Source organism: Arthrobacter sp. StoSoilB22, from assembly GCF_019977315.1.
Lineage (GTDB): Bacteria > Actinomycetota > Actinomycetes > Actinomycetales > Micrococcaceae > Arthrobacter.
This window is the reverse complement of sequence record NZ_AP024652.1, coordinates 965728-1081070: the sequence shown is the minus strand read 5'-3', so window position 1 is coordinate 1081070 and position 115343 is coordinate 965728. Positions and strand designations below refer to the sequence as shown.

Here is a 115343-nt window from a genome sequence, read left to right as displayed (position 1 = left end):
ATGCTGGGCGATTCCTACCAGGCCTACCTCGACTCCATGGAAGGACTGGTGGAGTCCTACCCTCTGTTCGAAGGCCTCTTCAGGCAGGACGCCGGGTGCAGCGGACTCTTTGTGGGCTCCAAAGCAGCCAACCTCCGGGAACGCCAAACACTCCTGGCACAGGCAGCAGTCCAGTGCCGCGAAGCCGTAAACCAACTCAAACAATCGAAGAACGTGTCCTACGTAGAGTTTGCCCGCACACTGGACAACCAGATTGCCCAGTTGGAAACACATGCTGAAACAACGGCAAAGTCCGAGGAAAACTACAACGAATTTGTCCGGCTCAAGGACGAGTACGTCAAGAAGATCGATGACGCCACCGCCCGGAATGCCCCCGACGCGGAATACGCTACGATTGCCGACGAACTCAAAGCCCTCAACACCCGGATAAAAAACAACAGGTCAGAGTTCGACTTTGCAGCTAAGCGCTACGTCAACGGCGTGAGGGACATGCCCACTTTGGTTGAAAATGTGTTCACAAAAGACGTCGCAGACCAGATCAAACACCACGACGCCGTGATCCCCATCCGGGTGCAAGTGCTCAAAGATGCCCTCGACGCGGAGCTGGCGGAGTAACCCAACAAACGCGGTAACTCCGCCAGCCACCTCAGCGAACGAGCCTGATCGTAACCAGCTGGAAGGGCCGGAGTACCAGTTTGACCACGGGGCCTTCCTCCACGGTCACGCCGGGGGTTTCGGTGGTGCGCTCCAGCAGGTCTGTGGCCATCGCATCCGAGCTCTCAAAGTTGGCCCTCAAGGTTCCCGTTGAACGCTCCCCCAACGATTCATAGAGCCGGACAATAACGTCACCCGAGCCATCCTCGGCCAGCTTCACCGCTTCCACCACAATGGCAGGGTTGGACACTGAAACCAGGGGTTCCACCGATTGTCCGCCTGTGACGAACCTCGGCTTCAGGTTGGTGCGGTAGCCCTCTTCCACGGCATCAGCGATCGCAGCACCGGGCCTGATGGACAACTCGAGCGTGTGTTCGCCCCGATCTGCTTCCGGGTCCGGGAAACGCGCCGAACGCAGCAGCGAGGTGCGGACCGTCGTCGTGGTTCCGCCATCGGCACGGACCGCCCGGGTGACGTCGTGCCCGTAGCTGGAGGAGTTGCTCACTGCAACGCCGTAGCCGGGCTCGGCGACGTGGATCCAGCGGTGGGCGCAGATCTCGAACTTGGCAGCTTCCCAGGAAGTGTTGGTGTGCGTCGGGCGGAAGACATGGCCGAATTGGGTCTCCGACGCTGAACGGTCCGCCCTGACGTCCAGCGGGAACGCGATTTTGAGCATCTTTTCGCGTTCCTGCCAGTCCACCGTGGTGCTGATACCCAGCGACGCCGCACCGGCGTCGAGAGTCAGGCGTTGCGTGATGGTGGAGGCACCTACCGTGCGTTTGACCTCTACGACGACGGCCTCCGCCGAACGCTCAACGTCGATCGCATCCGCGTGGGTCAACGGGGTGACGTTTCGGCGGTAGAACTCCTCGATGTCCCAGGCATCCCACTCGTTCGGGGTATCGCGGAACAGCTCCAGCAGGTTACCGGTGTGCCCGGGGGCGATGGCGTCCCTCCCGCTCGCGTGGTCCACCAGCGATGTCAGGAGTCCGTCACGGTTCAGGACGGCCCGGATGATGCCGTTGTCCAGGACGTAGGCGTCGTCGAGCTCGTCCACCTGGACGCCGGAGTGCGGTGCTGTGGCCTCGGCCGCCCCCAGTGCTGGGACGCCGTTGCGCTGATGCGGAGCGGCGTTCAGCAGGAACTGCTGATCACCCTCCCCCACCAAGGCGTGGGCGGCGTGGCTGATGATGCCCTCAAGGTCCCGGGCAATGGCTTCATAGTTCCGTTCAGCGTCCTGGTGGACCCAGGCGATGGAGCTGCCGGGCAGGATGTCGTGGAATTGCTGGAGGAGGACCAGCCGCCAGAGTCGCTTGAGTTCGTCGGCGGGATAGGCGTAGGCCCCGCCCAGGCGGACGGCGGCCGTGGCGCACCAGAGCTCCGCTTCGCGGAGGAGATGTTCGCTCCGACGGTTGCCAAGCTTGGTCTTTGCCTGGCTGGTGTACGTTCCACGGTGCATCTCCAGGTACATTTCACCCACCCAAACCGGCAGATTGGTGTACTCGGCCTCAGCTCGGATGAAGAAGTCCCGGGCTGCGCCCATCCGGACCTTCGGGGAGCCTTCCAAATCCGCCGTACGATGCGCAGCGGCGACCATTTCGCGAGTAGGTCCTCCACCGCCGTCGCCATAGCCGAACGGCACCAGTGACATGGTTCCGCGGCCGTGATCACGGTAATTGCGCTCCGCGTGGGCCAGTTCGCGTCCGTGCAGCTCAGCGTTGTACGTATCCACCGGCGGGAAGTGGGTAAACAGCCGGGTGCCGTCGATGCCTTCCCAGGCAAAGGTGTGGTGAGGCATCCTGTTGACTTTGTTCCAGGAAATCTTCTGGGTGAGGAACCACCGCGAGCCGGCTTCCTTGACGATCTGCGGGATGGCGCCGGAGTAACCGAAGGAATCGGGCAGCCAGGCTTCCTGGCACTCGACGTCGAACTCGTTGAGGAAAAAGCTCTTTCCTTCCACGAACTGGCGGGCCATGGCCTCGCCGCCTGGCATGTTGGTATCCGATTCCACCCACATGCCACCGACTGGAACGAACTGGCCGCCTTTTACCTTTTCCCTGATGCGCACAAAGAGCTCTGGGAAGAACTCCTTCATCCACGCCATTTGCTGGGCCGAAGAACAAGAGAACACGAAGTCGGGGTCCTCATCCATCAACGCCACCACGTTGGAGAAAGTGCGGGCACACTTACGGATGGTTTCACGGACGGGCCACAGCCAGGCGGAGTCGATGTGTGCGTGGCCGGTAGCCAACAGTTCATGGGCCGAGGCATATGCGGGACGGCTAAGGACCTCGGCCAGCTCAGCACGGCCTGCGGCGGCGGTTCCGGCGACGTCGTCCGGGTCCATGACGTCCATCATGCGTTCAAGGGCGCGCAGGATCTCATGGCGACGCGGCATTTCCATAGGAAGTTCGTGCATCAGACCGCTGAGCGTCCAGATGTCCTGGTTGAGTTCCCACACGGTTTCGTTCAGTTCAGCGATCGCAATGCGGCCAAACCGGTACCGGGGCTCATCTCCGGAGGTGGCTTTATCCCCCAGCAGGGTGGGGGCGAACGACCAACCCTGGGCGACGTCTGGATTGGCTGCGGCCTCCACGTAGAAATCCACGGATTGACCTCCACCCAGAAGTTTGAGCGGCACATGGTAATTCCGTGGCGAAATTGCTTTGATGATGCTTCCATCAGCGCGCCACGCCGTGCCTTCACACTGGAACCCGGGGACATCGCTGTTGAATCCAAGATCAACAATGATCTCCACCGTTGTGGACTCAGCCATGCCCCAGTCCTGCGGTACCTCACCCTGCAGGCGCAGCCATTTGGTGCTCCACGCCTTACCCCATGCAACGCCAGGTTCCTTCGGTGCATAGACCTGGCGCAGCGCCTCGGCGGCCGGCACTGGCTCGCCAGGCGCATCCCAGCTGCTCAGCTGAAGCGGGATCGCCCTGCCATAAATGGCCGGAAGAATGCGTTCCCGAACAAATCGATCGAGACGCTGTTCGGTGATCCGGCGGTCGTCGTGCAATGAGTTCCCCTTTGGGCGTTCGCTGGGTAGTTAGCTTGGTTACCGCGACCCGGTAGTGCTGGGTGCGGACGGCGAATGTGGCATCGCCACGCTTCCAATCGATGGATAAAATCTACGTTGTTCCAGCTTAATAGCCAAGTGACTGTGGGCTATCACCAACGGACAACGGGTCCGCATCCGGGGCTTCGGCAACCACTCTGTCCCGTCCGGCGTACACATTGAGGCTGAGCCCACGGCTGAAGCCGGCCAGCGTGATTCCCGTTTCCTCCGCCAGTTCCGCCGCGAGGCTGGACGGTGCGCTCACGGCGGCCAGCACAGGGATACCGGCCATGGCAGCTTTTTGGACGAGTTCGAACGAAGCCCTGCCGGACACCTGAAGCACCGTCCCTTTCAGCGGGAGCATACCGGCGCGCAAAGCCCAGCCCACCACCTTGTCCACGGCGTTGTGCCTGCCTACGTCCTCGCGGAGGCACAGCAACTCGGTGGTGCCGTCGTCGTGAATCCTGAAAAGTCCCGCGGCGTGAACGCCACCGGTCTTATCAAAAACAGCCTGTGCCTCGCGGAGGCGGTCCGGGAGTGCAGCCAAGGCCCGGACCGGGACCGTCACATTATCCTCGCGCGGGCTGTGGTGCGAAGACTTGCGGACGGCCTCGATGGAATCCGTACCGCAGATTCCGCACGAGCTGGAGGTGTACACATTGCGGCCGGTTTCGGGCCGTTCCACGTCCGGTCTGAGCTGGGCATCCACCACGTTGAAGGTCTGCACCCCGTTTTCGTCCTCCCCGGAGCAGAAGCGCTCCGAGATCAACTGTCCGGGCTCCCAGATGATCCCTTCGGACACCAGGAACCCCGCGACGAGATCGAAGTCGTCTCCGGGTGTTCGCATGGTCACGGAAAAGGACATCTCGCCCAAGCGGATCTCCAGCGGCTCCTCAACGGCCAGGACGTCTTCCTTGAACCGGACGGGATGCTCCAATGCCTGGGGCGAGCCGTCCAGGACAAATTTGTGCACCTTGCGGCGCTGGGTTACACGTCCCATATCAGGATCCGTTCTCCTCATGCTGGATAAAGCGCACGGTCATGGCTTTGTACCCGGGGGTGTTGGATTCCCGTGCCACCAGTTCGCGATGCACCAGGGCGTTGGCCTCCGGGAAATACGCTGCGGCACAGCCCTTGGCCGTGGGGTACCCGATCAGCCGGAACTTGTTGGCACGCCGTTCAGTTCCCGCGAAGGTGGAGATGACGTCCACCAGGTCCCTGTCCTCGAAGCCAAGTTCCAACAGGTCATCCGGGTGGACCAGGATTACACGACGCCCCTCCGAGACGCCCCGGTAGCGGTCATCCAAACCGTAGAAGGTGGTGTTGTATTGATCGTGGCTGCGAACCGTCTGGAGAATCAGGTGGCCCGCCGGCGCTTCAAGGTACTCCAGGGGCCGCACGGAGAAACGTCCTTTGCCGATGTCCGTGGCGAAGGTGCGGGTATCGCGCGGCGGGTTGGGTAGGACGAAGCCATTCTTGGTTCGAACCCGGGCGTTGAAGTCCTCAAAGCCGGGGATGACGCGTGAGATGTGGTCCCGGATGACGTCGTAGTCCTCGGCCATGGCACGCCAGTCCACACTATGGTTGTCCCCCAGCGTTGCTTGCGCCATGCGTGCCACGATCACCGGTTCGCTCAGCAGGTGCTCGGACACGGGCTCCAGCCGCCCCTGTGTTTTGTGGATGACGGACATGGAGTCCTCCACGGAGAGGAACTGTTTGCCCTTGGGGTGCTTGTCGTCTGTATCCGTCCGGCCCAGCGTGGGCAGGATCAGGGACGTTTTGCCGTGCACCACGTGGGCGCGGTTGGGCTTGGTGGAAATGTGGACCGTCAGTCCGGCTTTCTTCAAGCCTTGCTCCAAGGCAGCCGTGTCCGAACCCGCGGCTGCGAAGTTTCCGCCCATGGAGACGAAAACGTCCACCTCGCCCTTTTCCAGGGCGTGCTGGGTTTCCACGGAGTCATAGCCATGATCCCGGGGCATGTGGAAGCCGAACTCCGCATCCAGCGCGGCAAGGAAGGATTCCTTGGGTTTCTCCCAGATGCCCATGGTGCGGTCACCTTGGACATTGGAGTGGCCCCGCACGGGGCAGGCGCCGGCTCCACGTTTGCCGAAGTTGCCCTGGAGCAGAAGGAGGTTAATGATCTCCCGGAGTGTATCCACCGAGTGCGGCTGCTGGGTCAAACCAAGGGCCCAGCAGATGATGGTTGCCTTCGAGGCCGCCAACATCGCAGCCGCCTTGGTAATCTCCTCCCGGCTCAGCCCTGTTGCCCGCTCCGTTTCGTCCCAGTCCAGAACCGAACGGGCTTCCTGGTAGGCGGCGAAACCTTCGGTCTGCCCGGCGATGAAGGAATGGTCGACGACGGTCCCCGGGTTCCGTTTCTCCTCCTCCAGGAGCAGGTGGCCGAGCGCCTGGAAGAGGGCGAGGTCGCCGCCTACCTTGATCTGCAGGAACTCATCGGCAATGGTGGTCCCACCGCCAATCATGCCGTTGAGGGACTGGGGGTCCTTGAAGTTCAGGAGGCCGGCTTCGGGAAGCGGGTTGACCGCAATGATTTTGCCGCCGTTGTTCTTGCAGTCGCGGAGGGCGGAGAGCATGCGCGGATGGTTGGTTCCAGGGTTTTGGCCCACTACCAGGACCAGCTCCGCGTGGTGGATGTCCTCCAACGACACAGTGCCTTTTCCGATCCCGATGGTGGGGTTGAGGGCACTACCGGATGACTCATGGCACATGTTGGAGCAGTCGGGGAGGTTGTTGGTTCCGAGGCTTCGCGCAAACAGCTGGTACATGAACGCGGTCTCGTTGGCCGTCCTGCCGGAGGTGTAGAACACGCACTTATCCGGAGTTGTGGCGTTGATGTGTTCGCCGATCAAGGCAAAGGCGTCGGCCCATGTGATGGCCGAATAGTGAGTGTCACCCGGTTTGATGACCACAGGCTCGGACAATCTTCCCTGGCTCCCCAGCCAGTACTCTGTTTTGTCCTCAAGTTCTGCCAGGGAATGCTTGGCCCAGAATTCGGCACCGACTGTCCTGGTGGTGCTCTCCTCGGCGATCGCCTTGGCACCGTTTTCGCAAAACTCTGCGGGACTGCGTTTGCCCGTGATTGATTCCGGCCACGCACAGCCCGGACAATCGAACCCGTCATGCTGGTTGACCCTGAGCATGGAACGGACCGTGCGGCCCACGCCGGCCTGGGCATAACCTCGTTCGAGGGCAACCGTGACAGCTTTAAGGCCTGCCGCGGCTTGTTTGGGCGGGTGGATCTGCAGGTCATCTTCATTGATGTCCTGTTCGGGAGCATGCCTGTTCATGTGTCCATCATTGCACTTTGTCAGCAGACCCAAACCCCTTCATGACGCGCCTCAGGTGTCCAACGCACTCCAGTCAACAGGGCCGGAAGGAGCCTTCCTTTGTTGCCGAGGCACGGCCTTGCGGCTCTTCTCTTCCGGCGCCTTCGGCACGGGAAGCGCTTTTCCCCAGGGTACGGCGAAGGCGGGCACCGCTTCGCCCAGCTGGACACCATGCGGCGGCACCACCATGACCCCGTCGGCGCCGGCCAGGCCACGCATCATTCCAGGGCCTGCATGATTGGCTGGCGACGCCAACCCATACACCAGCTTGAACGGCATCAGGCGGGTGCGACCGGGCTCAGCATCAAGGGTGGTGCCACAGGGAACCTCGCCCACCTCCTCCAAACGGCCATGGCCCAAGGCCGCCAGCAGCGGTCCACCCACGGTGAACAAAGCCATCATGGCCGCCAGCGGATTTCCAGGCAGGCCCACCACAAACCGACCATCGGGCAACTCTGCCAACACCGCCGGATGTCCGGGACGCATGGCGATCCCATCAATCAGCAAATTCCCGCCAAGTTCAGCTACGGCTTTGCGTAGGTGGTCCGTTCCAGAGCGTCCCGTGCCGCCCGTGGTAATAACGACGTCGGCAGGAGGTTCCGCTTCACCGAAGTGGTCCCCGGGTCCCGGCTCGTCCAGCGTTGGCTCGGTGTCCTGGAGTGCGTCGATCCACTCCTCATAGCTGTCACCCACCCTGAGCTGCTCCCCGGCAATGCCGCCCAAAAGCTCCACCACGGCGCCCAGCTGCGGACCGAAGGTATCCCTGACCTGGCCGGGCAAGGGAACACCGTGAGCCACTACTTCCGAGCCCGTCAGGAGGAAACGGACCAAGGGTTTTCCGAGCACCACAAGATGGTCCAGGCCCGCAAGCGCTGCCAAGGCAATATGGGCCGGATTCAGCACCGTGCCGGCCTTGAGCAGGACATCACCCTCAGCGGCCTCTTCCGCAGCCTTTCGGATATGTTGGCCGTTGCGGGGCTCCCCCGGTTTGGCGCTGCCTCCCAGCGCAAGAACCGGCAGGCCATCCTCGTCAGTAGCTATTACGCCGCTTTCACTGCGCAGTACTGCCTTGGCACCGGGCGGAATAAGCCCGCCCGTAACTATGGGACTGGCCTGGTGCGGTGCAAGCCTCTGCCCCGGTTCGCTGAGGATCCACGGACCGCTGCCGCTAATGGCCCATCCATCCATGGCGGACGACGCATAATGGGGCATGTCCTGCACTGCCAGGGCATCCGAAGCCAGGGTGCGCCCGAGCGCTGAGCTGAGCGGCACGGGGCCCGACGGAATGGGTGTGGCGACGTCGAACGCACGCTGCCGGGCCTCATGCCATGTGTGCGCCGCGTGATGGCCCTCGTTGGGGGCCTCCGTCATTCCGGGCCGGTCCCGGACTCCGAGTACTCCCGGGCAATTTTGCGGGCCAGTTCCAAGGCAGCGTTCATGGACGCGTCATCGCTGGCCTGGCCAATTCCGCGGGCCATTCCGGCCGCGTAACCTGCAATAAACGTGGTCAGGGGTGCGGCGGGGCGCACCACGGAATGTGCTGCTACTCCAGCCACCGCGAGGACCTCGTTGATGTCCACTTCCACGCCCTCAAGCTCGAATGCCTGAAGCAGTGTCCGGCACCATTCCTCGAGCGTCTCTTCCTGGCTCTTCACGTCCGCCTCCAACTCGTAGTCAATGCCCAAGGCCGCAGCGTCCTCCCATGTATCCACGTCATCGGTGGACCCAGCGGGGACTTCAACGTCCAGCACGTTCAGCCTAGCAAGCAGGCGGAACACTGATGAGTTCGTTAACCCGGAACCTCCCGAAGCTACGGCCACTTCCCTTTCCAGGGCCTCTGTACTGTAGGCCCCCAGAAGCGGCTGCTTCCGGCCGTCGGCAGAGACGGCCATGGCTCCTTCCATTCCGGGACTGGACTCAAGAGCTGCCCAAAGGAGCTCAACACCGCGGGATGCATGCGGCATATCGCAGGCAAGCACCAGCGTCCATGGAGTGCTCCTACCGCCATTCTTCAGCGCGCTCAAGCCGGCCGCGATGGCAGCTGCCGGCCCTGCGAATACAGGTTCTTCGCGTGTCCGCAGAACAGCGTCCGGTAGGTTCCCGGTGCCTCCTGGCTCGCCGCCGCCTGAGCCGGGCTCATCCGGCCCCACCACAACCACCGCCGAAGCACCCCGGGCAGCCTGAAGTGCGAGCGAAAGGAGGGTGTCGCCGTCGTACTTCAACCATGGCTTGGACACGCCACCGAGGCGGGTGGCCCTGCCACCCGCCAAAATAAGGGCGTTGAACTCCATCCGCCCAGACTACCCGGGCGGCCGGAGGTCAGCAGAAATCGATCAGGCAGCGGATTCCGGCAAAAGGAACGGGTCCCAGTCCGGCGCAGGTTTCTCGAGTTCTTTGATCTGCCACATGGTTCCCTGGGGCACCCCGGGTTTGAAACGGAGCTTCCAACCCATTTCACCCAGTGTGTGGTCGCTTTTGGCGTTGTTGCATTTCAAGCACGCCGCAACCAGGTTTTCCCAGGAATCCGCGCCGCCCCTGGATTTGGGGTGGACGTGGTCTATGGTGTGGGCTGTTTTGCCGCAATAGGCGCACCGGTGACCGTCGCGGCGAAGCACCCCGCGGCGGCTCACGGCGGTGACCTTGTTGTACTTGGGACGTATGTAGCGGTTAAGGAGAATCACGGACGGGCGTCCAAGAATTTCCTGTGGCCCGACGACAGGCTCGTCGCCTTCGGCCACTACGCTAGCTTTCCCAGTGAGCACAAGGACCAGCGCCCGGCGGAATGTGATTACCGCCAGCGGTTCATATCCAGCATTCAGAACGAGTGTGCGCATGCACGTACCTCTTCACGGCCGCACCCGTCAGGGGCACGAGGGCCGGCTGCCCTCTGCATGTACGGGCTGTGGATCGACAACATAAGGGTAAGCACTTATATGCCGTATCAACGAATTTTTCTGTCGTTTCGCTCACAGTGTCGGCAAGAGTTCATGCGCGGTTAAAGCAGAACACCCCGCCGGCCGGAGCCTGCGGGGTGTTCTGAAGAAAGTGAATCAGCCGTTGACGCGGATGAAAACCGGGCCGGAACCGACGTTGACGCTGAACAGTGCCGTGGTGGATCCGTTCCATCCACCGTGAACTGCCTGGCCGTTGCCCACGTATACAGCGATGTGCGCCTGTCCGGCCAAACCACCGTTTGCGTAGTAGGCGAGGTCGCCGGGCTGGGCTTCTGCTGCACTGACCGTGCGGCCCAAGGAGAGGTAACCTGCAGGCCAGTCGTGGAAGTTGATTCCCACGGCTGCAAGGGAGTTGGTGACCAGCATGGTGCAGTCCTGGGTGACGCCGAGCTGGGCGTAAGCAGCTGCAGCGATGGCTGCGCCGAGTCCGCTGGAAGCCGCCGGAGCTGCTGGAGCGGGGGTTGAGTTGCTGACGGCCACGGTGGCGTTGGCTGCAGGAGCGGCCTTGGCGGCAACCGCAGGTGCTTCCGTGGCTTCAACCTTTGCTTCAACCTTGGTCGGCGCTTCTTCCACCACAACGGGAGCCGGAGCTTCCACCGTGGTAACCACGGGACGCTCGTAAGAGATAGCCACAGTGGAGTCGGCCGCGATGGTGGCCTGCACTACGGACTGGATGTCCAATGTGGACGTGGAGGTCGACTCACGATCAACGTTGGTCTCGGCTGCGTTGGCCGCGATGCCGCTGGTCAGGACCAGGCCTGAAGCTGCGGCGATCACTGCTGCCTGGCGGCCAACGCCACCGGCGTTGGAGCTGACAGCCTTGGCAATGACGGCAAGCGAGCTGGTCTTGGGGGCCTCAGCGCGGTGCCGTGCAAGCTTGTTTGCACTGGTCATGATTTTCTCTTTTCGTATCCGAGCGCCGTTGGGGTGCACACGGGTAGCGGGTAGGACCGGCATTGCGGGCATGCCGGCCCACCCCGAACCGGGTTGTTTCTAGCGGAGGGTGTAGAACGAGGAGGTGCCGGTGGACGCTACGGAGTGCAGCAGCGTTCCCTGGCCGGGGTTCAAAGCGCTGATCATCATGCCATTGCCGACGTAGATGCCCACATGGGCTCCGCCGTTCTGCATGACGAGGTCGCCGGGAGAAGGAGTGCTGGTGGGCGTCATAGCCGTCCAGGCGTTAACGCGCGGGATGCTGATGCCTGCCTGGGCGTAGACCCACTGGGTGAAGCCGGAGCAGTCCCAGCCGTTAGGTGTTGTTCCGCCCCAAACGTAGGGGGAGCCGATGCCGGTGTAGGCGATAGCAGCAAGGCCGGAAGCAGCTGCGCTGGCAGCCGGGTCCTTGGCCTCGGAGGACTTCGCCGTCACGGCTTCAGGGGCTTCGTCCGTGGTGGCCGTTGCTCGTTCGGTAACCTGCGCTGCGCGCTGGACTACTTTGGGGGCTTCCTTGGTGGCCACGGTGGGGCTCTCGAAGGAAACGGTGGCTGTTGGCTCTGCGGTAACCACTGCCGTTACAACCAGCTGCTGGGTGCTGGAGGCTTCAGTCTTGGAAACATCGGCGTCGGCTGCCTGTGCGGGCAATCCGACGGTGAGGACGAGGCCTGAGGCTGCAGCCAGAACGATGGCCTGACGGCTCATGGTTCCGGCGTTGGTGGATACAGCCTTGGAAAGCGTGTTCAACGGGTTCGTGCGAACCGTTTGGGCGCGATGGCGCGCAGGGGTAGTGCGTGATGACACGTAGGTAGCCTCTCCCAATGCCTGCGAGGTGAGCTGTCGGATTCGGATGGGAGTCATCCGGCCGCGCCGCTTCCAAGGAAGTTTTGCGACTTAACCCCAAGGCCTTCTCACGAAGACCAGAAGTGGTTCCCCCGCCCCTGCCAGACGATTTATGCGAACGGACCTTGAGAGGTGGCAGAGCTAGGCAATCCACTCAAGTGCACCGGCCCCCTAAAAAGCCGATGCGCTCTGTACGCTACAACAGTTGAACGCAAATGTCACATTCAGGTCACGGGATGTCCCGCACATGCGAGAGGCGACCATCAGATTGGTTAGAGCCAGCCCATGGGGTCTACTACTTCACCGTTGACCTGAACCTCGAAGTGGAGGTGGCAGCCGGTTGAAGCGCCCGTGGTGCCGCTCAGCGCGACGGTATCGCCACGGTTGACGGTTTGTCCCACCTGGACGGTGAAGGACGACAGGTGGTTGTACGTGGTCTCGAGGCCGTTGCCGTGGTCGATAACCACACGGTTGCCTCCGCCATATTCGTGCCATCCGGCGAAAGTGACCTTGCCGGTTGCTGCTGCGTGGACAGCGGTGCCGCACTGGGCAACGAAGTCCTGGCCCCGGTGGAAGTCGCCGGCGCCGCCCGTGAGGGGGCTGACACGGTAGCCGAAGGGCGATGCCGTGGTAAGTGTGTCAAGGGGGCTGGCCATGGTGCCAACGGATGACGCGCGCTGGATGCTTCCGGCCGACTGGGCGCTGAGCAGTTGCTTCAACTTCCCATCGGGGTCAGCGGCAGTGGCGACTGCGGCTCGGCTGAAGTCGATCTTTGCCGACGCTGCCGCGGAAACCTCGGGCTGGCTGCCCGCGGGGGCTGCGACGGCGAGGGCGGACTCGGTCTGGCCCGATTCCGAGGTGGCCATGACCGGGCTGGTGGCCGGCAGGCCGACAGTCAGGGCAAGCCCGGTGGCGGCAAGCGCAACACCGGCCTTCTGCCCGACGCCGCTGGCAGCGGCGAAGTCGGCAACCTGGCGCAGGGGGCTCTTACGGCGGCGCACTTGACGCTCGGTGGCGCGGGGCCGGATCTCCGTGACGACGGTGGCTGGCCGCAGCTCAGCAGCGGGGCCGGACGCGCGGCGGCGACCCCTGACGTTCTGCGATGTCAAACTCTGTTCCTCTCTCAAAAGCCTGCGAAGTTAGCTGTCGGATTCGGGTCAGAGAGTACAAAGACCCGGTCCGCGCGAGGCGCTCACGGCACACAGGTATCCCAAGAGGGACTTGTATACGTGGGCACTTCTGCTGCGGACTTCACCCCAAGGCTGCTTCTTTAGACAGCCGCTTGTGGTTCCCCCGCCTCTGCCAGTGGTGGGTGACACACCTGGTCCGCTGGCAGAGCTCGGCTCCGGATCAGGTAACGCTTTGGTATCAGCGCTAGTAAATAACTATAGGGGATTAAGGCCTTCGGTAATAAATTCGTTATCAACAGGAACGCACTCAGCGCGGAAGGCCTTTATCATCTTTTTCGGAAAACCGCAGGTCACGCGCGCTAAAAAGTGACAGAAGTGAGGTTTGACACGGCGCTGCCGGCGACACTCAGTTGAGGGATACGAAGACGTGCGCAGCCACCTCGGGCGGCAGCTCCAAAGCGCCTTCGATGCCCGGAACACGGACGGAGATGTACTCGCCGACGCGCTCCAGCGAGACACTTGCGCCGGGACGGATTCCGCCTTCGTCCAATTGGGTCAGGAGCTCCGGCTCAACCTGGATGGGCTCCGCGAGGCGGCTGACCACCACGCGGGTAGCGGCGGCATATCCGTCCATTGCCTGGAGCAGGTTGACATCCAGCCGAGGGAAGGGCTGGCTGGCAAGGCCGCCAAGCGCTTCAAGTCCGGGGATGGGGTTGCCGTAGGGAGACTCCGTGGGGTGTTCCAAGAGCTCGTAGAGCCGACGCTCCACACGCTCGCTCATGACGTGCTCCCAGCGGCACGCTTCATCATGGACGTAGGCCCAATCAAGCCCAATGACGTCGGCCAGCAGGCGCTCCGCGAGGCGGTGCTTGCGCATGACTTCGGTGGCGCGCTTCCGGCCCGCTTCCGTCAGTTCCAGGTGGCGGTCGTTGGACACAATCACCAGGCCATCGCGCTCCATGCGTCCAATGGTCTGGGAAACAGTGGGGCCGGAGTGCCGCAGGCGCTCGGCGATGCGGGCCCGCAGGGCCACAATGTTTTCTTCTTCAAGCTCCAAAATGGTCCGAAGATACATCTCAGTGGTATCGATCAGATCCGTCATCCAGCTCAGCTCTCCTCGAACGCAGTTCCTTGCGTAATCTCCACCGTACCGCGTCCCTGGCAAGGGCGGACGGTGTGCACCGCCGCCCCCTGAACGCCAACCCCCAGCCTAGCTTATTTGGAATTACTCTGGATAATTCCGGTCGCATTCGGTGGGACCGCATTCCACGTGGCGGACTATGACGGTGGCAGGTTCCTGAGGCCGGGCCGTGTCAGGCAGAATTGGGGTGTCGAAGGGGCAGTTGATGCCCCATGCCACCTCCCATCTCTAGCCGACACCCATTGGAGCGCCACGTGAGCGACAACAGCATCACCATTCCCGCCGACCTTCTGCCCAAGGACGGACGCTTCGGCGCTGGACCGTCCAAGGTTCGCCCGGAACAGATCGAGGCGTTGTCTGCAGCATCGTCCACCATCCTGGGTACCTCCCACCGCCAGGCTCCGGTCAAGAACCTGGTGGGTTCGGTCCGTGAAGGACTCAGCCAGTTCTTCCGCGCTCCGGAAGGTTACGAGGTTGTCCTCGGCGTAGGCGGCTCAACGGCGTTCTGGGATGTGGCGGCGTTTGGCCTGGTGGAGAAGAAGGCACAGCACTTGTCCTTCGGTGAGTTCGGTTCCAAGTTCGCTGCCGCCACCAACAAGGCACCCTTCCTTGATGCTTCTTCCATCATCAAGGCCGAACCCGGAACCCGCCCGGTGGCACAGGCCGAAGCCGGCGTTGACGTCTACGCTTGGCCCCAGAATGAAACGTCAACGGGCGTGGCTGCGCCCGTCAAACGCGTCCAGGGTGCTGATGAAGGCTCCCTCGTCCTGGTGGATGCCACCTCGGCGGCCGGCGGGCTGGACGTTGACGTTGCCGAATCGGACGTCTACTACTTCGCCCCGCAAAAGAACTTCGCCTCCGACGGCGGCCTCTGGCTGGGCCTCTTCTCCCCCGCAGCCCTGGAGCGTGCTGCACGCATCAAGGCCAGCGACCGCTGGATCCCGGACTTCCTGGACCTGCAGACGGCCATTGATAACTCCAAGCTGAACCAGACCTACAACACCCCGTCGCTCTCCACCCTGGTGACCCTGGACGCACAGGTGCAGTGGCTCAACAGCAACGGCGGCCTGGACTTCGCCAGCAAGCGCACGGCAGATTCTGCCAACCGCATCTACTCCTGGGCTGAGGCCTCCGAGTACGCCACGCCTTTCGTCGCAAACGCCGAGGACCGCTCCAACGTCATCGCCACCATCGACTTTGACGACTCCATTGACGCCGCGGCCATCGCCAAGGTCCTGCGCGCCAACGGCGTGGTGGACACCGAACCGTACCGTAAGCTCGGCCGCAACCAGCTCCGCATCGCCACCTTCGTCGCCATCGAGCCGGACGACGTTTCCGCGCTGCTCGCCAGCATCGACTACGTGGTGGGAGAACTGAAGAAGTAGCACCACGGGCTTTGGCCGGCGTCGTGCGGGTAGCTCACGTACGGCGCCGCTGCCATTTAAGCCGCCGCCATTTAAGGTGCGCTACCCGCCCTGCCTGCTTGCGCCGTCGTCGTCCGTATCCGGAGGGGCAAGCAGCGACTCCACCCGGAAGTGCCGCAGTCCGCGGGCCCGGCGGTCAAAACGGAGCCGCAGTTGTTTCGCACGGATGATCCACAGCAAACCCACGACGGCGGTGCTGACGCCGGCAACCGCGGCGACGCCCACGGCCCACCGTGGGCCACCGACGTTGGCCACCAACCCCACCAGCGGTGCCCCGATGGGGGTGCCGCCCATGAAGATGGCCATGTAGAGGGACATGACCCGCCCGCGCATCACGGCTTCCGTGGTGGATTGAACGTAGCCGTTGGCGCTGGTGATAAGGGTCAGGGCGAAGAGTCCGCACGGAATCAGGGCGAGCCCGAACAGCACGGCGTTGGGTGCCAATGCGGCCAGGGCGCTGGCAAGTCCGAACCCGCCGGCGGCCCCGAAGATCAACCTGAGGCGCGGCCTGCCTCGCCGGGCGGCCAACAGCGCACCGGTCACCGAGCCAATGGCCATGACCGAGTTCAAGGCCCCAAAGGCACCCGCATCCATGCCGAATTGGGTGCCCACCATGGCTGCGATGAACAGGGGGAAATTGAGCCCGAACGTGCCCACGATGAAGATCGCCACCAGGACCACCTGGATGTCGGGCCTGTTCCTGACATACTGCAATCCCTCCCTGATCCGCCCCTTGCCCGCGGCTGCCCGGGGTTGACTGCGGAGTGAGGACGCAGGAATAAGTTTCAGTGCCCACAGCATGGCAACGAAAGACACCGTGTTGATGAGGAACACCCAGCCGGGGCCCACCACCACCGTCAGAACACCGGAAACAGCGGGGCCGATCATCCGCGCCACGTTGAAGGAGGCGCTGTTGAGCGCAACCGCGTTGGGCAGGTAATCGTCGGTGACGAGTTCGGAGACGAAAGTCTGGCGGACGGGGGCGTCCACGGCAGTGACTATTCCAAGCATGAGGGCAAAGAGGTAGACGTGCCAGAGTTCAGCGACGCCCAGCAGTACCAACACGCCCAGGCCCGTACTGAGGAGGGCCATGGCCACCAAGGTGATGAGCAGGAGCTTCCGCCGGCTGTAACGATCGGCCAGCAGCCCCGCCCACGGAGCAAGGAAAAGCTGGGGACCGAGTTGGAGTGCCAGGGTAATGCCCATGGCCCCGGCGTCGTGCGCGGTCAAGTGGTCAAAGACCAACCAGTCCTGCGCCGTCCGCTGCATCCAGGTGCCGATGTTGGAGATCAGCGCACCGAAGAACCAGATGCGGTAGTTGAGGATTCCGAGTGACCTAAAGGTGGACATCAGCGTCCGCCTTCACTGTGGTCACCCCGGGTTTCCGCAATGCCTATTCAGCCCCGGTTTCGTCGTCGTCTTCAGCGTCGTCGGAATCCTCGGCTGCCTCGGTGGCCTCGTCTTCTGCGGCCTGCACGGACTCCTCCGTGACGTCCTCCACAGTCTCTTCCACCAACGGCGTCTCATCCTCGGGACGGACGCGCTTGGCCCACGGCACCCACTCCGGGGCCAGGATGGAATCCTCTGAGGGCAGCAAACCGAGCTCGCTCACCGTTACCACCTTGGAGCGGGAGTTCCGGGTGAGCACGGCGTACCACTGCCAGCCGCCGTAGCCGGCGAGGCGGGACTCGAACAGGTGGGTCACCACACGGTCGCCCTCCGACTTGGCGCCAAGGTGCGCCCCCACTTCACCCGGGCTGGCGATGCCTTCAACTGCAACACGAGCAGCATCGACGGCGGCAGCCAGAAACGCGTCAGGCTTGCCGGTGCGCCACACGGGTAACCCGGTGCGCGGTTTGGCCGCGACAGGCTTCCGCGCGGGGGCTTCCCCGTTTCCAGGAGCCTGGGCAGCTTCAGGGCCGGCCTTGGTGTCCTGTGCGGATTCCGAAGTCATGGCGGTCCTAAGCTTCCAGCTCGTCGGCAACCTTGCGCAGGGCCAGGCTGATGGCCTTTGCCTTGTTGCCGTCGGGGTACTTGCCTGAAGACAAGGAGCCGGAGAGGTTATCCAGTACCGTCACCAGGTCCTGCACCATGGGTGCAAGGTCCTTGGCGTTCATGCGCTTGGCTTTGGCGATGGACGGCGTTTTCTCCAGGACGCGCAGTCCCAGCGCCTGGGCGCCACGGCGGCCGTCGGCAACGCCGAACTCCACCCGGGTTCCGGCCTTGAGCTCAGTTACGCCCGCGGGCAGGGACGTTTTGGGCAGGAATACTTCCTGCCCGTCTTCTGCCGCGAGGAATCCGAAGCCTTTTTCCTTGTCATACCACTTGACCTTGCCGGTAGGCACGTAATCAACCTTCTTCGTTCTTGCTTTGGGAGACACGTCGGGCCAATCACCGCATCCGCAGGGATCTGCGGGATCGAGGGTGACAGCCCGGTCCGTGTTGGTCTGTTCCTTCAAGGTTATCCTGCCGGACCCCCTATTCCCGCTTTGCCGCGACCACGCAGCACCGGAACAAGACACAGGCAGCACGCGAACAGGACAAGAGCGGCAACAATGGTGCAGACAGAAGTCCCCTCTGCGGCCTAACTGCTAGCGTTGTGCCCATGACTTTCCCGGGTTACCGCCGCCCCCTCATGATCATCGCCGCCGTCATTGCAGTCCTCTCCCTGGCCGCAGTGGGCACGGTCATGGCTGTGGCTTTTAATGAGGGAGTTGCGCCGGTGTGGGTAACCTGGACGGCACTTTACGGACTGCCCGTGGCCTTCATGCTCGGCATATTCCTGGTAGTTGACTCCGTTCGCCAGCGGCGCCGGCAATAACCTGCGCCCCCGCTGACAGGCACCAGCGGCCCCGGAGCGGTAACGTTGGATTGATGTCCCTTATTCGCGCGCTCAGCAAGGAATTGGAAGCGCGCAGCGACGATTCGCTGCGGGCCTTGTTTGCCGCGCGGCCGGACCTGATCTCCCCCATGGCGCCCGACTTTGCGGCCCTGGCTGCGAGGGCGAGCGCCCGGGTCAGTGTCCAACGGGCCCTGGAACGCCTGAACAAACCGGAAATGCAGGTGCTGGAGACGCTGCACCTGTGTACTAATGCCGATACCGGCCACAGTATTTCCGCGGCCGGGCTGAAGAAGGTCATTGCCGGTTCCACCCTTTCGGCACTGGATCCCATCCTCGCAAAGCTGCAGGAACTGGCACTGGTCCACAGGGCGGATCCGCCCACCGGGTCACCAGCAACATCGTCCCGTCAGCGCTTTTATCTTCCGGTGGGCAGCCTCAAGGACGTGATCGGCATCTACCCGGCGGGACTCGGGCGCAGCTACACCGAACTTGTCCGGTTACAACCGGCCTTTGCCCAGCGGGTAGTGCAGTTGGTGGCCGAGCTTCATCAAAGCGGCGCGGGCATCCACCCCGCCAGCACTCCCATGGACGCTGCGTTGGCATTGCAACGCTGGACATCCACCCCTGAGAATCTGCGCGCCATCCTTGCGACGGCGCCGGCGCGGACCACGGGCTTGTTGGACAAATTCGGCAGCTGGGCCATGGGCGCAGTGCCCCAAGCGCAGCGCCGGGCCTCGGTCACCCACGAAAGTCACGACGTCGGCCCTATCGACTGGCTGTTGGCCCGCGGTTTGCTGGTCCCCCTGGATGCCGGCCACGTGGAGCTGCCCCACAGCGTGGGTCTTGCGTTGCGCGGAGGTGCGATCGTGGACGACTTCACGCTGACGCCACCTGTTCCGGAACTCGGCCATACCAGTGCTGCCCTGCGACGGAATGCGGCCATGGGGGCGATCGCGGAAATCCTGCGGCTGACTGCTGAGCTGTTGTTCGCGGTGCGGGAACAACCCCTGGCGACGCTGCGAAGCGGCGGTGTGGGTGTGCGCGAGTTGCGACGATTGGCCGAATCCATCCGCTTGGGTGTCCATGAAACAGCCGTCCTCCTGGAGTTGTGCGCCATGGCGGGATTGCTCCGTTTGGACGTGGACAGTTCCACGTGGGTCCAGCCGCCATCGCTCGAATGGCTCAACCTTCCCCGGCAGGAACAGTGGTTGTGGCTGGTCAATGCCTGGCTGGCCAGCGAGAGGGCACCTTCCCTGGTGGGGCAGCCCCTCACCGGCCCGTCGTCGTCGGCCGCCCATCAAGGCTCGGCCGGTACTACCATCAACGCTTTGTCCGCGGAAGCGCAACGGCCCGACGCCCCTGTTGTTCGCCGTCGGGTCCTGGAAATTCTCAATGAGCTCACAGCCGAAGCGGCCGCACCGGATGGCAAAGCGCCTGTTTTGGACGCCAGGGCTGTACTGCAGCGGGCTGAGTGGTCCCAGCCGCGGATGTCCCGCCGGTTCAGTTCACTGGTCCGAGGCATCCTTGAGGAAGCCACGCTTCTGGGCCTGATGGGATCAGGGGCGTTAACCCAATTGGGTGCGGCCATTGCCGATGCCCAGCCGGAAAAAGCCCTGACCATCCTTGGTGAGCATTTGCCGGCTGCCGTGAACCATATTCTCCTCCAAGCCGATCTCACAGCGGTGGCGCCCGGGTACCTCGCGCCGGAGTTGGGCGATACGCTGCTGCTGATGGCCGACGCCGAGGGCCAGGGTCCGGCGTCGATCTACCGGTTCTCGGCCACCTCCATCCGGAGGGCCTTGGACGCCGGACAGGATGCGGAATCGCTGTTGGCGTTCCTCCGTGAGCATTCGGCCACGGACGTGCCCCAACCTTTGGAGTACCTTATCCAGGACACTGCTTCCCGGCACGGCCGCCTCCGAATCGGAACGAGTGCCAGCTTCATCCAGAGCGACGACGAGACCGCCATTACCGATCTTCTCCGCGAAGCCCGGACGTCGGCTTTGAGCTTGGTGCGCATCGCACCCACTGTCCTGACCTCCTCTGCCAGCCCGCGAGAGACTGCGCGCGTCCTTCGCGAGCTGGGACTATCGCCTGCAGTGCAGGAGGCCGAGACCGCCGCCGTGCGTTTCAAGCGAACCACGGCGCTGCCTGGCAGCGCCCGTCCGGTCTACACTGCGCCCCGAACGGCGCCGCCGGATGACGACGTGGAGGCACAGCTTTCGGTGCTGCGCCAACACCGTGCCGTCCCGGCCGAAACCACCGGCGAGGCGTCCACCCAGCTCGGCCTGGAGACCCTGCAAACGGCCATCCGGCTCAAACAGGCGGTCACCATGAACGTGGTGGACAGCTTGGGGAATGCCAACACTGAAACCGTTGTTCCTGTATCTGTCTCGGGTGGGCGTGTGAGGGTGTTCGATCCCGCCAAGGACACCGAACGGGTGTTGTCCATCCACCGGATCATCGATGTGGAACCCGCAGGAGAGCTGCGCTCATGAAAAGGACTCAACAGTGACCGACGGTCCGCTGATCGTACAAAGTGACAAGACCATCCTCTTGGAAGTCGATCACGAGCTCGCCACCGAGGCCCGGCATGCAATCGCCGCCTTCGCCGAGTTGGAGCGCGCCCCGGAACACATGCACAGCTACCGGCTGACGCCGCTGGGTCTCTGGAACGCCCGGGCTGCAGGGCTGGATGCGGAGCAGGTGCTCGATACCCTTCTGAAGTACTCCCGTTTTCCTGTCCCGCACTCCCTGCTGATCGATATCGAAGAGACCATGTCCCGCTACGGCCGGCTACGGCTTGAAAAGGACGCCCAGCACGGACTGGTGATGCGCACCGATGACTACCCGGTGCTGGAGGAAGTCATCCGTGCAAAAAAGATTGCTCCCCTGCTGGGGCCCAGGATCGACGGCGAAACCGTGGTGGTGCACTCTTCCCAGCGCGGACAGTTGAAGCAGCTGCTCCTCAAACTGGGCTGGCCCGCGGAGGACCTGGCCGGCTACGTCGACGGGCAACCGCACCTCATCATGCTGGACGAAAGCGGCTGGCAGCTGCGCCCTTATCAGAAGTTGGCCACGGAGAACTTCTGGGCCGGCGGCAGCGGCGTCGTCGTGCTTCCCTGCGGGGCGGGAAAGACGCTGGTAGGCGCGGCAGCGATGGCTACTTCCTCCACCACCACGCTCATCCTGGTCACCAATACCGTCTCCGCCCGGCAGTGGAAGGACGAACTGCTCAAGCGGACATCACTGACCGAAGACGAAATCGGCGAATACTCCGGTGCAATCAAGGAAGTCCGGCCGGTCACCATTGCCACCTACCAGGTCCTCACCACCAAGCGCGGTGGACTCTATCCGCACCTGGAACTCGTGGACGGGCACGACTGGGGACTCATTATCTATGACGAAGTCCACCTGCTGCCCGCCCCGATTTTCCGGATGACCGCCGACCTCCAGGCACGGCGTCGGCTAGGCCTCACAGCAACGCTGGTGCGGGAGGATGGGCGCGAAGGCGAGGTCTTCAGCCTGATCGGTCCCAAACGTTACGACGCACCATGGAAGGACATCGAGGCGCAGGGTTACATCGCGCCCGCCGACTGTGTTGAAGTCCGGGTAGACCTCCCCCGCGACGAACGGGTGGCGTATGCGATGGCCGACGATGCCGACAAATACCGGCTCTGCGCCACCTCGGAAACCAAAACCACACTGGTTGAAGAGCTCGTGGCAGTCCACAAGGGTGAACAGTTGCTGGTGATCGGCCAATACATTGACCAACTGGACGAGATCGCCGAGCGGTTGGACGCTCCCCTGATCAAGGGCGAAACCAGCGTCAAGGCACGGCAGAAGCTTTTTGATGCTTTCCGCAAAGGTGAGATTCACACGTTGGTGGTGTCCAAGGTGGCCAACTTCTCCATCGACCTGCCTGAGGCGTCGGTCGCCATCCAGGTCTCAGGTTCCTTTGGCTCACGGCAGGAAGAGGCTCAACGGTTGGGACGCCTCCTGCGTCCCAAGCAAGATGGCCGCGCAGCCCGGTTCTACTCCTTGGTTGCACGGGACACGCTGGACCAGGATTTCGCGGCAAAGCGCCAAAGGTTCCTGGCTGAGCAGGGCTACGCCTACAGAATCATGGATGCCAAAGACGTGGGCAAGGACGTTGGGCAGGAGCAGTAGGAAGCCAGCCGGAACAATGTTTCCCACGCCTCTTGCTATTCATTTCCATCAACTTTACGATTCCTAGAGAAGCTCTCCGCCCTTAATGGTTGCCCCTGGTCCAGGCAGCCTGGCGGCCAGCCATCGGCGGTGGGGGAAGCCCGCAGCCAGGGAGCCGATGGTTCGAAGGCCTTGAAGAATCTGTGAATTGATTACCAGAGGATTCCCCAATGCGTAAAGCCCTCTTGGTCCTCTCCGCGATTGTCCTGCTGTCAGCACTCGCACAGCTGTTCTTCGCCGGATACTTCCACTTCCAAAACACCATCGAAGCCCAGCGTGAAGCCGGCGTCTACCATGCCGTGAACGGCCAATATGTGCTTCGGTACTCAGCTTTGCTGGCCGCGATCGTAGCGGCCATTGCCAAAGCGGGATCCCGTACTATCTGGCTGGCGGCAGGTATTTTCCTGCTGACATGGCTTCAGCTGATCATCTTTATTGTCGGCGGCATGTTGACCGGATCCTCCCCGGAGTTCATCACTCCTTCGGGCTCGTGGGTGGTTTCCATCCACCCGATCGTAGGCGTGATGATGATCTTCATGTCCTATTGGTTGTTCAAGCGCGCACAAGCTGCCGCCCTCAACCCTCAACCCTTGCCTCCCAAGGCTGCATCTTCGGATGCTTCCACGTCCCCCAGCACAGCCTAAGCACCGGCAGCTGTGAACACCTCGCAGCTGCTGGCAGTAGATCTGCTGCTGTCTTTCGTGTCGGCCGGCGCCTGGATCGGCGCGGCGTGGATGAGCGCGTCCTTGAAGGACAAGTCCCGCCGGACTGACCTTGCATTGCTCCTATTGGGTACAGCCGTCGCATTGACAGTGGGACGGTACGCATTGCTTCCCGCTTTGGTGGCGGGCAGTTGGTGGTTTGCCAGCGAACGCATAACCATCAACGTGCCTCTGACCGCCATCCCCGCGGCTTGGGCCGCGGCGGCCGGTGTTCCGTTCTTGCTGAGGAGGCGGAACACCGGCTCCAAACCTGTCACACCAGATCCTGGACGATCCCGCGAATGGGCCGTCCTGGCCATAGTGGCTGCTGCCGCTTCCGCCGTGGCATCGCTGGCGCTGACGTTCGTCCTGGGGCCATTCCCCTCACTTTGGAGCCTAGCGGTGGTGCTGTTCATGGTGGCGGCATCTGTGCTGACCGCAAAGCTCGCACTGTTTCCTCAGACAGGACAGGTCGCACCTCGGTCCGGCGCGGCTCCCGGCGGCGGCGCTTCTGCCGTTGTCCGGCGGCCGACGGCGGCTGCCGCGGTGGCCGGGCTTATGATCTGTACCGCTTTGGGATCGGGGGTCTTTGCCTGGCTTGGGAGCCGGTCGGCCGACGGCGCCACCATCACCGCCGCCGTCGGACATCACAGCAGTGCTGGCGTTGCGATGAAGGATCCGACGCCGGTGACCAGCCTGGTGGGCGATGCCTTCGCGGACGCTGTGGTCCGGCGCTACGAACTGACGGCGCGAATGGAACAGGTAACGCTTCCATCCGGACAAACCACGGAGGCCTGGACGTATGGCAGCCTCCCGGGGCCGGCCTTGGAAGCTCAACTGGGCGAAGTGATGGAGGTGGTGCTCCATAACCGCGATGTGGCTGCGGGGGTGACGTTGCACTGGCACGGGTACGACGTCCCCAACGCCATGGACGGGGTGGCAGGGGCTACCCAGAACGCCGTCATGCCCGGAGGGTCCATGACGTATCGCTTCGCCGCCGCCCAAACCGGCACCTACTGGTACCACACCCACCAGGATTCCGCCGAAGGGGTCCGCAAGGGCCTCTACGGCACGTTCGTCGTGCACCACCCCACATCCCCCCGGGCCGATACGGACATTGTGGTGGCGGGGCACGACCTCAGCGGTCTGGGGTTGCTGGGCTCCTCAGACCGCACCACCGTGCATACGGCCACACCTGGTTCGAGTGTGCGGATTCGTCTGATCAACACCGATTCCGTGCAGCAGCGGTACCTGATTCAAGGCGTGGCCTTCAAGGCCGTAGCCGTGGACGGATCCGAAGTGAACCAGCCCCAGGAAGTGACCGGCAAACTGGTACGCCTTGGCGCCGGTGGTCGGGTGGACGTCGCCTTCACCATGCCCGCCTCGCCCGTCACCGTGCGTTCGGACGCAGCAGCCAGCGCCGTCGTGGTCATTGCTCCGCCAGGTTCAGCAGACGCAGATTCCCAGGAACTGGCTCGGGAGAAGGCGCCGGCAGGGGTCTTCACCACCACGCCGGTGCTCGACCTTCTGGAATATGGCAAACCGCTGGATAGGGTCGAACCGCTGGATGGGGTCGAACCGCTGGGTGGGGTCGAACCGCTGGATAGGAGCCGTGATGGCTCTGGACCCGTCCGTCCCATCACGCGGGAAGAAGTGATGGTGCTGGACCGGCAATTCCGATTTGTCGACGGGATTCCCCGGTACGCCTTCACCGTGAACGGGGCAGCGTATCCGCTGGTTCCGTCCATTGAAGTGGCTGAGGGCGACACCGTGAAAGTGACGGTAGTGAACCGCACCTCAGAGCCACATCCGATGCACCCGCACGGTCACCACATGCAGGTACTGAGCAGGAACGGCGTGGTCCCCAGCGGGTCACCACTCAACCTTGACACCGTGGACGTGCTGCCGGGCGAAGTGTGGGAACTACTGCTCCACGCTGACAACCCCGGAATCTGGATGGATCATTGCCACAACCTGGACCACGCTGCCGAAGGAATGATGATGCTTCTGAAGTACCAAGGCGTGTCATCGCCGTTCGTGCACGGCGGCCAATCACACAACCGGCCTGAGTAAACGGACGGCCTGAGGAAGCGGACGGCCTGAGAGGGGTGAACCTTAGGCGACCATTCTGCTGGTGACCTCAATCTTTACGTGATCCACCACGGCCCAGCCGTCCTCATCGCGAAGTTGGGCACTGGCAAACCGTTCGGCTGCGGCCAGGTCGTCAAAATCCTCGCGCCTAATACGGCCCGAATCGGTATCCAGATACGTCACATGGAACTCGACGTCCCTGGTGCGGTTCTGGTGGATGCTTGCGGGAGCTGCTGTGTTTGCCATGTTTTAAGTGTGGAACGGGGCACTGACATTATAGGAAGCATCCGCAGGCGTGTTGGGATTTCGTGGATTCAGGGCTTGGCCAGGTACTGGCCGGACACCTCACGGACCGTGTTGCTCAGGACGTCCAATACCCTTGACGCCGTCTTCCACCGTTGCCAGTAGAGCGGCACATCGAAGGGTCGGTCCGGGGCGAGTTCGATGAGCCGTCCGTCGGCGATGTCGGGCCCGCATTGAACTTCCGGGATCAAGCCCCAACCAAGGCCCAAACGGATCGCGTCGCCGAAGTCCTGGGAAGCCGGGACGTAATGCCGGGGTCCTTTCCGGTCCGGAACCGCGCCGCCCTCAGCTTTGAACGCCGACTGCACAAACGCCCACTGATAGGTGTCCTTGCGATCGAAGTCCACAGTGGGCGCCGCATTGAGCGCGGCTCCGTCCACGTGGCTGCGCGGGTGCTTGTCCGGGTGCTTGTCCGGGTGCTTGTCCAAACCCTTCTCACCTTTCTGGAACCACCGTTCCACGAACTGCGGGGCTGCAACCGCGCGGTAGCGCATCACGCCAAGACTCTCTACGCGGCACCCTTGCACGGGCTCTGGAGTTGCCGTCACGGCGGCCATCACTTTCCCGGAGCGAAGCAAGGATGTGGAGTGCTGCTCATCATCCCTGTGGAGGTCGAAGGTGACGTTGAGGTCCTCAGGCACGTGGGCCAGCGCTTGCAGGAACCACACCGCCAAGGAATCCGCGTTGACCACAATGGGTACAGCCAACTGGGCCCTGTCCCCATCCAGCCCTAGTTCGCGTCCGGCATCAGCTTCCAGTTGCGCTACCTGCCTCGCCAGACGAAGGACCACTTCGCCCGCTTCCGTGGCCTGGGCAGGGTTGCTGCGTTGAAGCAAGACCCTCCCGGCCGACTGTTCGAGTGCCTTCAGCCGTTGGGAGACGGCCGACGGCGTGATGTGAAGCATGCGGGCGGCAGCATCAAGAGTGCCTTCTGAAAGGACCGTGGCGAACGTAAGGAGCTGGTCAGAAGGAAATTGCGGCATAAGAATATCTTATGCCGTATGAGAATCTTTAGCTGGCCTAAAGGTTGTTGCGCCCGTAATTTCGAAGGGTGAACTTTACTGATTTCTTCCAATCCGCTGGCCTCGGCCTGGCCACAGGCCTCGCCCTGATCGTCGCTATCGGAGCCCAGAACGCTTTCGTCCTCCGGCAAGGAATCCGGGGCGAGCATATTGTGCCCATCGTGGCGGTCTGCGCCTTGTCCGACGCCGTCTTGATCGCGGCCGGTGTATTAGGCACGGGTGCGCTTGTTACGGCAGCCCCTGCCGCCGTCGTGGTTCTTCGCTATGTGGGCGCCGCCTTCCTGGTGACGTACGGCATTGTGGCCGCCCGGCGCGCCCTCCGTCCGCAGTCGTTGACAGCAAGTGAAGGGCGCGTCAACGACGCCGGCGCGAAGCGGGGTCTCGCTGCCGCCGTCACCACCGTCCTGGCGCTAACCTGGCTCAACCCGCACGTCTATCTGGACATAGCACTTCTGGGCTCGATAGCCAGCGCCCAGGGCGACCAGCTGCAGTGGTGGTTCGGGGCTGGCGCCATGTTGGGCAGCATCCTATGGTTCAGCTCATTGGGATTTGGAGCACGCTACCTCCGCGGCTTCTTTGCCCGGCCACTGTCCTGGCGATTCCTGGATGGCGGGATCGCCGTAACCATGGTGGCGCTGGGAGCGGGGTTGGTGCTGGGGGCCTGACCTGCCGCCCTTAGCCACGCAGGCGGCTCCCATGCGGCGTCCAGAAAACTCCCAGTTTCTGGGAGCATCATGGGTGTCATGAAAAAGAACGGTCCTGAAGCCAAGCTTCTCGTAGTCGACGACGAACCCAACATCCGCGAGCTGCTGTCCACGTCGCTGCGTTTTGCAGGCTTCGAGGTTGTTGCGGCCGCCAATGGTCGCGAAGCCCTCGCCGCGGCCGACCTCCACTCACCGGACCTGGCAGTTCTGGACGTCATGCTGCCGGACATGGACGGTTTCACGGTCACCCGTCGACTCCGCGCTGCAGGCAAGCACTTCCCGGTGCTGTTCCTCACAGCGAAGGATGATACCGAGGACAAAGTCACCGGCCTCACCGTCGGTGGCGACGACTACGTCACCAAACCCTTCAGCTTGGACGAAGTGGTGGCGCGCATCCGCGCGGTCCTTCGCCGCACCCAGCCGCTGGAAGACGACGACGCCGTGATCCGCGTGGACGATCTTGAACTCGACGACGACGCCCACGAGGTCCGTCGCGGGGGCACCGTGATCGAGCTCTCCCCCACCGAATTCAAGCTCCTGCGCTACCTCATGCTCAATCCCAACCGCGTCCTATCCAAGGCCCAGATCCTGGACCACGTGTGGGAGTACGACTTCAACGGCGATGCTTCGATCGTGGAGTCCTACATCTCCTACCTGCGCCGCAAGGTGGACATCGATCCCGATGCCGCAGCCCTCATTCAGACCAAGCGCGGCGTGGGTTACGTGCTGCGGACGGCAGAGAAGCGCTGACCCTTGCTGCTTCGCTGGAAGTCGGCGTCCCTGAGGTCCCAGCTCGTCGCCATCATCATGGGCCTGCTGCTGCTCGCCCTGGCGGCCACGGGCGCGGGAACGTTGACGCTCGTCAAGAGTTACCTGCAAGGCCAGGTGGACGACAAACTCAAAGCCGCCGTCGCCCTGGCCCAGGACCAGCAGTCTTTCGACAAGCTGGCCCAGCCCAACCCCTCAACGCCTACCGACACTGCCGTGCCCACGGACTACTCGCTAACGCTGTACGTTCCAGGTCTGGAGCCTTATCCTTTCGGCGGCAGTCAGAGTGATCGTCCGGCGATCGCCAATATCACCGCAGCTGAAGCCAAGCTTCGCGGCAACTCCCCCTTCCAAGTCAAAGGCACGGCCGGAACCAACTGGCGCGTGGTGGCCATCGGGGTCACCGCCAACGGCCAAAACGGCGTAGTGATCATCGGGCTGCCTCTCACCCCGGTGGACAAAGTGATGGAGCACGCCGTTCTGGTGGTTGTAGGCGTGGGCCTGTTGACGTTGGTCCTGGCGTTCTTCATCGCCACGTGGACCGTGGCGCGGTCCTTCCGTCCGCTTGCCAAGGTGGAGAAGACGGCTGCAGCCATCGCGGCCGGTGATCTGTCCCGCCGCGTGGAGGTGGATAACCCGCACACTGAGGTTGGCCGGCTGGGCGGTTCCCTCAATGCCATGCTTGCCCATATTGAAGCTTCCTTTGCTGCCCGCGCTGCTTCCGAGGGGCGCATGCGTCGCTTCGCAGCGGACGCCTCCCACGAGCTGCGCACCCCTTTGGTGACCATCCGTGGCTTCTCCGAGCTTTATCGTCACGGAGCATTGGCCACCAAAGAAGACGTAGCCATGGCAATGGGCAGGATTGAAAGCGAAGCCAAGCGTATGGGGTCCATGGTGGAAGACCTGTTGATGCTTGCCCGGCTTGATGAGCAGCGGCCCCTTCAACTCAAGCCAGTGGATCTCCAGCTCCTTGCCCACGATGCCGTAGTGGACACCAAGGCCTCCTCCGGAGACCGAACCATCAGGCTCACCGGGCTCGACGATGCCTCCCCCACTGCCGCGCCCGTTCAAGGTGACGAAGCCAAACTCCGGCAGGTCATTGGGAACCTGGTGGGAAATGCACTGCGGTACACCCCCGAAGGCAGCCCCATAGAACTCGCTGTCGGTGTTCGAAACACTCCGTCGGGTTCCGTTTCAGTCATCGAGATCCGCGATCACGGGCCAGGCATTCCGGAGACCGAAACCAATAAGATCTTCGAGCGCTTCTACCGTGCTGACACGTCGCGGACCCGGGAAACAGGCGGCAGTGGTCTCGGCCTTGCAATTGTTGCAGCGATTGTTGGCTCGCACGGCGGTACGGTCCAGGTTGCAGAGACCGACGGCGGCGGCGCCACTTTGGTAGTCAGCCTCCCCTTCCACCAGGAATCAGCCGAGCTGTTGTCCACATAGCGCTGTTGTCCACATAGCGACGTATGACTGTTCTGCGACTGCGGGCGGCTGCCTAGGCTCAATGTTGTAGCCACGCATCCCCCGCACCACGCGGAACATCTTCGTCGAAAGGCATCACCATGAGCGTTATCTCAGTCGATACCGAACTTCTCCAACTCAAGTCAGCCAACGTCAAAGGAACTGTGGATCGCATCAGTTCCGATGTCCACACCATGCGGCGCGGCCTTGAGGAACTCGAGGCGACCTGGCGGGGAACAGCAGCCACCAACTTCCAAGCGCTTGTCATGGAGTGGTCCCTGACCCAAAGCAAGGTGGAGGCGTCCTTGGCCTCCATCAATCTGGCTCTGTCAACAGCGGCCACAAGTTACCTGGAAGTGGAGCAGGGAAACACGCAGCGCTTCACTTATTAGCTCACACTGTCGAGTTACTTACCCTCCCATGAACTCCTGCGGGGCGGGCTGTCTTCCCCCTGTGCAGCCGCCTCGCAGGTCAGGAGTAACTTCCGTTCAGCGTCAGTTCTCCGGCCTAGCTTTCATCCGACCTAGCTTTCAATAGTCCCCTGGTGGAAACGAAGTCGCCATTGGCCGCGGTCCAGCATCCAGACGGAACTGCGAAGTGCTGAGCCCGTGGTTGCGAAGCTTCGGTAATTCAACAGCATGGTGTTGTCGCTGAGCCGGTCTGCGCTGAGCAGTTCCAGTTCAGTCGGTTCTCCCGGGTCCTCTTCCAAAGCCACCATCATGGCGTCCCGCGTCCAGAACCTGCCCGAACTCCCGATCTCCGCGAAGTCCGGGTGGAGCAGCACAGCAATCCTGCCAATGTCCGCCCTCACATCGGGCCGAAGCAGTTCCCGCTCCAGCGCCAAGACGGTGTCCTCCGCCGACAACTGCTGGGACGAGGCGTCATCCTCCAGCTCACTGAAGAGATCGGCCTGGCCAAAGATGCCGGATTCGCCAAAGAGCGTCGGCTCAAAATGCGGTCGAAGGCTTCGGTCTGCCTTCGTGGCCGTGGAAGCAGCGCCCACAGCGGAGGCGCCGGCACCGGTGCTTGAAGAGACGGGCAGAGGAGCACTGTCTTGCATACGTGACTCAGCCTGCCGCTGCGACTCAGCCTGCTGCTGCGAGCCTTCCCGCTCTTGGCTCGGACCGCCCTCGTGGGCTCCAGGGAACCCAGGGCCTGCTCGGTGCGCAACGCCCTGCTGGTAGGCGGTAGCAACAGCGCGGGCGCGCTCGTCTGCTGCTTCATTGAGGGGGTGACCAGCATGGCCCTTGACCCATTCGAAGGAGTATTTACGGCCAACGATCACTTGATCAATGTCCTTGAGAAGGTCCACATTCAGCACGGGCTTGCCGTCGGCCTTGCGCCAACCCTTCCGCTTCCATCCCGGCATCCACTTGGTGATGCAGTTAATGACGTATTGGCTGTCGCAAAGGATCAGCAGTTCTTCCTGCGGCACGTGGGCCGTGGACCGGAACAGGTCCAGGACGGCCATTAGTTCGCCCTGATTGTTGGTACCGTGCGGCCAACCCCCTGCTCGCCAACAGGAGTCATCAACATACCAGGCCCAACCGGCCGGCCCAGGATTACCGAGGGCAGACCCATCGGCGGCAGCAATAATCGTCATGGGGTTAATCCTGCCAGACCCCACCGACACTGAAACCGTGCTAGCACCCAACTAGGTCGCATCAGTGCGCGTTCTGAGCCCTCTAAACGCGCACTGATGCGACCTAGTTGGGCTGGGACCGCAAAACGGCGGCCCCCACCAAATGGTGAGGACCGCCGTCGTAATGCTATTCAGCGTGATGCCGGGTGCTGTATCGCTACAGCAGGGAGACTTAGAAGCCGCCCATGCCGCCCATGTCGTCGCCGCCGGGAGCCGGAGCGTTCTTCTCAGGCTTGTCAGCAACTACGGCCTCGGTGGTCAGGAAGAGACCAGCGATGGAAGCAGCGTTCTGGAGAGCCGAGCGGGTGACCTTTACGGGGTCGTTGACGCCGGCAGCCAGAAGGTCTTCGTACTCGCCCGTGGCAGCGTTCAGGCCGTGGCCGGAAGGCAGGCCGCGAACCTTGTCCACCACAACGCCCGGCTCAAGGCCAGCGTTGAAGGCGATCTGCTTCAGCGGTGCATCGATGGCAACCTTGACGATGTTGGCACCGGTTGCCTCGTCACCCTGGAGGGTGAGGTTGGCGAATGCCTTGGCACCAGCCTGGATGAGGGCTACGCCACCACCGGCAACGATGCCTTCTTCAACAGCAGCCTTTGCGTTGCGGACTGCGTCCTCAATGCGGTGCTTGCGTTCCTTGAGCTCAACTTCGGTTGCGGCACCGGCCTTGATGACTGCAACGCCGCCGGCCAGCTTGGCCAGGCGTTCCTGCAGCTTCTCGCGGTCGTAGTCGGAGTCGGAGTTCTCGATCTCGGCGCGGATCTGGGCCACGCGGCCTGCGATCTGATCGGCGTCGCCGGCACCTTCAACGATGGTGGTCTCGTCCTTGGTGACAACAACCTTGCGGGCGGTGCCGAGGAGTTCCAGGCCAGCGTTTTCGAGCTTGAGGCCAACTTCTTCGGAGATGACCTGGCCACCGGTGAGGATGGCGATATCGGCCAGCTGTGCCTTGCGGCGGTCACCGAAGCCCGGAGCCTTGACGGCAACGGACTTGAAGGTGCCACGGATCTTGTTGACGATCAGGGTGGCCAAGGCCTCGCCCTCGATGTCTTCGGCGATGATCAGCAGCGGCTTGTTGGACTGCATGACCTTCTCCAGAACCGTGACGAGTTCCTTCACGTTGGAGATCTTGGAGTTGACGATGAGGATGTACGGGTCTTCGAGGACCGTTTCCTGGCGCTCTGCGTCGGTGACGAAGTAAGCGGAGATGTAACCCTTGTCGAAGCGCATGCCTTCGGTGAGTTCGAGCTCCAGGCCGAAGGTGTTGGATTCCTCGACCGTGATGACGCCTTCCTTGCCCACCTTGTCCAGGGCTTCGGCGATGAGGCTGCCGATTTCCGGGTCGCCGGCGGAGATGGAAGCGGTAGCTGCGATCTCTTCCTTGGTCTCGATTTCCTTGGCGGAGGCGAGCAGTTCGCTGATGACTGCCTCAACAGCCTTCTCGATACCGCGCTTGAGGGACAGCGGGTCGGCGCCGGCGGCAACGTTGCGCAGGCCTTCCTTCACCAGTGCCTGGGCGAGGACGGTTGCAGTGGTAGTACCGTCGCCAGCGACGTCATCCGTCTTCTTGGCAACTTCCTTGACCAGTTCTGCACCGATCTTCTCGTAGGGGTCGTCCAGTTCGATCTCCTTGGCGATGGAAACGCCATCGTTGGTGATCGTGGGGGCGCCCCACTTCTTTTCGAGGACGACGTTGCGTCCACGCGGGCCGAGGGTGACCTTGACGGCGTCTGCGAGGATGTTCAGGCCCCGCTCGAGGCCGCGGCGTGCCTCTTCATCAAATGCAATGATCTTGGCCATAACGGCGGTAGTCCTTTCGGGACAGTCGTTAAGAAGGTACCTGTCAGATGGGGTGCCCGCGACGGACGGTCCATTGCTTGCGGCCTCTGTATGCCACGCGCTCCGGACCTCACCCCACCAAGGTGTTTCTTGATCCTCCGCAGATTCGACGCCTGCCCGCCGCCGGGATGAGCCGGGCCGGACTTAGCAGTCGAACCGTAGGAGTGCTAACTCAATAATTAGCACTCGACCGGTGAGAGTGCAAGCAGGGATGCCACTTCCCGCTACAAATGGGAGGGCTTTCAGCCGTGGGCTGACCTACGCGACGCGGACGCCTTCGGCCTGCGGACCCTTCTGGCCCTCCCCAAGTTCGAACTCAACACGCTGACCTTCTTCGAGGGCGCGGAAGCCATCCATCTGAATGGCCGACCAATGCACAAAGACGTCGTCGCCGGATTCATCCACAGTGATGAATCCGTAGCCTTTTTCGGCGTTGAACCATTTGACGGTTCCCAAAGCCATAATGCCCACACTTTCGCAGTAGCCAAGACCGGCTGCCGGGATCTCCGTACCGGAATCAATCCACTGTAACCACTGTCACCATCACCGCGCTGCCCCAAAGAGCGAAGGCACCGCTTTTGTTATTGAGGCTTAACCGAGTTGGGCCTTATCGCTTCCAGCCGGGCGTGATTCTTATTGGAAACCGGGGCCGGCCACAACCACCAGGGGTTGTTGAACCTCAGGCGTTTCCACAATGGTTTGAATGCCCAGCAAGGTTCCCAGGGCCTCAGCGTTCGCCTTTTGCTCCGGGGCGTTGTAGAAGATCACGGACGTCTGCTGCGGCAGTCCACCCCAGTTCCCCACCGTGCTCAACGCCCAACCATCACCCTGAACGAGGCCGGCCACACGCCCGGCCAAGCCGGCTGTTCCAGCGCCGTTGTACACAGCTACCGGAGTGGTCTTGTCCACAGGAGCCGAGGAGGGAGTCGCAGAAGGAGAATCCGACGGCGCCGGTTCGGTGCTGGCTTGACTGCCGGGATCGCCGGAGGCGGACGGCGCGCTGCTCGCTTCAGTGGGTGCAGCTGACGGTGCTGTTGAAGTCTGCTGGGGTGCCGGCGTCGTGGCGTTTGATGCTGCGCCCGGTGATACCAGCCCAAGGTTGGGGAGGATCAGGAAGGCCACCAGTCCGAGCACCAAGGCCACTGCCCCAACGGTCAGGACCGGCCACAGGGTGGGGCGTGCGGTCTCTTGGGCGTCGCGGTGAACGCCTTGACGGGACGTGTTCTGCGGAACCCGGTCGAATTCGTCCTTGGCATATTTGGTCATGGTGAAGCGGTGTCCTTGCTGGTTGCTGCTGACTGATCAGCCTGGCGATTTACGCGTCGGACCCCAAGCGACGTGCAGTCCTCGCACGCTGGCGGGACGTACGTAGTCTACGCAGTCTCTTGACGAGCATGGGATCGTGGGCCAACGCGTCCTCGGTATCGATCAGCGCGTTCAGGATCTGATAATAGTGGGTGGCGGAGAGGTCGAACAGCTCGCGGATAGCCTGTTCTTTGGCCCCGGCGTACTTCCACCACTGCCGCTCCAGTGCCAGCATCTGCTGATCCCGTTCGCTCAACGGAGAGTCGCTGCGGGTCTCGGCTGCGAGGTCCTCGAGCGCGAAACCTGTGGCCTGCGACGCCATCGGTTCCGGTGCTGGTTCTGCCACGGCACACTCCTTCGACGCTTATTGGGGGGAAAATGTCCTACCCCCATGCTACGGGCGAATAACAAGGCTGTCATTCGCAGTGCGGGTGCCGCGCGGGAGACAATAGCGTGATGACTGGCGAGGATGCACTCTTTGATCTTGAACCTGCCGACTCGGCCGACCCGGGCTTCGCCGCGTTGTGTGAGGCGCCGCTCGAAGACCTGATGGCTCCCGACTGGGCCGACGCCTTGCGCCCTGTGGAAGGCCAACTCCGGGAGACCCTGAAGTACGTGGCCGGCCAATCCTCAAACGGCGCACAGGTTCTTCCTGCGGCCAAAAACCTGCTGCGGGCTTTCGAGCAACCGCTGGCCGATGTCAAAGTCTTGATTCTCGGCCAGGATCCCTACCCGACTCCCGGCCACGCCGTTGGACTTTCCTTCGCAGTGTCGCGGCAAACACGGCCCATCCCCCGAAGCCTGGTCAACATCTATCGCGAACTCCACGACGACCTCGGACTTCCACCGCGCGTCCACGGCGATCTCGGCGCCTGGACCGAGCAAGGCGTCCTGCTCCTGAACCGAGTCCTCAGCGTCGAAGCCGGGAACGCCGGTTCCCACCGCGGCAAAGGTTGGGAGGCCATTACGACGGCGGCGGTCACCGCCGTCGTAAACCGTACAGACGGCGATGGGCGGCAAAGTCCGCTGGTGGCGATCTTGTGGGGCAAGGACGCCGAGGGCGTGGTGCCGCTGCTGGGCGGGGCGCCGTCCATCGTGTCCGTCCATCCGAGTCCGCTTTCGGCCTCGAGGGGTTTCTTCGGCTCAAAGCCCTTTAGCCGGACCAACGATCTCCTGGTGGGTTTGGGCGCGGACCCCATCAACTGGGAACTGCCGGTTCTGTAGACTCACGGCTGCAACCTCCGGCAGCTGTAACCTTCGACTCATACCCAGCCGGTGCGCAGGTCATTAGCTTAGGCTTGCCTACATGACTGCACTCCCCGTCACTTCATCCGCTTCACGCAAGACTCGCCCGCAGGTGACCCTGACCGTCCTGCGCAACGAACGCCTGTCACCGCACATGGTTCGGATCGTTGCAGGCGGACCAGGATTCAGTGACTACGCGAACAACGAATACGTGGACCGATACGTCAAGATCGTCTTCCCCCAACCCGGCGTGGAGTACGAACTCCCGCTGGACTTGTGGGCCATCCGCGACACCATGCCCCGCGAGCAGTGGCCCCACACTCGTACGTACACCATCCGCTGGGTGGACTTGGAAGCTCAGGAACTGGCCATCGACTTTGTGGTCCACGGCGACGAAGGACTGGCTGGCCCCTGGGCTGCAGCGGCCAAGCCCGGCGATTCACTGACGTTCACAGGTCCGGGCGGTGCCTACAACCCCGCACCTGGCGCCGACTGGTACCTGTTCGCCGGCGACGACGCCGCCATACCGGCCATTGCGGCCTGTGTTGAGGCCCTTGCTCCGGATGCCCGCGGCACCGTGTTCCTTGAAGTGGACAACGAGGCGGACATTCTTCCGATTTCCGCACCCGCAGGTGTGGAGTTGCACTGGCTGCTGCGCAAAGGGATTCAGGCGGGATCCAGCCACCTGCTCCTTGAAGCACTAAGAAACACCGAATGGCTGCCGGGACGAGTGGATGTCTTCGCTCACGGCGAGCGGGGCTACATGAAGGGTCTCCGCGAGATCTTCTTCGTGCAGCGCCGCTTGGAGCGTTCGCAGGTATCGCTCTCCGGGTATTGGGCGCAGGGTCGCGTGGAGGAAGTCTTCCAGGCAGAAAAGAAGCTCCCCGTCGGACAAATCTAGACTCAGGTCAAATCTAGACTCAGGACAGATCCAGACTCAGGACAGATCAAGCGTCACTTCTTAAAGCCGAACGGCGCCGCCTCATTGGGCAGCGCCGTTCGGCTTTTGTGGTTAGCGCCTGCGTACCCTGCGCCGTTCGTTGCTGGACAACCCCTTCGTGAGCGGTCTGGCCAAGTTGTCGCCCAGCACAATGCCCGCCGCCACTCCCAGCACTATGGCGCCGGCGTTGAGCATTCCACCCGCACCCAGAAGGATGTTGCCCCCCTCAACGGTGAGCGCGTACATGGAGCGGAAGATCGTCAGACCTGGCAGCAGGATCAGTGCAGCTGGAACAGCCACCACAAGCTGCGGTGCCCCGAGTTTGAGCGCCACTACACGGCCCAACAAGCCGATGGCCACGGCGGCGACCGCTGGTGACAAGCGGTCGCCAAGGCCGGCTTCGCCCACCCCCCACAAGACGAAGAAGCCCACTATGCCAACTGCCGCCGTCGGGAGTAACAGCCGCATTTGAGTCTGTTCGGTGACGCCGATGGCCACCACCGCGATGGCAATGAGCACTGCCTGGATCCACAGCGGATACGCGTCCGGGAAGGTTTGCGTGACGTCCAGGACGGCGCTGCCCATGAGCGTTCCCACCACCACGGCGACGCCGATACCTGCCACGATCGCACCGAATGTCAGTGCCGTGGAAAGAAAGCGGCCCGCCGCCGTTACCGGGAAGCCGTTGATCGCGTCTTGAACAGATGAGACAAGTCGACCCGTTGGCAGCAGCAGCAGGATTCCGCCGGCAACCACAATGGAAGGAGCAATGTCCACACCCGCCCACCGCAGCATCAGGGCAATAAAGGTAACCAGGAATGCGCACGCCATGGTGTTGAAGAAGTCCGCTGTGCGCCACCGTGCTAGCTGCCGGGAGAGCAGGCTGATCAGGATATTGGAGCAGAAGGCAACCACCGACGCGCCCAGTCCCCCACCCAGTACGCCAACAAATACCGCCGAGAAAATACCGAACGCTATGGTGACCATCCACCGGGGGAACGGTTTGGCGCTGCGGATGATCTCGTTCAACCTGCGCACGGCTTCGTCACGGCCTACTCCCCCTGCCACGATGTCCGTGACCAACTGATGCACCTGAGCCAGGCCAGCGTAGTTGTTGGTCCAGGAGCGCACTACACGCAGCAGCGTGATGGGAGTCTGGTCTTTGGGCGCATAGTTGATGGCCACCGACTGGTTGGTGATGTCCACTTCAACGTTCTTAAGGCCAAGAGCTGCTGTGACCGCAATCATGCTGGTCTCCACCTCAAGGGCACCTGCACCATAACGGAACATGACTTCGGCCAAATGCAGAGCGAAGTCGATGGTCTTGCGGGCCGAAGCGTCCACACCCACCACTTGAATGGTGGGGTTGGCGTAAGGACTTCCGGCCAACCGGTCCACGATGTTCATGGGTGCGGTGGGCGGGCTATCGCCTTGAACCAAACGCATCAGCATGCGCTTGGCGTTGACGTTCTGCCGGACCTGGGATGGCCGCAACGGCTGGGTTTTAGGCAACCCGTCGGTATGGGGCCTGTTGGCGGACCCGTCGGGGCGTTCAGTCACGCGGTGATCCTCCCTTGGCTTGTGTGATTAGCGATTCCTCCGAAATTTTCCTACTACCGGCAATTTCTCAAGGGGCAATCGTCCCAGAACTGTCTGGGCGGCCCCTGCGAGCTTCCTGACCGCGCGGTAGCCATGGAAGATGAGCGGGTTCACCGGCGCTACGAAATCGCCCACCAACTGGACCACCTCGCCACCGAAGCCCTTCTTGAATTCGTAGCCTCCATGGCCGGTTTCATCCTGGCCTTGGATACCGAACGTGCCATAGAAGTTGTAGCGCGAGTATCCGTTGTTCAACGCGTGCAGCATCATGCCCCAGTAAAGGGACGTGGCGCCGTTGAAGTAGATGTAGTCCTGCACTGTTCCGCCAATGACGCACACCAGTTCGTCGCCGGAGCACGCAAAGTGGATGGCGGCCACCGTAGCCACACCCACGGAATCGGGGAAGCGTTCAATGTCCTTGAGGCTGCGCTCGTAGCTGTCCACCAGGTCCTGGACCACTTTGACCCGGTTGGCCTTCTTCTTGCTGCCGGTCTCCTCGACCTCGCGCTTCAGATCGGCCAAGGTCTTGGACTCGGCTTCCAGGCGCTCCGTGATGGAGGCCCGGTACTCGGGAATGTTGATCTTGGCCATCATGAGCTTGGTGAACTCATCGGAGGTATTCCGCAGGAGTTGCTCGTAGTACTCGCGTTCGCGGTACGTGAAGCCCTTCTCATCACCAGCGGTGCTCAGCGCGTTGTAAAAATCGTCCAGCGTCTCCAGCGTGGCCTGTTCCAGGTAGACGCCGTTCTTCTCGGCTTTACGGATGGCCTTGCGCGTGCGGTAGTTCATCCCCATGATGAGCTCTTCGGAGTCAGCGATCCCGTCGAGCTGCTTGATGAACATCCAGTTGATATTGGCGAAGTTCATGTCGAAGCCCTGGTGCGTGAAGCCAAGCCCTTTGAGCTCCTTCAGCAGCGGGCGGTTGTCTTCAACTTCGGGGTGTTCGGCGCCTTCTTCGTCCCGCGCGATGTACCGGATGTTGGGCGAAATGCGCAGCTCGGCAGCCTTCTTGGAGGCCGCATGCTTCTTCAACCGCTCGACGACGAAGCTCACCACTGTGGGGTCGCTGTAGTCCATCAGGGGTCCCTTGGCGCAGTCTGCGGTCTTGTACCCGATGCGGTTGGACGTGTACACCAGCTTTCCCGCAGCAATGAGGGTGCCGCCGCGAGTCACACCGAAGAGTTCCACTTCCTGCCCACGGGCGCGCTGGAAACGCGTCAGATCCATGGACTGGATGAAGCTCCCCTGCGGGTGTCCCTTGGCGAATGTCTCGAAATCAGCGTCACTGAGAATCACGAATTCCATGTCGGTTCCAGCCTCAATCGGAGTCAAAGAAATTACCTCACCTAAAAGTAGATTGCACCCGTTGGTGGCCGGGGCGGGCCTGAATTTGGCGTGCTGGCTGCGGGTGGCCGTCAGTAGAACTGACCGCCGGTACGCCTGGTTTCGAGCCTTCTGAACACCTTCTCAGCGCCCTTGAGCCACAGCTTGTGGCGGACGGGGCCCAGGACAAGGTCATAACAACCCACGAAGTCCGTCACGGTTTTGGTGAAGCTTGTCTTGAACGATCCCAGTCCGTACAGGGGGTGGCTCTTGTCCTTGATCCGGTCAGCAGAGGGTGTGCCGCAGAAGTCGTACTCCACGCAACCGAGCTCCTGCATACGCTGGATCGCTGCCCATTGGACCAGATGGGAGTCGCCGTACTGCTTGCGGTTCTGGGTAGAGCCGCCGTCCTTGTACGTCGCTTTCGATCCGTAATTGATGACGAATGCACCAACGCTAGGTGCGCCGTCCTCATATACGAAGAAGAAGTGGCCCTGCCCACGGCTGCAGAACTCTTCCCAGAACCTGGAGTAGTACTCGTAGCTCCGCAGCGGCATGGAGCCTTTAGCGTCCATGGTGTTCCGCATGAGGGCGTAGAGCTTGCGGTAGCTGTCCTCACCCGGCTCGGCCTGAACTACCTCGCAGCCTTCACGCTCCGCCCTACGCACGGCATTACGGGCACGCGAGGATATGCTGCGGAGGACTTCATTGGCCGGCGCGGAGATATCCAGCAGAGCCGTGGAGTCATTGGACTGGATGTTGGGAGCTTTGACCAGTCCGGCGGCATTAAGTTCTGCCACGGCCTCAGCCGAGTCCACAATGTCAGGCTCGATCTTGATGCTGAAGACGTTCATCTTCTTCTCGCGAGCCAGCGCGGCCACTGCTTTCAGGGCCGGCTGAATGTCACTGACCTCCAGGACGTCCGGTCCCTTGATCAGGTACCAGAGCCGACCCATTACGGGGAACTTCTTCTCCAGGAGCAGGTTGTAGCTGGAGTACTCCTGAGTCTCCACGACGAGCCGCCGGACGAGCCAGCCGTTTCCGTCCTTGACCGCCGCGTAGGCGTCCGACTGCAGCATGTTGCCGCCGTTCGGATTTGCCGTGACGTGCTTGTCCCAGTTATCGATTTCCTCGGCGGTGGCAAAGCGGGCGGTAAATTCTCGCAAGGTGGCCGTGTCCAATCTCAGGGTTTTGGTGCAGTGTTCAAAAGCGTAGTGCGCATGCGGACATGCAGCCCCAAGTCTATCGGGGTATGTGGATATCGCCCGATTCTGCTGGATCACCACGGTTCAGAGCCTGATCTGCTCCATGCTCTCCAGCTCTATGGCCCTGGGTTCCACGCCGGATTCCCGCTGGCCGCTCACAAGCCGATCCGCATTGATCAGCCTGCTGAGGCTGAGCCCGGTCAGATCCGCTATCTGCCCGATGGGCACTTGGAACGTCCTGAAGGGGCCCAGCGGCGGTGGCTCGCCCTCAAGGAGCCGCTGGACGATTGCCTTCTTCAGCTCCACCTTGCCCAGCATGGGTGACTGGTCCAGGACAAAGCCGACGGCGGCCAGCTTGGCGTCGTTGGTCCATGCCGCAATTTTCCAAAACTTTCGAGGGATCTGAACACCCCGATATACGGGGTCGTCATCGACAAACACCGGCCCCGTGAACACGCTCAGCTTTGCGTCATAGGCATCAGCATGGCCAAGAACGTGGTCTTCGAGCCCCACCCAGAGCTCCTTGCCCTGATTGAAGTCATCAATTTGTGGTGCCGCATTGGTGTAACTAAAGGTGTCCTGATTGGCTTTCTTCGCCGTTGCTGAATCGCCCCACACCGGATCCAGGCGCCGGACCAGATGGCCGCGATCAAACGCATTGTTCTTGTACAGATCCGGGCCGGCCTGCTGCTCCCGGGGGATTCTGTCATCCACATGCCATGACCCCTCACGGGCCAGCGGCACCAGTTCCTTGCCGTTGATGTTCACTCCCACAATTGCCGCGAGCTTCCGGGCAACCCGGAACCGCACGGAGAAGTGGGTGTAGTCCAAAAGAATGGTGGTTGCCGACGGACTGGGCAGTTCAAGCCGTGTCCGCAGAAAGTCCCTGCTGTATCCCCCGCTCATGGATACAGCATGACATCAGGGGCTGACAGTAATGGGGCGCCGGGCCCTTCGCTGCTCAAGAAGTGCCACCACAACGGCCGCCACTGGGCCGGCGACGGGCACAGCAAGCGCCAATAGCGCCAACGCGAACCGAACGCCCGGTGAGAAGGACTTAGTGCGAAGTACCAGGATCAGGGCAGCTACAAACAGAAGCAGTGACACTAGCCCGGCCCCCACCACTGCGGCTTCCCAAAGCGTGGGAACAATGGGATTTACTTGATCATTCATACGGTCCCCCCAGAGACAGTTGTGAACCCACAGCCTACAGAATTAGCATTCGACGACGTTGACGGCCAGGCCGCCCATCGCGGTTTCCTTGTACTTATGGGACATGTCCTTGCCCGTCTCCCGCATGGTCACGATCACCTCATCCAACGACACCCGATGCGTCCCATCCCCCCACAACGCCATCTTCGCCGCGTTGATGGCCTTCGCCGCCGCGATCGCGTTCCGCTCAATACACGGAATCTGCACCAACCCCCCGATCGGATCACACGTCAGCCCCAGATTATGCTCCATGGCGATCTCCGCCGCGTTCTCCACCTGACCCGGCGTACCGCCCATCACCTCCGCCAACCCGGCAGCAGCCATCGACGACGCCGACCCCACCTCACCCTGGCACCCCACCTCAGCACCCGAAATGGACGCCTGCTCCTTATACAAAACCCCCACAGCACCGGCAGCGAGCAGGAACTTCACCACCACATCTTCCCGGTCCTGCTGGGTAGCTTTGTCCATGCCCGGGGCGTAGTTCAACGCGTAATACAACACCGCCGGAATAATGCCCGCCGCACCATTGGTCGGCGCCGTTACCACCCGGCCACCGGAAGCGTTCTCCTCATTGACCGCCAACGCGATCAGGTTCACCCACTCCTGCCAATACTTCGGATCATTCCGGTCCTTGTCCTCCTTCAGGAGCCGCTCCAACCAATCAGGAGAACGACGACGAACCTTCAAACCGCCGGGCAACACACCCTCACGCTTCAACGACGTTTCAACACAGGCCTCCATCACGGACCAGATATGCAGAAGACCCTCACGGATCTCCTCCTCAGACCTGCTGGCACGCTCATTGATGAACATGATGTCGCTAATGCCCAACCCCTTGGACGAACACCGGCCCATCAACTCCGCCGCCGTCCTAAACGGCAACGGCAACTCCTTCTTCGACTCCTCAAGATCCTCCAGGGCCGCGTCTTCCTCACCCTCCCGGACAATGAACCCACCACCCACCGAAAAGAACGTCGCCTCCCTGAGAACGTTCCCCTCAGCATCAGAGACCTGAAACTTCATCCCATTCGTATGCCGCGGCAACACCGTCAACGGATGAAGAACCATATCCTCCACCGCATACGGCAACTCCACACCCCCACCCGAAGCACCAGCCAGATTCAGCACACCCGTCTCGGCGATCGCAGCGAGCCGTTCCTCAACCTCGTCCGGCAGGATCAGCTCAGGGTGATAACCCTCCAAACCCAGCAACGTAGCCGTCATGGTCCCATGCCCCCGGCCCGTCGCAGCCAACGAACCATACAAATCAACCCGCAGCGAAGCCACCGAACCCAGGACACCAGCGTCCTTGAGCTCCCGGGCAAACACCGCCCCGGCCCGCATCGGCCCCACAGTATGAGAACTCGACGGGCCAATACCCACAGTAAACAGATCGAAAACGCCAACAGCCATGGTCGGGATTCCTTAACAAAGCTTGAAAACGGTCCGGCAGATGGTCCTACCGGAGGGCCGCCCCCCGTGTGCCGGTCAGCCCGGCGCCCAATTCGGGGTCTAGCTGCAGAACATGCCGTGCGCACGGCACAGCCCGCAGCGAACCCCCGAATCGGACTCGGTCGGGGTGGGAGTTAGGAGAGGTCTCCGCCATTCTTGGAGGCGTATTCCTCGGCCGAGAGCAACGGGCCCTCGGACTCGGCGGCGACCTTGAACAACCAACCGGCGCCGTAGGGATCGTTGTTGATCAGGGCGGGGTCGGATACAACGGCGTCGTTGATCTCGGTGACCTCACCGGTGACCGGCGAGTACAGGTCAGAGACGGACTTGGTGGACTCAACTTCGCCACAGGTCTCGCCAGCGGTCACCGTGGAGCCAACCTCGGGGAGGTCGACGTACACGATGTCACCCAGTGCGTCGGTGGCAACCTCGGAGATACCAACGGACACGGAGTTCCCGTCTCCGCGTGAAACCCATTCGTGCTCGTCGGAGTACTGAAGTTCGGGCGCTACTTTGGGCATTCTGTTTCCTTTACGTGTAGTGGCTACATCTAATTGTGTCGCGTGTGGGCCGTCTGAGTGGTTGGCCTGGCGGTGTGGCACCGAATTCCTCCGCGTGCTGCTCCTTCGTCGCTTTGACGCACGCTTCTGGAATCCGCTCCCCCACCGCACGGCCACGCGAGTCCGGCCTCCGGCAGCATGCTCCCCACCGTCCCCCTCGCCTCGCAAGCTCGGCCAGGGAACCCGGACGGCGTGGCCCCCGTGGAGCATCGCGTCCGCTCAGCGGGCGCACATGCGACCGAGCATGCAGAGGAGGTCGGACCCGCCGGCCGAAGGCGACTGATTCAGCGAACCCGCTTGTAGAACGGCAGTGCGACCACTTCGAAGGGCTCAGTTTTACCCCGCAGGTCAATGTCCAGCGCGGTACCAAGCTCTGAGTGTTCGACGTCGACATACGCCAACGCTACCGGGTAGCCGAGCGTGGGGCTGGGCTGGCCGGAGGTGACTTCGCCAATCACTGTGCCGTCCTTGAGGACCGGGTAGTGACTGCGTCCGGCACGGCGACCGAGGCCCTTCAGGCCAACGAGTTTCCGTCCGCTGGTGGAGCCGGCGCCGTCGGCCTTCAGTGCAGCCAGTGCGTCCTTGCCGACGAAGTCGCCTTCCTTGGACAATGCCACTACGGGACCGAGTCCTGCTGCGAAGGGGTTGCCTTCACGGGAGAGCTCGTTGCCATAGAGGGGCATTCCGGCTTCGAGACGCAGGGAATCGCGGGAGGCGAGGCCGGCTGGGGTGAGTTCGCCTTCATTCGCGGCAGCCGCAATCGCCTGCCACAGTGCGGCAGCTGATTCGTTGGCCACAAAGATCTCAAAGCCGTCTTCGCCGGTGTATCCGGTGCGGGCGAGCAGCAGGTCTTGCGTGCCGCCGTCGAACGTGAACGGTACTTCCACCGCCGCGTAGTACTTGAGTTCGGTGACCAGTGCGTGCTGTTCGGCGGGCACCAGGCGGAGCAGGATGGCTTCGGCGAGGGGACCCTGCACGGCAATCAGCGAGGTCTCAGCGGAGGCGTCTTCAACTACGACGTCAAAACCGGCGGCGCGCTCCTGCAGCGCGGACGCCACAACCGCAGCGTTGCCTGCGTTCGGTACCACCAGGAATTTGTCCGAGCCTTCTTCGGTAGAGGCCCGGCGGTAGACGATCAGGTCATCGATGATGCCGCCGTCTTCCTGGCAGATCAGCGAGTACTTGGCCTTGCCGACGGCCATGGCGGAGATCTTGCCTACCAAGGCGTAGTCCAGGAACGCGGCGGCCTCGGGACCGGTGACCCAGACTTCGCCCATGTGGGAGAGGTCGAAGAGGCCTGCGGCCTTGCGGACGGCGTGGTGCTCGGCCAGTTCGGACGAGTACTTGAGGGGCATCTGCCAGCCCCCGAAGTCGGTGAAGGACGCGCCGAGCTTCTTGTTCTCTTCGTAAAGGGCTGTGTATTTCTCAGTCATTTTCCGGAACCCCTTAGTTTTCGAAGTCTTCGATTGGCGGGCAGGAGCAGACCAGATTGCGGTCGCCAGCTGCGCCGTCGATGCGACCCACCGGCGGGAAGTATTTGTCCTGCTTCAGGTGGTGGACCGGGAAGGCGGCCTGCTCACGCGGGTAGGAACGGTCCCAATCGGAACTTACGACGGCGGCAGCCGTGTGGGGTGCGCGGCGGAGCGGGGAATCCTGCACGGAGAAGTCGCCGTGGGCAACCTGGTCGATCTCGGCACGGATGGCGATCATGGCTTCGATGAAGCGGTCGATCTCCGCAAGGTCCTCGGACTCGGTGGGCTCCACCATGAGCGTTCCCGCTACCGGGAAGGCCAGGGTGGGTGCGTGGAAGCCGAAGTCGATGAGGCGCTTGGCAACGTCCTCAGCGGTGACGCCGGTCTTGGCTGTCAGTTCACGGAGGTCGAGGATGCACTCGTGGGCAACAAGTCCGCCTTCGCCGGTGTAGAGGACCGGGAAGTACTCGTTGAGGCGTGAAGCGATGTAGTTCGCAGCGAGCAACGCGGACTTGGTGGCTTCGGTGAGACCCTGGCCGCCCATGAGCTTCACGTACGCCCAGGAAATCGGCAGAACGCCGGCAGAACCGAAACGGGATGCGGAAATCGGGACGTCGTTGCCCTCAGTCCAAGACGCGGCATCACCGGGCATGAACGGCGCCAGGTGTGCCTTCGCCGCTACCGGGCCAACGCCCGGTCCACCACCACCGTGCGGGATGCAGAAGGTCTTGTGCAGGTTCAGGTGGGACACGTCGCCGCCGAACTTGCCCGGCTGGGCCAAGCCAACCAGCGCGTTGAGGTTGGCGCCGTCGATGTACACCTGGCCGCCGGCCTCGTGGATGGCGTCGCAGACTTCGCGGACGTCGGCGTCGTACACACCGTGCGTGGACGGGTAAGTGATCATGATGGCGGAGAGAGCGTCGCGGTTAGCTTCGATCTTGTTCTTGAGGTCAACGTGATCGATGGTGCCATCCGGAGCGGTGGCAACAACCACTACCTTCATGCCGGCGAGCACTGCCGAGGCAGCGTTGGTGCCGTGCGCGGAAGCAGGAATGAGGCACACGTTGCGCTGATCATCGCCATTGGACAGGTGGTAGCCGCGGATGGCCAGGAGGCCAGCGAGCTCACCCTGCGAACCGGCATTCGGCTGGATGGACACCTGGTCGTAGCCGGTGATCTCAGTCAGCTGCGCTTCGAGGTCGGTGATGAGATCACGCCAACCCTCGGTCTGCGAATCCGGAGCGAACGGGTGGATCGAGGCGAATTCCGGCCAGGAGATGGCTTCCATCTCTGCCGTGGCGTTGAGCTTCATGGTGCAGGAGCCCAGCGGAATCATGGTGCGGTCCAGCGCGAGGTCGCGGTCAGAGAGCTTGCGGATGTAGCGCAGTAGCTGGGTTTCGGAGCGGTGCGTGTTAAACACCGGGTGCTGCATGAAATCGCTGGTGCGCTCCACGGAGGATTCCAGGGCGAAGCCTTCAGCGGTTTCGGTTACCGAAGCACCAAAGACTTCAAGGAGACCGCCGACAATCTCAGATGTAGTGGTCTCGTCAACAGACATACCCACGGTGTCAGCATCAATGCCGCGGAGGTTAATGCCTTTGGCCTCAGCGGCGGCCACGATCTCCGCAGCCTTACCGGGGACGCGGACGGTGATGGTGTCGAAGAAGGAACCGTGGAGGACCTCGACGCCGGCCGCCTTCAGGGACGCTGCAAGGGTACGGGCGTGACCGTGCGCGGTCTCCGCGATCGCTTTCAGGCCTTCAGGGCCGTGGTAAACGGCGTACATGGAGGCCACGATGGCCAGCAATGCCTGTGCCGTACAGATGTTGGAGGTGGCCTTCTCGCGGCGGATGTGCTGCTCGCGGGTCTGCAGCGCCAAGCGGTAGGCGGGGACACCGGCGTCGTCCTTGGAAACGCCCACCAGACGGCCGGGCATGGAACGCTCCAGCCCCTTCTGGACGGCCATGTACGCAGCGTGCGGGCCGCCGAAGAACAGCGGAACGCCCAGGCGCTGTGCGGAACCAACAGCGATGTCGGCGCCCTGCTCACCGGGAGGGGTGATGAGCGTAAGGGAGAGGAGATCGGCAGCCACGGTGACCAGTGCGCCGCGTTCCTTGGCTGCGGCGATGACCTCGGAGTGGTCAAAGACGCGGCCGGAGACGCCGGGCTGCTGCAGGACAACACCGTTAATGGTGCCTTCCGGGAGACCAAGCGAGAGGTCAGCAACCTCAACCTCAAAGCCAAGCGCTTCCGCGCGGCCCTTCACGATCGCGATGGTCTGCGGCAGGCAGTCGGCGTCAAGGACGGTCTTGCCATCCTGGGCAGCTTTGTTCTTGTTGGCGCGGCGCATCATCAGGACGGCCTCGGCCACGGCAGTTGCTTCGTCCAGCAGGGAGGCGTTGGCGATCGGCAGGCCAACCAGGTCCTGGACCATGGTCTGGAAGTTGAGGAGCGCTTCGAGGCGGCCCTGCGAGATTTCCGGCTGGTAGGGGGTGTAGGCGGTGTACCAAGCCGGAGATTCCAGGATGTTGCGGCGGATCACCGGCGGCGTCACGGTGTCGTAGTAGCCCTGGCCGATCATCTGAACGGCAGTCTTGTTCTTGGAGGCGAGCTTGCGGAGCTCGGCAAGAACCTCAACTTCGCTCAGGGCGTTTTGCAGGGTGAGCGCAACATCCTGGCGGATATCGTTCGGGACGGCGGTGTCGACCAGCGAATCGACGGTGTCGTAGCCGATGGACTTGAGCATGGTCTCAATGTCGGCCTGGCGGCGGGCGCCGATATGCCGATCGACGAAGGTGGTGGAGGCAGAACTAACCGTCACGAAGGAACTCCATTACTTGGGCGGCGTTTGGGTACGCCACAGCGGCTGGGTTCCTCCCCGCTCTGTATTGGACCTGAGAGTTTCCGCGCGTTGCGTGAACAACCATCGCTTGCACCGTCGGTGAGCACAGTACCCGTTCGCCCGTGGATAGGCTGAGTACCTGCTGCTTTCCAGAGTTGCCTCGCCGCGGCGGTGCGTGGGCCTGAGAGATTCCTGGGGAGGGTTTGCTCCTACGGCGCCTGCATCACTTGCCTGCAGGACTCTCCCGCCGCAGATCAAAGGCATGTTCAATTGTGTATGGGCACCATGTAGGGCACGCCACAAGAGTTAATTGTCCTACGCTCGGGCCTCAGCAGCAAATGGATGAGCTGCTACTTCCGCAGGCGTTCAAGGACCCCCAGAAGGATTTCGACGTCGGCCTCCCGCCCGGCATTGCCGCCCTCCTGGCCGCCTTCAAAGATCGCGTTGAAATAGAGTCCGTCGCCCATATAGCTGACAGCCTTGGCAACCTCGGGTCCGACGTCTTCTGCCAGCACGTCAAGCCACCGCTGTTGAATTGCGGCAAACCTGCGGCGGGTTTCCTCGTGAGCCACCTCAGCCAGCCTGGTAGCGGCGACGAATGCCCGGTCCATGGGCGTATCTGCCCAGAGAGAGGACCTGATGAAGTATGCCGCTGAACCATCCGGCGCCGCCTTCATGAGTTCAGTATCTTCATCGGCCAGCAGGTCCAGGCGCTCCAAAAGGGCCGTAATCAGCGCTTCCTTGTTGGGGAAGTGGTAGAGCAGTCCGCCTTTGGACACCCCTGCGCGCTTGGCGACGGCGTCTAGTGTGGCAGCCCGCTCCCCTACTTCTATGAGGAGGGCTTCAAAGGCATCCAGGACGGCGTCCCGGGCAATTGGTTTTCGTGGCATGTATCCATCATTCCCTAAAGGTTCATGGGGGCTATAGTTGAAACTGTACCGTCTGGACGGTATAGTTGAATCCATGTTCTCGCCGTCCTCAACCCAAGCACCCCGTTCCGCTCACCCCGTCAAGGGCCAAGCGGCACCGTGGCGCGACTGGACGGCCTTGGCACTCCTGATGTTTCCGGTGCTGCTGGTGGCCGTCGACAACACCGCGCTCACCTTTGCCTTGCCGGAGATTGCCCGCTCCCTGAATGTCGGAGGCGTGCAGTTGCTGTGGATTGTTGATGCGTACCCGCTGGTCCTCGCAGCACTGCTCGTCTCCATGGGCAACTTGGGCGACAGGATCGGACGACGGCGGCTGCTGCTGATCGGCAGCACGGGCTTCGCGGCGGTGTCGGCTGCTACAGCATTCGCGCCGTCCGCTGAATGGCTGATCGCCGGGCGCGCCGGTCTTGGTGTCTTCGGCGCCATGTTGATGCCGTCCACGTTGTCCTTGATCCGGAACATCTTCACCGACCCCAACCGTCGCCGCTTGGCGATCGCTGTCTGGGCAGCCGGGTTCTCCGGTGGCGCCGCCCTTGGCCCGATCTTTGGCGGCTGGCTGGTGGAGCACTTCTGGTGGGGCGCCGTCTTCCTGGTTGCAGCATTCCTACTCCTCCCCCTGCTGGCTTTCGGCCGGGTCCTGATTCCGGAGTCCAAGGACTCCAACCCGGGACGTGTGGATGTGCGCAGCATCGTTCTGTCCGTCGTCACCATGGCGCCGTTCGTATACGGGATCAAAGAATTCGCGGTTCATGGTTTCGGAGCCTCCGCAGCAGCCTTCATGGGCTTCGGCGTGGTGATGGGCATCCTGTTCGTGCGTCGCCAGCAGCGGATCGAGAACCCCATGTTGGATGTTGCCTTGTTCAAGAACAAGGTGTTCAGCACGGCCATCGTGGCGAACGTGCTGTCCCTGTTCTCCATGACGGGCTTCATCTACTTCTTCGCCCAGCACCTGCAACTTGTTGAGGGCCAGTCCCCTATGGAGGCCGGTATCGCCATGATTCCCGCCCTCCTGGCCACGGTCATCGCCGGACTACTGGTGGTGCCATTGGTCAAGCGCGTGCGGCCAGGGTTCGTTGTGGCCGCAGGCCTGACGCTCAGCGCTGTGGGTTATCTGATCGTCGTAGTGGGCGATCACGGCAGCGGCCCCGTGTTCCTGTTGTCGGCGCTCACCGTGTTGGCCGTGGGGGTTGGCGCGGCGGAGACGATCTCCAATGACCTCATCCTGGCATCGGTGCCGGCCGACAAATCCGGCGCAGCCTCGGCCATCTCCGAGACCGGCTACGAGCTGGGGTCGCTCCTGGGAACGGCAGTACTTGGCTCCATCCTCACGGCGTCCTACCAGCACAACCTGATCATGCCGGACGGCATCTCCGAGCAGGCCGCCGGGAATTCCGGTGAAACCCTCGCCGGTGCTGTTGATGCGGCGGGCGCTCTTCCGGCTCCATTGTCGGAGGCGCTCACACATGCCGCCCGGACAGCTTTCGAGTCCGGCGTCCACATCACTGCGGCGATTGGGCTGGTACTGATGGCCGGCGCGGCAGTGCTCGCCGCCGTCGTGCTCCGGCGTGTGCCGAAGGCGCAGTAATAGGCAGAGCGCCGAAGGCGCAGTAATAGGCAGAGCGCCGAAGGCGCAGTAATAGGCAGAGCGCCGAAGGCGCAGTAATGCCGTTGTGAGGCCCGCTCTGCATGGTTCCGTAGGGACTTGCCATGCAAACCGGGCCTCACAAGGCTTCGGTCGGCGCCGCTTTCTTGTCGACGCCGGCAGTCAGTTGGTCGATTCTGTCGAGGGCTTCGCTGAGCTGGCTGACGGTGTTCCACAAGTCCGGGTGTTGTTCCCTGACTTCCTGCAGCGTGGCGCCGGCGGAGGTCAGGGATGCGAGGTCGAAGCTTACGTTGGTTCGGGCCCCGGCTATGGCTGCCCGGAGTGCCCCGAAACCCACTACGACGTCGGCGATCAGCGCAGGATTTCCGTTGGCGGCGAGCCACCCGAGGTCTTCAGTGGCATCAATGGCCCGCTCCCCGAGCACCGCTGATGCCTTAGCGGCATCGACGGAGGCTTGATGGATGGCCTTCTCGCGTTCAGGTCCGGGATCCAGGCGGAAAGCGGCGCCGAAGGCATTGGAAGCGGAAGCGTCGTCATCGGCTAGTTGCAGGGCAGTTTGCCGGAGTTTGAGGGCACGGGAGTGAATGCCGTCGAGCTGTTGGTGCTGCGACTTTTCCGGCTCGGTATATCCGGCCACCATGGACGTCAACGACGCCGCGATGGAGAGCATCACCCCGGTTCCAGCACCGCCTCCCGGGGACCCGCTGGATTCTGCCAGCGCCTTGGTCCACTCCTCAACAGTGGACAGCTGTGTGGTGACTGATTCGGAATGGTTCATGCCCTCCAGTGTGCCGGGGCTTCCCAGACTTTGCATTTATGGGCTGGATACACTGGCCAAACTATGGCGTCGAACGAAAAGGGCAAACTCATGACCATTGACCTCGAAGAGCTTTACAAAGACCTGCACGCCAACCCCGAACTGTCCTTTCAGGAGACCCGAACAGCCGGGATCGCTGCGGGACATCTTGAAGATCTTGGCTTCACCGTTCATCGCAATATCGGAAAGACCGGCGTTGTTGGTGTTCTGGACAATGGGCCCGGGCCGGTGGTGATGCTCCGGGCTGACATGGATGCGTTGCCGGTCAAGGAAACAACGGGTTTGGACTACGCAAGCACTGCGATGGGTGTTGATCATGAGGGCAAAGACATGCCTGTCATGCACGCCTGCGGCCATGACGTGCATGTGAGCTGCCTAGTAGGCGCGGCGGAGGTTCTGGCGGGCCGGCGTGATGAGTGGCAGGGCACCCTGATCGCCCTCTTCCAGCCGGCCGAGGAATGGGGCGGCGGGGCAGCAACCATGGTTGCCGACGGGCTGTATAACGTGGTGCCGAAACCAGATATCGTCTTGGGCCAACATGTTGCCCCGTTCCCCGCCGGCTGGTTCGGCATCCGGCCCGGCGTCACCATGGCGTCCGCCGATTCCCTCAACATCACCCTGCACGGACGAGGTGGCCACGGATCGCGTCCGGAGACCACTGTTGACCCGGTGCTGATGGCAGCTGCAACCACCGTGCGGTTGCAGGGCATTGTGTCGCGTGAGCTCGCCGCCAGTGACTCCGCGGTGGTGACTGTTGGGCAGATTCATTCAGGAACCAAGAACAACATCATCCCCGAAACAGCAACTCTAGGCCTGAGCGTCCGCACCTTTAGCGATGCCACCAGGAACAAGATCCTCGGTTCCATTGAGCGCATTGCCAAGAGTGAATCCACAGCTTCAGGCGCGCCCAAGGACCCTGAGATCAAGTTTGAAGAGCATTTCCCGCTGACCGTCAACGACCAAGCTGCGACCGACAGGGTGTCCGCTGCCTTCAAAGCAAAGTTCGGCGAGGCACAGATCATGGACCCTGGCCCGGTGTCCGGAAGCGAAGACGTTGGAGCCCTGGCGAAGGCCGCCGGAGCTCCACTGGTTTTCTGGTTCCTGGGTGGCGCCGAACCTGCCCTGTTCAAGGAGTTCGCCACAACAGGTCGGCTTCCGGAGGACATTCCCTCTAATCACTCGCCGTACTTTGCTCCCGTCATTGAGCCGACGCTGGCTCGCGGAACCGAAGCGCTGGTGACGGCTGCCCGGGAATTCCTGACGTCTACATCGTAGGGTGCAGGAGCCTTACTACGGCCCACTCGAACAAGGAAAGGCGCTGCATGCGCAGCGCCTTTCCTTGTCGAATTTCGATTCGGTCCGGGATTCCTATCAGCGGGATACAGCCGACTTGCGCGCATCCTCAACAGCCCGATTGGTCTCCTCCATTATGAGATCTGCGTTGATTGCGGCTCCTGACATGACACCTGCGGCTGCGGAGGCCATCACCTGGCCCATGAGGTCGGTGACGTTTCCTGCAGCGTAGACACCCGGCACTGACGTGGCACCACCCATTGGATTGACCTCTACGTGGCTTCCCACCCCCATGGGGTGCTCCACCGTGGGGACGCCCAAGGATTCCAGCACGGCAGACCTGGCCTCCAACCGTGGGGCGGTGACTACAGCTTCCACTGGGATGGTGGTTCCCGATGCCAGGATGACACCCGCCAAAGCGTCGTCAGTTACTTGGAGGGCCTGGACTTTGCCGTCCACTACGGTGATGGAACGGGCAGCCAACTGCTCCCATTGTTCTTCCGTCGGCTCCACCACGTCATTGAGGAACAAGGTGATGTTGGAACTCCATTGGCGGAACAGCAACGCCTGGTGCAATGCCATCGGCCCTGACCCCAGGATCCCGATCGCTTTGTTCCGGACTTCCCAGCCGTGGCAATAGGGGCAGTGCAGGACATCTTTGCCCCACCGCCCACGAAGGCCTTGCACGTCCGGGAGTATGTCCACCAGTCCGGTGGTGACCAGCAAACGGCGGGCTCTCACCGTTCGTCCGTCTGCCAGATCCACCTCGAAGGTGGGTTCGGATCCGTTCGCAGGGCCGGCCGTCGAGCGTGCCCCGACTACGATGCCGGACACGATGTCCACTCCGTACTGGATCGCCTCCGCGCGTCCGAGTTCCAGCAGTTCCTTGGGATTGATTCCGTCCCGCGACAGGAATCCGTGCACCCCGGCCGCGGGAGCATTTCGCGGCTCGCCGGCGTCGATGACGAGGACGGACCGTAAGGCCCTGCCGAGGGTCAGCGCGGCACTCAAGCCAGCCGCGCCACCTCCCACCACTACGACGTCATACTCGTCCACCGTTCCGAAGTTCTCGATTTCCGTACCCACAAGTGCCTCCGCGCATCCACCGGCCCTGCGCCGCTTCTTCCATGGTTTGCCAGAAGGCAAGAAACAGCAAGGAAGTTTGCCAATATGGCAAACTGGGGAACATGGCTACCGATTTCAGCACCATGCTCGACGCCGTCGGCCCTCGCCTGCGCGCCATGAGGACCCAACGCAACGTGACCCTTACTGAAGCTTCGGAAGTAACAGGCATCTCCGTGAGCACGCTCTCCCGGCTGGAGTCAGGTCAACGCAAACCGACCTTGGAGTTTCTTCTCCCCATTGCGCGGCTGTATCAGGTCCCCTTGGAAGAGCTTATTGATGCCCCCGAAACGGGCGATCCCCGCATTCATCTCAAGCCGCACGTTCACGAGTGGGGAACGGCCGTTCCCCTCACGCGACGTCCTGGCGGCATCCAGGCCTTCAAGATGGTCCTCAGGGGTGGCACGGGCAAGGAGACTCCCACACCGCAATCACATGAGGGCTACGACTGGGTGTATATCCTCAACGGCAAGCTCAGATTGGTCCTAGGCGAGAACGACTTTGTCCTGAAACCGGGCGAGGTGGCGGAATTTGATACCCGCACACCACACTGGTTTGCCAGCGCCACCAAAGAGCCGGTGGAGCTTCTCACTCTCTTCGGGCAGCAGGGCGAACGGCTCCACGTCCGGGCACGACCCAAGCGCTGAGGCGCGCAACACTGGCAGCTCAGCACTCAGGCTACGAAGCCAACCATTCGCGGGCGCTCCGACGTCGGCTGTCCGGCTCAATGGCACGCTCCGGCTGATTGATCTCCGCCCAGACCTCATCGAGGGATAGTCCCAGAACCTCGGCGATCGCAGCAACAGTGGGGAACGCGGGCGTCGCAACCCGCCCTGATTCGATCTTTCGAAGCGTTTCGGGCGACACTCGAGCATCCAGAGCCGTTTCCAGCATGGAGCGTTCACCCCGCGCTCGACGCAAGAGAGCTCCGAGGCGTTGTCCGCGCTCGGCCTCTGCGGGTGTAAGCGGCAACCTGACCATGGATCCAATTGTAATACCGGGATAATATGGCCGGGATAGTTATTGGTTGCTACATGAAAGGTCCCGCATGATCGAGATCCTGAGCCACTCAGAACTAGGCCGGGCCAAGGAAGCCGGCGCCCTGGTCGCCAACATTTTGCACACGCTGAAGGGCCGCGCAACGGTGGGAACGAATCTCCTGGACATCGACAGGTGGGCCAAGAGCATGATCCTCGAGGCCGGGGCCGTCTCCTGCTATGTGGACTACGCCCCATCCTTCGGTCGCGGACCATTCGGGCACTACATCTGCACCGGCGTCAATGATGCCGTCCTGCACGGGTTACCCACGGATTACAAGCTGGCCGAGGGCGACCTCCTGACCCTGGATCTGGCCGTTTTGAAGGACGGAATCGCAGCCGACTCTGCCATCAGCTTCATCGTTGGCGAGTCCAGGCCGGCTGAGAGTGTGGCCATGATCGAAGCAACCGAACGTGCCTTGCTCGCAGGCATTGAGGCCGCCCGGCCGGGCGCTCGAATCGGCGACCTCTCCTATGCCATCGGCTCAGTCCTCAGCGAAGCCGGATACCCCGTCAACACCGAGTTCGGAGGCCACGGCATCGGCTCAACCATGCACCAGGAGCCGCACGTTCCGAACATGGGCCGCCCCGGCCGAGGGTACAAGCTACGGCCAGGACTCCTACTGGCCTTGGAGCCCTGGGTGATGGCCAACACCTCCCAACTGGTCACCGACGCCGATGGCTGGACGCTCCGCAGTGCGACCGGTTGCCGCACTGCCCACAGCGAGCACACCATCGCCATCACCGAAGACGGCGCCGAGATTCTAACCGTGCCCACCGTGGCTGCTTAGACGCTGGCCCAAGGTTAGATTCCCGCCATGCGCGGTTTCAGCTGGCCGCTGGATCCACATTCCGCGCCTTCAGCAGGCAAAGGTTCCGACTGCTGACCCGACGACGAGCGAGCCACATCCACAGCACACTCATTCGACATTGCTACAGGTGGCGCGGATTGTAACGGCTGGGCGCGGACATGCCCCGGCAGTGGAGGCGCCTTGGATACATAGGCGTGGCCTGTGGGTGTGCTGATTTGGAGCGTGTGGCCGCCTTGTTTGTCCCCGGTCACGATTTTGCTGTTCCAGCCGGTGTTTTCTTTGGTGTGATTGCAGGCTTCGCAGAGTCCTGCGCCGTTGTTAGGTGTGGTGGTTCCGCCGGAGCGCCAGGGGAGCACATGGTCGATGTGCCGGATGGGCGCGTCGCAGTAGGGGGTGCGGCAGGTGTCGTCCCGGGCTTCGATGAATCGTCGGAGACGGGGTGGGAAGAGTCGGGCTGTGGAGTCCATGTTCAGGAGTTCGCCCGTTCCGGGTGCGGTGTAGAGCCGCCGCAGCCACACGGTGAAGTCGCGGTCCGGAACTGGTGAGCCTTCCCGGCCGGTCGCCAAACCACTTGCTTCGTCTTCCTGGCCGGTCGCCAAACCACTGGCCTTGTCTGCCTGATGTTCACCACCCTGACGTTTACTACCCTGAGGTTCACGAAGTAGTTTCCGTGCCCACTGGGCCGGGACGATTCCATAGCCTTTGAGCCGGGCCGGTTCGCTGTCTGCCTGAAACAGGGTCCGGTCCGTCATCACGAGATCGAGGTTGATGCCCGCGGCCCCGCCCGGGGTTCCGGTAACGCGTTCGACCAGGGTGTCAGCCATGACCTGGCCGCGGGAACGGGAGTCACCGCCGGCCCGGGCAGTATCAGCCTCACGGGTCAGGGCCGCATACGCCGCGACGCCTTGGGCGACTGGCAGGAGGGCGGTCAGGTAGGTCATGGTGTCCGGGGCGGGTCGCAGGCTCACTGTCCGCTCGGTGGCTGCGTGACTGGCGCGTTGGGCCACCGAACGGGGATCACGACGATACGCGGCAGCCTTGACCGCGGCGATGATTGCCCGGTCGCCCTTGCCTTCGAAGGTCCCGGTGTCCGGGGCGAGTTCCTCATCCACCGCGCACCGGTCCTCCACGGACAGGCACGCTGTTTCCTTCACCAGCAGCATGGCCCGCCACTCATTGAGCTGGCCCGATTCCAGGGCGGCCAGGGTGCGGGGCATCTCCGTCACCAACGCCCTCGCCAAGCCCAACAACCGAGAACCCTTATTGGGAGACTCCCTCCGAGCCAACGCCACCTGCGCCCCGACACCCTGACCCTGCTCGGACGCAGGAACACCAGCAGCGGCCTGCTCGGCCCGCTGCGCATGATCAAAGGCCACAGCAGCCCGCGCCTGCAGGCCGGTGATGGCGGACTTCAGCTCCTCCAACCCCCGGAGCTGATCAATCAGCTCGCCACTGGAGCCGGCAAGCGGAACAGAGCCAAGGAGCGCAATGAGGTCAGACACCCGGGGCGATGAATAGCCTGGCAGAAGCCCCGCGGCAGGGAGTGCGGAGTAGGAGTGCCCGGGTAGAGCTTCCCAGGCGCGCCCGAGCTCATCATCGTGTGACGGCGTCTGCGTGGCCCGGATCTGCTCCATGCCCCAACTCTTCCAGCACGCAGCAAGCGCTATAAGACCACAACTCCCGTATGTGGAAACCAGGGCCTATGTGGAAAACAGGGCCCGTGCGGAAAACACCCCGCAGCAAGCCCAACACCCACGTCACCAGACACCCACCCCCGGACCCCGGGATACCCAGAGACCCGGACCCCAAAGTACCCATAGACCAGTCACATATGAACGTCATTCATTTCAGGTCTTGCGCCCGAGCGTGACTCACGACATACTAAATGAACACTATTCATTTAGTGACTGTCGTCTCACCGGAGTACCAATCACACCATGATCGAACTGACGCGCCTGGATGGCCCGGCCCCCAACGCCACGGCACGCCCGGCCCCCAACGCCACGGCGCCCACGGCACCCTCGGCCCTCAGGGGCGGCAGCATACTCCGCAGCACCAAGCAACAACTTTCGGCCATCTAGAAAGGGCCTCACATGAGCCAGACAATCCGACGCAGCGGCAGTGAAGCCGCGAAGTCGCATGACATCAGCGGCAAGGGACTGAAGACGGGGCAGTTGGGGCTCCTCGCCGTCGTCGTTCTTGGCATCTCCACCATCGCCCCGGCGTACACCCTCACCGGTGCGCTTGGCCCAACTGTCAACGAAGTCGGGCTGCAATTGCCTGTCATCTTCCTGATCGGGTTCATCCCGATGATCCTGGTGTCCTTGGCGTACCGGGAACTCAATGCAGACTCCCCCGACAGCGGCACCACCTTCACATGGGTAACCAAAGCGTTCGGACCGTGGGTTGGCTGGATGGGCGGCTGGGGTTTGCTGGCCGCCAACATCATTGTTCTGTCCAACCTGGCGGGCGTGGCCGTGGACTTTTTCTACCTGTTCCTCGCACAGGCCACGGGTTCACCCGAGCTCGCAGACCTCGCTTCGAACAAGCTGCTCAACGTTGCCACGTGCTTCGTTTTCGTGGCACTTGCTGTCTGGATCAGCTACCGCGGCCTCCACACCACCAAGATTGTCCAGTACGGCCTGGTGGGATTCCAGCTGCTGGTCCTTGGCCTGTTCGTCGCCATGGCGTTCGCTAACTGGTCCACCTCCGAAACTGCTGTGCCCTTCAGCTGGGACTGGTTCGACGTCACCAAGATCGAGACGTTCGGCCAGATCGCAGCCGGTATCTCATTGTCGATCTTCGTCTACTGGGGCTGGGATGTATGCCTGACCGTCAACGAGGAAACGGCCAACGGTAAGAAGACCGCGGGCCTGGCAGGCACGCTGACAGCGGTGATCGTCCTGGGCATCTACCTCCTGGTCACCATTGCCACCATGATGTTCGCAGGCGTCGGCGATACCGGGATCGGCCTGAACAACGAGGAAAACCACGCCAACGTCTTCACCGCACTCGCATCACCGGTCATGGGTCCGTTCGCCATCCTCATGTCCCTCGCTGTGCTCTCCAGCTCAGCGGCGTCCCTGCAGTCCACGTTCACCTCGCCTTCACGCAGCCTGTTGGCCATGGCGCATTACGGCGCCCTGCCGGAGCGCTTCAGTCACATGAGCAAGAAGTTCTCGACGCCGGGCTTCGCCACCATAGCGGCTGGCGTCCTGTCTGCGGGCTTCTACGCGGTGATGCACGTGATCAGTGAAAACGTCCTGAACGACACCATTCTGGCCCTTGGCCTGATGATCTGCTTCTACTACGGACTCACGGCCATCGCCTGTGTCTGGTACTTCCGCAACAGCGTGTTCTCCAGCGCCAGGAATTTCTTCCTGCGACTCGTCTGCCCGCTGCTGGGTGGCGTCGGCCTGTTCGTCGTGTTCCTGCAGACTGCCGTGGACAGCTGGGCTCCCGAGTTCGGCAGTGGCTCGGAGATCTTCGGGGTGGGGCTCGTATTCGTCCTGGGCATCGGCATCCTGGCTTTGGGCGTAGTGGTCATGTTGATCATGTCCCGTGTTCGGCCCGGGTTCTTCCGTGGCGAGACCATCCGAAAGGACACGCCGGCTCTGGTGGTGCCGGAGTAGGCCCGCCTTCCGCGGAGTTCGTGGGAAAGCTGCCAGTTCGCCGGAAATGTCCCGCGAATTGGCAGCTTTCCCGCGATCTGGGCACTTCAGCGCCCCGTCAATCACCAACGATGCGCCACGTCCACTACCAGGCGAGAACCGCCGTCGGGCCCGTCCAGGGTGAAGACCCGGAACGGAAGACGTGCACGGACGCCCAGCCCAATGCTGGTGGTGCCCTCAAAGCTGCCCGCGTAAACCACCTGCCGGAAGGTCTGGTAACCGGAGACGTTGGACAATTCGGCCTTGGCTGCCGGCACATAAGTCGGCTGGTTGTACTGGTTGTACGACGGCGCCGTGACCATCACTTGGAGATCAGCATCCCCCAGCACCGGGATGGGGTAGCCGGTGGCATCCTGGGTCACTACAGGAACGTACTGAACGACGTAGCCGGCCACCTTACCTGTCATGTCGATCACCAGGCGGTCGTAGCAGGGCTGTTGCCCGGTGCGAACGTTGGTGACACTGGCGGAGCTCATGTCGAGGTCTGCCTTGGCCATGGAACCCCACGAGATACCGCAATATGTTACTGCCGAGGCTGGCCCCGGCGCCACCAGACCGAGACCGGCAGCTGCCATGACCGCTGCCAAACCCGCTCCAAATTTCCTCATTTTTTGTGCCCCCTTCAGGCGAAGTTGATACTTCAACAGTAGGAGCGCAGCAGGGTGTTTGGGCGGGTTGTGGCCGCTTCGGGGCGCAACCGTTAAGTGGACGCAGCGGTGGTCACAAGAGGGTTATTGTCGGGCAGTATTTTGGGCATTGGGCGGCCGTGCAGGGGGTGCTCGCGCCCATATTCGTAACCGAAGATAACGAGACCTTGGCGTTATTTAGCCTTCGCAGTCCTTACAGAACTTAAGACCGTTCTTTTCCAATGCAATCTGGGACCTGTGACGGACCAGGAAACAGGAGCCGCACGTGAATTCGTCGGACTGCTCCGGGACCACAATAACTGTCAGTTCTTCACCGGAAAGATCTGCTCCGGGCAGGTCGATTCCTTCGGCGGTATCGTTTTCCTCGACGTCGATGACCGCAGTCTGCGCAGTGTTTCCTCGGGATGCCTGAAGGGCCTCAAGCGACTCGGCGGGAGACTCTTCTTCTGTCTTGCGCGGGGCATCGTAATCAGTAGCCATTGAGCTTCGCTTTCGTTGCTGCATAGTGCCTCTTCCGGCACCTCAGTGAAGCAGTTTAGGGCATATCTGAGGAGATCAGCGAAAAGTGTGCCCAACGCGACATTCTGCAGCATTCCGAGCGGCTTCTAGGACTCTGAACGCACCCTTGCGGCGTGCGTTTGGATGGCCTGAGCACTGGCAACCGTGACGCCGCTGAGGGCAGGTAGCCATGACAAATCACTCATGCTCCCCGGGCCACCTGCACCCTGTTCCTCCGCCGACGGGCCAGTGCAATCCAGGACGTACGCTGCCTCAATCCAGGCCGCTATGGTGGTGCCGACTGAACTGGCAAGCGAAGCTAGTGATCCGATCATGCGGCAACGGTATCCAGCCCGCGTTTGGCGGCCGTTTCCGTTGGATCACCAGTTTGTTAACTCCTCAGTCCCGCAAAGCCTTCTCCACGATGTACTCCGCTATGGCCATGGACGAAGTAGCCCCGGGAGAAGGTGCGTTGCGCACCAAGACCGTGTCCCGGCGTCGTGCGATGACAAAGTCGTCCACCAGCGAACCGTCACCGTTCATGGCCTGCGCGCGCACGCCCCGGGTGCCCGGAAGAATGGTGGCGCCTTCCAGCGACGGCACAAAGCGCACGGCCTCGCGGATGAACTTTTTCTTGCTCACTACGGTCTGGAATTCACGAACAGCTGACGGCACATTCTGCCTGGCAAATTTCCAGAATCCAGGAAACAGCGTGTAGTTCAGTACGTCGCGGGCATTCACCTCATTCCACGAGTAAGACTCACGGCCGAAGGAGATGAATGCATTTGGACCGAGCATCATTTCACCGTCGATGCGTTTGGTGAGGTGGACACCGAGGAAGGGGTGTTTTGGGTCCGGCACCGGGTAAATCAGCCCGCGAACTTGATCCCGGGCCTCCTCACCCAGCAGGAAGTACTGCCCAAAGAACGGCACGATCCTTGGGGTAGCCGGTTCACCCGTCGCTTCGGCCACGCGATCCGATTGAAGGCCCGCGCACACCACCACGAGGTCGTAATGTTCGCCGCCATCCCTGGTACTGACCACCACGCCGCTGTGCTGTTGCTCAAGCCTGGTAACTTCCTGCCTGAGCCGGATGCTTCCGCCCGAACTACGGACGTCGTCGGCGAGCGCGTTGGTGATAGCCGTGTAGTCAACGATCGCCGTTTCCGGCGAGTGAAGAGCGGAAAGCCCGACGGCGTTCGGCTCCACCTCGCGTAGCTGCTCGCCCCGCAGCACCCTTGCGCCCGGGACCCCGTTGGCCGTGGCACGGGCGAAAATCTTGTCCAAGCGATCCGATTCCTCGGGTGTCTGGGCAATGACCAACTTGCCGCACGCCTCATAGGGCAGGTTCTTCATGGCGCAGAATTCCTGCAGCAGCTCCACTCCCCTGCGACACAGTTTTGCTTTCAGCCCGCCGGGTTCGTAGTACAGGCCTGCGTGCACCACCCCCGAGTTGTGTCCGGTCTGGTGTGCTGCGAGCCGGTCTTCCTTTTCGTAGACGGTGACCTGGACGCCCTCGAGCCTGTTGGTCAGTTCCCTCGCCACTGCAATGCCGATGATCCCGCCACCCACCACGGCGCAGCGTTTGATGGTTCTTAGGCGTGGAGGGTGGGGCATGGCAGTCCTCGTCTTTGGGTGGGCCCGAATCAGTCACAGCATGTCACGCGTGCCGCTTTTAGGGCACGTGACGCCCGAAAATTGTCCGAAGAAGGGCATGAAAAAGGGCGGCACGCGAGGTGCCGCCCTTTTCTGTGAAACGAATTACTTGCTATGTGGCTGACTATGCAGTCGGCTGATCAAAACGCTGGCCGGCCGGGTTGGACGGCAGGAGCGCGAAGACCAGGATGGCAAGTCCACCCACGAACGGGATGAGCCCGAGAAGGGCCAGCCAGCCGCTGAAGTTGCCATCGTGGAGACGACGAACCAGCAGGGCGATGGACGGGATAAGGACCGCCAGGTAGAACACGGAGATCAGAATGATGCCCACCACGGCTCCCGGGCCGGGAACCGTGCCGCTGCTGGTGGTGGTGGATCCGGCTGCGCCGAGAATGCCGGTGAGGAGCTGCAGGACAAAGCCAACCACGCCCAAGGCAAGGGCGACCCACCAGTATTCGCTGCGGCTCGCGCGGCCACTGAATGCGGTGTATTTCTTGAAGAAACGCTTGACGGCCGCGCCGATCGGAGCGCCGTAATAAGGTGCCCACAGCGGCGGTTCGCCGGCTTGGACGCCGTACTGCTCGGTTTGCTGAGGTTGTTGCGGGTAACTGGTCATTGGTATATCCCCCGGGTTAGGTGAGTCGTGATGAAGCTTCGTGCTCAGTGTGTGAGTCGTGCCTATCGTAATGCCCTTACACCGAATTAGGCAGTTCGATGGAGGAAATTAACCCGGATTTAGCTTGGTAACGCAATATTTCGTCGGTGCGGCTTTCCATGCAACAGCATATTCTTTGCCACGACAGGTGCCATTGAATACGGTCAAGCGTCACTGAGCGTAGTGCTTGCGGAGGTCCATCTTCCGGATCTTCCCGCTGGCGGTTCGTGGCATCTCCTCAACGAATACCACGGACTTGGGGATTTTGTACCGTGCCAACCGGCCCTCCAGATGCGAGCGCAGTTGCTCTTCGGTCAGGGACGCACCGTCGCGCAATGTGATGATCGCCCTGGGCACTTCTCCCCATTTGTTGTCATCCATGCCGATCACGGCCACACTCCCCACGGCCGGTAATTCTGCGATGGCAGCTTCCACCTCAGCCGGGTAGATGTTCTCCCCTCCGGAAATGATCATGTCGTTGATGCGGTCCGAAACGAACAAGAAGCCTTCTGCGTCTTGGTAGCCCATATCGCCGGAGCGGAACCAAGAGGACTCGGAATAACTCTCGGCGGTTGCTTCGGGCCGGTTCCAGTACTCCTTAATCACGTTGGGTCCGGAGATTTGGATCTCCCCCACGGCGCCAACTGCAGCAAGACCACCCAGTGGATCGGCAATCCGCACATCAGTGAAGAAGTGCGGAAGCCCGGCGGAGCCGGCCTTTTCCTTGGACCTCGATACCGGCAACATGGTGGCCCCGGGCGCGGTTTCGGTCATGCCATAGCAGCTGGTGAAACCTATGCCGCGCCGCTCATACGCATCCAGCACCCGCTGCGGAACGGCGGAACCGCCGCAGGTGAGCTTGTCCAGGGAGCTGAGATCCGCCGTCGACCATCTGGGATGGTCACAGAGCATCTGGAAGGTGGTGGGGACGCCGTTGAGTGTGGTGACCTTGTGGTGCTCCACCAGCTCCAGTACACGGCCGGCGTCGAACTTGGCTTCAAGCACCACGGTGGCACCCTTGAGCAGCATGGGAAGCAAGCCCATATCAAGGGATGCCACGTGGAACAGTGGCGAGATCATGAGCGCTACGTCGTTGCGGTTCAGGTCCATGTCCACCACCGTGTTGATGCAGTTCCAGGTGATGTTGCCGTGTGTCAGCAAAGCACCCTTGGGCTTGCCGGTGGTGCCGGAGGTGTAGAGGATCATGGCGCCGTCTTCCAACGTCACGGTTTCATCCAGCGTCGCCGCGGTTGCAGCGTCAAGCACCTCACCATAGTGCTCGACGCCGGATGGCGCCTTAAGAGCGGAACCGTCAGTCTCGTCGTCGGACGCCACTACAAGGCGGTGGGTCACGTCAGTGTCGATGCAGGACGCGGCGGCAACGTCCTCCAACGATGCCGCGCTGATCAGGAGCCGCGCACCGGAGTCCTGCAGTTGAAACTGCAGCTCCGGGGCAGCCAAGCGGGTGTTCAACGGGACGAAGATGGCGCCCAGCAGCCCGCAGGCGAAGAACGTCTCCACAAAGGACGGGTGATTCTCACCGAGGTAAGCCACCCTGTCCCCCTTGGTCACGCCCCTGTCCTTAAGGGCGTTGGCCAGGCGATCGGTCCGTTCTGCGAGTTCCGCGTAGCTCACAGTGTGCTCACCGGAAATGATGGCAGTTTTGGTACCGGACTTGATCCGGCGCCGGTGCAGCCAGGATCCAACTCCGTTGTTGTCCATGGTGCGGTACTCCTAACTGACCGTAGAGAGGTCGTTGTTCTTAGACTCCCGCGTCAGCAGGATGAAGACAATCGATACCAGCGACATGACGGACAGGAACACCACCACGGGAACGATGCTCTGGCCGGCGTCCTTGTAGAGGCTCGCCACAATGCCGGGTGTGAAGCCCGCGCCAATCAGTGTTGCCAACTGGTAGCCGACGGCTGCGCCGGTATAGCGGTTAGTGGTGCCGAACTGCTCGGACACGAACGCGGCCAGCGGACCATAGAGGGACGAATGCAGAACCAGCGCCACAGTGAAGGCCAGGAAGACCACAGCGATGTTGCCGGAACTCAGCATCCCGAACATGGGGAACAAGTAAAGGATGAACAGGGCCAGGCCGGTGACCATGACCGGACGGCGGCCGAAGCGATCCGAGAGCCTACCGCCCAAAAGGACGAACAGGATGGAGATGGCTGAGGCGCCCGCGAAGGCATAGAGCACACCTTGTTGTGGTGCTCCCTTGGACACTGCATAGGTGACGGAGAACGTGGGCAGCACTACTTGGAGGCCGAAGCCGGCAGCACCGGCAAACATGATCATGATGAGTGCCTTGGGACGCTTCAGCACTTCCAGCAGCGGGATCTTGCGCTTGGTGTCCTGGGCGCTTTCCTTGGCCACGGCCTCGGCAAAGATTGGGCTTTCGGAGACCCTGAGCCGGACGAACATGCCGACTATCAGGAGTACGAAGGACAACAGGAATGGAACTCGCCAGCCCCAGGCCAGGAATGCATCCTGGGGAAGTGCGGAGAAAATGCCCATGACAACGGTGCCGAGGACTGCGCCCGTCGGGGCACCGGCATTGACGAACGATGCCGCGAACCCGCGACGTTTGGGATCCGAATGCTCCAGGGCCATGAGCGCTGCCCCGCCCCATTCACCGCCCACAGCGATTCCCTGGCAAACACGCAAGACCACCAGGATCACGGCGCCCCAAGGACCAATGACGTTGGCTCCCGGGATTAGACCAATCAACGTCGAAGCGATGCCCATCATGGCCATGGACACGATCAGCATGCCCTTGCGGCCAATGCGGTCACCGAAGTGCCCGAAGATGATACCGCCCAGAGGCCGGGCAACATAACCCGCCGCGAACGTGGCATAAGCCGCGACCACGCCCACCCACTCATCTGTACCGGCGAAGAACACTTTGGGAAAGGCAACCGCTGCCGCAGTTGCGTACAGCAGGAAGTCGTAGAACTCGATGGTGCTGCCCAGATAGCTGGACATGATGACCGTGCGCGCCTCTTTGCGCTTAGCGGCCGTGCTCGACTGTGCGAGCGCAGTGTGTCCTGACATGGCTGTTCCTTGGGAGAGGAGGGAAAGGGGTGGATGTCTACTTGTAGAAGCGGTTCCTACTTGTAGAAACGGGCGAGGAACTCGGCGACGACGGCGGGGCGTTCCTGGCCTTCGATTTCGATGGTGGCGTTGACCTTGATCTGGGCGCCGCCCTTGACTTCGCTGACTTCGGCGATGCTGCCGTTCATGCGGACCTTTGCGCCCACCTTCACCGGGGAGGTAAAGCGGACTTTGTCCAGACCGTAGTTGACCTTGGTGGTGACGCCCTCGACGTCGAAGAGCTCGCCCCAGAACGGAATGATCAGTGACAGGGTAAGGAAGCCGTGCGCGATGGGAGCGCCGAACGGGCCATCCTTGGCGCGTTCGGGATCAGTGTGAATCCACTGCTGATCGTCGGTTGCGTCAGCGAACAGGTTGATCTGCTGCTGGGTGACTTCGCGGTAGTCGGTGGTGCCGAGATCCTTGCCGGACATGGTGAGCAGGGTGTCGAAATCGACGACGAGATTGGGCATCTTTGCCTCCTGGTTGTGGGTGTTGTGGTTCTCTCAGTGGGTGTTAGCGCGTGAAGGCGCTGTCGCCGGTGAGGGCGCGGCCGACAATGAGGGCGTTGATTTCGTGCGTGCCTTCGTACGAATAGACAGCTTCCGCGTCGGCATGGAAACGCGCGACGTCGGCGGCGAGGGTTATGCCGTTGCCGCCCACCACTTCGCGGGCCAAGGCGACGGTTTCGCGCATCATCAAAGACGTCTGCATCTTGGCCAGGGCCGAGTCCTGGTCCCGATAGATCCCCCAGCTCTGCTGCTCGGTCAACCGCACCACCAACGACAAGCTGGCAGTGATGTTGCCGAGCATGCGTGCCAGCTTTTCCTGGACCAGCTGGAACGACCCCAGGGAACGGCCGAACTGTTGGCGTTCCTTGACGTAGGCCAGCGCTGCTTCGAACGCGCCGGACTGGATGCCGGTGGCGATCCAGGCAACGTCCGATCGCATCGCCCGCAGCATGGCGGCCACGTCCTTGAACGAGTTCACGTTGTGCAGGCGCATTGCCTCGGATACGCGAACATTGTCCAGGGTGATGTGAGCGTTTTGCATCATCCGCAGCGAGGTCTTACCGTGGATCTTCTCCAAGCTGACCCCTGCGGCGGTCCTGTCCACGAGGAATGCCTTGACCTGTCCGTCCGCGACGTCGCGGGCGAACACGCACAACACATCCGCCGTTGAGGCGCCCCCAATCCACCGCTTGGCCCCGTCCAGAACCCAGCTGCCGCCGTCGTCCTCCGTCCCCGGGTTTGGTTCGAAGCGTGCGGTGGTGGAAAGCCCGCCGGCGATGTCCGAGCCGTGCTCCGGTTCTGTCAGCGAGAAGACGCCCTTGAGTGAGAAATCGATGACCTTGGGCATCCACTCCTTCTGCTGTGCCTCGGAGGCTCCCACCTGGATGGCGGTCCGGAACAAACCGGCTTGTGCCGTGTACCACGTTGCCAACGAGGCATCAGTGCGGGCCAGTTCGAAGATCCGGAAGCCTTGGTAAATCCCTCGGGCTGGAGCCTCAAAGGGTTCCATCAGATCCAAGTCGATCAACGGTCCGGCCAACTGCTCGGGGAACTCTCCGCGCTCCCAGTACTCGGCCAGCAACGGCGTGGCTTCAGCGTCCAAGAAGGTCCGCAGGCGTCCAAGGACCTGACGTTCCTCCGTGCTGAGGAGTGCTTCAGCGTCGTACCAATCTGCCACCGTGTACAGCCTCTGATCCACAACACTCACGCTCATCTCAACCACCCAGTCCCAGCAGCTTGACCGCGTTGTCCTTCAGGATCTTCGGCCGAACCTCGTCCTTCAGCGGCAGGTCCGCGAACGCACCCAACCACTTCTGCGGGGTAATCAGCGGAAAGTCCGTGCCGAACAGCACCTTGTCCTGCAGCACTGAATTGGACAGTCGAACCAAGGATTCCGGGAAGTACTTCGGTGACCAGCCAGAGAGGTCGATGAAAACGTTGGACTTGTGCGTCGCGATCGAGTTCGCCTCGTCCTGCCACGGCACCGACGGGTGGGCCATGATGATCTTCAGGCCCGGGAAATCTGCCGCCACGGCGTCGAGCAGGAGCGGATTGGAGAACGCGAGCTTGATCCCGTACCCGCCGGGAAGACCTGCCCCCATGCCGTTTTGACCGGTGTGGAAAATGCAAGGAAGTCCCAGCTCCTGGAGCGTTTCCCACAGTGGATAAAACGTCTCGTTGGACGGATCAAAACCCTGCAGCGACGGGTGGAACTTGAAACCGCGGGCACCGAGCTCAACAGCCTGATGCTTTGCCCCGGCGATCGCGTCCTCCCCCGTCCGCGGGTCAACACTGCCGAACGGAATCAGCACATCATTGTTCCGGGCAGCGCCCTCGATCAGTTCCGGGATGCTGTTGGGCTCGTGCTTGAGCTGGGTGCGGGCGTCAACAGTGAACACGACGGCGGCCATGTTCAGTTCGCGGTACACCTCGGCGATCCGATCCAGCGATGGCGTGCGGTCCTCGGACTTGAAGTACTTCGCCGACGCTTCCGTCAACGCTTCCGGGAGTGAGCCGTGCCCACAGCTGTCCACTTCGAGGTGGACGTGCATGTCTATCGCATCCAGCGCAGCCGCGTCGATGCCCAGTTCATAGCGGTCGGCCATGATCAGCGGGCCTGTGAAGGTACAGCCACCGATTCGGGCTGCAATTCCGCGGGCAACGGCAGGAATTCCTCACCGTAGCTCTGCAAAGTTTCTCGGCCAAACAGAGAGCCGGCATTCTCTTGAAGGGCCTCATAGCTCCAGCCGCCCTCGCGGTACTCGGTGGTTGCCGCCGTCGGGTGCGTCCATACCTGCAGCCGGTCACCGCCGGCACCAATTGCTTGGCCGGTCACTCCTGCAGCCTCATCAGAGGCGAGGAACGCAATCAGCCCGGCGACGTCGTCGGCCGTTCCAAAACCGAGATCATGGCGGAAGAAGGACGGCATGGCCTCGCCACGTTCCTCCGCCTCCACGGCCTTCTGGAAATACGGGACCGTCTTGGTCATGGCCGTTGCCGCCACGGGGATCACGGAGTTCACCGTCACGCCGGCCTTTTTCATTTCCAGCGCCCACGTCCGGACCATGCCCACAATGCCGGCCTTGGCAGCGGCATAGTTGCTCTGCCCGAAGTTGCCGCGCTGGCCCGTCGGTGAACCAATGGTGATGATGCGGCCGGCGATGTTGTTTTGCTTGAAGTACGCGAATGCCTCACGGACGCAGGTGAACGTGCCCTTCAGGTGGACGTTGATGACCAGGTCAAAATCCTCGTCGGTCATCTTTAGCAGGCTCTTGTCCCGCAGGATTCCGGCATTCGTCACCAGAATGTCCAGCCGACCGAACGCTTCAACGGCACCGGCCACCAAAGCCTTCGCAGCATCCGTCGAACCCACCGGAACCACCACGGCGGTGGCCCGGCCGCCGTCGGCCTCAATCTGCGCAACAGCCTCCGCAGCAGTCCCGGCGTTCACGTCATTAATCACGACGGCGGCACCCTGGCGGGCGAGTTCCCTCGCGTAAGCGAGTCCAAGACCCTGTCCACTCCCGGTGACGATTGCAACCTTGCCGTTCAAGCTCATGCCGTGCTCCTTCGCATGCAGTAACCGGCCGGAGCCGGTGAGGCCGATCCCACTGCGTCGTGAGATCCTTGTCATGATCAATGAGAATACGGATCATTGAAAAAGTCAACGATTGTTTTTCATTACTATTGGAGTTGTCATGGGCCCGCAAAGCACCGAAGTGGAAACCCCGCGCCTCGCCGCAGCAAAAATCGGCAGCGATGTGGGCCTGTTGCTGGCCAAACTGCACGCCACAGGATCACTGCTCAACAACAAAGCCCTGGCCGACTACGGCCTCCGCGAGCGATCATTCTCCGTGCTGACACTCGCATGCAGCGGCTTGGAACCCACCCAACGCGAGCTCGCCGATTTCCTTAGCCTGGATCCGAGCCAAGTTGTCAGCCTGGTGGACGATCTGGAGCACCGCGGACTGGTCAAACGAGCCCAAGGCAAGCAGGACCGCCGGGCAAAGATCATCGTCTCCACCACTGAGGGCCGCCGGATCCACAACAAAGCGCGGGCCGGGCTCGAAGAGTGTGAGCGGACGCAGCTCGCGGCACTCAGCGAGGAAGAGAACACGCAGCTGAGGGCGCTGTTGAAGAAGGCACTGTGGGGCTAGGCTCGGGGCCGCACACCTGAACCGCGGCGGCTCGATGGACATCTGCACAGCAGCCCCCGGCTACCGTATGCATCTGTCCATATCAGCATCCGGCCGCTTCTGTCAGGATCGGAAACTATGAGCTTCCCTCTTTTCCACGATCCCCTGCAGGGCGCCGTCGCCGTTGACGCACCTGTCCGCGATCCTCAGGTCCACCGCCAAAGCCGCACTAACAACAGGCCGGCTCGCCAAGCCACACATGGATCCAAGCCTGTCCGCACCTCCCGGCAGCGAGAGGTAGCTAAGGTTGCCGAAGACCTTCAGGCTCTGATGGCGCGGACCCCAGGCAGACACTAGCTAACCCTCAGTGCCCGTAAGTCGCTGCGCAGGTTGGATAGTATCCAGACGAGTAGTCGCCTTTTGAGGGGCTGAACCGTGAGCTTACACATCTGGTACCTGGTGGATCTTTCTGCATCTTCAGCGGAAGCGGACAGTGCCGTCCGTCGGCTTCAGGAATGGCTGGTAACCACCGGATGGGTGGGTGCCGAACGGGAGTCCGATTGGGTGGAGGGTCTTTGCCTGACACCCGGACCGCGGGCCCTTGAGCGAGGGCTCGCAAAGGGAACCAGCAATTTGACCCTGATTCATGACCGGGATGGTTACTCCATGGGAGAGAATTTCGGCCCTCCCCCCTGCCCTGCCTGTGGGGAGACGCTGGATGAAGACATCCTGTTTGACGCTTATAGCGACTGGGCCGCCACCGACTGGACACTTGAGACGCAACCCAGCGTCTCCTGCGACGCATGCGGGGAAGAGAAACCGGTGGTGGACTTCGCTGATGAGCATTCCCGAGTGGCGCACGGCAACCTCGCCAGCCAAGACCGGGCTGGAACCCAACACCTTGTACATCGTGGACAACCGCACCAAAATGCCAGATTCCAGCGGCGGCCTCACGGACGACAGTCTTGAACGGTTCTATACGGATGCCACAGGCCGGGTCGAACGCGTAGACACGTACGCTGGCGTCAAGGGTGCCTGGTCCGTTGAATTGAACAAGCGGATGCCCAATGTCACCTACAACGTCGTCGCGAAAACCGACGGTGGCTTGGAAAACCACTTCACGATCATCACCGATGACTTCGCCAAGCCCAAGAGCGTCGAAGCACACATCACCGGGTTGCTCAAAGGCGACATCAACCGCAGCGCATGGCAGCAGATACTGGCCGGTATCCGTGTAGGCGGTCGCGGCTACGAGGGCGGCCACATCATCGCGTCCCTCTTCGCAGGACCAGGAGAAGGCGCCAACCTCATGGCCCAACTCATGTTCCAGAACCGCGGACACGGAACCCCCAACGTACCCGCCAACACCCTGGCGTTCTACCAACTCGAACGAGAGCTGATGACCAAGGCCCTCCACCGCGTCGACACCGGACAACCCCTAGACTTGCGTGTAAAGGTAGAAGCCGTCCCAGGACCAAAACCCGGGCTGCCCGACAGGGTGGACGTTACATTCCGGTTCGACGCGGAGACATCAACGACTCGCCGTTTTCCGAATTTGCCCATGGAGCAGAAGGAGTCACTTTGAGCAGCAGCGAAATCATTTCCAGACCCTCCGTGCTAGTAGGCCTCACCCGGTTGAGGAGCGAGACCTTCAGCGAAGGCGCCCTGGGATTCGGTGCCCAAGAAGTTATAAGTACCTCGGTCATTCATCAGGCCTGGTCCCAACAAACTGAGACAATCTTGCGAGACGGTGTTTGGGGACCGCGTAGCTTCTCCTTGGAGTTTTCCCGCGAGTCCATGATTGATTGGCTAGAGGAAGTCCGCCGCGAGTCGTACGTCCTAGGCTTTGGAACGTGGACCAGCTGCAAGGTCTATCTCTATCCAGATTCGGACGGCAGACTTGAGGTCTTCGACGTGGAACTCCTCAGACCCGCCCACGAAACAACCATCCCTGATCGTCCGGCGGACGCACTGACATTGTTCCAGGACCTCAAAGCGTTCCCACGCACGCTAGACAACATCCCGCAGTGGATGTGGACGGTGTTCCGCGCCGAAGGCATCACACCCCCTGTCTACAACCCTCAACTGCAAACAGTCGAGTGGGCCAACAAACGCCTACCCGTCGCCGAAACCGGCACCGACTTCTCCGCCCAGCCTGAAATCATAGACCCATCCAAAGAACCAGGTGTCTTCGCGAAAATCAGCCGGAAGCTCTTCGGCAGCTAGGCTTCAATACGGACACGAACGCGCCCTGTCCGCACCAGTACGGTCACCCAGGGCAGCCGCGATCCAAGTTTTGTGAAGAAGCGGAGCTGCGTAAGCCGCCGTCGAGGCCCCACAATCTGTTGGGCCGCTCAAATGCGACATTAACCGCAGCGCCTAGCGGCAAATACTTGCCGGCCGCCGCTTCGGCGGACACGAAGGCGCTAGCCTCCTGGCCCAACTCATGTTCCAAAACAGAGGCCACGGTACCCCCAACACCTTGGCCTTCTATCAACTCGAAAGAGACCTCATGACCAAGGCCCTCCACCGCGTTGACACCGGACAATCCCTAGACTTGCGTCTGAAGGTAGAAGCCGTCCCAGGACCAAAGCCCGGCCTGCCTAGCAGCGTGGTAGTCAGAAATCGGTTCGACTCAACAGAGGAAATCGAAATCAACAGATTTGATAATTTGCCTGATACGGAAGAGTAGAAATTGCCACAAGCATTCAGACTTAATTCTCCGCAAGTAGCGACAGGACTTGAACGATTACACAAGGAGGCCTTCTCGCCGAGCGGAGCTGGCTTTGTTGCTGATGACATCAAGATATCGGCAGTACTGCACGCAGGTTGGTCCCGGATGACAGAGGCCACCTGGCTTCGGGGAGTGCCTCAGAGTCAGGACTTTTCGGTAACTTTTTCCGAAGAGGCTACCACCAATTGGATGTACGAGCTGAGACGTTCGTCCTATGTCGTCGGCCAGGGTACTTGGACGATCTGCGTCATACGAGTTTCACAATCGGGTGATAATTACATCGAAGTTTTCGATGAGGAAATTATACGGCCCGAGAAGCCCACTAAAATCCCGGACCGGCCGGCGGACGTAAAGACATGGGCCCGCGACCTTAAAGCTTTTCCGAGGACAATAGACAATATTCCGTCCTGGATGTCGGAGATATTTCGAGCTGAAGGAATTATCCCTCCCATCTACAATCCAGAGTTCCAGTCTGTGGACTGGAAGAACCGTCGCAGGCAAGTTACCGACCGAGGAACTGATTTCAGCATAGAACCGGTCGTCATTGACCCCACACTGGAACCAGGCGTCTTCGCGAAGATCGGCAAAAAACTCTTCGGCGGATAGCCAGCACCAACGCCGGACGGAGCGCCCGTCAGCACTAACACAGTCACAAAGAGCAGCCGCAATCCAAACTCCCCGAAGAAGCGGAGCCGCGTACGCCGTCGTCGAGGTTCATCTGCTCGAGGCGACATCAACCGCAGCGCATGGCAGCAGATACTGGCCGGTATCCGTGTAGGCGGTCGCGGCTACGAGGGCGGCCACCTCATCGCGTCCCTCTTCGCAGGACCAGGAGAAGGCGCCAACCTCATGGCCCAACTCATGTTCCAGAACCGCGGACACGGAACCCCCAACGTACCCGCCAACACCCTGGCGTTCTACCAACTCGAACGAGAGCTGATGACCAAGGCCCTCCACCGCGTCGACACCGGACAACCCCTAGACTTGCGTGTAAAGGTAGAAGCCGTCCCAGGACCAAAACCCGGTCTGCCCAGTGGACTCAAAGTGTCCCATTCGTTTGACAAGGACTTGATTCAAGATTATTTCTTCCCAAATCTTGAGTCCCCGAAATAGTGAGGCCCTGATGCAAGATTCCGTGGTGGATAGCCCTCTAATTCGACAGGGACTAGCTCGCCTCCAGGAGCATACTTTCTCCAAGGCCGGACTAGGCTTCGGCGCACAGGAAGTCATAAGCACCTCGCTGATGTTTCAAGATACATCGAGGCGCTACGTCGATGTTTGCCGCGACGGTCAGTGGGGTGGTCGGGACTGGCAAACCGATTTCCCACCCGAGCTCCTTGACTACTGGCTGATGGAAGTCAGACGTGAACTCTATGTTCCAGGCCTCGGCACATGGAAAACCTTCAGAGTATTCCTTTTCCCGTCCAACGAAGGGCGCATAGAGGCATTCGACTACGAGATTCTGACTCGCGGCATGTTCGGTGATCCGAAAGATTCCACCGGCCCAGCATCAGGGCAGGCCGTCAAGATGGATCTCCTGACATTTCCCCGCACATTAGACAATATTCAGGAATGGATGTGGACTGCTCTGCGTACAGATGCTCAGACGCCCCCGGTGTACAACCCCCAACTAAATACTGTCGATTGGGACAACAAACGCCTCCCCGTCACCGACAGTGGCACGGATTTCTCTGTCGAACCGGAGATTATTGACCCATCCAGGGAACCAGGCGTCTTCGCGAAGATCGGCAAAAAACTCTTCGGCGGATAGCCAGCACCAACGCCGGACGGAGCGCCCGTCAGCACTAACAGTCACAAAGAGCAGCCACAATCCAAGCTTTGCGGTGAAGCCGAGCTGCGTACGCCGTCGTCGAGGCTCACATCACCGGACTGCTCAAAGGCGACATCAACCGCAGCGCATGGCAGCAGATACTGGCCGGTATCCGTGTCGGCGGTCGCGGCTACGAGGGTGGCCACCTCATCGCATCCCTCTTCGCAGGACCAGGAGAAGGCGCCAACCTCCTGGCCCAACTCATGTTCCAAAACCGCGGCCACGGAACCCCCAACTTACCCGCCAACACCCTGGCCTTCTACCAACTCGAACGAGAGCTAATGACCAACGCCCTCCACCGCGTCGACACCGGACAACCCCTAAACTTACAGCTAAAAGTAGAAGCCGTCCCCGGACCAAAACCCGGACTGCCTGAATCGTCAAAGGTCACTCACTGGTTCGGCTCCGGAGAAAAAAGGTCAGAACATTTTCCCGACCTTCCACTTTCCGAGGAGGCATTCGAATGATGATTGGAACACGAATTTCTGGGGTAGAAGTGGTCACTGGTCTTCAAAGACTGCGCGCAGAGGCTTTTGCCGAAGGCGGCCTAGGATTCGGTGCTGAAGAAATCATCAGCACGACCGTGATGCATCGGGCCTGGAGCCGGCGCAGCGAGGACATCCGTCGTGACGGCGTATGGGGCTTCGCCCATAGTTTTCAAGACTTCTCCATCGAGTCCATGGAACATTGGCTCGAAGACATCCGCCGCGAGTCGTACGTCCAAGGTAAAGGCACATGGACCAGCTGCAAGGTCTACCTCTATCCTGACTCGGACGGCAGACTCGAAACCTTCGATTTTGAACTCTTTAGGCCGGACAACGACGATGGAATTCCTGATCGTCCGGCGGACGCACTGACATTGTTCCAGGACCTCAAAGCGTTCCCGAGAACGCTGGACAACATACCGCAGTGGATGTGGACGGTGTTCCGCGCCGAAGGCATCACACCACCCGTCTACAACCCACAACTCAAAATGGTCGAGTGGGCCAACAAACGCCTCCCCGTCACCGAAACCGGCACCGACTTCTCCGCCCAACCCCAAATCATCGACCCATCCAAAGAACCAGGCGTCTTCGCGAAAATCGGCAAGAAACTCTTCGGCTAGACAACACCAACACCTCAAGCAGCCACAATCCAAACTCCCCAAAGAAGCGGAGCTGCGTACACCGTCGTCGAGGTTCATCTGCTCAAGGCGACATCAACCGCACCCCATGGCAGCAGATACTGGCCGGTATCCGTGTCGGCGGTCGCGGCCCCGGGTGGCCACCTCATCGCGTCCCTCTTCGCAGGACCATGCGAAGGCGCCAACCTCCTGGCCCAACTCATGTTCCAAAACAGAGGCCACGGAACCCCCAACGTACCTCCGAACACCCTGGCGTTCTACCAACTCGAAAGAGACCTCATGACCAAGGCCCTCCACCGCGTCGACACCGGACAAACCCTAGACTTGCGTGTAAAGGTAGAAGCCGTCCCCGGACCAAAACCCGGGCTGCCCGACAGCATTGAAGTCACGCACAAGTACGATTCAGAGACACCCATGTTTCACGAGTTTCCGAATTTGCCCTTGGACCTAGAGGAGACATTTTGAGTAGCGGCCAACTTGCGTGGAGCCCGTCCGTAACGTCTGGCCTCCGTCGCCTGCAAGTTGAAACATTCAAAGAAGGCGGCCTTGGCTCCTGCGCCCAGGAAGTCGTAAGCACCTCCGTGATCCATCAGGCATGGTCTCGACGGACAGAGGAAATCTTGCGGGATGGTGTTTGGGGGGCGCGCAGTTTTTCCTTGGATTTCTCACGAGAGGCAATGAGTCAGTGGCTCAAGCAAATCCGCCGCGAGTCGTATGTGCTGGGGGCCGGAACGTGGACCAGCTGCAAGGTCTATCTCTATCCAGATTCGGACGGCAGACTTGAGGTCTTCGACGTGGAACTCCTCAGACTCGCCCATGAAACAACCATCCCCGATCGTCCGGCGGACGCACTGACATTGTTCCAGGATCTGAAAGCGTTCCCGAGAACGCTGGACAACATACCGCAGTGGATGTGGACGGTGTTCCGCGCCGAAGGCATCACACCACCCGTCTACAACCCCCAACTGCAAATGGTCGAGTGGGCCAACAAACGCCTTCCTGTCACCGAAAATGGCACCGACTTCTCCGTCCAACCTGAAATCATAGACCCATCCAAGGAACCGGGTATCTTCGCGAAGATCGGCAAGAAACTCTTCGGCAGCTAACCCCAACCCGGCGAACGGCACAGGCCTCGCCAAGCAAAACCAGCCGTGATCCAGACCTGCGAAAAGGGACGACCGATCATGTGGAGCCGCTACCCACCCAACGATGGCGCCGTCGTCGAAATGTCAATTCGTAAATTACGCGGTGAGGCTGCATAGGGGTCTCGGAGTCCGTCATCGTGGGTCGCTGCCAGCCGGGTCACCCAAAAACAGTGTTTCGCAGGGTCCTTAGCCTAGCGACTGGCGGATTATTTGACGGAGCCCATCCGCTGATGTGCCCATCCAGGGAGTGTGCCAAGCTTTCGGATCCGACGCGTTTCACTGAGGCACGCGGCCTTCGTCGGCTCGGTGAGCCATTCCGGTTCTTTGTCGTAATTGAAATCGGTTTGGTAACTCCCGGGATCCGCTGGATTGAGTGTAATGGTGGCCGCGAACCACGTATTGCCTCCGGGGCCGCGCATGATGTTCCTGGCCTCAGACATCTGGTCAGCCAAGTGTGCTGGGACTTCCGTGGTGAACCGCGCCCCTGCCGTTTCGACGTTGAAGACGCATTCGCGATGAGAGCCGATTTCCCTGAATTCCAGCCACGCCGAAGACCACGTCGGCGGGAGGGTGGGGAACAGTTCAACTAGAACCGCGGTGATGTTCTGCATGGCGTCGATGGAGCTATGCAGCCCACCCGGCGCCCCGGCGGAGGATGGTCCGGACCGCGCAACGGCTGCGGGCGTCAGAGGAGCGCGCTGGCGGAAACACCAGGCGGCCGCGACGGCCAGTAAGGGTCCAAGTATGTGCGCAAGGAGGGAGTACATAGGGTCGACGGTGCCTCTTCCTTGGGAGGAAATGGCGCTGACGATGAGCAATAAAACGATTCCAAGACCGATATACCCCTTGGTGCGCCTCGCCCATCTCCTCAAGAAGACGTAAATAAGAAAAGCAAGGAGAAGTGGCGATCCGATAACCCCCAGAAGGATTCCTCCCTGAATGATCGAGCCAATGACCATCGAGGCGAAGGCAGCGAGGGCAAGGACCGGCCCCAGCCATTCCGGTGGAACAGGGCCCGTCACCTTGCGGTCGGGCTGATCATCTGTCTCTTGCGCAGCAGAATTGGCCTGATTCTCCATGGTTCCCCCATCAACCGGATTTGGCCCTCTGAGTCTAGGCCAGCACCGTGAGCCGCCCAAGCCACCACCCTTTCGGCCCAGAATCCCGCTACCATCCACATCATGGGCATCCGCATTGGCACCTCGGGCTGGAGCTACGACCATTGGGAGGACGTGCTGTATCCCCCGAGTCTTCCCGCGGCCAAGCGCCTGGCCCACTACACGGCGCGATTTAGCACGGTTGAGCTAAACGCAAGTTTTTACCGGTGGCCTCGCGATACGTCCTTCGCGAATTGGAGGGAGCGGCTCCCTGCTGGCTTTGCCATGTCGGTGAAAGCGCCACGCGGTCTTACGCACGGCAAGAAGCTCTATAGTCCCGAAGTTTGGGTGGAACGGATCGTCCGCTGCTGGCACGAACTCGGCGACAAAAGGGCTGTACTCCTGGTCCAGCTTCCACCTGATTTTCAACGCGACGACGCCCGGCTCGACTACTTCCTGGCCACGCTTCCGCAGTGGGTTCGCGTCGCCATCGAGTTTCGGCATGACAGTTGGGACCACCCGGACGTCTACGCCCTACTGGAGCGCCGAGGCGCAGCCTACTGCATCATGAGCGGCGCCCATCTGCCGTGCATCCTCCGGGCCACCGCACCATTCGTGTACGTTCGTCTGCACGGCCCGGACCATGAGCACCTCTACGGCGGCTCATACTCCGATGATGATCTGCGATGGTGGGCGGACCGGATTCGCGAGTGGGACGGCTACGGCAAGGACGTGTACGTCTACTTCAACAACGACGGCGGTGGTTACGCCGTGCGCAACGCTGACACTCTGCGGTGGCTGCTTGGGGTCAGTTGACTCTACGCAAGGCGTCCCCGCACGATCTCGCTGACAGTCTTGCCATCAAACCGTCCAGCAACCTTGGCAGTGACGGGCTTCATCACGGCTCCTATGGAACGCATGGACAGCTCTTGGCCATCAGCTTTCAGTGCCTCCACGGCATCGTCAACGATTGCTTCCACTTCTTCTCGGGTAAGAGCTTTTGGCAGGTAGGCTTCGATGATTTCGGCCTCCGCCACCTCGGCTGCGGCCCGATCTGCCTCGCCCGCCTCGGTGTAGATCCGAGCCGTATCCCGCCGCTTTGCGACTTCCTTCTGAAGCAGCGAGGTGACCTGTGCGTCGTCGAGCTCAACCGGCGTCTTGCCTGACTTCTCACGGGTGGTGATCTCACCCAGCACGTTGCGCACAGTGGTCAACGCAAGCTTGTTGCCCGCCTTCATATGGTCGACGACGTCCGCCTTGAGGCGTTCTTTGAGTGTCATGATGCTCCTTGTTTGGGTTCCTCCTGTTATCTTCCCAGAATGAGTGCATGGGGGATGTTTCGCGGAGCCGAGCCGCGCGTGGTTCGGATGTTCCTGTGGTGCGTGCTCGCCGCACTGCAATAAACCATTCATTACGAGTAAAACGTCGTGCGGGGCTCAAGTGCTGGGCGGATCCTGCTCCGTTGTTTCCTTCTCAGTGGGCCCGCTGACTACCACCTGTGCAGGGCTGTGAAGGATGTATCCGTTAAGCCAGGAGAAGAGAGCCCGGATTTTCTGCTGGAGCCCGGACAAAAGGGCGAGGTGGACCAACAGCCAAGACAAGAAGGCCAGGATGCCTTGGAGTTGGATTCGCTTGCGGCCCAGCTCTGCCACTGCAGCGCCACGACCCACCATCGCCATATAGCCTTTGTCGACGTACCGGAACGGAGCGCGGTTCTCGCCCTTGAGATCCGCGAGAATGTTCGACGCGGCCCATTTTCCGGCCTGTTGAGCCACCGAACCCAGCTGGGGCAATTTTGCCCCCGTTGAATCGGTGATGTTGGCGCAATCCCCGATGACATACACGCCCTCAACGCCAGGGGCAGTCAGGTCCGTCTTGACGTCAACGCGACCTCCCCTCCCCTGGGTCAAGCCCGAACCGCCAATGAGGTCCCCTGCTTTCAAACCGCCGGCCCACACCACAATTTGCCCGGGCACGGAGCTTCCGTCAGCCAGGGTCACTCCGTCTTTCCGTACCTCCGTCACTCCCACTCCCATGTGGAGTTGGACGCCCACCTTCTTCAAATGATCGGTGGCGTAGCTCTGCGACTTCTTGGAAAACATGTTCAGGACTGTGGGCACCATGTCCACCAAATGAACCCTGCAGCGTGCCGCGAGTTCCGGCGAGAAGTACTTGCTAACCACGTACTTAACGTTCTCGGCCATTGCCCCGGCCGTTTCAACTCCGGTGGGTCCGCCGCCCACCACCACTACGTCCACAGACCCGTCCGGGTTCCTATCGGCTTGGTCCAACAAGCGGGTGAGGCCGCTCCCCAGCTTCGTCGCATCTGTGACGGAATACAGCGGGAAGGCATACTCTTCTGCTCCAGGTGTATCGAAGAAGTTCGGGACCGCCCCCACCGCGATGACCAGGATTTCGGCGTGGAAGACGCGGCCATCAGTAGTCCTGACCACTCGCTCCGCGGCGTTAACGGCGTCAACCTTCGAGGTCAGAACTTTGACACTTTTGTAGCGCCGGAAAACGGAACGCAGTGGCCGGGCAATGGCCGAAACCCCAATTTGCGAGGTTGCCACTTGATAGAGGAGCGGCTGGAACTGGTGATAGTTATTTGAGTCGATCAGCAAGACACGAACGCCCTTGCGGCCCAGCTCTTTTGCAGCTGCAACACCCGCGAATCCGGCACCGACAATGATGACTGGGTATGAGTCCTCCATGCGAGCAACTTACTGCACTCCCAGTTCCCACAACAGAGGCTTGTGATCACCGTCGAGCGTTTATCCTCTGTTCCTGTGGGTACGCAGTGGGTAGTGTTCTGCATTCGGCAACGCACACGGAAGGGTGATCTTGTGAACGAGGACGGGCTGACGGACGCGGTGCAGGAAGCGGGAGCCGTTGAGTTGCTCCTGATCCGGCACGGCGAGAGCGAAGGCAACGTGGCCGCTACGGAGGCTCGACTGTCTGGAGCCGAAGTCATTGACGTTCCAGCCAGGGATGCTGATGTGAATCTGTCGAGCACCGGGCAGGACCAGGCAAAGGCCCTGGGGACGGCACTCGCCCGGATCGCCGAAGAACTCCGACCGGATGCCATTGTCTCCTCCCCCTACGCAAGGGCCCTTCAGACGGCGGAAATCGCCGTTGAGACAGCCGGCTGGCCTGTGAAAGTGCTTACTGATGAACGTCTCCGGGACCGGGAGCTGGGCATCCTGGACCGGCTAACACGTTTGGGAGTAGAGACCCGATACCCAGACGAAGCAGAGCGGCGGCTATGGCTGGGCAAGCTGTACTACCGGCCGCCAGGCGGTGAATCGTGGGCTGACGTCGCACTCCGTCTGCGATCCATCCTGGATGAGCTCAACACCCTGGGATCAGGGCAACGAGTGATGCTGGTCTGCCACGACGCCGTCATCCTGCTGGTCCGTTACGTTTTGGAGGGCATGTCCGAGCAGGAAATCCTTGACCTTGCGGCCACCACATCGGTGCTGAATGCTTCCATCACCCGGTATGTCCGTCCCTCGGGCGCAGGTCCCTGGCAACTGGAGAGCTTCAATGTTGCTGACCACCTTGCGGAGCAGGGTGTCACCGTCACGGAACACGCAGGAGATGCCAGTGTCCATCCACAGTGATAGCCCCGCACCAACACTGGTGACGCCCTCGCTTCTGCGCGACTGGCCGTTGCCCGCCCCCGGAGAGGACAAGTACTCGCGCGGTGCAGTGCTGGTGATCGGTGGAGCTCGCGCAACTCCCGGCGCGGCGTTGCTGGCCGGCACCTCAGCCCTTCGTGCCGGCGCCGGAAAGATCACTTTGGCAGTGGCCGAATCCGTAGCGGTCCCCGTAGGAGTTGCGCTCCCGGAAGGCGGTTCCGTGGGCATGCCCGAGAACCCGGAAGGGTCCGTCACCGGGGAAGGACTCGACAGGATCTCGTCCTACCTGGATCGGGCTGATGCCGTGCTGATCGGCCCTGGCCTGGACGATCCGGACCTCGCCGAATCGCTGCTGCGAGCGCTGCTGGAGCAGGAGGAATCCCACGAGGCGGCCAACGACGGCGGTGCTCCCGCCATCGTTCTTGACGCCTTCGCCTTGGGCGGCTTGGTAAAGATTGAGGAAAAATTGGGGCCGTGGCGCGGCCGGCTGATCCTTACACCGAATCCGACCGAAACCGGATTTCTTCTGGGCAGAGACGTGGAGGACCTGGAAACCGACGTTGCTGAGGTCGCTCGCCGGTTCGATGCGGTGGTGAGTTGTCAGGGTTACATCGCCGGACCTGGCGCCGCAACAGCAGACGACTCGCCGCTGTGGAAGATCACCACTGGTTACGGCGGACTGGGCACGTCAGGCAGCGGCGATGTTTTGGCAGGGGCCATCGCGGGGCTCCGTGCGCGCGGGACCAGCGATGCTCAAGCTGCTTGCTGGGGCACGCACCTTCACGCCGCCGCTGCCGACCGCCTGGCCAGCAAGCTCGGCCCGCTCGGGTTCCTGGCCAGGGAGCTCGCCGACGAACTGCCCGCCCTCATGCTGGAGCTCAATACCTGATACGAATAGGCTGCCTGCATGGGGACCAAAGGAAGCAGCACACAAACATCGCGCGTCATCATCAGCATCGTTGGGCTCATGGCAATCGCGGCCTACGGGCTCACCGCAGCGTTGCAGATCCTCGTGTGGAATCCGCTCGCCGCTGTTCCGGGCGCCACGCTGGACGAAATCCACGAAGGATTGGCCCGACGCAACGAGTCAATCTCCTTGGTGGCAGTTTTGACGTGGACGAGCGTCGGAACGCTTCTTGCTCTGGTTGTGGTCCTGCTGACGGCAACCCGGGTTATTTCACGGCTGAGAACAGTTGTAATTGTCCAACTCTTGATTCTGGTGCTCGGCGCACCCATGTATTTCTTTGCATCTTTCTCCGCCGGTATGGCCTTGGCAGACGCCTTCTTCATATCCGGTGGTGACTACACTCCATGGGGCGGTCTGCTGGGCCTGCTCAGCGCGGCAGCTCTGATCTGCACGCTGATGGTGGTGATCTTTCGTGGAAGGCCCGGGATGCGCACGGCCCGCACCTAAGCCGGCTTCAGCAATTCATGCTCGACGACGGCGGTACGGGACAAGGTCTTGTAGCCTTCCTTTTCGAACAGAACAGTCATGACGTCGTCCTCGTGCCTCATCACCAAACCGGGACCCCACTCTTTGTGGATCACGGTGGACTGCAACGGGAACAAGTTCTCGGCAGTTGAGGTGAGGTGACCAGCGGAACCTGACCCGGCGTCGTCGGGTGCTTCGGCGCAAGCATCGCAATTGCCGCAGGGCCGCGGCAGATCCTCCCCGAAGTAGCCCAAAAGGAACTGGCGACGGCAGCCGTCCGTCTCCGCGTAGCCACGCATCATGGTGAGCCGGGACTGGTCCACGCGTTGACGCGCCTCAGCCAACCGGGCGGCTCGCTCTACCAGTGCGGTCGGCTTGGCTTTGGAACTGAGCCGGATGCCGCGCTTGCCGGTTTTCACGGCGCCGGCTTCCTCCAACTGGTTCACCAACGCTGTAACCCGGCGGGCAGGGAAGCCGGTGAGCTCCGCCAGGGCGGTTTTGGGGGCAGGTGCGCCCGCGTTCTTAATGACTTTCAGCACGGCCATGAGCTCCTTCGCGTCCGGGGCATGGGTGGCAAAGAACTTACGCAGCCCAAGGTCCTCGGCACGGTAATGCAGTGTCGCAGCGGCCGGTTCGCCGTCCCGGCCCGCGCGGCCGATTTCCTGATAATAAGCGTCCAAGGACTCCGGAATATCTGCGTGCACCACGAACCGGACGTTGGGTTTGTCGATCCCCATGCCGAAGGCTGTTGTGGCAACCACTACCTCCAGCTGGTCATCCAGGAACTGCTCGTGGATGCTCTCCCTGTCAGTGTCGGAACGTCCTGCGTGATAAGCCTCGGCCCGCATACCTTGATCTTTTAGCTTGGCCGCGTACTTCTCGGTGTCCTTGCGGGTAGCGGCATAGAGCAGCCCCATGCCCGCGGCCTTGGCCAAGGCGATGACCTGCTCGACTACGGCTTTCCGCTTGCCTTTGTCCTCTTGGTGCCGGACAACGTCGAGGCTGATGTTGGGGCGATCGAAGCCACGCACCAGGACCAGCGGTTCCGTCATGCCCAACCTCTTGACGATTTCCTCACGCACGGGTGGGGACGCAGTTGCGGTCAAGGCTATGACCGGCGGGTTACCCAGGCGCTCGCGGACGCTGCCTAAGTCGAGGTAGTCCGGGCGGAAGTCATGCCCCCAAGAGGATACGCAGTGTGCCTCGTCCACTACGAACATGGTGATGTGCAGCGTGGCGATCCGGTCCACGGTTTCCCGCTTAGCCAATTGTTCGGGTGCGAGGAACAGGAATATCGCCTTTCCGGATTCAATTGCCTGCCACGCTGCCTCCACCTCCGAAGCACTGAGGGAGGAATTGATGACGACGGCGGCGCCCTCGCCCAGGTCCTCATTCAGCCCGTCCATTTGGTCTTCTTGCAAGGCAATAAGTGGAGAAACGACGACGGCGGGTCGGCCCGTTGTGTTGTGAAGGTGCAGTGCTGCGACTTGATAGGTAGCGGATTTTCCGTACCCGGTAGGCATGACAGCGAGGACATCACGACCCTCGACGACGGCGGTCATACCTGCGAGTTGTCCGTCGCGCAGCTCAGGCAAAGAAAAGGAAGTGGCCGCCAGGGCGGTCAGGGCAAGGTCATCGGACATGAAGATGTGGCTCCGCGTTGTGGTTCCTGCGGCCACTTGCATCAGCCGAGGTGACCAGCCTAGCGCGGGCGAGGCCCCGCCGTCGTACGCTGTATGCCCGGTTGTGGATAACCTGGGGTGACGTTAGCGCAGATCCCGGGACCGCACCTGATAGCTCAGGTGGGTGACGCGTGTTCCTGGGACGATCACGGGATCGTCCAGCACGAACTCCGCGCCAAGGTCACCGAACCAACGAATGCCACTTCCGAGCAGCACGGGCACCAAATCAACCCGGAGTTCGTCCACCACACCGAGGCGCAAGCACTGCCGTGCCACGTCCGCGCCGGCAACACCTATCTCCTTGCCCGCCGCGAGGTGCGCCGCACGCTCCAGTGCCGATCCCAGGTCCCCAACGAATTCGAACGGGACAGTCTGGCCGTCCCGCCGGACCGGCGGCCAATCCGAAGGAGGTTCGCGGTGCGTCAAGACGACGGTGGGCGACTCATTGGGCGGGTGACCGCCCCACCCCCTCGTCAGATCGAAGATCCGCCTGCCGCAGATGAATGCACCCTCCCTTGGGAGTGATCTCCAGTAAGCGGCATCGGCTTCGCTGAGATGAAACGGCACGGGGTGACCCGGCATCCATGTTTCAACGGGTCCGGCCTCGTACCAGTCGAAGAGCGGTCCGACTCCGTCATCATCCCGAGCGATGAATCCGTCAAGGGACATGGAAAACTGGGCTGAGACGCGGCTGTTCCTGTACATGGAATCAGTGTTGTGGCACCGCCGGGCTTGTCAAGGACACTGCCCGGAAAGGTGGTAATCAGGCTACTTACCAACGGTGATTAAGGTGCCTATGCTTGGGTTATGGAGCCCACTTCAGCCAAACTTCTTGTGCTTATTGGCGTGGTTGTCTGGCTCGCAGCCACCATCCTGCCATTGGCCCTGCTCCCCTCCTCGCGCGCCGAGGAAGAGCACAAGCCCAAGGCTCGCCACCCCCGCCATCCGAGGGGCGAGCCGCGCACCGTCCATCGGTTCCGACCATCCTCACTGAAGGTCCGATCCGGGCACCACGCCCGTATTCGGCCGCACGGCGCCTAGGCAGTTGAGCTCCGACGCGGCGCCTTTGTTGCAGTGCAGTTACCAGCGTAAAAAACCTCTTTACATTGCTTGTTGCCGGAGGGCGTAGATGGGCATAGCGTTGAGGTGGAAGCCCAGTGGTCCCCCATCACTGGGCTTCTCTTTGTCACCGTCAATTTCCGCGCCAGGTCTTTTCGAAGCGTCCGTCATGAAGGGAGATCAACCTGATCAGCTTGCTCACGGCGACCGCTGCAGCCGATGAACTAACCGGGATTGTGGGGGTGGCCGCACAGGTAATCGAAGCCCTCGGCGAATGGGGCGTCGGCTTGTTGACGCTCCTGGAGACCGTGTTTCCGCCCATACCCAGCGAGGTGATCCTCCCACTGGCCGGGTTCCTTACCCAGCAGGGTGGCATGAACCTGATCCCGGTCTTTGTCACCAGCACACTTGGCGCCTACGCCGGAGCGATGCTCCTGTACTGGCTGGGTTACAAGGTGGGGCAGGAAAGGGCCATCAAGCTGCTGTCAAAACTGCCGTTGGTTGATCGGGAAGATTTCGAGAAAGCCGCTGGATGGTTCGAACGCCACGGCAAGTCAGCGATCTTCTTTGGCAGGCTGCTTCCCGGGGTGCGCAGCCTCATTTCCCTCCCGGCAGGTGCTGAACGCATGAACCTCGTGACGTTTAGCATCTTTACTGTCGCGGGGACGGGCGTATGGAACGCCCTGCTCATTGGAGCGGGAGCACTGCTCGGCAAGCAATACCACTTGGTTGATCAGTATTCGCGATTCCTCAATTACGCCGTCTACGCAGGGCTTGCCGCGTTCGTCGTGTGGCTCATCATCCGGAGGGTCAAGAAGCGCAAGGAAAGCGCCCGGTAGAGAGCCCCTTCACCGGAGTCGGGCTCGAACCGTCGTTTTGTCCACCTTGAGTTCTTCGAAGAGAGCAGACACAGGATCGTGTTCTTCGCGATCCAGAAGCGCCACAAGAAGGTTTGACGTTGTGATCTGCCGGGACTTCTGATCCATTGCCTGTTTCACCATGTTGGCCATCACTTCCTTGGCGCCCGAACTAAACGGCGGCTTCCTCCCCTTTGTTGGCATCGTGGCCCCCTTAGGGTTTCTGGTTTCCAGCCCGATAGCCTTCAGCGCAGCGGCATCCAACCGGGAGGCCGCGTCATGAGCATCGTCCAGAGTGATGCCAAGGACCGCGGCGGGTTCCGGTTCATGAAGCGCCCCCAAAAGCAGGTGCTCCGTTCCCAGTCGCTTGTCGCCCCTGCCTCGGGCTTCTTCCATGGCGTACCCCACAATCCTGCGGGTATCACGGGCAAATTGTTCAAACATGGCTCAACTCATTCCCTGTATTTTGCGTGCACTGATTGTCGTGAGACACCCAAGGCATCACCGATCTGCTCCCACGTCCACCCCTGCTCACGGGCCGCCCGCACGTGGACCGCCTCAACCTGCTCGGCCAGGCGGTGAAGGGCTCCCACTGCGCGTAGGCCCACGGCGGGGTTCGTCGAATGGATCTGCTCGGATAGATCATCAGCTTCCATACCTGTCAGGCTAGACTGACAGGTATGGAACTGTCAACCTAGACTGACAAGCTGCTTCGGTTGGATTGAGGGCTTACGGCCCTAGGGGATCCCTGCGCCCCCGGGAGCTTGGCGTTAGTGTGAGCACGTTGAGTGCGCGGAGGACGGGACGCCCTTGGTCGCATAGGCCGCTGCGGCCTCCACAGGTGGCTCTTCGGCGAACTCCCTCCGGGCATCGTGGACCACTGCGCCATTGACGATCGTCAGGTCGGCCCGCTCGCCGAGGAGTTCGTCCGCTCCAAGAGCGTAGAGATTCGAAGACCAGACCACGACGTCGGCCCTCGCACCTACGCGGATGACGCCCAGTTCATCTTCTGCGTGCCAAGCCCACGCGCCGCCTTGCGTGTAGGAATCAATTTGGGGTCAGACCACCGGGAGTCGTTTTGCAGGAAGGGAAGAGACACACGCGGGGGATCAGACGAATTCAGAGTCGTGGCGTGAATGGCCTGCTCACCCCGGTATTCACGGTTCCAATGAGCAACGGGGCGCCGGGCGACTCAGCATCATCGGGTAACTTTGGCGCCGCGGGCTGAACGCCAGTCACATTTCGTTTGCAGCTTCGACTACCCCAACAAGACTGACGGCTGAAAAGATCCGGCGGCGGATTTCAGCTAGTTCTTGGAGTTCTAGTGTCAGTTCAGTCGCTGAGTGAGGTGAACTTCAACGGCGTCACCGTCGCCCTTGCCGATGGCTTTTCGGACAGGAGCGGCCACCGGCAGTTTGTGCGTACCGTCTCCCAACGCCATGAAGGCTCCAGTGAACGGGTGCCCGTCTACTGTGCCGGCCACTTTGACCAGTCCACGGGTTCCAAAGATCTTCGCTGACTCAGGCAATTGGACACAGGTCCAGGTATCTCCTGGTCGAACTTTGCCGAGCAGGGCAACAAAGGTGATGTCCAGTGGTTGTGGTTCTGCCATCTTCTCGTCCTTGTCACTGTGCCGAGCTGGACGCTGCCGCTTATTCGGGCAGCGTATTGACGGACACTCTGCCGTCCTGGCAATTCTGACAAGTACGTGACGCGTTGCCAACGAACCATTAGGTGCTCGTAGCTAGGATAAAGACGAAACTGAAGGTGCAACCCGCGCACCTGGCAGCGGGTTCCGTCTCCCGCACCCTGGCACTACCAACTCACCATCCCGCACAACGAGAAATGAATATGGAACTTCTTGACGCCCACACGGTTGTGATCTCTGCCGTCTTCTTGGTGCACGTCACAGGTGTGATGATCGTGGCCGCCTCGATCGCTGGCTTGGTGATCTCACTCTTTACCGTCGTACTCGCTGTGCATTCCGTCCGCACCACGTGGGAACTGACGCAAAACTGGCGAAGCAGAGGCCGCTTCGAAGGCAGTTTCAACAAGGTTCTTGGCTCGTTGAAAGCAGGCGTTCTGGCAGCACGTCCGTTGATTGCTGCGGCGCGGCGGCGGATCAGCCGGTTGTCATCGTTCAAGCCCGAGTAAGGGCCGGACACGGCAAGGCTCAGCGGATAGCCGGAGCCACCGCCGCCAACCAAGCGACCCCCGCCAGCAACTTCTGATCAGCCGATCAGGGCCGTGGCCGCAGAGTAGCGCGCCAGTGCAGTGTACGCAGTCTTTGTGCCGGTCACGCGTACTTTGATGGCACTTCCCTTGTCCGCGGCGACCAGTTTGTACGTCTGGGCGGTGGCGCCCGAAATGGCGGTGCTTCCGCGGTACCACTGGTAGGTCAGCGTCACGGGCGCAGGACCCCACGTGCCGGGAGTCGCAGTGAGCGTGCTGCCCACCATGTTGGTGCCCGACACCGCAGGAACCGGAGCTGTCAGGGTACCGGCAGCGACCGCAGCCGTAGCAGCGGAAGTCTTCGCCGCCGTCGTAAACCCTGCTTTCGAACCCGTGACCTTGACCGTCATGGCCTTACCCAGATCAGCCGCAACCAACGAGTAAGTAGCAGAAGTAGCACCCGTCACCGCAACACCGCTCCGGAACCACTGATACGCCAACGTCACAGGAGCAGGACCCCACGCACCCGGAGCAGCCGTCAACACCGAGCCGACCTTCACCGTCCCGGACATCGTCGGTACCGGAGCCGTCAAGGTCCCCGCCGCGACAGCAGCAGTCGCAGCGGAAGTCTTCGCCGCCGTCGTAAACCCTGCTTTCGAACCCGTGACCTTGACCGTCATGGCCTTACCCAGATCAGCCGCAACCAACGAGTAAGTAGCAGAAGTAGCACCCGTCACCGCAACACCGCTCCGGAACCACTGATACGCCAACGTCACAGGAGCAGGACCCCACGCACCCGGAGCAGCCGTCAACACCGAGCCGACCTTCACCGTCCCGGACATCGTCGGCACCGGAGCCGTCAAGGTCCCGGCAGCGACGGTGACGGTGGCCTGGCCGTAATAGGGCTGCAGGGGCCAGTCGTGGACACTCAGCCGGGCAGTGACTTTCTTGCCGGCGTCGGAGGCTTGGAGGAGGAACGTCGGCCCGTTTGACCTGTAGTCCTGCACGCCGTCGACAAACCAGTCGTAGTAAGGACCAAAATCGGGAGCGGGATTCAGGGTGCCGTGGTCAACGTTCAGAGTGTTCCCGGCGCTGGGCGTTCCCAGAAGGGTGAAGGGCTTGGAAGCCGTGACGGCGTCGGCGCCCGATTTTCCGCCGTGTACCGAGGTGGAGTATGACGCATACCCGGTCTTGGTCCCGCTGACTTTCGCCCAGATATCGTACCCGGCATCAGCGGCGGTGGGCACGTACGCGGTGGTGGTGGCGCCGGCAATGTCCTGAAGGGCCTCGCCGTCTTTGGAGCGCTGCCACTGGTAGGCGAGGGTCACCGGAGCCGGTCCCCAGACACCGGGATCAACGGTCAGTTTCTGTCCGGCCTGGGCAGAACCGTAAACGAATGGCCTGCCAGGTGCCAGCGACAGCCCTTCGACGTCCAGTTGCATGGTCAGCTTTACACGCTGGCCGGCAGCGGTTGCCGTCAGAACGGTGGCCGTGTCCTTGGTGGCCGTATTGTCGTAGCATTCGGCCTTGTAGCGTTTTTCGCGGGGCGTGCCCTCGTAAACCGTGTCCGAGACGCAGAGCTTGTATTTCTTTCCCACTGCCATGCGCCAGTAGATCTTGCCCTGCGCATCCGAGGTAAGCGGACCCATCTGTGGTCCGTCCCAGGCTCCCGTTGCGTCGTTGTAGACCCACGGGACATACCCGACGTCGGCAATCGGCGCGCCTGCCGGATCGACGACAGTTGCTTCCATGAGGGTTTCATCCTTGAGGATGAAGTTCACGTTGGTCCACTGCACACCGGGCGGGACGGTAGCCGTGCTGTAGGTATCCACGGTGCCCGTGCCGTTCCAATACTGTTCCAGGTAGAGACGCTGGCCCGACTCGTCCCGGACGCTGATGTATGCCTGGTTGGGCGGAATCTTGGTGAGGGTGAAGTAGCCGTTGGCATCAGGCTTGGTGCTGCTCACCTGTCCGCCGTTGTTGGGTGAAGCTGAGACGGACACCGCCGTCACCGGCTGGCCGGCTTTGTTGGTGACCCTGCCGCTCATGCTGCCGAAGGCTTCCAACTGCGGGTTGAAAGTGGTGATGGGGGCAGCATCGGTGACGGCAACCGGCGTCGAACCGTAGGAACTGGACTGGTTCGCGTTCCACTCGTCGGCGTAGGTGGCGGAGCAAGGTCCGCTGCTGCAGGTGGTCCACAGCTTGTAACTGCCGGCAGTCGGCACGCTAAAGCTGTAGGAGCCATCGGGGGCAGACCACGCACCGGCCACCAAGGAGGCACGGTCGTCATTGGTGTACGCCCCCACCCACACGTCGCCAAGCGCAGTGGCCGTTGCGGTTGCTGTCAGTTTTCCTTTGACCACACCCTTGAAGGTGTAGGTTGCGGCCGAGGCGGGTGCCGCGCCGGCGAAAAGGCCGGCAGCCACCAGGACGGCCGTCACCAGGGCGGCCCACACTCCTTGCCGTGTCCTTCGAAGCGGATGGTGAGTGGCAGGTCGAGGCAACGGCATGGGTAAGGTCCTTTTCCCCAAGAAAGTGACTGAGCGGACCGAGCGGTCCCCTGTCATCGTAGGCACGGGACCGCAGGAGTGCCATGGGGAGAGCTGCCCAGTGCGCTGAGGCGATGAACTCACGACGGCGGCACTCGGCCCGGTGGGCCTGTTCAGTACCTCGCCGGACGGGATCATTCGGATCTGCGCCGCGTGATTGGATGAAGACGACCCTGAGCTCTTGTACCAGTTCCCGGCAAAGATCTCACCCGCCCCCCGCCAACACGATCCGGTAAGCCCCATCCGACTCGCTAGGCTGGCCACATGCCTTCGCCGTGGACTTTCCTGATCGCCCTGCATGCCATCGCAGCGGGCTACGCCCTGATCTTCGGCGCAGTGAACCTGCTCCGCCGCAACAAAGGCAGCGCAGCGCACAAGATCCTGGGCCGCATCTGGGCGGTAGCCATGTACATCGTGGTCCTCACCTCCTTCGGGATCCGGACCATCGACGGAGGATTCAACTGGCTCCACGCGCTATCCGTCCTGACGTTCTGCACTCTGACCACGGGCCTGTGGTGCGTCCGCCGCGGCAACATCCGTGCCCATCAGCGGTTCATGAGCGGCAGTTACTTCGGCCTTGTCGGAGCATTCATCGGCGTCGTGGCCGTGCCTGACAGGCGACTCCCCCAAATGGCCATACACGACCTTGCCGGCCTCACACTCTGGGTAGCTGCCGTGGCCCTTACAGCCGGTCTGACCGTCGCGGGGCTGTTGCAGCTCCGACAGAAGGCCAGCGTTGCCCGTGCAGACGGTTGAATGTCCGTCCAGTCGTCCCGGTACGCTGGCGCTAATCTCGAGCGCTTGGCGAGACGGGATGCATGAGACGCCACCGGCGACACCACTCTGCTTGCCGGTTGCGTCGCGCTTCTCCGAAGCCACCGCGACGGCCATGGGCTGGACGAAAGCCACCGACCTGGGCACCGGCCTGGCCGACGTAAAGGCCGGCACGTCCGACGCGTACTACCCGGCGAACCCTGCCACGGTCACCATCCATGTCCACGGAGCCGACACGCCCCGATGTGAGAACCAACACCACAGAAATTCTCATTTTATCCCCATATGAGAAAATCAAGTAAGTGTCTTCGCAAAGGAACAAATGGCCTCACAGTCTCGACAGCCCCGCGGCATCTCTGCCGGCGGAGAGTTTACCGCCAGCGCACACCCCGAACCGGGCGCCTCCCTGACCACTGGTGTCGGAGGTTGGCCAGCCATTGGCTACGAGAAACATCCCTGGGAAACCGATCCTGACCGCGGCGCTTCCCGAAGGCAGCGGCTGCTGGCCCGCGACCCTTACGAGGCCGCAGTCGCCCCCGAGATCGCCCGCCTGGACCCGGCCATTGATTCCCGCACGCAGGCGCTGGCAGAAGCCGCCACGGTGGAGATGGTCCGCTTCGACGCCGAGCTGGGCCGGGAAACCACCCCGTTCGCGGCGCTGCTGCTGCGCAGCGAGTCCGCTTCCAGCTCCCAGATTGAGAATCTGACAGCCAGCGCACGCAAGATCGCCCTGGCCCAGCTGGGTGACACCTCCAGTACCAGCGCCTCACTGATCGCCTCCAACGTCCGGGCCCTGCAGGCGGCGATAGACCTGTCCGAGGATCTGTCGGCGCAGAATATTGCGGTCATGCATCACTCCCTGCTGAACGCCTCCGACAAAAACATCGCCGGCGAGTACCGGGACGCCCAGAACTGGATCCGCGGCAACTCCCCTCACACTGCCGAGTTCGTCCCGCCCCATCCAGACAAGGTGATGCCGGCGGTGGAGGACCTGGTGGCCTTCATGCTGCGCGATGACATCCCGGCACTGACCCAGGCGGCGATCGCGCACGCCCAGTTCGAGACCATCCACCCGTTCGCCGACGGCAACGGCCGCACCGGGAGGGCCATCGTCAGCGCGCTGCTGCGGGCCAAGGGCGTTACCGAAAACGTCACCGTGCCAGTGTCCTCAGGGTTATTGACGGATACCGGCCTGTACTTCGATGCTCTGGGCGCGTATCGCGAAGGGGACATCCAGCCGATCGTGGAGCGCTTTGCGGAATCCGCTGTCCGGGCTGTGGACAACGGCCGGCAACTGGCGGCAGACATTGAGGCGGTAGAGGCAAGCTACCGGGAACGCCTGGCCGGTAGTCCCTCATCCGTCCGCAAGGTCCTGCACCTGATACCACGCGAGCCGGCACTGACCGCTGAGATGGTCGCAGAACACACCGGAGCATCCCTGGCCACCGCGTACCGCGCTGTCGAACGGCTGGAGGAAGCCCGTGTCCTGTCATCCGCCGGCAAAATCCGCGGCACCCGCGTCTGGGTGGCGCCGGACATCATCACGGCCCTGGATGCCTTCGCATACCGGGCAGGACGCCGGAACAGGCACCGCTGAATTCTAAAGCGCTCAACACGTTCAGGCTGCTGAGCTCCGTCACGGAACCCTGGACGCTTCCGAATTCGGGACATTGGACATCCGGGTCATACGGTCGGCAACCACAGACATGCAGCCGTGAAAGACGTCCGTCCTCCACCGACTGCCGGTCCCATCCAGACGACACGTCCACCAGTGAGCGCCGTCGCTGTGTTGAAGGCCTGCAGTGCCGTGCATCGCAAACAAGAAAAACCCCTCCATCCCGGCAAAATCGCCGGTACGGAGGGGTTCGTGGAGCCCCCTGTCGGATTCGAACCGACGACCCCCGCTTTACAAGAGCGGTGCTCTGGCCAACTGAGCTAAGGAGGCACGCTTCGGTTACCCAAAGCAAAGCGCGAAAGAGCGCTAGATAAGGTTAGCCCAGACCATCCCCGTCAACGAAATTCGCTGCCAAGCAGCAGCGGCCGGCCACCCGCAAAGGGTGACCGGCCGCCGTCGTGCATTCCGCGAGGGTTAGCCCTTGGCGGTGATTGCCGTCTGGATCTCAGCGTTCAGGTCGGACCTGCCGTCCCACTGCTTGCCGTCGATGAATACGGTAGGAGTACCGGTGACGCCGATCGCCGCAGCTTCCTGGGTGGCAACCTTCACCCACGGACGGAACTGCTTGCTGTCGATGCAGGAGTCGATGTTGGCCGCACCGATTTCGGTGGCCATTTTTTTCAGGTCGTTGTCGGAGATGCCCGCTCCACCTTCAGCCGGCTGGCGTTCGAAGAGCAGGTTGAAGAATTCCGCGTACTTCTCGGGCGAGGAGTTCACTACGCAGGCAGCAGCGTTGGCTGCCCGTGAGGAGTAGTTGGTGGTGGACTGGCGGTCCAGGAAGCCGAGGGCACGGTACTCGAGGGAGATCTTGCCTTCGTTGCGCAGGTTGGTGAGAGATTCGCCGTAAGCGGTCTCGAACTGCTTGCAGACGGGGCAGATGAAGTCGATGTAGGCAATGACCTTGACGGGCTTGCCGGCCTCGGCCTCGCCGCCAGGCACGGTTACCGTAGCCGGCTTGGTTTCCAGGGGAGCCGGGACATCAGCGACGTTGACTGTGGCAGGTTCCGATTTCACCACTTCAGTGTTGGCCAGCAAAGTGATGCCGCCGTGAACGTTGCCGTTCGCCGGGGTGGGACCCTGATCGGCCACAGGCGCGTTGTTGTTCTGGGCTCCAATGAACGCGAAGGCAATGACGACGATGATGACCACTACGGCCGCCACGATTCCCCAGCCGACAAGAAGCTTGTTGCGCTTCTCCTTCTTCAGCTGTTCTTCGCGGATTGCGCGCGCTTTCTCCCGCGCCTGGGCGGTTCTTTCGGCCTTGGACAGGCGTGATTCGTTTGCGGGGCTCATCAGTTCCTCGGGGTATTCGACGTCAACGTGCATAGCTTGGGGCAACGGGGCCAGTTTACGGGAGCAAACTTGAAGGTTTACCCACGCCCATTGACCCTGTTGTTGAACGATCAACTGCCCGGGATGATTCCGCTAGTAGGCTGGGAGGTGAATCACAGCAACCTTAGGGAGCATTGATGCAGGATTTGGCAAGCGAAAAAGTCGAGGCCGAACAAGGCACCCGGGCTTCTCCTACGAAGAAGCCCACGGCAACCAAGTTCGACTTCATGGTGGTCTCCAACAGGTTGCCGGTGGATCGCATCAGCGATGACAACGAGGAAAGTGGCTGGCGCCGCTCACCCGGCGGCCTGGTCACGGCCCTGGCGCCCATGATGACCAAGAGCGACGGCGCGTGGGTGGGTTGGCATGGCGCCCCTGACGAAACTGTGCGGCCGTTCAGCCACGAAGGCATGGACCTGCTTCCGGTCCAGCTCAGCACCGACGACGTTGAGCTGTTCTACGAGGGCTTCTCCAATGCGACCATTTGGCCGCTGTACCACGACGTCATTGCGCCGCCGGAATTCCACAGGACCTGGTGGGATTCCTATCGGAAGGTCAACAGGAAGTTTGCCGACGCCGTTACCCGGCACGCTTCCGAAGGCGCCACGGTGTGGGTCCAGGACTACCAGCTGCAGCTCGTTCCGAGGCTGCTGCGCGAATCCCGCCCGGACCTGAAGATCGGCTTCTTCAACCACATCCCGTTCCCTCCCCCGGAGATCTTTGCGCAGCTCCCGTGGCGTCGCGAAATCATTGACGGTTTGCTCGGGGCAGACCTTCTGGGCTTCCAGCGCCCCAGCGATGCCGGCAACTTCATGAGATCGGCCCGCAGGTTCCTGGGCGCAAGCGTCAAGCAGCAGCAGGTCCACGTCAAGGGCGCCGACGGCCAGGTCACCCACATCGCGCGGGCCCAGGCCTTCCCGATTTCCATCGATGTCGCCCAGATCCGCGAGCTCGCAGACCGGCCGGACATCATTGAACGCGCCCGGCAGATCCGCAAGGACCTGGGTAACCCCAAAACCATCCTCCTGGGCGTGGACCGGCTGGACTACACCAAAGGCATCCGGCACCGCCTCAAGGCTTTCGAAGAACTCCTGGCGGATGGGCACATCAAGGTGGAGGATGCCACGCTCATCCAGGTGGCAAGTCCCAGCCGCGAACGGGTGGAGCAGTACCGGCTGCTGCGCGAGGAAATCGAAGGCACCGTGGGCCACATCAACGGCACCTACGACACCATCCAGAACACCGCGGTGCGCTACTTGCACCACAGCTACCCGGTGGAGGAGATGGTCGCGTTGTACCTCGCGGCGGACGTCATGCTGGTCACCGCGCTGCGCGATGGCATGAACCTTGTTGCCAAGGAATACGTGACCGCCCGTCAAAACGACGACGGTGCACTGGTCCTCAGTGAGTTCGCCGGTGCTGCCGATCAGCTCAAGCAGGCATTCCTGATCAACCCCCACGACATCGATGGCCTCAAATCGACAGTCCTGAAGGCCATCACCCTGGATCCCAAGGAAGCCCGCCGCCGCATGAAGCTGATGCGCAAGCAGATTCTGGATCACGACGTCGATCATTGGTCAGCTGAGTTCCTGGCCGCCTTGGAGGAGAAGGTGGTCCGTGATGACAGCTGAGAGCCTTTCACTGTCACCTGAGCTGCTGGAAGCCGTCCGGCGCATTTCCAGCACCGAGCACCTGTTGGTTGCCCTCGATTTCGACGGCACCCTCTCCCCGCTGGTTGACCGTGCGGAGGACGCACGCCCGCTGCCCCGGTCCGCCGCGGCCTTGGAGGCCCTGGCACAACTACCGCGCACGACGACGGCACTCATCTCAGGCCGCGCACTGGACAGTCTGCGGCTGGTCGCCTCGCCTCCCGCCGGTACGTTGCTGATCGGCAGCCACGGCGCTGAGGTCTGGCTGGGCGAGGGCTCTTTGGGCTTGGAACTTGACGAGGAACAGCGCACAAAGCTGGCCGCGGTCCGTGAGGTTCTTGCCGAAATCGTGAACATCGCTCCGGGGACGTTGCTCGAGGACAAGCCCGCCGGCGTCGTCCTTCACACCAGGATGGCCGACGACGACGTTGCCGAAGACGCCGTAGAGGCCGCGATGCGAGTCCTCCGGGAGCACCCGGGTGTCTACCTAAAAACCGGCAAGCGCGTGCTGGAGACCTCCGTAGTCCATGCGTCCAAGGGCGAGGCTGTGGAGTTCCTCCGTCAGGCCACCGGCGCGACGGCAATCCTTTTTGCCGGCGACGACGTCACTGATGAGGATGCACTGGGCCGACTGATGGGCGACGACGTAGGCATCAAGGTAGGCCTGGACTTCACCCAAGCCCAGTATCGGGTGGAAGCCCCTGTGCACGTGGCGGAGCTGCTTGAGGCCTTGCTTCGCGAGCGGCGGCAGGTCACAGCGGGGACCTAAGGAAGTGACGAGCACAACTTGTGACGTTCGTAACATTTAGGTGGTTAGTCAAAAAGTCTGACATACTCTTGGATGTGATGTGACGCACAGTACCGTGCGGCGTCACACGATCCTCCCCGGCCATTGGCCGGGGAGTTCAACTGAAGAAAAAGAACCATTCACAACGGATCGTCCGGCACGTACCTGCCGGTGAAGGGATTGATAACTGTGGCTACAGTTACTTTTGATAACGCTACGCGTCTGTACCCGGGCACAGATAAGCCCGCCGTCGATAAACTCAACATCGACATCGCCGATGGCGAATTCCTGGTCCTCGTTGGACCCTCCGGTTGCGGTAAGTCCACCTCCCTGCGAATGCTCGCAGGCCTTGAGGATGTCAACGCCGGCCGTATCCTGATCGGTGATCGCGACGTCACGGACGTCCCGCCGAAGGACCGCGACATCGCGATGGTCTTCCAGAACTACGCCCTGTACCCGCACATGACCGTTGCGGACAACATGGGCTTCGCACTGAAGATTGCCGGCGTTTCCAAGGAAGAGCGCGCCGAGCGTGTCCGCGAAGCCGCCAAGCTCCTTGACCTTGAGCAGTACCTGGACCGCAAGCCGAAGGCACTCTCCGGTGGTCAGCGTCAGCGTGTTGCCATGGGCCGTGCAATCGTCCGTAACCCCCAGGTCTTCCTCATGGATGAGCCGCTGTCCAACCTTGACGCCAAGCTCCGTGTCCAGACCCGTACGCAGATCGCATCCCTGACCCGCCGCCTGGGCGTCACCACCGTTTACGTGACGCACGACCAGGTAGAGGCCATGACCATGGGTGACCGCGTTGCTGTGCTGAAGGACGGCCTGCTGCAGCAGGTTGACACCCCGCGCAACCTCTACGACCGCCCGCAGAACGTCTTCGTTGCAGGCTTCATCGGCTCCCCGGCCATGAACCTGCTGGAACTGCCGGTTGTTGACGGCGGCGTTCAGTTCGGTGGAACGGTCTACCCCGTGCCCCGCGACGTCCTCCAGGAAGCACACGGCCAGACGGTTACCGTTGGCTCGCGTCCTGAAGACCTCGAAACGGTCGGCAACGGCGAAGGCCTCCAGGTTGAGGTTGACGTTGTTGAAGAACTCGGCGCCGACGCCTACGTCTACGGCCACACCATCCTTGATGGCAAGAGCCACGACATCGTCGCCCGCGTCGATGGCCGCCGCCCCCCGATGAAGGGTGAGTCCATCTTCGTTCGTCCGCAGTCCGGCCACGTGCACCTGTTCGACACGAAGACCGGCCTCCGCTTGGGCGACTAATCCCGCCGGCTAGTACATCCGCATTTTGATAGCGGCCCGACCCCTCCAGGTCGGGCCGCTCTCGCGTTAACCTAACTCCTGCGAAAGAATGGCATGAACACGACGGACACCCTGATTCCCCGCCCCTCCCACGTCGCACTCCTGGATGCCCCGGCCTTCACGCTTGCCTCCACGGCACGGATCAGCGCGATCGACTCAACTGTGCCGGTTGCCGAACAGCTGGCTTCACTGCTGCGCGGCGCCACAGGTTTCGCGTTGCCCATTGTTGAGGACACCCGCCCCGGCGACATCTCGCTCGAGTTGGCAGAAGCGTTCGACGGCGGCCCCGAGGCATATGTGCTTACTGTCGCCGAATCCGGTGTCGGGGTAACCGCTTCCACTCCTGCCGGACTCTTCTACGGCGTCCAAACACTGCGGCAACTGTTCCCCGCGGCCATCGAGTCCGGGAGCCGGGGCCACAGTGCAGGCTCCGGCGCGGACGGCGCCTGGGTGATTCCCGCCGTCGAAATTGCGGACGCTCCGCGCTTTGCCTACCGCGGGCTGATGCTGGATGTTGCGCGCAGCTTCTTCACCGTGGACCAGGTGAAAGAGCAGATAGACGTCATGACTCAGTTCAAGCTAAACGCCCTCCACCTGCATCTCACCGACGACCAATCCTGGCGCATTGAAATCCACGAGCCCGCAGAGAACCCCTCCGCGCTGCCCTACGCGAATCTCACCGGCGTGGGTGGCCAGGGCGCTGTGGAGGTGTCAACGGCCATCCCCGTGCGGGGCCACGAAGGCTTCTACACACAGCAGGACTTCCTGGACATCCAGGCCTATGCCGCCGGCAAGAACGTCCTGGTGGTGCCGGAGATCGACCTCCCGGGCCACGTCAACGCTGCCCTCGCCGCGATCCCGCAGCTGAACCCTGACGGCAAAGCCAAGCCGATGAGCACCACGGCGGAGGTAGGCTGGTCAACGCTCACCGAAAACTTGTCCGCAACCTACGAATTTGCCCGGGAGGTCCTCGGGCAACTCGCCGCCATCACGGTAGGCCCTTACCTCCACATCGGTGGCGACGAAGCGAAGGTCACGGAGCATGACCACTATGTCTCCATGGTCCAACAGTTCGTTCGGATCGGCGCAGAAACCGGCAAGACCGTGGTGGGATGGAACGAATTCGCAGCCGTCGAGCTTCCCGAGGGCGCGGTGATCCAGTACTGGCACGGCGATTTCGAAGCCGTGGCACGGCAGGCGGAACACCATGGGGCCAAAGTGCTCATGTCCCCCGCAGACAAGACCTACCTGGACCAGAAATATGCACCGGACAGCCCCATCGGGCTTGAATGGGTGGAAGGCGGGCCGTTCGACTGGGCCGACTACTACAACTGGGATCCAGCGCAGGGCGGTCTGAAGGACCACCACATTCTGGGTGTCGAGGGCGCATTGTGGTCCGAGACAGTCCGGGACAACCAGCAGGCCCAATGGCTCCTCTACCCGAGGGCTGTCTCCTTGGCGGAAGTCGCGTGGTCCGGTCAGGAGGTTCGCAACCCCGGTGACTTCCGACGTCGGCTGGGCGCCTTGGGCGAGCGGCTCGCCAAGCAAGGTGTCACCTTCCAGGAAGCGCCCGACGTCGAGTGGTCCGCCGTGTCCCAGTGGCCGTTTCCCGCGGCAGAAACATCTTCCCCTCCCAAGTACGGAACAATTGAGGCATGAGCGAGCAAAACGAAGCCCAGTGGCACGACGAACCCACCGACTACGGGCAGATCGGCAAGCTCCCCCGGAAGGAAGCCGCCAGCGCGCAGGACACTGCACCTCCCGCCAGCGTCATCGGGTCCCTGAACATCACCGCGGCTGCTGCCGATCCTGAACTGCTGGATCTCCCATGGCACATCGCGCTGGAGGACTGGCCTGCCGAGAACCTGGCGGCACTGCCCCGCGGTATCTCCCGGCACATCGTGCGTTTTGCCCATTTGGGTGGCTCGGTCATCGCCATCAAGGAAACCTCGGAGCATGTTGCCCGCCATGAGTACCACATGCTGCGGAAGCTGGCCCGGCTGGACGTTCCCTGCGTGGAGCCGGTGGCTGTCATCACGGGCAGGACCACCGCGGACGGCAGGCCGCTGAACCCGGTCCTGGTCACGCGGCACCTGAAATTCTCCATGCCGTACCGCGCGCTGTTTTCCCAGATGCTCCGCAAAGACACCTTGACGCGCCTCATTGACGCCCAGGCGCTGCTGCTGGTGCGCCTGCACCTTGTGGGCTTCTACTGGGGTGACGTTTCACTGTCCAACACCCTGTTCCGCCGTGATGCCGGCGCCTTCGCCGCTTACCTGGTGGACGCCGAAACAGGCGAGCTCTACCCGGACCTCTCCATGGGTCAGCGTGAATACGACCTCGAAATCGCCCGCGTGAACATCGCCGGTGAACTGATGGATTTGCTGGACGGCGGACTCATCGAGGAAAAGGTGGATCCCGTAGCTACCAGTGAGCTGATCATGGACAGCTACCGCCGGCTCTGGACTGAACTGACGGAGAAGGAATCCTTCGAGCTCGGCGAAAGGTGGCGCGTGGCCGCCCGCATCCGGCGCCTCAACGAGCTGGGCTTTGATGTGGAGGAGTACGCCATCAAGACCACGGCGGACGGCTCCACCATCCAGCTCCAGCCCAAAGTGGTGGACGCCGGTCACCACCAGCGTCGTTTGCTGCGCCTTACGGGCCTGGACGCCCAAGAGAACCAAGCCCGCAGGCTCCTCAACGACATGGACCAGTTCCGCGCGGACAACAACCCGGACCTGGACGAGGAAATCAGCGCCCACATCTGGGTCAGCCAGATCTTCGAGCCCATTGTGCGTTCCATTCCGCGTCATTTGGCCGGAAAGCTGGAGCCCGCGGAAGTGGTTCATGAGGTGTTGGAGCACCGCTGGTACATGAGCCAGAAGCAGGACAGGTACGTGCCCCTGGCCGAAACCGTTCAGTCCTACCTGGACACGGTGCTGCAGCACCGCCGCGACGAGGCAGCCATCATGCTGAACCCGGACACGGAGCTTCTCAAGATCCTTGAAGTTGAGGTTGAGGAGTCCGGCCGGTACGACGACGAGGACGAGTACCCGGACGCAGACGACTAACGAGTTTTTGTACAGCTAATGCCCCTAAGAGGGCTTCTAAAGGGCGTTAGCTGTACAAAAACTCACGGTTCCAGTGTCTCGGCCAGCCCGGCCAGGACGGGTTCGCGGCCCAACTCGATGTGTGAGTACGCCAGGGAGTAGGCCAGATCCGGCTTACCCTTCAGGATGGCGTTGCAGAGTTCGGTGTGTTCGTCGCGTTGGAGCTCATTGCTGCGGTTGTGGGCCAGCCCGAAGATCCAGCGCATGCGCCCAAACAGGGGTTTCACGGATTCAATGAGCAGCCTGTTACCGGACAGGCGCACTATTTCGGCGTGGAGCTCGGCGCTGATCAAGGCGACGTCGTCGGTCCGTTCGTCGTCGATTGCTGCCTTGGAGGCCTCCATGAGTTCCACCAGCCGACCGCCGTCGCTGCCTTCGGCCACACGCGTGGCAGCCATGCGCGCGGCGAACGTCTCCAAGCAGAGCCGAACGTCGAAAAGCTCGTTGACATCCGTGAGGGTCAGTTGGCGCACCACGGCACCGCGGCGGGGGAAAGTTGCCACAAAGCCGTCCTGTTCCAGGCGCTGGATAGCTTCGCGCACGGGAATGCGGGAGACGTTGTAAAGCTCCGAAAGTTCACGCTCGCGCAACCGCACACCCTGCGCGTACGTTCCCGCGACGATGCCTTCCAACACCAGTTGGTAGACGTTCTCCGCGCGGGCCTCTTCATCGCGGCCATTCCCGTTCTCCGGCATCGCCTCAGCCACTGTCAAACTTCCCTTCATGCAGTCGCCAGTCCTTTGAGTGACGCTCCCCCTACGCTACTTTGGTATACAAGAATTTCACAGCACCCGCGTTTCGTTAACACGGGCGTCGGCGATCAACAGACCTGCCATCAGAGGAGCAACCATTGAATACCCTGATCCGCGCCGTCCGCCCCTGGGGGCAAGCGCTCAGTGACGTCACGCTCGTCGCTGGCGAAGCAGGCGGCAAGATCACCGCCGTCGAACCACACAACCCTGCGCGCGTGGTCCCGGATGGCGTCACTGTTGTCGAAGGACGTGGGCGCCTGCTGCTGCCATCGTTCTCGGATGTCCACGTTCACTTGGACTCCACCCGGATCGGCCTCCCGTTCCGGGAACACACCGGCGGTCCGGGTGTGTGGACCATGATGATGAACGACCGCCTGAATTGGCGCAACGCCGAGGTCCCGCTGCAGGATCGCGTGAATGACACCCTGGGACGGATGATCGCCAGGGGCACCACGCGGGTCCGCTCCTACGCCCAGGTTGATGTGGACTGCAAGCTGGAGCGCTTCGACGCCGTTGCTGCCGCCAAGGAGAAATTCGCCGGTCAGGCATCCGTTGACATCATCGCGTTCCCCCAGGCTGGTCTGTTGTTGGAGGAAGGGACGGTGGAACTCATGGAGGAGGCGTTGAAAGCAGGCGCCAACGTGATGGGCGGCATCGATCCCTGCACCTTGGACCGGGACCCCGTCAAGCACTTGGACATCGTGTTTGGACTGGCAGAGAAGTATCAGGTTCCCATCGACATCCACCTTCACGAACCGGGCGAGCTGGGCGTCTTCAGCACCGATCTGGTGCTGGAGCGGACCAAGGCGCTGGGCATGCAGGGCAAGGTCACCATGTCCCACGCGTACCAGCTGGGCAGCGTCAACGAGGCCACTACACGCAGGCTCATTGATGCCTTCGCTGAGCTCGATGTCTCCCTGGCGTCGGTTGCTCCTTCTGCTGCCGGCCAGTTGCCCATCCCGCTCCTTACCGAGGCCGGTGTTCGCTTGGGCTTGGGCGAAGATGGCCAGCGCGACTACTGGTCCCCCTACGGCAACACGGACATGCTGGACCGGACCTGGCAACTCGCTTTCACCCATGGCTTCCGCAAGGACCAGCTGATCGAGCACTGCCTGGCCATCGCCACCATCGGTGGGGCGAGCATTCTTGACCCCGGCGCAACCAGGCTGAAGGACACCTCCCATCGTCCCGGCGTCGAGGTCGGTGACCCGGCTGAGCTGCTCCTGGTGGACGGCGAAACGGTAGCCTCCACGGTGATGGACCGCGGCAAAGACCGCACTGTCATCCACGCCGGAAGGGTGGTAGCTGACCAGCTGGAACTCGTGTAGCGGCCGCGGAGCCCGCTCTTGTTCGATTCCTCGCCGTTCAACGGTATTGGCGGCGGATAAGGGCGGGTTTTCGCTTTAAGTGCTACTCGCCGCGTGCCGTGGGAGCGCCATCCAGGGGCGACCACCACGTCACCGGGGGCGTCACTTTGAAGCGGCGCCCGGTCACTTCGCTAGGCGTGATGCGGATGAACTGGTCCTTCTGCCCCGCCTCCCAAGGGAACAGCAGGAGACCGACCGTATCAAGCACGTCCTGCGTCAGTTTTACGGCAGAAGCGCGGCCCTTGACCACCACGCTCCACGCCACACCTGTTTCGGCATTGACGCCGTCGGCTTCGATGGCAACCGGAGCATCGCCCAGAGCTGCATGAAGTTTGGTGCCTTCACCGGTCCGGAACACCAGGGTCCCGTGATCAACTTTGTAATTCACGGGAAAGATGTCCGGGTGATCCTGCACCACAACGGCGAGCCTGCCCACCGAGACACTGCGGAGGAGCTCCCAACACTCGTTGGTCTCCAGGACTTCAGTAGCGGGCGTTTCCGGCTGATTTGTACCTGTTGCTGCTGAGTTGGTCATATGGCCGAGGATACGCCGCCGGGCTGCTGCCCGAACAGGCCCTTCCCCGGTTTCCGGGCAATCGGACGCGGTGCCCGCCTCTGCACAATCCTTCGAATAGCCGGGTTATCGAACCACCGTGGCTTTGGTAGTTGCTTGCTCAGGAGGCGCCGCCCGCTCCGCTGACTCCGTTGCCTCCAGGCTGACGAGGGGTCCACGGATAGCAAAGAATCCTGCACCTGCCAGCACTACGGCCTCCGCGGCGAGCGCCCAGAACGTCAATGCCCAGCCGCCGGTGATGGTGTGCAGTACCCCGGCACCCAGCGGGCCGAGGGACGCCAACGCGAAACCAAATCCCTGGCTCATGGCGGAGAGCCTGCCCGCCGATTGCGGCCCATCGGAGCGGATCACCACCAACGCCATGGCCAGCCCGAATCCAGCGCTTTGGACAATGCCGAGGACGCCTACTGCGAGGAACTGCAGCTCAAGTGGTGCCATCAGAACTCCAAGCAGCGCAGCTGCCACGGACAAGCCAAGGCCGGGCGCCATGATCCTCAGGATGCCGGGGCGGCCAGCGAGCACGGGAGCCAGCAAACTTGCAGGCAACCCAGCAAGACTGAACCACGCCAGCAGGGCGGCAGCATCGGCTTGTGCGAGCCCTCGGGATACCCCGTACACCGCCAACCAGGACGTGATCGCGAAGTAGAGCATGGCCTGGAGTCCGAAGAACGCTGTCACCGCCCACGCCGTGCGTTGCTTCCGGAGCGGAGTGACCACATCAGTGGCTCCGGTGACGGTGCCCGCAGTGGTGGGTGCCGCCGTCGGGCGTCCTCCGGATCGTTGGATCAGGAACGCGCCGATCAGCGCTGGCACCGCCCACACGGCGAGCGCTGATGCCAGGTTTCCACCGAAGGCCTGCTCCAATGGCTGGACCAGCCCGGCACCCAGCGCAGCGCCGAGGCCGAATCCCATGGTGCACAGGCCAGTCCACCAGCCGGTGCCGCGGTTGGCTTTGACGATCTGAGGCACCAGCACGCCGGCTGTCATGATCGCCATGCCGGCCAAGAAGGTTCCGGGCAGCAGCAGTGCGGGCACCGTCGCCCGAATGACCAATGCCGCGGCCAGAACCAGCAACGCCACCGCGACGGCACGACCTGTCCCGAGTCGTTGAGCCAGCCATGGCCCCATGGGGCCGGAAATACCAAAGGCCAATACCGGCAAAGTGCCCAGTACTGGAAGCAGGGACGGATCCAGGCTGAACACTCCCGGCACCTGATTCATCACCCCGGCAACGGTGGTAATGGCCGGTCGAAGATTCACGGACACCATGACAAGCGCGATCAACGCTAGACCCACCCTCAGCCTCGGATTCAGTAAAGATCCAGCCTGCCGCTTCTCGCGCACGTCATTCCCCTCATAGCAACTTTGGTATACCAAGTAAGACTATGAGGGGAATGATGGAAAGTAAACGCCTTGGTCTGCAAGGAAGTTCAAGATTCAGAGTGCAACTACTCCGAGTCTGGAATACCAAGAAGCACTCATGCGGTCCGCCAGAGAGTTGGAGGTGATAGAGCGTCACACCCAAACACGCGAGACGTGAGAGAGCGTCACACCCAAACACGCGAAACGTGATAGAGCGTCACAGGCCCACGGATCAGATAGCTTTTCCCGGATTCAGGATTCCCTGCGGGTCGAACAGCTCCTTGATCCGCCGCTGCAGCTCACGCATCGGTTCGGGTTGCTCAAGCCCGAGCCAACGCAGCTTGTATTGGCCCACGCCGTGCTCGCCTGTAATGGTGCCGCCCATGTGGAGGCCTACGCGGATTGATTCGTCCAGGGCTGCGTTGAGTCGTTGGAGCGCGTCTGCGTCGGTGGCGGGGTCTACGCGGTCCATCCAGAACGTGGGGTGCAGGTTTCCGTCGCCGGCGTGTGCCACTACTTTGAGTCGAACCTGGAATCGGGCGGCCATGGCCTCGAGTTCAGCCACGAAGTCCACCAAGCGCGAGCGCGGGACGGCTATGTCTTCGCCCACCCTGAATTCGTCGTCCACTTCGACGCCGCGACTGTTTCTGCGTAGTTCCACCAGCATTTCGGCTTCTTCGCTGGCTTCAGTGGTGACTGTGGCGCCGCCGTCGGCGAGTACCTGGCGGACGACGTCGGCTTCTGCGGCCGCTCCGAAACCGTCGGTTTGGATGAGCAGCAGGGATTTGCCGCGCTTTTGGAGGTCGCTGCCGTTCAGTTCGTCCAGCTGCACCAAGGTGCCGTTGTCCAGGAGTTCCATGATGGCGGGCTGTACGCGGGCTTTGCCTACTGCAAGCACACCAGCGGCGGCGCTGCGGAAGTCCTGGTAGAAGGCGGCGATCGTGTGGATTTCGCGCGGCAGGTATTTGAGCCGAACGGTCACTCCCACCACAATCCCCAATGTTCCTTCGGAGCCCACCAGTAACGCGGTGAGGTCGTAGCCCGCCACGCCTTTGAAGGTTTGGTGGCCGGTGTGCATCAGGGAGCCATCGGCCATGACGACGTCCAGGGCGAGCACGGAGTCACGTGTCACGCCGTATTTTGCGCAGCGCAGTCCTCCGGCGTTGGTGGCCACGTTGCCGCCGATGGTGGACATTTTGTAGCTGGCCGGGTCGGGCGCGTACATGAGCCCGTGCTCGGCGGCGGCGGTGTTGAGGTCGGCGTTGATGACGCCGGGTTCGACGACGGCGGTTTCGTCGTCGGGGTTGAGGTCCAGGATGCGGTTCATCCGTTCCAGGCCCAGGACGATGCAGCCTTGGGTGGCGTGCGCTCCCCCGGAGACGCCGGTTCCTGCACCCCGGGCGACGATGGGCACTTGGTGTGCCGCGCAGCTGCGAACGATGTGTTGCACGTCTTCGAGGGACTCGGCCCACACCACAGCGAGCGGCAGGTGCCGCTCCAGCAGCGGTCCTTGATCCATGGAGTATACGGTGAGGGTTTCTTCATCCTCGGCCACCTGCCCGGCACGGAGTCCGGCCGCGAGCTCTTTCAGGAATACTTGTTGGCCTGCCGAGGGCCGTGAGTGTTCCCGGCGGCCCGCGGTCCAGGTGTTGATGCTTTCCTCTGATGTTCCGGCCATAGCCGTTTCGTCCGACACAGTGGTCCCTCCACGTACGCACCGCGGACACGCCAAACCGGCAGTCTTCGCAGTGTTTTAGTGCTCCCAGTCTAGCCAGCCCGGAACGCTAGCCAGCCCGGAAAGGCAGGGCACGGCCACGGCCGCCGGCTACCCGGTGGCGAGCACCGTCCCCGGCAGCGCCCAGATTCCTGCGGAGACACCTTCGGCACGTAGGCAAACATCGTCGACGCCGGATGGTCCGGCGGGTGCGGAGCTCGCCGTTCCGGAGTGGTGCAGTGGCGGGGCGAGTAACGCTTCGAGCTGCTGGCTGGAGAGGACAGCGTTGTCGAGGACCACCTCGGCCGTGTCCCTAGCGACGAATACCAGCGCTGAAGATTCCAAACTTTCCCGGATGAAGACCAACGCGTCGCCCTCGGCGTGCAGCCAGCGCACCCCGCCTTCAGTCAGCGACGGCAGTTCCCTGCGCAGCCGCGCAAGGTTGGCGTAGAGGGACCGCATGTCCGTCCGCACGCGGCTACCATCAGCCCATGGCATGGGCGTCCTGGAGTCCTCGCCGTTGAACCCAACAAACCCGAACTCGTCGCCGGCAAACATGACCGGAACTCCTGGAAGGCAGAAGGTGAGGGCGGCACCCACGGCAGGACCGCCGTCGACCATCACCGTTGCCGCGCGTGCGGTGTCGTGCGTATTGAGCGCGTTCATATTGTTTTGCAGCACACCCCAGCTAAATCCCGCGGCGAGGTCCTGATGTGTTGCCAGGAAGTCCTCAGCATCGATCTTGTTGGGCCCGGATTGCGGTGAGCCGAAGAAGTTCACGTTCGGTGCGTCTTTGGCGAGCCAGGACCACAACGGCCGGGTCAGGTGGGAGTACGTCATGGCTCCCTGCCAGTGCTCGCCCGTGAAATCCGGAGAGGCATCGGAGGTGGACTCCGCCAGCAGGGCCGCGTTCGGGTTGATTTCGCGCACCCGGTCCGCAATGAGCCGTGCCACGTCATGGTTGAGGTCCACCGCGCCCAGACGGCCGGTCATGTTGCCGACATCGATCCTCCAGCCATCCAGATTGAACGGCGGCTTGAGCCAGCGTGCCACCACGGAATCATCATCCGTCACGAAACGTCGGCGGAGTGCATCGGAGGACCAGTTAAACTTGGGCAGTGACGGCACGCCCCACCACGACTCGTAGCTGGAATGGTCGGGGCTGAAGTAGTAGTAGCCAGCTTCCTCCGAGCCGGGATCCGCGAGCGCCTTGACGAACCATTCGTGGGCGTCGCCGGAGTGGTTGGCGGTGAGATCCCCCATGACTTTGATGCCTCGCGCATGTGCAGCTTCCACCAAGTCCACCAGGGCCTGGTCTCCGCCCAGGAGCGGGTCCACGGAATCGAAGGTTGACGCATCGTAGCGGTGGTTGGATCGTGCGGGGAAGAACGGCGTCAGGTAGAGGATATCCACCCCCAAGTCCTGCAGGTGATCGAGCTTTCCCGTGATCCCGGGAAGGTCTCCCCCATAGAACTGGGTGGCTGCCTGCTCGCCTGTCCGCACCACCTGGGCGTCCCAGGAACATGCGATAGCCCAGTGCGGAGTCGGATGATTGTCCGCTTGGGCGGATCGCGCGAACCTGTCAGGAAACACCTGGTACATGGTGCCCTTGCGGAGCCACTCCGGAGCCGCGGCGAACGTTGTCAGCCTGAAGTCTGCAGAGTCGGAGACGTCCCGTCGGAACAGGCCTTGGGCGTTGAGGTTCCAGTAGCGCCGCCCAATGGTGCTTCGGCTCGCCACGGTGGCGGCAGCATCGTCGTCGTGCGTTTCAGCGACTTCCAGCAGGAAGCGGTACTTGGCCACCGGGTTTGCCACGAGCATCGCCGCTTCCCACCAGTCCCAGCCATCAGCCGAGCCGAGCCTGATCGCGGCGTCGTAGCGCGGCTCGCCGTCCTGGACGGACCGGACCCAAACCTTCGACGCCGGCCCCCACCCCTGCGGGACGCGCAGCCGGAGCCGGACTGTTTCGCCGAGGGACACGGCATGGGGAGCATAAAGTCCGGATCCGTCATGGTGCGGAAGGGCGATTGGCATGGTCAGCCTTTCACTGAGCCGGCGGTGAGGCCGCTGACGATGTACTTCTGCAGGAAGAGGAACAAGGCCATGACAGGGATGGCCGCGATGACGGCGCCGGCTGCGAAGACGCCCCAGTTTTCGGAGCGCTGCTGGGCCACATAGGAGTAGAGCCCGACGGCGAGTGTCTGGCTGTCAGGATCGGTCAGGACAACGCTGGCGATGACGAACTCGCTGGAGATGCCTATGAACGCCAAGAGACCCACAACAGCCAGGATGGGGGTGACCAGCCGCAGGATGATGCCGAAGAAGATCTGGACGTGGCTGGCACCGTCGATCTTCGCCGCTTCGTCCAAGGACTGCGGGACCGTGTTGAAGAACCCGTACATCAGGTACGTGTTCACGCCCAGCGCGCCGCCGAGGTACACCATGATCAGGCCCAGCTGGCTGCCCAGCCCCAGGGCGGGGATTACTTGCGAGATGCCACTCAGGAGCAGGAAAATCGCGACGACGGCCAACAGTTGCGGGAACATCTGCAGTAAGAGGAGGGTCAACAGTCCCATCCGTCGGCCTTTGAAACGCATGCGGGAGAACGCGTACGCGGCCATGGCGCCGAGGAAAACGGTGGCGGCGGACGTTACCGTACCAACCACCAAGGTGTTCACGAACCAACGGCCGAAAGGTCTGGTGGGATCGCTGAAGAGTGCCACGAAGTTGCCGGTATCGAACCTGGAGAAGAGTCCGTTGGAACCCACCAGGGTGCCGTTGGAATCCAAGGCAGCGGATAGAACATACAGGAGCGGGAACACGGCGAAGATCGTGGTGACGATGCCCACCACATGCCGCCAGCCTTTGTCCTTAAACCAGACCCCGAACGGACGGCGTGCAGGCGCCAGCGGCGATGGGCCGCCGTCGAGCGCTGTTTCCTTGGTGTCGGCCAGTGTGCGTACGCTCATCAGTTCACGTCCTCGAGTGCTTTGGTCTGTTTGAAGCTGATGGCCGAGATAGTGGCCACGATGATGAAAATGATGATGGCCAGCGCGCTGGCCAGTCCGTAGTCGCGCCCTGTGCCTTGGCCGAACGCCACCTTGTACACCAGCGTGATCAGGATGTCGGTGGATCCGATATCGCGATCAGTGTCCGCGAAGCGCGGCCCACCACCGGTGAGCATGTAGATGACGTTGAAGTTGTTGAAGTTGAAGGCAAAGGAGGAGATCAGCAGCGGCGCCACGGACACCAGGAGCAGCGGCAACTTGATGGACCGGAACACCCGCCAGGCCGAGGCACCATCCATGCGGGCGGCCTCGTCGATTTCAGACGGCAGCGATTGCAAGGCGCCCGTGCAGACCAGGAACATGTACGGGAAGCCAAGCCACACATTGACCACCAGCACGCTGATCTTGGCCAGGACAGGGTCCGTAAGCCACCCGATGTTCGCGCCGCCCAAGAGTGTTTGGTTGAGCCAGCCGAACTCGGGGTTGAGGATGCCGGACCACACCAGGCCGGACAGGAAAGCGGGGAACGCATAGGGCAGGATCATCAGGATCCGGTACGCCTTCTTGCCGCGAAGGTCCTCACGGTTGAAGGTGATGGCCAGGAAGAGGCCCATCACAAAGGTCAGGGCAACGGATGCGATGGAGAAGGTGAACGTCCAAAGGATCACACCCAGGAGTGGCCCGCGCAGGCTGGGATCCGTGAAGGCCCGCACGAAGTTGTCCATGCCAACATCGATCTTCCAGCCGGTGGCCAGGGTCTCCCCGTTGGCGTCCGCGAAAGCGCCCTTGCCGTTGTCGCGGTATTGGGAGCCGGTATCGGTGTCCGTGAAGGTATCCGTGGCGGCGTCATAGTTCAGTGCCGGCTTGAACTGGTAGGCCGTGCTGCCGTCCGCAGTGCGGAGCGTTCCATCGGCGGGATCGTCCGAAACCGGGACTGTGATCTTAAGAATTTCCTGCTGATTGGCCACGATCTCCTGGAACTTCAGCGTCTGGTAACCCGCCAGGGAGGTGGCCTTGCCTGTCGAGTCTTTGCCGGCTTCCGGGACCTCGGTGAGCGGATCCTCACTGCTGCCGAGTTGTGCCTTGCCAGAGGGATCCGTGAACAGCAGGTAGAAATCACTGCCCTTGGTGAGCACGGACGCCTTGTAAGCAGGCGAGTCCGGGACGCGCTTCTGGGCTGTCATCTGGATGGCCGAAATGGCATCTTCCTTGGTGCTGTTGTGCCCATCGCCGTAGTTGGTGAAGGCGATGTAACCGCTGAACACCACCACCAGGACCTGGAACACCAGCAGGAACAGTACCCCTGGAGCCAGGTACTTGGCCGGTAGCCCACCCTTACGGAGGTAGATCCAGTTGATGGCCAGAACCACCAGTGAGGATACCGCCAACGCGGGCCACGACTGGCTGAGGAACAGCATCATCAGGATGTACACCGCAAAAGCGTCCACAAGTCCCAGCAGGACAACCTTGAGGATGGTGCCCTTGAGGGAATCCGGGTGGCGTACGGGCTTGGCTGTGGGGCGGGCGCCGCTGCCGACGGACTGTTCCGGGCTCGGTTGGCCTTGGGTTGCTGGCAGTTCGCGGAGATCTGGTTTTGGCATTGTGGATCCTTGAGTGAAGCGGTTGGCGACAGGCAGGGCCGGGCGGTGGATTGCCGCCCGGCCCGGGGCAGACCGGTGGAGTTATCCGGTTGTGGTGCTAGCCGCCGATCTTGGACTTGATGCTGTCGGCCATCTTGGTCCAAGCCTCAGCCGGATCTCCCTGGCCCTTGATGATGGCCAACTCGGTGGCGCCCCAGTCAGCCCACACCACACTCATTTCAGGGATGGCCGGCATGGGGACGCCCGTGGCACCGATCTTTCCGAACGCCTCCACAACGGGATCGCTGGCGGCCTTCTCGAAGGAGGCCTTCAATGCCGGCGGGCGTCCGCCTGCCGCATACATGGAATCCTGTGCCGACTCGGAGGTGAGGTAGTTGGTGACGAACTCATTGGTGGCCAAGGCGTTGACGCTCTTGGCGCTGATGAAGAAGCCGTTGACACCGATGAACGGCTGGGCAGGCTCGCCGCCGGCAGTGGGCAGTTCATCCACGGCCAACTTGATGCCCTTCTTCTGGACGTCCGGAACGTTCCACGGGCCTGTCAGGAAATACGGGGATTCTCCGGCCAGGAACTTCTCCTTGGCAATGTCATTGGTGATGTTGGAGTTGATAATCTTCTCGCCGGCATCACCCCAGGAGGCCAGCTTCTTGGCGAATTCGACGCCGGCAGCGTCACCGATGAGGAGCTGCTTTGCGTCATATCCGCCGTCGGCACTCTTGCCGAAGACCTGTGAGCCCATGGAGGACTGCAGCGGATACAGGTGGTAGGGATCGCCCTGTTTCGGATCCATGCCCACCAGGAACGGGAATGCGGCTTTGCCGTCCGCAACGGCTTTCTTGCCGTTGGCCACTACTTCGTCCAGCGTGGCGGCTTTGCTGTCCACGATGCTGGTGTTGCGAAGCAAGGCGATGTTCTCGATGGCGTACGGGATACCATAGACGGCGCCGTTGTAGGTCATGGCCTTGATGGAGGAGTCCTGGAACTGTGCCGCTTTGTCGCCCAGCTCAACGGGGGCAATCACACCGTTCTGGACAAACTTTCCAATCCAGTCATGGGGTCCAACAATCAAGTCCGGCCCTTGGCCGGTGGGTACCTGGGTGATGAAGTCGTCGCGCACGGCGGCGAAATCCTTGACCACAAGCTTCACTTCGATGCCGGTATCGGACTTGAACTTCTCCGTGATGTCCTTCAGCGCCGGAGAGCGCTCGGCGTCAACCCACATGGTGATGACACCGGCTCCGGCAGCCTTGAGGTCCGGCTTTGCAGCATCCGAGCTGGGCGTAGTGGAGGCGCTTCCACCGCAGGCGGTCAGTGCCAGGGCAGCGGCCACGGAGATCGCCCCGGCGGCGAAAACACGCCGGGTTGTTTGAGTCTCGAGGGTAGTGTGCACCTTCATTGGTGTCCCTTTCGTTCTTCTTTGCTTCGACGGCAAGGGCTCTAAACCCATCGCATCGCCGGTGACTTTGCTCACAGACTGCAAGCGCTTCCACACACTACAGGTACATACGCGGAATTGAAAAGACCCCACCTTGTAAATCACTCAAAGACAGCACCCTTAGGGCTGGAAGCGTTTACAATTTTGAAAATTCTCTTCTACGATGTGTTCATGTCCGTTGATTCATTGCTCTCGGTTGCGACCCACGAGCCCACTGCAGCTTTCACGCACGTGACCCCCGTCCACCACGCTTCGAAGGCGCACGGATGGTGGCGGTCCGCTGTGATCTACCAGATTTATCCGCGGTCCTTCCGCGACCTCAATGGCGACGGCGTAGGAGACTTGGCGGGTATCACCGCCGAACTGCCGCAGTTGGCGACGTTGGGCGTCGACGCCGTGTGGTTGTCGCCCTTCTACCGCTCACCTCAGCGGGACGCCGGATACGACGTCAGCGACTACTGCGACGTCGATCCCCTCTTCGGCACCCTGACCGACTTCGATGCCCTCATCGCAGAGGCCAACAGGCTCAACTTGCGCGTCATCGCGGACCTCGTCCCCAATCACTGTTCCGAGCAGCACGTCGCCTTCCAGGCCGCGCTTGCCGCCGGCGCCAACAGTCCGGAGCGGGATATGTTCATCTTCCGCGATGGCCTGGGCCCCGACGGCAATGAGCCTCCCAACAACTGGCAATCGCACTTCGGTGGCCCGGCATGGACGCGCGTCATGGAGCCGAGCGGCAACCCCGGCCAATGGTTCCTCCACCTCTTCGATTCCTCGCAGCCGGACTTCAACTGGGACAACCCGGCCGTCCATGCCGAGTTTGAACGCGTCCTCCGCTTCTGGCTGGACCGCGGCATCTCCGGCTTCCGGGTGGACGTCGCCCACGCGCTGGTCAAGGCAGCCGGACTCCCTGACTGGGGTGGACGCGCAGACGGCAACAGCTCCGAAGGCTTCCCGGGACACGACGCACCCATGTTCGGCCAGCCCGCCCTCCACGATATCTACCGCCGCTGGCGCTCCATCCTGGAAGAATACGGACCGGACCGCATCCTCTGCGCGGAAGCCAACGTGGACCCGCTGCCCCGGCTGGCCCAGTGGGTTCGAGCCGATGAAATGCACCAGGCCTTCAACTTCCCCTACCTGCACGCAGGACTGGACGTGAATCGCCTGCGCCACATCATCACCGACTCCCTGATCTCCCTGGACGCCGTGGGGGCCCCGAGCACCTGGGTGCTGTCCAACCACGACGTTGTCCGGCACGTTTCACGCTTCGGCTACGACGGACCAGGACCCCGCGACGGCGACGGCATCGGCCCCGACGACGTGCAACCCAACGAAGAACTCGGACGACGA

The 115343-nt window shown here is 62.0% G+C and carries 110 protein-coding genes, 1 tRNA gene and 3 riboswitches (2 of these 114 only partly in view); of the genes, 45 read left to right on the top strand and 66 right to left on the bottom strand.

Annotation, left to right across the window (positions count from 1 at the left end):
* Positions 1-615, top strand: partial view of a hypothetical protein gene (locus tag LDN70_RS05280; protein ID WP_223941965.1) — the 3' portion only. It extends 393 nt beyond the left edge of the window; only the last 615 of its 1008 coding nucleotides appear in the window; the start codon falls outside the window, past its left edge; its stop codon occupies positions 613-615.
* A gap of 31 nt (positions 616-646) precedes the next feature.
* Here the strand turns inward: LDN70_RS05280 and LDN70_RS05275 are convergent, their stop codons facing one another.
* The 10 genes from LDN70_RS05275 to LDN70_RS05230 all read right to left on the bottom strand — a co-directional run bounded on the left by LDN70_RS05275 (position 647) and on the right by LDN70_RS05230 (position 14024).
* Positions 647-3676, bottom strand: a complete 3030-nt coding sequence (locus LDN70_RS05275; protein WP_223941964.1) for an alpha-mannosidase — start codon at positions 3674-3676, stop codon at positions 647-649.
* 127 nt (positions 3677-3803) lie between these two features.
* Positions 3804-4715, bottom strand: coding sequence for a formate dehydrogenase accessory sulfurtransferase FdhD (gene fdhD, locus LDN70_RS05270; RefSeq protein ID WP_223941963.1), 912 nt, complete (start codon positions 4713-4715; stop codon positions 3804-3806).
* A gap of 1 nt (position 4716) precedes the next feature.
* Positions 4717-7023: an FdhF/YdeP family oxidoreductase gene (locus LDN70_RS05265; protein WP_223941962.1), complete on the bottom strand. Its 2307-nt coding sequence runs from the start codon at positions 7021-7023 to the stop codon at positions 4717-4719.
* A gap of 51 nt (positions 7024-7074) precedes the next feature.
* Entirely contained in the window at positions 7075-8433 is a 1359-nt protein-coding gene (locus tag LDN70_RS05260; protein ID WP_223941961.1) for a molybdopterin molybdotransferase MoeA, read from the bottom strand.
* Positions 8430-9353: a DUF6457 domain-containing protein gene (locus tag LDN70_RS05255; protein ID WP_223941960.1), complete on the bottom strand. Its 924-nt coding sequence runs from the start codon at positions 9351-9353 to the stop codon at positions 8430-8432. The genes LDN70_RS05260 and LDN70_RS05255 overlap by 4 nt, the downstream gene beginning before the upstream one ends.
* 42 nt (positions 9354-9395) lie before the next feature.
* Entirely contained in the window at positions 9396-9896 is a 501-nt protein-coding gene (locus LDN70_RS05250; RefSeq protein WP_223941959.1) for an HNH endonuclease, read from the bottom strand.
* A 216-nt stretch (positions 9897-10112) separates the two neighbouring features.
* Positions 10113-10910, bottom strand: coding sequence for an NlpC/P60 family protein (locus tag LDN70_RS05245; RefSeq protein ID WP_223941958.1), 798 nt, complete (start codon positions 10908-10910; stop codon positions 10113-10115).
* 99 nt (positions 10911-11009) lie between these two features.
* Positions 11010-11753: a C40 family peptidase gene (locus LDN70_RS05240; RefSeq protein ID WP_238703480.1), complete on the bottom strand. Its 744-nt coding sequence runs from the start codon at positions 11751-11753 to the stop codon at positions 11010-11012.
* A 4-nt stretch (positions 11754-11757) separates the two neighbouring features.
* Positions 11758-11919, bottom strand: a riboswitch (cyclic di-AMP (ydaO/yuaA leader).
* Positions 11920-12064: 145 nt separating this feature from the next.
* Complete coding sequence (locus LDN70_RS05235) at positions 12065-12901, bottom strand: M23 family metallopeptidase (RefSeq protein WP_166841596.1); 837 nt, start codon at positions 12899-12901, stop codon at positions 12065-12067.
* 4 nt (positions 12902-12905) lie between these two features.
* Positions 12906-13117, bottom strand: a riboswitch (cyclic di-AMP (ydaO/yuaA leader).
* A 211-nt stretch (positions 13118-13328) separates the two neighbouring features.
* On the bottom strand, positions 13329-14024 hold the full coding sequence (locus LDN70_RS05230) for an iron-dependent transcriptional repressor DtxR (protein WP_142940086.1): 696 nt from the start codon (positions 14022-14024) through the stop codon (positions 13329-13331).
* 293 nt (positions 14025-14317) lie between these two features.
* Here LDN70_RS05230 and serC point away from each other — a divergent pair, with 293 nt between their 5' ends.
* Entirely contained in the window at positions 14318-15448 is a 1131-nt protein-coding gene (serC, locus tag LDN70_RS05225; RefSeq protein ID WP_166841597.1) for a phosphoserine transaminase, read from the top strand.
* An 81-nt stretch (positions 15449-15529) separates the two neighbouring features.
* On the opposite strand, the gene LDN70_RS05220 is transcribed toward serC, so the two are convergent.
* The 3 genes from LDN70_RS05220 to LDN70_RS05210 are packed head-to-tail and all read right to left on the bottom strand — an operon-like array spanning position 15530 to position 17832.
* Complete coding sequence (locus LDN70_RS05220) at positions 15530-16837, bottom strand: MFS transporter (protein ID WP_142940088.1); 1308 nt, start codon at positions 16835-16837, stop codon at positions 15530-15532.
* Between the two features lie 43 nt (positions 16838-16880).
* Positions 16881-17441, bottom strand: a complete 561-nt coding sequence (locus tag LDN70_RS05215) for a DUF3027 domain-containing protein (RefSeq protein WP_142940089.1) — start codon at positions 17439-17441, stop codon at positions 16881-16883.
* Positions 17442-17448: 7 nt separating this feature from the next.
* Positions 17449-17832, bottom strand: coding sequence for a cold-shock protein (locus LDN70_RS05210; RefSeq protein WP_026543217.1), 384 nt, complete (start codon positions 17830-17832; stop codon positions 17449-17451).
* A 260-nt stretch (positions 17833-18092) separates the two neighbouring features.
* On the opposite strand from LDN70_RS05210, the gene LDN70_RS05205 reads away from it, so the two are divergent.
* The 5 genes from LDN70_RS05205 (at position 18093) to LDN70_RS05185 (ending at position 25312) form a co-directional block, all read left to right on the top strand.
* The gene (locus tag LDN70_RS05205; RefSeq protein WP_142940090.1) at positions 18093-18308 is read left to right on the top strand and encodes a hypothetical protein; all 216 of its coding nucleotides are present in this window, start codon (positions 18093-18095) and stop codon (positions 18306-18308) included.
* A gap of 53 nt (positions 18309-18361) precedes the next feature.
* Positions 18362-20827 (top strand): helicase-associated domain-containing protein, encoded by a 2466-nt coding sequence (locus LDN70_RS05200; RefSeq protein ID WP_223941957.1) that lies wholly within the window; start codon positions 18362-18364, stop codon positions 20825-20827.
* A 13-nt stretch (positions 20828-20840) separates the two neighbouring features.
* Positions 20841-22499, top strand: coding sequence for a DNA repair helicase XPB (locus tag LDN70_RS05195; protein ID WP_166841601.1), 1659 nt, complete (start codon positions 20841-20843; stop codon positions 22497-22499).
* Positions 22500-22708: 209 nt separating this feature from the next.
* Entirely contained in the window at positions 22709-23182 is a 474-nt protein-coding gene (locus LDN70_RS05190) for a hypothetical protein (RefSeq protein ID WP_166841602.1), read from the top strand.
* A 12-nt stretch (positions 23183-23194) separates the two neighbouring features.
* Positions 23195-25312: a multicopper oxidase family protein gene (locus LDN70_RS05185; RefSeq protein ID WP_223941956.1), complete on the top strand. Its 2118-nt coding sequence runs from the start codon at positions 23195-23197 to the stop codon at positions 25310-25312.
* A gap of 42 nt (positions 25313-25354) precedes the next feature.
* Here LDN70_RS05185 and LDN70_RS05180 read toward each other — a convergent pair whose 3' ends face one another.
* Both LDN70_RS05180 and LDN70_RS05175 read right to left on the bottom strand, forming a co-directional pair.
* Positions 25355-25576, bottom strand: a complete 222-nt coding sequence (locus tag LDN70_RS05180; RefSeq protein ID WP_142940095.1) for a hypothetical protein — start codon at positions 25574-25576, stop codon at positions 25355-25357.
* Positions 25577-25644: 68 nt separating this feature from the next.
* Positions 25645-26616, bottom strand: coding sequence for a LysR family transcriptional regulator ArgP (locus LDN70_RS05175; RefSeq protein ID WP_223941955.1), 972 nt, complete (start codon positions 26614-26616; stop codon positions 25645-25647).
* A 68-nt stretch (positions 26617-26684) separates the two neighbouring features.
* Between LDN70_RS05175 and LDN70_RS05170 the strand changes: the two genes are divergently transcribed.
* From LDN70_RS05170 to LDN70_RS05155, 4 genes are all read left to right on the top strand, one after another.
* A complete protein-coding gene (locus LDN70_RS05170) occupies positions 26685-27320 on the top strand; it encodes a LysE/ArgO family amino acid transporter (protein WP_166841605.1) in 636 nt (211 codons plus the stop codon).
* Between the two features lie 78 nt (positions 27321-27398).
* Positions 27399-28109: a response regulator transcription factor gene (locus LDN70_RS05165; RefSeq protein ID WP_024819794.1), complete on the top strand. Its 711-nt coding sequence runs from the start codon at positions 27399-27401 to the stop codon at positions 28107-28109.
* A gap of 3 nt (positions 28110-28112) precedes the next feature.
* Positions 28113-29576, top strand: coding sequence for a sensor histidine kinase (locus tag LDN70_RS05160; protein WP_166841606.1), 1464 nt, complete (start codon positions 28113-28115; stop codon positions 29574-29576).
* A gap of 119 nt (positions 29577-29695) precedes the next feature.
* Positions 29696-29986, top strand: coding sequence for a WXG100 family type VII secretion target (locus LDN70_RS05155; protein ID WP_142940099.1), 291 nt, complete (start codon positions 29696-29698; stop codon positions 29984-29986).
* A gap of 131 nt (positions 29987-30117) precedes the next feature.
* Here the strand turns inward: LDN70_RS05155 and LDN70_RS05150 are convergent, their stop codons facing one another.
* The 5 genes from LDN70_RS05150 to LDN70_RS05130 all read right to left on the bottom strand — a co-directional run bounded on the left by LDN70_RS05150 (position 30118) and on the right by LDN70_RS05130 (position 34724).
* Entirely contained in the window at positions 30118-31197 is a 1080-nt protein-coding gene (locus LDN70_RS05150; RefSeq protein WP_223941954.1) for a ribonuclease HI family protein, read from the bottom strand.
* Between the two features lie 211 nt (positions 31198-31408).
* Positions 31409-33034 (bottom strand): chaperonin GroEL, encoded by a 1626-nt coding sequence (groL, locus tag LDN70_RS05145; protein ID WP_142940101.1) that lies wholly within the window; start codon positions 33032-33034, stop codon positions 31409-31411.
* Between the two features lie 297 nt (positions 33035-33331).
* Positions 33332-33535: a cold-shock protein gene (locus LDN70_RS05140; RefSeq protein ID WP_011773737.1), complete on the bottom strand. Its 204-nt coding sequence runs from the start codon at positions 33533-33535 to the stop codon at positions 33332-33334.
* A 171-nt stretch (positions 33536-33706) separates the two neighbouring features.
* Positions 33707-34339: a LytR C-terminal domain-containing protein gene (locus LDN70_RS05135; RefSeq protein WP_166841608.1), complete on the bottom strand. Its 633-nt coding sequence runs from the start codon at positions 34337-34339 to the stop codon at positions 33707-33709.
* A gap of 49 nt (positions 34340-34388) precedes the next feature.
* Entirely contained in the window at positions 34389-34724 is a 336-nt protein-coding gene (locus tag LDN70_RS05130; protein ID WP_024819788.1) for a DUF3263 domain-containing protein, read from the bottom strand.
* 110 nt (positions 34725-34834) lie between these two features.
* Between LDN70_RS05130 and LDN70_RS05125 the strand changes: the two genes are divergently transcribed.
* Positions 34835-35602: a uracil-DNA glycosylase gene (locus LDN70_RS05125; RefSeq protein ID WP_187697273.1), complete on the top strand. Its 768-nt coding sequence runs from the start codon at positions 34835-34837 to the stop codon at positions 35600-35602.
* 82 nt (positions 35603-35684) lie between these two features.
* On the top strand, positions 35685-36524 hold the full coding sequence (locus tag LDN70_RS05120; protein WP_142940104.1) for a siderophore-interacting protein: 840 nt from the start codon (positions 35685-35687) through the stop codon (positions 36522-36524).
* 111 nt (positions 36525-36635) lie between these two features.
* On the opposite strand, the gene LDN70_RS05115 is transcribed toward LDN70_RS05120, so the two are convergent.
* The 10 genes from LDN70_RS05115 to LDN70_RS05070 all read right to left on the bottom strand — a co-directional run bounded on the left by LDN70_RS05115 (position 36636) and on the right by LDN70_RS05070 (position 49121).
* A complete protein-coding gene (locus LDN70_RS05115) occupies positions 36636-38123 on the bottom strand; it encodes a threonine/serine exporter family protein (protein ID WP_142940105.1) in 1488 nt (495 codons plus the stop codon).
* Between the two features lie 27 nt (positions 38124-38150).
* Positions 38151-39467 (bottom strand): peptidoglycan bridge formation glycyltransferase FemA/FemB family protein, encoded by a 1317-nt coding sequence (locus LDN70_RS05110; protein ID WP_142940106.1) that lies wholly within the window; start codon positions 39465-39467, stop codon positions 38151-38153.
* Between the two features lie 110 nt (positions 39468-39577).
* On the bottom strand, positions 39578-40666 hold the full coding sequence (locus LDN70_RS05105) for a lipid II:glycine glycyltransferase FemX (RefSeq protein ID WP_142940107.1): 1089 nt from the start codon (positions 40664-40666) through the stop codon (positions 39578-39580).
* Positions 40667-40774: 108 nt separating this feature from the next.
* A complete protein-coding gene (locus LDN70_RS05100) occupies positions 40775-41596 on the bottom strand; it encodes a DNA/RNA non-specific endonuclease (RefSeq protein WP_166841610.1) in 822 nt (273 codons plus the stop codon).
* Positions 41597-41611: 15 nt separating this feature from the next.
* Positions 41612-41863: a hypothetical protein gene (locus LDN70_RS05095; RefSeq protein WP_142940109.1), complete on the bottom strand. Its 252-nt coding sequence runs from the start codon at positions 41861-41863 to the stop codon at positions 41612-41614.
* 42 nt (positions 41864-41905) lie between these two features.
* The gene (locus tag LDN70_RS05090; protein ID WP_223941953.1) at positions 41906-43318 is read right to left on the bottom strand and encodes an L-serine ammonia-lyase; all 1413 of its coding nucleotides are present in this window, start codon (positions 43316-43318) and stop codon (positions 41906-41908) included.
* A 173-nt stretch (positions 43319-43491) separates the two neighbouring features.
* Positions 43492-43878: a glycine cleavage system protein GcvH gene (gene gcvH / locus LDN70_RS05085; protein WP_090820475.1), complete on the bottom strand. Its 387-nt coding sequence runs from the start codon at positions 43876-43878 to the stop codon at positions 43492-43494.
* Between the two features lie 323 nt (positions 43879-44201).
* Positions 44202-45350, bottom strand: a complete 1149-nt coding sequence (gene gcvT / locus LDN70_RS05080; RefSeq protein WP_223941952.1) for a glycine cleavage system aminomethyltransferase GcvT — start codon at positions 45348-45350, stop codon at positions 44202-44204.
* 13 nt (positions 45351-45363) lie between these two features.
* Positions 45364-48210, bottom strand: a complete 2847-nt coding sequence (gcvP, locus tag LDN70_RS05075) for an aminomethyl-transferring glycine dehydrogenase (protein ID WP_223941951.1) — start codon at positions 48208-48210, stop codon at positions 45364-45366.
* 180 nt (positions 48211-48390) lie between these two features.
* A riboswitch (glycine riboswitch) is annotated at positions 48391-48488 on the bottom strand.
* Between the two features lie 93 nt (positions 48489-48581).
* A complete protein-coding gene (locus LDN70_RS05070) occupies positions 48582-49121 on the bottom strand; it encodes a TetR/AcrR family transcriptional regulator (protein WP_105691509.1) in 540 nt (179 codons plus the stop codon).
* A gap of 73 nt (positions 49122-49194) precedes the next feature.
* On the opposite strand from LDN70_RS05070, the gene LDN70_RS05065 reads away from it, so the two are divergent.
* Positions 49195-50745 carry an MFS transporter gene (locus LDN70_RS05065; RefSeq protein ID WP_223941950.1) on the top strand — a complete coding sequence of 517 codons (1551 nt, stop codon included), beginning with the start codon at positions 49195-49197 and terminating at the stop codon, positions 50743-50745.
* Between the two features lie 136 nt (positions 50746-50881).
* On the opposite strand, the gene LDN70_RS05060 is transcribed toward LDN70_RS05065, so the two are convergent.
* The gene (locus LDN70_RS05060) at positions 50882-51541 is read right to left on the bottom strand and encodes a cyclodeaminase/cyclohydrolase family protein (RefSeq protein WP_223941949.1); all 660 of its coding nucleotides are present in this window, start codon (positions 51539-51541) and stop codon (positions 50882-50884) included.
* Between the two features lie 90 nt (positions 51542-51631).
* Between LDN70_RS05060 and LDN70_RS05055 the strand changes: the two genes are divergently transcribed.
* Positions 51632-52855: an amidohydrolase gene (locus LDN70_RS05055; protein WP_223942600.1), complete on the top strand. Its 1224-nt coding sequence runs from the start codon at positions 51632-51634 to the stop codon at positions 52853-52855.
* Between the two features lie 96 nt (positions 52856-52951).
* Here the strand turns inward: LDN70_RS05055 and LDN70_RS05050 are convergent, their stop codons facing one another.
* Positions 52952-53959, bottom strand: coding sequence for an NAD(P)/FAD-dependent oxidoreductase (locus tag LDN70_RS05050; RefSeq protein WP_223941948.1), 1008 nt, complete (start codon positions 53957-53959; stop codon positions 52952-52954).
* A 101-nt stretch (positions 53960-54060) separates the two neighbouring features.
* Here LDN70_RS05050 and LDN70_RS05045 point away from each other — a divergent pair, with 101 nt between their 5' ends.
* Positions 54061-54642 (top strand): helix-turn-helix domain-containing protein, encoded by a 582-nt coding sequence (locus tag LDN70_RS05045; protein WP_223941947.1) that lies wholly within the window; start codon positions 54061-54063, stop codon positions 54640-54642.
* A gap of 31 nt (positions 54643-54673) precedes the next feature.
* Here LDN70_RS05045 and LDN70_RS05040 read toward each other — a convergent pair whose 3' ends face one another.
* Positions 54674-54976, bottom strand: a complete 303-nt coding sequence (locus LDN70_RS05040) for a helix-turn-helix domain-containing protein (RefSeq protein WP_223941946.1) — start codon at positions 54974-54976, stop codon at positions 54674-54676.
* 67 nt (positions 54977-55043) lie between these two features.
* Here LDN70_RS05040 and map point away from each other — a divergent pair, with 67 nt between their 5' ends.
* The gene (gene map, locus LDN70_RS05035; RefSeq protein WP_223941945.1) at positions 55044-55823 is read left to right on the top strand and encodes a type I methionyl aminopeptidase; all 780 of its coding nucleotides are present in this window, start codon (positions 55044-55046) and stop codon (positions 55821-55823) included.
* A gap of 14 nt (positions 55824-55837) precedes the next feature.
* On the opposite strand, the gene LDN70_RS05030 is transcribed toward map, so the two are convergent.
* Positions 55838-57478, bottom strand: a complete 1641-nt coding sequence (locus LDN70_RS05030) for an HNH endonuclease (protein ID WP_223941944.1) — start codon at positions 57476-57478, stop codon at positions 55838-55840.
* Positions 57479-57781: 303 nt separating this feature from the next.
* On the opposite strand from LDN70_RS05030, the gene LDN70_RS05025 reads away from it, so the two are divergent.
* Entirely contained in the window at positions 57782-57925 is a 144-nt protein-coding gene (locus LDN70_RS05025; RefSeq protein ID WP_223941943.1) for a hypothetical protein, read from the top strand.
* Between the two features lie 12 nt (positions 57926-57937).
* On the top strand, positions 57938-59476 hold the full coding sequence (locus tag LDN70_RS05020) for an APC family permease (RefSeq protein ID WP_142936497.1): 1539 nt from the start codon (positions 57938-57940) through the stop codon (positions 59474-59476).
* Between the two features lie 101 nt (positions 59477-59577).
* Here the strand turns inward: LDN70_RS05020 and LDN70_RS05015 are convergent, their stop codons facing one another.
* The 11 genes from LDN70_RS05015 to LDN70_RS04965 all read right to left on the bottom strand — a co-directional run bounded on the left by LDN70_RS05015 (position 59578) and on the right by LDN70_RS04965 (position 69640).
* Entirely contained in the window at positions 59578-60123 is a 546-nt protein-coding gene (locus LDN70_RS05015; protein WP_223941942.1) for an AMIN-like domain-containing (lipo)protein, read from the bottom strand.
* A gap of 216 nt (positions 60124-60339) precedes the next feature.
* Positions 60340-60642 carry a DUF4193 domain-containing protein gene (locus tag LDN70_RS05010; RefSeq protein ID WP_024819766.1) on the bottom strand — a complete coding sequence of 101 codons (303 nt, stop codon included), beginning with the start codon at positions 60640-60642 and terminating at the stop codon, positions 60340-60342.
* Between the two features lie 125 nt (positions 60643-60767).
* Positions 60768-60995, bottom strand: a complete 228-nt coding sequence (locus tag LDN70_RS05005; protein WP_142936499.1) for a hypothetical protein — start codon at positions 60993-60995, stop codon at positions 60768-60770.
* A 64-nt stretch (positions 60996-61059) separates the two neighbouring features.
* Positions 61060-62277, bottom strand: a complete 1218-nt coding sequence (gene lhgD, locus LDN70_RS05000; protein WP_223941941.1) for an L-2-hydroxyglutarate dehydrogenase — start codon at positions 62275-62277, stop codon at positions 61060-61062.
* 163 nt (positions 62278-62440) lie between these two features.
* Positions 62441-62932 carry a DUF805 domain-containing protein gene (locus LDN70_RS04995; protein ID WP_142936501.1) on the bottom strand — a complete coding sequence of 164 codons (492 nt, stop codon included), beginning with the start codon at positions 62930-62932 and terminating at the stop codon, positions 62441-62443.
* 210 nt (positions 62933-63142) lie between these two features.
* Positions 63143-64693 carry an o-succinylbenzoate--CoA ligase gene (gene menE, locus LDN70_RS04990; protein WP_223941940.1) on the bottom strand — a complete coding sequence of 517 codons (1551 nt, stop codon included), beginning with the start codon at positions 64691-64693 and terminating at the stop codon, positions 63143-63145.
* A gap of 12 nt (positions 64694-64705) precedes the next feature.
* The gene (locus tag LDN70_RS04985) at positions 64706-66031 is read right to left on the bottom strand and encodes an MFS transporter (protein WP_142936503.1); all 1326 of its coding nucleotides are present in this window, start codon (positions 66029-66031) and stop codon (positions 64706-64708) included.
* Between the two features lie 56 nt (positions 66032-66087).
* A complete protein-coding gene (locus LDN70_RS04980; protein WP_223941939.1) occupies positions 66088-66543 on the bottom strand; it encodes a MaoC family dehydratase in 456 nt (151 codons plus the stop codon).
* Positions 66544-66586: 43 nt separating this feature from the next.
* On the bottom strand, positions 66587-67795 hold the full coding sequence (locus LDN70_RS04975) for an acyl-CoA dehydrogenase family protein (protein ID WP_223941938.1): 1209 nt from the start codon (positions 67793-67795) through the stop codon (positions 66587-66589).
* Between the two features lies 1 nt (position 67796).
* Positions 67797-68687, bottom strand: coding sequence for an amidohydrolase family protein (locus LDN70_RS04970; RefSeq protein ID WP_223941937.1), 891 nt, complete (start codon positions 68685-68687; stop codon positions 67797-67799).
* A gap of 2 nt (positions 68688-68689) precedes the next feature.
* Positions 68690-69640 carry an SDR family NAD(P)-dependent oxidoreductase gene (locus tag LDN70_RS04965; RefSeq protein WP_223941936.1) on the bottom strand — a complete coding sequence of 317 codons (951 nt, stop codon included), beginning with the start codon at positions 69638-69640 and terminating at the stop codon, positions 68690-68692.
* A gap of 139 nt (positions 69641-69779) precedes the next feature.
* Here LDN70_RS04965 and LDN70_RS04960 point away from each other — a divergent pair, with 139 nt between their 5' ends.
* From LDN70_RS04960 to LDN70_RS04930, 7 genes are all read left to right on the top strand, one after another.
* Positions 69780-70238: a MarR family winged helix-turn-helix transcriptional regulator gene (locus LDN70_RS04960; RefSeq protein WP_142936508.1), complete on the top strand. Its 459-nt coding sequence runs from the start codon at positions 69780-69782 to the stop codon at positions 70236-70238.
* Between the two features lie 117 nt (positions 70239-70355).
* The gene (locus tag LDN70_RS04955) at positions 70356-70574 is read left to right on the top strand and encodes a hypothetical protein (protein ID WP_142936509.1); all 219 of its coding nucleotides are present in this window, start codon (positions 70356-70358) and stop codon (positions 70572-70574) included.
* A 481-nt stretch (positions 70575-71055) separates the two neighbouring features.
* Positions 71056-71802: a DNA/RNA non-specific endonuclease gene (locus LDN70_RS04950; RefSeq protein ID WP_160147610.1), complete on the top strand. Its 747-nt coding sequence runs from the start codon at positions 71056-71058 to the stop codon at positions 71800-71802.
* 212 nt (positions 71803-72014) lie between these two features.
* The gene (locus tag LDN70_RS04945) at positions 72015-72443 is read left to right on the top strand and encodes a hypothetical protein (RefSeq protein ID WP_223941935.1); all 429 of its coding nucleotides are present in this window, start codon (positions 72015-72017) and stop codon (positions 72441-72443) included.
* Positions 72444-72912: 469 nt separating this feature from the next.
* Complete coding sequence (locus LDN70_RS04940; RefSeq protein WP_142936512.1) at positions 72913-73557, top strand: hypothetical protein; 645 nt, start codon at positions 72913-72915, stop codon at positions 73555-73557.
* Positions 73558-73683: 126 nt separating this feature from the next.
* Positions 73684-74064, top strand: coding sequence for a DNA/RNA non-specific endonuclease (locus tag LDN70_RS21215; RefSeq protein ID WP_223942599.1), 381 nt, complete (start codon positions 73684-73686; stop codon positions 74062-74064).
* Positions 74065-74074: 10 nt separating this feature from the next.
* On the top strand, positions 74075-74722 hold the full coding sequence (locus LDN70_RS04930; RefSeq protein ID WP_142936531.1) for a hypothetical protein: 648 nt from the start codon (positions 74075-74077) through the stop codon (positions 74720-74722).
* Positions 74723-74763: 41 nt separating this feature from the next.
* On the opposite strand, the gene LDN70_RS04925 is transcribed toward LDN70_RS04930, so the two are convergent.
* Positions 74764-75006 (bottom strand): hypothetical protein, encoded by a 243-nt coding sequence (locus LDN70_RS04925; RefSeq protein ID WP_223941934.1) that lies wholly within the window; start codon positions 75004-75006, stop codon positions 74764-74766.
* Here LDN70_RS04925 and LDN70_RS21210 point away from each other — a divergent pair.
* The 3 genes from LDN70_RS21210 (at position 74893) to LDN70_RS04910 (ending at position 77011) form a co-directional block, all read left to right on the top strand.
* Positions 74893-75249 carry a DNA/RNA non-specific endonuclease gene (locus LDN70_RS21210; protein WP_223942598.1) on the top strand — a complete coding sequence of 119 codons (357 nt, stop codon included), beginning with the start codon at positions 74893-74895 and terminating at the stop codon, positions 75247-75249. The genes LDN70_RS04925 and LDN70_RS21210 overlap by 114 nt on opposite strands.
* Positions 75246-75887 carry a hypothetical protein gene (locus LDN70_RS04915; protein WP_142936513.1) on the top strand — a complete coding sequence of 214 codons (642 nt, stop codon included), beginning with the start codon at positions 75246-75248 and terminating at the stop codon, positions 75885-75887. Before LDN70_RS21210 ends, LDN70_RS04915 begins: the two co-directional genes overlap by 4 nt.
* 479 nt (positions 75888-76366) lie before the next feature.
* Entirely contained in the window at positions 76367-77011 is a 645-nt protein-coding gene (locus LDN70_RS04910; RefSeq protein ID WP_142936514.1) for a hypothetical protein, read from the top strand.
* A gap of 245 nt (positions 77012-77256) precedes the next feature.
* On the opposite strand, the gene LDN70_RS04905 is transcribed toward LDN70_RS04910, so the two are convergent.
* Complete coding sequence (locus tag LDN70_RS04905; protein ID WP_223941933.1) at positions 77257-78129, bottom strand: hypothetical protein; 873 nt, start codon at positions 78127-78129, stop codon at positions 77257-77259.
* Positions 78130-78231: 102 nt separating this feature from the next.
* Here LDN70_RS04905 and LDN70_RS04900 point away from each other — a divergent pair, with 102 nt between their 5' ends.
* On the top strand, positions 78232-78963 hold the full coding sequence (locus LDN70_RS04900; protein WP_223941932.1) for a DUF72 domain-containing protein: 732 nt from the start codon (positions 78232-78234) through the stop codon (positions 78961-78963).
* Between the two features lie 2 nt (positions 78964-78965).
* Here LDN70_RS04900 and LDN70_RS04895 read toward each other — a convergent pair whose 3' ends face one another.
* Positions 78966-79427 carry a GatB/YqeY domain-containing protein gene (locus tag LDN70_RS04895; RefSeq protein WP_223941931.1) on the bottom strand — a complete coding sequence of 154 codons (462 nt, stop codon included), beginning with the start codon at positions 79425-79427 and terminating at the stop codon, positions 78966-78968.
* Between the two features lie 156 nt (positions 79428-79583).
* Complete coding sequence (locus tag LDN70_RS04890) at positions 79584-80861, bottom strand: NAD(P)/FAD-dependent oxidoreductase (RefSeq protein ID WP_223941930.1); 1278 nt, start codon at positions 80859-80861, stop codon at positions 79584-79586.
* Positions 80862-80993: 132 nt separating this feature from the next.
* Here LDN70_RS04890 and LDN70_RS04885 point away from each other — a divergent pair, with 132 nt between their 5' ends.
* Genes LDN70_RS04885 through LDN70_RS04875 form a run of 3 tightly spaced genes read left to right on the top strand, consistent with a single transcriptional unit; the run spans position 80994 to position 83202 of the window.
* Positions 80994-81770 (top strand): histidine phosphatase family protein, encoded by a 777-nt coding sequence (locus tag LDN70_RS04885; RefSeq protein ID WP_223941929.1) that lies wholly within the window; start codon positions 80994-80996, stop codon positions 81768-81770.
* Complete coding sequence (locus LDN70_RS04880; RefSeq protein ID WP_223941928.1) at positions 81748-82677, top strand: NAD(P)H-hydrate dehydratase; 930 nt, start codon at positions 81748-81750, stop codon at positions 82675-82677. The genes LDN70_RS04885 and LDN70_RS04880 overlap by 23 nt, the downstream gene beginning before the upstream one ends.
* Positions 82678-82695: 18 nt before the next feature.
* On the top strand, positions 82696-83202 hold the full coding sequence (locus LDN70_RS04875) for a hypothetical protein (RefSeq protein WP_223941927.1): 507 nt from the start codon (positions 82696-82698) through the stop codon (positions 83200-83202).
* Here LDN70_RS04875 and LDN70_RS04870 read toward each other — a convergent pair.
* A complete protein-coding gene (locus LDN70_RS04870; RefSeq protein WP_223942597.1) occupies positions 83199-84863 on the bottom strand; it encodes a RecQ family ATP-dependent DNA helicase in 1665 nt (554 codons plus the stop codon). The two genes, LDN70_RS04875 and LDN70_RS04870, sit on opposite strands and share 4 nt — an antisense overlap.
* A gap of 123 nt (positions 84864-84986) precedes the next feature.
* Complete coding sequence (locus tag LDN70_RS04865; RefSeq protein WP_142936521.1) at positions 84987-85607, bottom strand: dihydrofolate reductase family protein; 621 nt, start codon at positions 85605-85607, stop codon at positions 84987-84989.
* Between the two features lie 102 nt (positions 85608-85709).
* Between LDN70_RS04865 and LDN70_RS04860 the strand changes: the two genes are divergently transcribed.
* Positions 85710-85943, top strand: a complete 234-nt coding sequence (locus LDN70_RS04860; protein ID WP_223941926.1) for a hypothetical protein — start codon at positions 85710-85712, stop codon at positions 85941-85943.
* A gap of 203 nt (positions 85944-86146) precedes the next feature.
* Positions 86147-86800: a DedA family protein gene (locus LDN70_RS04855; protein ID WP_223942596.1), complete on the top strand. Its 654-nt coding sequence runs from the start codon at positions 86147-86149 to the stop codon at positions 86798-86800.
* A gap of 9 nt (positions 86801-86809) precedes the next feature.
* On the opposite strand, the gene LDN70_RS04850 is transcribed toward LDN70_RS04855, so the two are convergent.
* The 4 genes from LDN70_RS04850 to LDN70_RS04835 form a co-directional block, all read right to left on the bottom strand.
* Positions 86810-87262, bottom strand: coding sequence for a Clp protease N-terminal domain-containing protein (locus tag LDN70_RS04850; RefSeq protein ID WP_223941925.1), 453 nt, complete (start codon positions 87260-87262; stop codon positions 86810-86812).
* 8 nt (positions 87263-87270) lie between these two features.
* Positions 87271-87474 carry a helix-turn-helix domain-containing protein gene (locus LDN70_RS04845; RefSeq protein ID WP_024819718.1) on the bottom strand — a complete coding sequence of 68 codons (204 nt, stop codon included), beginning with the start codon at positions 87472-87474 and terminating at the stop codon, positions 87271-87273.
* Positions 87475-87588: 114 nt separating this feature from the next.
* Positions 87589-87810, bottom strand: a complete 222-nt coding sequence (locus LDN70_RS04840) for a hypothetical protein (protein ID WP_238703238.1) — start codon at positions 87808-87810, stop codon at positions 87589-87591.
* Positions 87811-88145: 335 nt separating this feature from the next.
* A complete protein-coding gene (locus LDN70_RS04835; protein ID WP_142936526.1) occupies positions 88146-88430 on the bottom strand; it encodes a DUF1905 domain-containing protein in 285 nt (94 codons plus the stop codon).
* A 239-nt stretch (positions 88431-88669) separates the two neighbouring features.
* Here LDN70_RS04835 and LDN70_RS04830 point away from each other — a divergent pair, with 239 nt between their 5' ends.
* On the top strand, positions 88670-88972 hold the full coding sequence (locus LDN70_RS04830) for a hypothetical protein (RefSeq protein WP_223941924.1): 303 nt from the start codon (positions 88670-88672) through the stop codon (positions 88970-88972).
* Positions 88973-89049: 77 nt separating this feature from the next.
* Here LDN70_RS04830 and LDN70_RS04825 read toward each other — a convergent pair whose 3' ends face one another.
* The gene (locus LDN70_RS04825) at positions 89050-91500 is read right to left on the bottom strand and encodes a carboxypeptidase regulatory-like domain-containing protein (RefSeq protein ID WP_223941923.1); all 2451 of its coding nucleotides are present in this window, start codon (positions 91498-91500) and stop codon (positions 89050-89052) included.
* A 303-nt stretch (positions 91501-91803) separates the two neighbouring features.
* Here LDN70_RS04825 and LDN70_RS04820 point away from each other — a divergent pair, with 303 nt between their 5' ends.
* Positions 91804-92295, top strand: coding sequence for a DUF2306 domain-containing protein (locus LDN70_RS04820; protein WP_142936535.1), 492 nt, complete (start codon positions 91804-91806; stop codon positions 92293-92295).
* Positions 92296-92635: 340 nt separating this feature from the next.
* A complete protein-coding gene (locus LDN70_RS04815; protein WP_223941922.1) occupies positions 92636-93910 on the top strand; it encodes a Fic family protein in 1275 nt (424 codons plus the stop codon).
* Positions 93911-94181: 271 nt separating this feature from the next.
* Here the strand turns inward: LDN70_RS04815 and LDN70_RS04810 are convergent.
* Both LDN70_RS04810 and LDN70_RS04805 read right to left on the bottom strand, forming a co-directional pair.
* Positions 94182-94258 (bottom strand) — tRNA-Thr (locus LDN70_RS04810).
* Positions 94259-94402: 144 nt separating this feature from the next.
* Positions 94403-95281: a DsbA family protein gene (locus LDN70_RS04805; RefSeq protein WP_187697047.1), complete on the bottom strand. Its 879-nt coding sequence runs from the start codon at positions 95279-95281 to the stop codon at positions 94403-94405.
* Between the two features lie 176 nt (positions 95282-95457).
* On the opposite strand from LDN70_RS04805, the gene LDN70_RS04800 reads away from it, so the two are divergent.
* The 5 genes from LDN70_RS04800 (at position 95458) to LDN70_RS04780 (ending at position 102138) form a co-directional block, all read left to right on the top strand.
* Positions 95458-96951 carry an alpha,alpha-trehalose-phosphate synthase (UDP-forming) gene (locus LDN70_RS04800; protein ID WP_142936537.1) on the top strand — a complete coding sequence of 498 codons (1494 nt, stop codon included), beginning with the start codon at positions 95458-95460 and terminating at the stop codon, positions 96949-96951.
* Complete coding sequence (otsB, locus tag LDN70_RS04795) at positions 96941-97738, top strand: trehalose-phosphatase (RefSeq protein WP_166841640.1); 798 nt, start codon at positions 96941-96943, stop codon at positions 97736-97738. Before LDN70_RS04800 ends, otsB begins: the two co-directional genes overlap by 11 nt.
* A 207-nt stretch (positions 97739-97945) precedes the next feature.
* Entirely contained in the window at positions 97946-99028 is a 1083-nt protein-coding gene (locus tag LDN70_RS04790) for an ABC transporter ATP-binding protein (RefSeq protein WP_142936539.1), read from the top strand.
* A gap of 93 nt (positions 99029-99121) precedes the next feature.
* The gene (locus LDN70_RS04785; RefSeq protein ID WP_223941921.1) at positions 99122-100726 is read left to right on the top strand and encodes a beta-N-acetylhexosaminidase; all 1605 of its coding nucleotides are present in this window, start codon (positions 99122-99124) and stop codon (positions 100724-100726) included.
* On the top strand, positions 100723-102138 hold the full coding sequence (locus tag LDN70_RS04780) for a DUF4032 domain-containing protein (RefSeq protein WP_142936541.1): 1416 nt from the start codon (positions 100723-100725) through the stop codon (positions 102136-102138). Before LDN70_RS04785 ends, LDN70_RS04780 begins: the two co-directional genes overlap by 4 nt.
* A gap of 62 nt (positions 102139-102200) precedes the next feature.
* Here the strand turns inward: LDN70_RS04780 and LDN70_RS04775 are convergent, their stop codons facing one another.
* Positions 102201-102902: a GntR family transcriptional regulator gene (locus tag LDN70_RS04775; protein ID WP_166841642.1), complete on the bottom strand. Its 702-nt coding sequence runs from the start codon at positions 102900-102902 to the stop codon at positions 102201-102203.
* Between the two features lie 125 nt (positions 102903-103027).
* Between LDN70_RS04775 and LDN70_RS04770 the strand changes: the two genes are divergently transcribed.
* A complete protein-coding gene (locus tag LDN70_RS04770; protein WP_223941920.1) occupies positions 103028-104257 on the top strand; it encodes an amidohydrolase family protein in 1230 nt (409 codons plus the stop codon).
* Between the two features lie 82 nt (positions 104258-104339).
* On the opposite strand, the gene LDN70_RS04765 is transcribed toward LDN70_RS04770, so the two are convergent.
* From LDN70_RS04765 to LDN70_RS04735, 7 genes are all read right to left on the bottom strand, one after another.
* Positions 104340-104831 (bottom strand): pyridoxamine 5'-phosphate oxidase family protein, encoded by a 492-nt coding sequence (locus LDN70_RS04765; RefSeq protein ID WP_166841644.1) that lies wholly within the window; start codon positions 104829-104831, stop codon positions 104340-104342.
* Positions 104832-104936: 105 nt separating this feature from the next.
* Entirely contained in the window at positions 104937-106154 is a 1218-nt protein-coding gene (locus LDN70_RS04760) for an MFS transporter (RefSeq protein WP_223941919.1), read from the bottom strand.
* A gap of 310 nt (positions 106155-106464) precedes the next feature.
* On the bottom strand, positions 106465-107910 hold the full coding sequence (locus tag LDN70_RS04755; protein WP_223941918.1) for an FAD-binding oxidoreductase: 1446 nt from the start codon (positions 107908-107910) through the stop codon (positions 106465-106467).
* Between the two features lie 147 nt (positions 107911-108057).
* Positions 108058-109980: a glycoside hydrolase family 13 protein gene (locus LDN70_RS04750; RefSeq protein ID WP_223941917.1), complete on the bottom strand. Its 1923-nt coding sequence runs from the start codon at positions 109978-109980 to the stop codon at positions 108058-108060.
* A 2-nt stretch (positions 109981-109982) separates the two neighbouring features.
* Positions 109983-110915, bottom strand: a complete 933-nt coding sequence (locus tag LDN70_RS04745; protein ID WP_223941916.1) for a sugar ABC transporter permease — start codon at positions 110913-110915, stop codon at positions 109983-109985.
* Entirely contained in the window at positions 110915-112555 is a 1641-nt protein-coding gene (locus tag LDN70_RS04740; RefSeq protein WP_223941915.1) for an ABC transporter permease subunit, read from the bottom strand. The genes LDN70_RS04745 and LDN70_RS04740 overlap by 1 nt, the downstream gene beginning before the upstream one ends.
* A 97-nt stretch (positions 112556-112652) precedes the next feature.
* Positions 112653-113951, bottom strand: a complete 1299-nt coding sequence (locus LDN70_RS04735; protein WP_223941914.1) for a sugar ABC transporter substrate-binding protein — start codon at positions 113949-113951, stop codon at positions 112653-112655.
* 210 nt (positions 113952-114161) lie between these two features.
* On the opposite strand from LDN70_RS04735, the gene LDN70_RS04730 reads away from it, so the two are divergent.
* Positions 114162-115343, top strand: partial view of a glycoside hydrolase family 13 protein gene (locus LDN70_RS04730; protein ID WP_223941913.1) — the 5' portion only. 564 nt of this gene lie beyond the right edge of the window; only the first 1182 of its 1746 coding nucleotides appear in the window; it begins with the start codon at positions 114162-114164; the stop codon falls past the right edge of the window.

Coding starts and splice junctions, on each gene's coding strand:
- LDN70_RS04805 (WP_187697047.1), bottom strand. CDS start 95,281: ATGAGCCCCGCAAACGAATCACGCCTGTCCAAGGCCGAAAGAACCGCC.
- LDN70_RS05070 (WP_105691509.1), bottom strand. CDS start 49,121: ATGCCACGAAAACCAATTGCCCGGGACGCCGTCCTGGATGCCTTTGAA.
- LDN70_RS05165 (WP_024819794.1), top strand. CDS start 27,399: ATGAAAAAGAACGGTCCTGAAGCCAAGCTTCTCGTAGTCGACGACGAA.
- LDN70_RS04845 (WP_024819718.1), bottom strand. CDS start 87,474: ATGGAAGCTGATGATCTATCCGAGCAGATCCATTCGACGAACCCCGCC.
- LDN70_RS04820 (WP_142936535.1), top strand. CDS start 91,804: ATGCCTTCGCCGTGGACTTTCCTGATCGCCCTGCATGCCATCGCAGCG.
- LDN70_RS04945 (WP_223941935.1), top strand. CDS start 72,015: ATGATTGATTGGCTAGAGGAAGTCCGCCGCGAGTCGTACGTCCTAGGC.
- LDN70_RS05060 (WP_223941949.1), bottom strand. CDS start 51,541: ATGAACCATTCCGAATCAGTCACCACACAGCTGTCCACTGTTGAGGAG.
- LDN70_RS04830 (WP_223941924.1), top strand. CDS start 88,670: ATGGAACTTCTTGACGCCCACACGGTTGTGATCTCTGCCGTCTTCTTG.
- LDN70_RS04800 (WP_142936537.1), top strand. CDS start 95,458: ATGCAGGATTTGGCAAGCGAAAAAGTCGAGGCCGAACAAGGCACCCGG.
- LDN70_RS05245 (WP_223941958.1), bottom strand. CDS start 10,910: ATGACCAGTGCAAACAAGCTTGCACGGCACCGCGCTGAGGCCCCCAAG.
- LDN70_RS05065 (WP_223941950.1), top strand. CDS start 49,195: ATGTTCTCGCCGTCCTCAACCCAAGCACCCCGTTCCGCTCACCCCGTC.
- LDN70_RS05175 (WP_223941955.1), bottom strand. CDS start 26,616: ATGCCGCAATTTCCTTCTGACCAGCTCCTTACGTTCGCCACGGTCCTT.
- gcvH (WP_090820475.1), bottom strand. CDS start 43,878: ATGCCCAAAGTAGCGCCCGAACTTCAGTACTCCGACGAGCACGAATGG.
- LDN70_RS05255 (WP_223941960.1), bottom strand. CDS start 9,353: ATGGAGTTCAACGCCCTTATTTTGGCGGGTGGCAGGGCCACCCGCCTC.
- LDN70_RS04960 (WP_142936508.1), top strand. CDS start 69,780: ATGGGCCCGCAAAGCACCGAAGTGGAAACCCCGCGCCTCGCCGCAGCA.
- LDN70_RS04980 (WP_223941939.1), bottom strand. CDS start 66,543: ATGCCCAATCTCGTCGTCGATTTCGACACCCTGCTCACCATGTCCGGC.
- LDN70_RS04875 (WP_223941927.1), top strand. CDS start 82,696: ATGGGGACCAAAGGAAGCAGCACACAAACATCGCGCGTCATCATCAGC.
- LDN70_RS05220 (WP_142940088.1), bottom strand. CDS start 16,837: ATGTCCACCTTTAGGTCACTCGGAATCCTCAACTACCGCATCTGGTTC.
- LDN70_RS04870 (WP_223942597.1), bottom strand. CDS start 84,863: ATGTCCGATGACCTTGCCCTGACCGCCCTGGCGGCCACTTCCTTTTCT.
- LDN70_RS05040 (WP_223941946.1), bottom strand. CDS start 54,976: ATGGTCAGGTTGCCGCTTACACCCGCAGAGGCCGAGCGCGGACAACGC.
- LDN70_RS04975 (WP_223941938.1), bottom strand. CDS start 67,795: ATGAGCGTGAGTGTTGTGGATCAGAGGCTGTACACGGTGGCAGATTGG.
- LDN70_RS05125 (WP_187697273.1), top strand. CDS start 34,835: ATGACTGGCGAGGATGCACTCTTTGATCTTGAACCTGCCGACTCGGCC.
- LDN70_RS05135 (WP_166841608.1), bottom strand. CDS start 34,339: ATGACCAAATATGCCAAGGACGAATTCGACCGGGTTCCGCAGAACACG.
- LDN70_RS04965 (WP_223941936.1), bottom strand. CDS start 69,640: ATGAGCTTGAACGGCAAGGTTGCAATCGTCACCGGGAGTGGACAGGGT.
- LDN70_RS05010 (WP_024819766.1), bottom strand. CDS start 60,642: ATGGCTACTGATTACGATGCCCCGCGCAAGACAGAAGAAGAGTCTCCC.
- LDN70_RS05140 (WP_011773737.1), bottom strand. CDS start 33,535: ATGGCTTTGGGAACCGTCAAATGGTTCAACGCCGAAAAAGGCTACGGA.
- menE (WP_223941940.1), bottom strand. CDS start 64,693: ATGGACAACAACGGAGTTGGATCCTGGCTGCACCGGCGCCGGATCAAG.
- LDN70_RS04850 (WP_223941925.1), bottom strand. CDS start 87,262: ATGTTTGAACAATTTGCCCGTGATACCCGCAGGATTGTGGGGTACGCC.
- LDN70_RS04880 (WP_223941928.1), top strand. CDS start 81,748: ATGCCAGTGTCCATCCACAGTGATAGCCCCGCACCAACACTGGTGACG.
- LDN70_RS05045 (WP_223941947.1), top strand. CDS start 54,061: ATGGCTACCGATTTCAGCACCATGCTCGACGCCGTCGGCCCTCGCCTG.
- LDN70_RS05005 (WP_142936499.1), bottom strand. CDS start 60,995: ATGATCGGATCACTAGCTTCGCTTGCCAGTTCAGTCGGCACCACCATA.
- LDN70_RS05055 (WP_223942600.1), top strand. CDS start 51,632: ATGACCATTGACCTCGAAGAGCTTTACAAAGACCTGCACGCCAACCCC.
- LDN70_RS04905 (WP_223941933.1), bottom strand. CDS start 78,129: ATGGAGAATCAGGCCAATTCTGCTGCGCAAGAGACAGATGATCAGCCC.
- LDN70_RS05250 (WP_223941959.1), bottom strand. CDS start 9,896: ATGCGCACACTCGTTCTGAATGCTGGATATGAACCGCTGGCGGTAATC.
- LDN70_RS04860 (WP_223941926.1), top strand. CDS start 85,710: ATGGAGCCCACTTCAGCCAAACTTCTTGTGCTTATTGGCGTGGTTGTC.
- LDN70_RS05260 (WP_223941961.1), bottom strand. CDS start 8,433: ATGACGGAGGCCCCCAACGAGGGCCATCACGCGGCGCACACATGGCAT.
- LDN70_RS05190 (WP_166841602.1), top strand. CDS start 22,709: ATGCGTAAAGCCCTCTTGGTCCTCTCCGCGATTGTCCTGCTGTCAGCA.
- LDN70_RS05015 (WP_223941942.1), bottom strand. CDS start 60,123: ATGAGGAAATTTGGAGCGGGTTTGGCAGCGGTCATGGCAGCTGCCGGT.
- LDN70_RS04970 (WP_223941937.1), bottom strand. CDS start 68,687: ATGGCCGACCGCTATGAACTGGGCATCGACGCGGCTGCGCTGGATGCG.
- LDN70_RS05180 (WP_142940095.1), bottom strand. CDS start 25,576: ATGGCAAACACAGCAGCTCCCGCAAGCATCCACCAGAACCGCACCAGG.
- LDN70_RS04900 (WP_223941932.1), top strand. CDS start 78,232: ATGGGCATCCGCATTGGCACCTCGGGCTGGAGCTACGACCATTGGGAG.
- LDN70_RS04765 (WP_166841644.1), bottom strand. CDS start 104,831: ATGACCAACTCAGCAGCAACAGGTACAAATCAGCCGGAAACGCCCGCT.
- LDN70_RS05110 (WP_142940106.1), bottom strand. CDS start 39,467: ATGGAATTCGTGATTCTCAGTGACGCTGATTTCGAGACATTCGCCAAG.
- map (WP_223941945.1), top strand. CDS start 55,044: ATGATCGAGATCCTGAGCCACTCAGAACTAGGCCGGGCCAAGGAAGCC.
- LDN70_RS05095 (WP_142940109.1), bottom strand. CDS start 41,863: ATGAATGATCAAGTAAATCCCATTGTTCCCACGCTTTGGGAAGCCGCA.
- LDN70_RS04780 (WP_142936541.1), top strand. CDS start 100,723: ATGAGCGAGCAAAACGAAGCCCAGTGGCACGACGAACCCACCGACTAC.
- LDN70_RS05090 (WP_223941953.1), bottom strand. CDS start 43,318: ATGGCTGTTGGCGTTTTCGATCTGTTTACTGTGGGTATTGGCCCGTCG.
- groL (WP_142940101.1), bottom strand. CDS start 33,034: ATGGCCAAGATCATTGCATTTGATGAAGAGGCACGCCGCGGCCTCGAG.
- lhgD (WP_223941941.1), bottom strand. CDS start 62,277: ATGCCCCACCCTCCACGCCTAAGAACCATCAAACGCTGCGCCGTGGTG.
- LDN70_RS04745 (WP_223941916.1), bottom strand. CDS start 110,915: ATGAGCGTACGCACACTGGCCGACACCAAGGAAACAGCGCTCGACGGC.
- LDN70_RS04750 (WP_223941917.1), bottom strand. CDS start 109,980: ATGCCAATCGCCCTTCCGCACCATGACGGATCCGGACTTTATGCTCCC.
- LDN70_RS05150 (WP_223941954.1), bottom strand. CDS start 31,197: ATGACGATTATTGCTGCCGCCGATGGGTCTGCCCTCGGTAATCCTGGG.
- LDN70_RS04895 (WP_223941931.1), bottom strand. CDS start 79,427: ATGACACTCAAAGAACGCCTCAAGGCGGACGTCGTCGACCATATGAAG.
- LDN70_RS04890 (WP_223941930.1), bottom strand. CDS start 80,861: ATGGAGGACTCATACCCAGTCATCATTGTCGGTGCCGGATTCGCGGGT.
- LDN70_RS05020 (WP_142936497.1), top strand. CDS start 57,938: ATGAGCCAGACAATCCGACGCAGCGGCAGTGAAGCCGCGAAGTCGCAT.
- fdhD (WP_223941963.1), bottom strand. CDS start 4,715: ATGGGACGTGTAACCCAGCGCCGCAAGGTGCACAAATTTGTCCTGGAC.
- LDN70_RS05205 (WP_142940090.1), top strand. CDS start 18,093: ATGACTTTCCCGGGTTACCGCCGCCCCCTCATGATCATCGCCGCCGTC.
- LDN70_RS05200 (WP_223941957.1), top strand. CDS start 18,362: ATGTCCCTTATTCGCGCGCTCAGCAAGGAATTGGAAGCGCGCAGCGAC.
- LDN70_RS04835 (WP_142936526.1), bottom strand. CDS start 88,430: ATGGCAGAACCACAACCACTGGACATCACCTTTGTTGCCCTGCTCGGC.
- LDN70_RS05120 (WP_142940104.1), top strand. CDS start 35,685: ATGACTGCACTCCCCGTCACTTCATCCGCTTCACGCAAGACTCGCCCG.
- LDN70_RS05215 (WP_142940089.1), bottom strand. CDS start 17,441: ATGACTTCGGAATCCGCACAGGACACCAAGGCCGGCCCTGAAGCTGCC.
- LDN70_RS05030 (WP_223941944.1), bottom strand. CDS start 57,478: ATGGAGCAGATCCGGGCCACGCAGACGCCGTCACACGATGATGAGCTC.
- LDN70_RS04995 (WP_142936501.1), bottom strand. CDS start 62,932: ATGACCAGTTACCCGCAACAACCTCAGCAAACCGAGCAGTACGGCGTC.
- gcvT (WP_223941952.1), bottom strand. CDS start 45,350: ATGACTGAGAAATACACAGCCCTTTACGAAGAGAACAAGAAGCTCGGC.
- LDN70_RS04735 (WP_223941914.1), bottom strand. CDS start 113,951: ATGAAGGTGCACACTACCCTCGAGACTCAAACAACCCGGCGTGTTTTC.
- LDN70_RS04785 (WP_223941921.1), top strand. CDS start 99,122: ATGAACACGACGGACACCCTGATTCCCCGCCCCTCCCACGTCGCACTC.
- LDN70_RS04950 (WP_160147610.1), top strand. CDS start 71,056: ATGAGCATTCCCGAGTGGCGCACGGCAACCTCGCCAGCCAAGACCGGG.
- LDN70_RS04825 (WP_223941923.1), bottom strand. CDS start 91,500: ATGCCGTTGCCTCGACCTGCCACTCACCATCCGCTTCGAAGGACACGG.
- LDN70_RS04955 (WP_142936509.1), top strand. CDS start 70,356: ATGAGCTTCCCTCTTTTCCACGATCCCCTGCAGGGCGCCGTCGCCGTT.
- LDN70_RS05155 (WP_142940099.1), top strand. CDS start 29,696: ATGAGCGTTATCTCAGTCGATACCGAACTTCTCCAACTCAAGTCAGCC.
- LDN70_RS04985 (WP_142936503.1), bottom strand. CDS start 66,031: ATGTCAGGACACACTGCGCTCGCACAGTCGAGCACGGCCGCTAAGCGC.
- LDN70_RS05230 (WP_142940086.1), bottom strand. CDS start 14,024: ATGACGGATCTGATCGATACCACTGAGATGTATCTTCGGACCATTTTG.
- LDN70_RS04865 (WP_142936521.1), bottom strand. CDS start 85,607: ATGTACAGGAACAGCCGCGTCTCAGCCCAGTTTTCCATGTCCCTTGAC.
- LDN70_RS05025 (WP_223941943.1), top strand. CDS start 57,782: ATGATCGAACTGACGCGCCTGGATGGCCCGGCCCCCAACGCCACGGCA.
- LDN70_RS05265 (WP_223941962.1), bottom strand. CDS start 7,023: ATGAACAGGCATGCTCCCGAACAGGACATCAATGAAGATGACCTGCAG.
- LDN70_RS04930 (WP_142936531.1), top strand. CDS start 74,075: ATGCAAGATTCCGTGGTGGATAGCCCTCTAATTCGACAGGGACTAGCT.
- LDN70_RS04915 (WP_142936513.1), top strand. CDS start 75,246: ATGATGATTGGAACACGAATTTCTGGGGTAGAAGTGGTCACTGGTCTT.
- LDN70_RS05100 (WP_166841610.1), bottom strand. CDS start 41,596: ATGAGCGGGGGATACAGCAGGGACTTTCTGCGGACACGGCTTGAACTG.
- LDN70_RS04775 (WP_166841642.1), bottom strand. CDS start 102,902: ATGAAGGGAAGTTTGACAGTGGCTGAGGCGATGCCGGAGAACGGGAAT.
- LDN70_RS04740 (WP_223941915.1), bottom strand. CDS start 112,555: ATGCCAAAACCAGATCTCCGCGAACTGCCAGCAACCCAAGGCCAACCG.
- LDN70_RS04755 (WP_223941918.1), bottom strand. CDS start 107,910: ATGGCCGGAACATCAGAGGAAAGCATCAACACCTGGACCGCGGGCCGC.
- LDN70_RS04815 (WP_223941922.1), top strand. CDS start 92,636: ATGGCCTCACAGTCTCGACAGCCCCGCGGCATCTCTGCCGGCGGAGAG.
- otsB (WP_166841640.1), top strand. CDS start 96,941: ATGACAGCTGAGAGCCTTTCACTGTCACCTGAGCTGCTGGAAGCCGTC.